The 95,165-nt window shown below is 50.4% G+C and carries 71 protein-coding genes and 1 other annotated feature; of the genes, 20 read left to right on the top strand and 51 right to left on the bottom strand.

Annotated features, from left to right (window positions below):
- Window positions 1–559 precede the first annotated feature (559 nt).
- On the bottom strand, window positions 560–1,819 hold the full coding sequence (tyrS, locus tag EKM83_RS08715; RefSeq protein WP_125576513.1) for a tyrosine--tRNA ligase: 1,260 nt from the start codon (window positions 1,817–1,819) through the stop codon (window positions 560–562).
- A gap of 56 nt (window positions 1,820–1,875) precedes the next feature.
- Window positions 1,876–2,073: a binding site (T-box leader), on the bottom strand.
- Between the two features lie 93 nt (window positions 2,074–2,166).
- A complete protein-coding gene (locus EKM83_RS08710) occupies window positions 2,167–3,534 on the bottom strand; it encodes an Nramp family divalent metal transporter (protein WP_125576512.1) in 1,368 nt (455 codons plus the stop codon).
- A 202-nt stretch (window positions 3,535–3,736) separates the two neighbouring features.
- On the opposite strand from EKM83_RS08710, the gene EKM83_RS08705 reads away from it, so the two are divergent.
- Window positions 3,737–3,970 (top strand): hypothetical protein, encoded by a 234-nt coding sequence (locus EKM83_RS08705; RefSeq protein WP_125576510.1) that lies wholly within the window; start codon window positions 3,737–3,739, stop codon window positions 3,968–3,970.
- Window positions 3,971–4,564: 594 nt separating this feature from the next.
- Here EKM83_RS08705 and EKM83_RS08700 read toward each other — a convergent pair.
- From EKM83_RS08700 to EKM83_RS08685, 4 genes are all read right to left on the bottom strand, one after another.
- Window positions 4,565–4,930: a MarR family winged helix-turn-helix transcriptional regulator gene (locus EKM83_RS08700; RefSeq protein ID WP_125576508.1), complete on the bottom strand. Its 366-nt coding sequence runs from the start codon at window positions 4,928–4,930 to the stop codon at window positions 4,565–4,567.
- Window positions 4,931–5,000: 70 nt separating this feature from the next.
- Complete coding sequence (locus EKM83_RS08695; RefSeq protein WP_125576506.1) at window positions 5,001–6,362, bottom strand: DUF2252 domain-containing protein; 1,362 nt, start codon at window positions 6,360–6,362, stop codon at window positions 5,001–5,003.
- A 757-nt stretch (window positions 6,363–7,119) separates the two neighbouring features.
- Window positions 7,120–8,604, bottom strand: a complete 1,485-nt coding sequence (locus EKM83_RS08690; RefSeq protein WP_125576504.1) for a helix-turn-helix domain-containing protein — start codon at window positions 8,602–8,604, stop codon at window positions 7,120–7,122.
- Window positions 8,605–8,694: 90 nt separating this feature from the next.
- A complete protein-coding gene (locus EKM83_RS08685; protein WP_125576502.1) occupies window positions 8,695–8,937 on the bottom strand; it encodes a hypothetical protein in 243 nt (80 codons plus the stop codon).
- A 224-nt stretch (window positions 8,938–9,161) separates the two neighbouring features.
- On the opposite strand from EKM83_RS08685, the gene EKM83_RS08680 reads away from it, so the two are divergent.
- From EKM83_RS08680 to EKM83_RS08670, 3 genes are read left to right on the top strand one after another with little or no spacing between them, the layout of a single operon-like run.
- Complete coding sequence (locus EKM83_RS08680; RefSeq protein ID WP_125576500.1) at window positions 9,162–10,379, top strand: glycosyltransferase; 1,218 nt, start codon at window positions 9,162–9,164, stop codon at window positions 10,377–10,379.
- A gap of 2 nt (window positions 10,380–10,381) precedes the next feature.
- Window positions 10,382–10,675 (top strand): hypothetical protein, encoded by a 294-nt coding sequence (locus EKM83_RS08675; RefSeq protein WP_125576498.1) that lies wholly within the window; start codon window positions 10,382–10,384, stop codon window positions 10,673–10,675.
- Window positions 10,672–11,556, top strand: coding sequence for a polysaccharide deacetylase family protein (locus EKM83_RS08670; protein WP_164505633.1), 885 nt, complete (start codon window positions 10,672–10,674; stop codon window positions 11,554–11,556). The genes EKM83_RS08675 and EKM83_RS08670 overlap by 4 nt, the downstream gene beginning before the upstream one ends.
- 898 nt (window positions 11,557–12,454) lie before the next feature.
- Here the strand turns inward: EKM83_RS08670 and EKM83_RS08665 are convergent.
- A complete protein-coding gene (locus EKM83_RS08665; protein WP_125576494.1) occupies window positions 12,455–13,867 on the bottom strand; it encodes a cytosine permease in 1,413 nt (470 codons plus the stop codon).
- A 159-nt stretch (window positions 13,868–14,026) separates the two neighbouring features.
- Window positions 14,027–14,467 carry a nucleoside 2-deoxyribosyltransferase gene (locus EKM83_RS08660; protein WP_125576492.1) on the bottom strand — a complete coding sequence of 147 codons (441 nt, stop codon included), beginning with the start codon at window positions 14,465–14,467 and terminating at the stop codon, window positions 14,027–14,029.
- A 391-nt stretch (window positions 14,468–14,858) separates the two neighbouring features.
- Here EKM83_RS08660 and EKM83_RS08655 point away from each other — a divergent pair, with 391 nt between their 5' ends.
- A complete protein-coding gene (locus EKM83_RS08655; RefSeq protein ID WP_125576490.1) occupies window positions 14,859–15,335 on the top strand; it encodes a PH domain-containing protein in 477 nt (158 codons plus the stop codon).
- Entirely contained in the window at window positions 15,322–16,782 is a 1,461-nt protein-coding gene (locus EKM83_RS08650; RefSeq protein ID WP_125576488.1) for a PH domain-containing protein, read from the top strand. Before EKM83_RS08655 ends, EKM83_RS08650 begins: the two co-directional genes overlap by 14 nt.
- 598 nt (window positions 16,783–17,380) lie before the next feature.
- On the opposite strand, the gene EKM83_RS08645 is transcribed toward EKM83_RS08650, so the two are convergent.
- The 4 genes from EKM83_RS08645 to EKM83_RS08630 all read right to left on the bottom strand — a co-directional run bounded on the left by EKM83_RS08645 (window position 17,381) and on the right by EKM83_RS08630 (window position 20,535).
- Entirely contained in the window at window positions 17,381–18,328 is a 948-nt protein-coding gene (locus EKM83_RS08645; protein WP_125576486.1) for an ABC transporter permease, read from the bottom strand.
- Window positions 18,329–18,340: 12 nt separating this feature from the next.
- The gene (locus EKM83_RS08640) at window positions 18,341–19,234 is read right to left on the bottom strand and encodes an ATP-binding cassette domain-containing protein (protein ID WP_125576484.1); all 894 of its coding nucleotides are present in this window, start codon (window positions 19,232–19,234) and stop codon (window positions 18,341–18,343) included.
- Entirely contained in the window at window positions 19,231–19,602 is a 372-nt protein-coding gene (locus tag EKM83_RS08635; RefSeq protein WP_125576482.1) for a GntR family transcriptional regulator, read from the bottom strand. The genes EKM83_RS08640 and EKM83_RS08635 overlap by 4 nt, the downstream gene beginning before the upstream one ends.
- A 195-nt stretch (window positions 19,603–19,797) precedes the next feature.
- The gene (locus tag EKM83_RS08630) at window positions 19,798–20,535 is read right to left on the bottom strand and encodes a DUF975 family protein (protein ID WP_125576480.1); all 738 of its coding nucleotides are present in this window, start codon (window positions 20,533–20,535) and stop codon (window positions 19,798–19,800) included.
- 507 nt (window positions 20,536–21,042) lie between these two features.
- Here EKM83_RS08630 and EKM83_RS08625 point away from each other — a divergent pair.
- Window positions 21,043–22,767: an aryl-sulfate sulfotransferase gene (locus EKM83_RS08625; protein WP_125576478.1), complete on the top strand. Its 1,725-nt coding sequence runs from the start codon at window positions 21,043–21,045 to the stop codon at window positions 22,765–22,767.
- A 60-nt stretch (window positions 22,768–22,827) separates the two neighbouring features.
- Here the strand turns inward: EKM83_RS08625 and EKM83_RS08620 are convergent, their stop codons facing one another.
- The 6 genes from EKM83_RS08620 to EKM83_RS08595 form a co-directional block, all read right to left on the bottom strand.
- Window positions 22,828–25,473 carry a glycoside hydrolase family 78 protein gene (locus tag EKM83_RS08620; protein ID WP_125576476.1) on the bottom strand — a complete coding sequence of 882 codons (2,646 nt, stop codon included), beginning with the start codon at window positions 25,471–25,473 and terminating at the stop codon, window positions 22,828–22,830.
- Window positions 25,474–25,490: 17 nt separating this feature from the next.
- Window positions 25,491–26,747, bottom strand: a complete 1,257-nt coding sequence (locus tag EKM83_RS08615; RefSeq protein WP_125576474.1) for an MFS transporter — start codon at window positions 26,745–26,747, stop codon at window positions 25,491–25,493.
- A 29-nt stretch (window positions 26,748–26,776) separates the two neighbouring features.
- Window positions 26,777–28,018 carry an MFS transporter gene (locus EKM83_RS08610; protein WP_125576473.1) on the bottom strand — a complete coding sequence of 414 codons (1,242 nt, stop codon included), beginning with the start codon at window positions 28,016–28,018 and terminating at the stop codon, window positions 26,777–26,779.
- 135 nt (window positions 28,019–28,153) lie between these two features.
- The gene (locus EKM83_RS08605) at window positions 28,154–29,275 is read right to left on the bottom strand and encodes a helix-turn-helix domain-containing protein (RefSeq protein WP_125576471.1); all 1,122 of its coding nucleotides are present in this window, start codon (window positions 29,273–29,275) and stop codon (window positions 28,154–28,156) included.
- Between the two features lie 94 nt (window positions 29,276–29,369).
- On the bottom strand, window positions 29,370–29,576 hold the full coding sequence (locus tag EKM83_RS08600; protein WP_125576469.1) for a hypothetical protein: 207 nt from the start codon (window positions 29,574–29,576) through the stop codon (window positions 29,370–29,372).
- Between the two features lie 146 nt (window positions 29,577–29,722).
- Window positions 29,723–30,508: an alpha/beta fold hydrolase gene (locus EKM83_RS08595; RefSeq protein WP_125576467.1), complete on the bottom strand. Its 786-nt coding sequence runs from the start codon at window positions 30,506–30,508 to the stop codon at window positions 29,723–29,725.
- 415 nt (window positions 30,509–30,923) lie between these two features.
- Here EKM83_RS08595 and EKM83_RS08590 point away from each other — a divergent pair, with 415 nt between their 5' ends.
- Window positions 30,924–31,865: a nucleoside hydrolase gene (locus tag EKM83_RS08590; protein WP_125576465.1), complete on the top strand. Its 942-nt coding sequence runs from the start codon at window positions 30,924–30,926 to the stop codon at window positions 31,863–31,865.
- A gap of 80 nt (window positions 31,866–31,945) precedes the next feature.
- Window positions 31,946–32,878: a DMT family transporter gene (locus EKM83_RS08585; protein ID WP_125576463.1), complete on the top strand. Its 933-nt coding sequence runs from the start codon at window positions 31,946–31,948 to the stop codon at window positions 32,876–32,878.
- A 71-nt stretch (window positions 32,879–32,949) separates the two neighbouring features.
- Here the strand turns inward: EKM83_RS08585 and EKM83_RS08580 are convergent, their stop codons facing one another.
- The 5 genes from EKM83_RS08580 to EKM83_RS08560 form a co-directional block, all read right to left on the bottom strand.
- The gene (locus tag EKM83_RS08580; protein ID WP_164505632.1) at window positions 32,950–33,231 is read right to left on the bottom strand and encodes a type II toxin-antitoxin system RelB/DinJ family antitoxin; all 282 of its coding nucleotides are present in this window, start codon (window positions 33,229–33,231) and stop codon (window positions 32,950–32,952) included.
- A 588-nt stretch (window positions 33,232–33,819) separates the two neighbouring features.
- Entirely contained in the window at window positions 33,820–35,451 is a 1,632-nt protein-coding gene (locus tag EKM83_RS08575) for an ABC-F family ATP-binding cassette domain-containing protein (RefSeq protein ID WP_125576459.1), read from the bottom strand.
- 132 nt (window positions 35,452–35,583) lie between these two features.
- Window positions 35,584–36,444, bottom strand: coding sequence for an AraC family transcriptional regulator (locus EKM83_RS08570; RefSeq protein WP_125576457.1), 861 nt, complete (start codon window positions 36,442–36,444; stop codon window positions 35,584–35,586).
- An 882-nt stretch (window positions 36,445–37,326) separates the two neighbouring features.
- Window positions 37,327–38,526 (bottom strand): MFS transporter, encoded by a 1,200-nt coding sequence (locus EKM83_RS08565; RefSeq protein WP_125576455.1) that lies wholly within the window; start codon window positions 38,524–38,526, stop codon window positions 37,327–37,329.
- A 214-nt stretch (window positions 38,527–38,740) separates the two neighbouring features.
- Window positions 38,741–39,631: a LysR family transcriptional regulator gene (locus tag EKM83_RS08560; RefSeq protein ID WP_125576453.1), complete on the bottom strand. Its 891-nt coding sequence runs from the start codon at window positions 39,629–39,631 to the stop codon at window positions 38,741–38,743.
- 116 nt (window positions 39,632–39,747) lie between these two features.
- Between EKM83_RS08560 and EKM83_RS08555 the strand changes: the two genes are divergently transcribed.
- Entirely contained in the window at window positions 39,748–40,779 is a 1,032-nt protein-coding gene (locus EKM83_RS08555) for a YeiH family protein (RefSeq protein WP_125576451.1), read from the top strand.
- Window positions 40,780–41,000: 221 nt separating this feature from the next.
- Here EKM83_RS08555 and EKM83_RS08550 read toward each other — a convergent pair whose 3' ends face one another.
- Complete coding sequence (locus EKM83_RS08550) at window positions 41,001–41,603, bottom strand: cadmium resistance transporter (protein ID WP_125576449.1); 603 nt, start codon at window positions 41,601–41,603, stop codon at window positions 41,001–41,003.
- 71 nt (window positions 41,604–41,674) lie between these two features.
- Here EKM83_RS08550 and EKM83_RS08545 point away from each other — a divergent pair, with 71 nt between their 5' ends.
- The gene (locus tag EKM83_RS08545; RefSeq protein WP_125576447.1) at window positions 41,675–42,013 is read left to right on the top strand and encodes an ArsR/SmtB family transcription factor; all 339 of its coding nucleotides are present in this window, start codon (window positions 41,675–41,677) and stop codon (window positions 42,011–42,013) included.
- A 125-nt stretch (window positions 42,014–42,138) separates the two neighbouring features.
- Here EKM83_RS08545 and EKM83_RS08540 read toward each other — a convergent pair whose 3' ends face one another.
- From EKM83_RS08540 to EKM83_RS08500, 9 genes are all read right to left on the bottom strand, one after another.
- Window positions 42,139–42,675 carry a hypothetical protein gene (locus EKM83_RS08540; RefSeq protein ID WP_125576445.1) on the bottom strand — a complete coding sequence of 179 codons (537 nt, stop codon included), beginning with the start codon at window positions 42,673–42,675 and terminating at the stop codon, window positions 42,139–42,141.
- Window positions 42,676–42,875: 200 nt separating this feature from the next.
- Entirely contained in the window at window positions 42,876–44,411 is a 1,536-nt protein-coding gene (locus EKM83_RS08535; protein ID WP_125576443.1) for a multicopper oxidase family protein, read from the bottom strand.
- A 341-nt stretch (window positions 44,412–44,752) separates the two neighbouring features.
- On the bottom strand, window positions 44,753–46,546 hold the full coding sequence (locus EKM83_RS08530; protein WP_125576440.1) for a heavy metal translocating P-type ATPase: 1,794 nt from the start codon (window positions 46,544–46,546) through the stop codon (window positions 44,753–44,755).
- A 1,130-nt stretch (window positions 46,547–47,676) separates the two neighbouring features.
- The gene (locus EKM83_RS08525) at window positions 47,677–47,922 is read right to left on the bottom strand and encodes a type II toxin-antitoxin system RelB/DinJ family antitoxin (protein ID WP_263853782.1); all 246 of its coding nucleotides are present in this window, start codon (window positions 47,920–47,922) and stop codon (window positions 47,677–47,679) included.
- 242 nt (window positions 47,923–48,164) lie between these two features.
- Window positions 48,165–49,526, bottom strand: coding sequence for a collagen binding domain-containing protein (locus EKM83_RS08520; RefSeq protein ID WP_125576436.1), 1,362 nt, complete (start codon window positions 49,524–49,526; stop codon window positions 48,165–48,167).
- A gap of 245 nt (window positions 49,527–49,771) precedes the next feature.
- Window positions 49,772–50,176 carry an iron-sulfur cluster biosynthesis family protein gene (locus tag EKM83_RS08515; protein WP_125576434.1) on the bottom strand — a complete coding sequence of 135 codons (405 nt, stop codon included), beginning with the start codon at window positions 50,174–50,176 and terminating at the stop codon, window positions 49,772–49,774.
- Between the two features lie 184 nt (window positions 50,177–50,360).
- On the bottom strand, window positions 50,361–50,732 hold the full coding sequence (locus tag EKM83_RS08510; RefSeq protein WP_125576432.1) for a GntR family transcriptional regulator: 372 nt from the start codon (window positions 50,730–50,732) through the stop codon (window positions 50,361–50,363).
- Between the two features lie 36 nt (window positions 50,733–50,768).
- On the bottom strand, window positions 50,769–52,580 hold the full coding sequence (locus EKM83_RS08505; protein ID WP_125576430.1) for an FtsX-like permease family protein: 1,812 nt from the start codon (window positions 52,578–52,580) through the stop codon (window positions 50,769–50,771).
- Window positions 52,581–52,591: 11 nt separating this feature from the next.
- The gene (locus tag EKM83_RS08500; RefSeq protein ID WP_125576428.1) at window positions 52,592–53,350 is read right to left on the bottom strand and encodes an ABC transporter ATP-binding protein; all 759 of its coding nucleotides are present in this window, start codon (window positions 53,348–53,350) and stop codon (window positions 52,592–52,594) included.
- Window positions 53,351–53,655: 305 nt separating this feature from the next.
- Between EKM83_RS08500 and EKM83_RS08495 the strand changes: the two genes are divergently transcribed.
- From EKM83_RS08495 to EKM83_RS08485, 3 genes are all read left to right on the top strand, one after another.
- Window positions 53,656–54,606 carry an aldo/keto reductase gene (locus tag EKM83_RS08495; RefSeq protein ID WP_125576426.1) on the top strand — a complete coding sequence of 317 codons (951 nt, stop codon included), beginning with the start codon at window positions 53,656–53,658 and terminating at the stop codon, window positions 54,604–54,606.
- A gap of 593 nt (window positions 54,607–55,199) precedes the next feature.
- Complete coding sequence (locus tag EKM83_RS08490; RefSeq protein ID WP_382337668.1) at window positions 55,200–55,382, top strand: hypothetical protein; 183 nt, start codon at window positions 55,200–55,202, stop codon at window positions 55,380–55,382.
- A gap of 241 nt (window positions 55,383–55,623) precedes the next feature.
- Window positions 55,624–56,274, top strand: coding sequence for a TetR/AcrR family transcriptional regulator (locus EKM83_RS08485; RefSeq protein WP_125576424.1), 651 nt, complete (start codon window positions 55,624–55,626; stop codon window positions 56,272–56,274).
- Here the strand turns inward: EKM83_RS08485 and EKM83_RS08480 are convergent, their stop codons facing one another.
- Complete coding sequence (locus EKM83_RS08480; protein WP_125576423.1) at window positions 56,275–58,422, bottom strand: L-type lectin-domain containing protein; 2,148 nt, start codon at window positions 58,420–58,422, stop codon at window positions 56,275–56,277. It lies immediately after the preceding gene.
- 349 nt (window positions 58,423–58,771) lie between these two features.
- Window positions 58,772–59,977, bottom strand: coding sequence for an MFS transporter (locus EKM83_RS08475; protein WP_125576421.1), 1,206 nt, complete (start codon window positions 59,975–59,977; stop codon window positions 58,772–58,774).
- A 129-nt stretch (window positions 59,978–60,106) separates the two neighbouring features.
- Here EKM83_RS08475 and EKM83_RS08470 point away from each other — a divergent pair, with 129 nt between their 5' ends.
- Window positions 60,107–60,469: a winged helix-turn-helix transcriptional regulator gene (locus tag EKM83_RS08470; protein ID WP_125576419.1), complete on the top strand. Its 363-nt coding sequence runs from the start codon at window positions 60,107–60,109 to the stop codon at window positions 60,467–60,469.
- A 663-nt stretch (window positions 60,470–61,132) separates the two neighbouring features.
- Window positions 61,133–61,426: a hypothetical protein gene (locus tag EKM83_RS08465; protein WP_125576417.1), complete on the top strand. Its 294-nt coding sequence runs from the start codon at window positions 61,133–61,135 to the stop codon at window positions 61,424–61,426.
- Window positions 61,427–61,697: 271 nt separating this feature from the next.
- Here the strand turns inward: EKM83_RS08465 and EKM83_RS08460 are convergent, their stop codons facing one another.
- From EKM83_RS08460 to EKM83_RS08450, 3 genes are all read right to left on the bottom strand, one after another.
- Complete coding sequence (locus EKM83_RS08460; RefSeq protein WP_125576415.1) at window positions 61,698–62,516, bottom strand: CAP domain-containing protein; 819 nt, start codon at window positions 62,514–62,516, stop codon at window positions 61,698–61,700.
- A 134-nt stretch (window positions 62,517–62,650) separates the two neighbouring features.
- Window positions 62,651–63,097 (bottom strand): Rrf2 family transcriptional regulator, encoded by a 447-nt coding sequence (locus EKM83_RS08455; RefSeq protein ID WP_125576413.1) that lies wholly within the window; start codon window positions 63,095–63,097, stop codon window positions 62,651–62,653.
- A 44-nt stretch (window positions 63,098–63,141) separates the two neighbouring features.
- Entirely contained in the window at window positions 63,142–64,005 is an 864-nt protein-coding gene (locus EKM83_RS08450) for an SDR family oxidoreductase (protein WP_125576411.1), read from the bottom strand.
- 172 nt (window positions 64,006–64,177) lie between these two features.
- Here EKM83_RS08450 and EKM83_RS08445 point away from each other — a divergent pair, with 172 nt between their 5' ends.
- Window positions 64,178–64,942: a glucose 1-dehydrogenase gene (locus tag EKM83_RS08445; RefSeq protein WP_125576409.1), complete on the top strand. Its 765-nt coding sequence runs from the start codon at window positions 64,178–64,180 to the stop codon at window positions 64,940–64,942.
- 296 nt (window positions 64,943–65,238) lie between these two features.
- Here the strand turns inward: EKM83_RS08445 and EKM83_RS08440 are convergent, their stop codons facing one another.
- The gene (locus EKM83_RS08440; RefSeq protein WP_125576407.1) at window positions 65,239–65,973 is read right to left on the bottom strand and encodes an SDR family oxidoreductase; all 735 of its coding nucleotides are present in this window, start codon (window positions 65,971–65,973) and stop codon (window positions 65,239–65,241) included.
- Between the two features lie 127 nt (window positions 65,974–66,100).
- Here EKM83_RS08440 and EKM83_RS08435 point away from each other — a divergent pair, with 127 nt between their 5' ends.
- The gene (locus tag EKM83_RS08435; RefSeq protein ID WP_164505634.1) at window positions 66,101–66,841 is read left to right on the top strand and encodes a sulfite exporter TauE/SafE family protein; all 741 of its coding nucleotides are present in this window, start codon (window positions 66,101–66,103) and stop codon (window positions 66,839–66,841) included.
- 810 nt (window positions 66,842–67,651) lie between these two features.
- Here EKM83_RS08435 and EKM83_RS08430 read toward each other — a convergent pair.
- The 9 genes from EKM83_RS08430 to EKM83_RS08390 all read right to left on the bottom strand — a co-directional run bounded on the left by EKM83_RS08430 (window position 67,652) and on the right by EKM83_RS08390 (window position 90,380).
- Window positions 67,652–69,745, bottom strand: a complete 2,094-nt coding sequence (locus EKM83_RS08430) for a collagen-binding domain-containing protein (RefSeq protein WP_125576403.1) — start codon at window positions 69,743–69,745, stop codon at window positions 67,652–67,654.
- A gap of 215 nt (window positions 69,746–69,960) precedes the next feature.
- Window positions 69,961–72,153: a KxYKxGKxW signal peptide domain-containing protein gene (locus EKM83_RS08425; RefSeq protein ID WP_125576401.1), complete on the bottom strand. Its 2,193-nt coding sequence runs from the start codon at window positions 72,151–72,153 to the stop codon at window positions 69,961–69,963.
- A 417-nt stretch (window positions 72,154–72,570) separates the two neighbouring features.
- On the bottom strand, window positions 72,571–74,676 hold the full coding sequence (locus EKM83_RS08420) for a MucBP domain-containing protein (protein ID WP_125576399.1): 2,106 nt from the start codon (window positions 74,674–74,676) through the stop codon (window positions 72,571–72,573).
- Between the two features lie 201 nt (window positions 74,677–74,877).
- Window positions 74,878–76,944: a MucBP domain-containing protein gene (locus tag EKM83_RS08415; protein WP_125576397.1), complete on the bottom strand. Its 2,067-nt coding sequence runs from the start codon at window positions 76,942–76,944 to the stop codon at window positions 74,878–74,880.
- A 202-nt stretch (window positions 76,945–77,146) separates the two neighbouring features.
- A complete protein-coding gene (locus tag EKM83_RS08410) occupies window positions 77,147–79,348 on the bottom strand; it encodes a MucBP domain-containing protein (RefSeq protein WP_125576396.1) in 2,202 nt (733 codons plus the stop codon).
- A gap of 206 nt (window positions 79,349–79,554) precedes the next feature.
- Entirely contained in the window at window positions 79,555–82,023 is a 2,469-nt protein-coding gene (locus tag EKM83_RS08405; protein ID WP_125576394.1) for a MucBP domain-containing protein, read from the bottom strand.
- A gap of 311 nt (window positions 82,024–82,334) precedes the next feature.
- Window positions 82,335–84,899 (bottom strand): MucBP domain-containing protein, encoded by a 2,565-nt coding sequence (locus EKM83_RS08400; protein ID WP_164505631.1) that lies wholly within the window; start codon window positions 84,897–84,899, stop codon window positions 82,335–82,337.
- A 438-nt stretch (window positions 84,900–85,337) separates the two neighbouring features.
- On the bottom strand, window positions 85,338–87,851 hold the full coding sequence (locus EKM83_RS08395) for a MucBP domain-containing protein (RefSeq protein WP_164505630.1): 2,514 nt from the start codon (window positions 87,849–87,851) through the stop codon (window positions 85,338–85,340).
- A 360-nt stretch (window positions 87,852–88,211) separates the two neighbouring features.
- On the bottom strand, window positions 88,212–90,380 hold the full coding sequence (locus tag EKM83_RS08390) for a MucBP domain-containing protein (protein ID WP_125576388.1): 2,169 nt from the start codon (window positions 90,378–90,380) through the stop codon (window positions 88,212–88,214).
- Window positions 90,381–90,767: 387 nt separating this feature from the next.
- On the opposite strand from EKM83_RS08390, the gene EKM83_RS08385 reads away from it, so the two are divergent.
- Entirely contained in the window at window positions 90,768–91,478 is a 711-nt protein-coding gene (locus tag EKM83_RS08385) for a TatD family hydrolase (RefSeq protein WP_125576386.1), read from the top strand.
- A 652-nt stretch (window positions 91,479–92,130) separates the two neighbouring features.
- On the opposite strand, the gene EKM83_RS08380 is transcribed toward EKM83_RS08385, so the two are convergent.
- Window positions 92,131–92,841 carry an MIP/aquaporin family protein gene (locus EKM83_RS08380; protein ID WP_125576384.1) on the bottom strand — a complete coding sequence of 237 codons (711 nt, stop codon included), beginning with the start codon at window positions 92,839–92,841 and terminating at the stop codon, window positions 92,131–92,133.
- 427 nt (window positions 92,842–93,268) lie between these two features.
- On the opposite strand from EKM83_RS08380, the gene EKM83_RS08375 reads away from it, so the two are divergent.
- Window positions 93,269–94,039, top strand: a complete 771-nt coding sequence (locus EKM83_RS08375; protein ID WP_125576382.1) for a C40 family peptidase — start codon at window positions 93,269–93,271, stop codon at window positions 94,037–94,039.
- 85 nt (window positions 94,040–94,124) lie between these two features.
- Here EKM83_RS08375 and EKM83_RS08370 read toward each other — a convergent pair whose 3' ends face one another.
- A complete protein-coding gene (locus EKM83_RS08370) occupies window positions 94,125–94,781 on the bottom strand; it encodes an HAD family hydrolase (RefSeq protein WP_125576380.1) in 657 nt (218 codons plus the stop codon).
- Entirely contained in the window at window positions 94,774–95,046 is a 273-nt protein-coding gene (locus EKM83_RS08365; RefSeq protein ID WP_125576378.1) for a DeoR/GlpR family DNA-binding transcription regulator, read from the bottom strand. The genes EKM83_RS08370 and EKM83_RS08365 overlap by 8 nt, the downstream gene beginning before the upstream one ends.
- Between the last annotated feature and the right edge of the window lie 119 nt (window positions 95,047–95,165).

The raw sequence follows: 95,165 nt of genomic DNA, 5'->3' as shown, positions 1-95,165 counted from the left end.
GCTTGAATAGCTCATCGATTGTTGTTACATTTTTAAAAGCGAATTGACTTCGCAAATATTGTTTGGGTTTGATACCAAGTATCAAACCGCCCTACACATATTTGGTTTGTCGAAACAATGTTCAGTTTTCAAAGGTCTACCATGTCATCTACTCTCGCAGACAACTTAATCATCATATCATTTAACTGATTTGATGTCAACAAGAAGTTTGATTTAACAACGTTTCTCGTTGATTCGTTATCAAGAAGCGACAACTTAATCAATATAACATTTTGTCATCACCTTTGTCAACAACTATTTTCAACTCATTGAATTGGTCTAGTTGGTGAATCGCCGTGACAACATATATAACTATACCAACCACAACCCCTACCGTCAACTAAAATCTGAAAATAATTGTAGCTTTTTTCAAAGGCATATCTTACTCGTGAAAGCACCAGAATAGTTATCCGACGGCCGTGTGTTTCCTGATTTTTCTCTAATAACCGTTCGTCTTTACTTTGGCACTAAAAAAGCACGAACGCACCCATCGTGCGCTCGTGCCGCAATATCAGCTTAATTAATCCGCAACTCGGACTAAGAAATAACGTTTCTTCCCGCGCCGGACGATTACAAACTTACCGTCAAAGGCACTGGTTGGATCGATTTCAATATCTGTTGCCGTCACCTTTTCGCCGTTGATGCGAATGGCCCCGTTGGTCAAATCTTCACGGGCTTGGCGCCGAGAGGATTCAATCTTCGTGTCATCAACCAGCCATTCAACGATGTTTTTCTTATCAGCGTTGACCGTGACCGATGGCATCTTCTTAAAGCCTTGTTCGATTTCACTAGCGGTTAAGTCAGCCACATCCCCGGAGAACAACGCCTTCGTAATGTGTTGGGCTTCAGCGACCGCTTCTTTACCGTGAACAAATTCCGTGACTTCTTCAGCCAGGCGAGTTTGGGCCAGGCGCTTTTCTGGATGGGTCGCCACAGCATCTGCCAGTTCTTGGATTTCGTCTTGGTCCAGGAAGGTGAAGTACTTCAAGAACTTGATAACGTCACGGTCATCCGTGTTGATCCAGAATTGGTAGAATTCGTATGGTGACGTCTTTTCTGGGTCTAACCAGATGTTGCCGCCTTCTGACTTCCCAAACTTCGTACCGTCTGCCTTCAACAATAATGGAATCGTCAGACCGTACGCCTTGGCATCCGCGCCCTCTTGTTTGTGGATCAGGTCGATACCGGCCGTGATGTTCCCCCATTGGTCCGCGCCACCAATTTGTAATTGGACATCTTCTGCTTGGTATAAATGAAGGAAATCGATTGATTGGAGGATTTGGTACGTGAATTCCGTGTAAGAAATCCCGACTTCTAGCCGTGAAGCCACGACTTCCTTGTTCAACATGTTGTTGACGTTAAATAACTTCCCATAGTCTCGCAAGAAGTCCAACAATGAAATCTTGGATAGCCATTGGTAGTTGTTCACAATCTTAAAGGAGCCGTCTTGACCGAAGAGGTGTTCCATCTGCTTGGTCAGGCAAACTTCGTTGTGGTGCACTTGGTCCATCGTTTGTAAGACCCGTTCTGCTTTCTTACCGGAAGGATCACCAATGGAACCCGTGGCCCCACCAATCACGATGTATGGGCGGTGACCCGCTAACTGGAATCGTTTCAAAATCATGAATGGAATCAAATGACCAATGTGCATGGAATCCCCAGTTGGGTCAATCCCGGCATACAAGCCGACTGCCTTTTCGTTGACCAAGTCGCCCAAGCCGGATTCGTCAGTCTGTTGGTTAATGGCGCCACGCCACTTCAGTTCATCAATAATCGACATATCTTTTCCTCCTAAAATTGCCCTCACTACAAAAAAGCCCCCAATGGCGTTATGCCATCAGGGACGAATTAAAATCCGCGTTACCACCCAAGTTGTTGTCGATCGACAACCGCTCGTCATCGTTAACGGAATGACCCGCCGAAATCTCGGCCGCTCCACAGCGTAATTCGTGACCACGGGCGTTTTGACTCCCAGCACCGTCAAATCTCTTAACCGGAGCCGCCATCACTACTGGACTGTTTCTTAGCTTATGTCCTTGATGATACCGACCCCGGCGATAAAAGTCAATAGACGCCGGCCAGGCTACGGATTATTTTTTGCTAAGACTAGTCCGTCAACAGCTAGGCTTAAAACAGGTCCGTTACCGTCGTCCAAACGATCTGAATGTTCAGCAGCGTCAGAACAATCGTGCAGACCCAAGCCGACACGGTGATCCACCGTTTATTGACCCACTGTTCCCCCATGATTTTCTTCGATGACGTAAAAATCGTCAGTGGAATCATGGAAAATGGCAAGGCAATCGACAAGAACACCTGTGAGTTGACCAACAGACTATCCAAAGCCCGTTCGCTCCCACCAAAGAAGATGGTCGCCGCAATCACGGGCAATACGGAAATCAACCGCGTGACTAACCGCCGCACCCACAACGGAATCTTCATATTAATGAAGCCTTCCATGATGACCTGTCCCGTCAGCGTCCCCGTAATCGTGGAGTTTTGTCCAGAAGCGAGCAGCGCCACCGCAAACAGCGTTGATAATAATGGTGAAGCCACCGCACCGGCTAAATGATTATCCTGTAGCGCTGCGTACAAATTACCAAAAGTCCCCAGTTGGTCCGTCCCTTTACCGAAGAACATCGCTGCCCCCAGCAACAGCAAGAGACAGTTGATGACAAACGCACCAAACAGCTGAATGTTGGAGTCCCAAGTCGTAAATTTCACGGCCCGCGCCATTTCAGCCGGGTCTTCGCGGTCAAATTTCCGCGTTTGCGAAATTGACGAGTGCAAATACAAGTTGTGTGGCATCACGGTCGCACCCACGATTCCCAACGCCATGGTCAGTTGTCCAGGATGCATAATTTCTGGTTTCGGAATGAAATTAGCTACGGCAGCGCCCATGTTCGGTTGCGCAATCACCACTTCGTAGGCAAAGACCACTAAGATGACCGCAATCAGGCAGACCACGATAGCTTCGATTTTCCGGAAGCCCAGCTTGGTTAATAACAATAGTAGTAAGACGTCAAATACGGTCAACGAGACCCCTAAAATCAACGGCACGCCGAACAACAGCTGCAGAGCAATCGCGCCCCCAATCACTTCGGCGATATCCGTAGCCATGATGGCCAGCTCCGTGACGACCCACAAAATGGCGCCAATGCGCTTGGTGGTATGGGCTCGCGTAGCTTGAGCCAAATCCATTTGCGTCACGATTCCCAGTTTAGCTGCCATGTACTGTAGCAACATCGCAATCAAACTCGAAATCAAGATCACAGACATCAACAGGTAGCCGTATTGGGCACCCCCACCGATCGACGTTACCCAGTTCCCCGGATCCATGTAACCCACGGCCACTAACGCTCCCGGCCCGGAAAAGGCCAACAGGTTCTTCAAGAAGCCCTTCTCCTTAGGAATCTTGACGGATCCATTAATTTCTTGCAATGACGGTCCGTTTGCGCTGCCGACCAAAGGCGACTTCGTTGAAACGTTGTCTGTCATATTTTCCCACTCCCCTATCTTGATGATATGCAATTATTATACTGACTCACCGGGGATTATCAAGCTTTTTTTAAACGTTCCTAACTTTTATTTTATATTACCCATTAAATAAATAACCCCAAAAATACCAAATTTTCTTGTGTTTTCACGGTTCTTGCTAGATAATGGTTGGACAATCTTTTTTCAGAAAGTGGTCCCGTAAATGTCAAATCTCAAAGTATTTTTGGAAATTTTAGCGCCGTTGTTCATCGCCATCTTGGTTTTGGCCGGACTCGCCGCCGTAATCACCCGCCAACTCACCCCGGCCGTCATTGGCTTGGGGGCGCTGGGCACCGGGGGCTTGTTGACCCTGGTGGTGGCCGGACTTATTGCCGATGGGTGGTCGCGTCACGCCGCCAGTCAGCAACTCCAAGCCTCACACAAACGTAGCCTATAGCCGGCTGGTCAGCTACCAGCCTTAACGCCAGACAAAATGAGCGAGTCTAGGAGAAGTTCTCCCGGACTCGCTTTTCTATTGACTGTAGTCTAAGGGGTGAAAATAGTATTAACCCGGTAGTTCCCGGAACAATAGTGTTCTGTCCACTAAAATTAGTGAGGCCAGATGCCTACGTCAGCCAGAGATTCCGCCTGCTCTGGGGAACACCTCCAGCCTGAGAAGCGGTCTTCCGGTTCGCTTGAAAGCCTGGCAAAACTCGCCAGTCTCTCAAGTCGTCCCACGCTGTAGGCTGAGAAAAAACCTCAGTCTACAGCGTCGACACAGCTGGCTCCACCTCTGGCTGCCTCCGGCGAGTTGACGATTATCAGTAACCTTGTGCTAGAGACCAGTTGCTAGATCAGCTGTTGCCTGGGGCTAAGTCGACTTTTACCGGCCAGTACAAACTACGAAGCTGTAAATATCTGACTTTAATGCATAGTGACAATAGTGCTAGCTGATTTTCATCTTTCAATCTTTAGTCTATTGACTATAACCGCCACTAAAACCCAAAGACCCGGGCACAGCACGCCCAGGTCTTCGGTCTATCTATGTAAATCAACGCTTATCCTGCAACGTCCGCAGCGTATTTTGTAAAATCGTCGGCAACTGCTGCCGAATCAGCGCCATCTTTTCCGTTCCCAACTGGGTCAACCCCAGATAGCGTCGACGCCGGTCGTGGTCCGCGACCTGTTGTTTCAGATACCCGCGCTTGCACAGATCGACGACGAGATTGGACGTACGCGTCGCGGAAAAATTCAGCTTGTGAGCCACCTGAGCAACCGTCATTTGTTCCGCCGCAACATAGCTCATCAGTTGGCACTGCGGTAAATTAATGGCCAACTCCGGCAACGGCTGATTGTAGCACTGCGTCACCAATGTATAAATTTGGGTCAACTTCTGTAACTGTTCCTGCTCTGGCATCCGAACCTCACTCCCATCAATAATGTATCCGCTTACATTGTACCACGAACCACATTCCTGTGGCACACCGCTAAGCTAGGCGGTAATCAACGAAGGCTTGGTAGTCATGTTGGACCTGGTCCGCGTACGCCCAGGCAAAATCAGCCATGGCGTCGTCGAACTGTTTTCCATTTCCCAAGTAGCCGCGAATCATGGCCGCGGTCGGGCTTTGGCAGTGGGCAATCGCCAGCGTCCAGGCGCAGGTGTTGGCGTACGTTTGAAATTGGTCCCAGTCCAGTTGGGTCAAGTCGATGGATTCCTTCATGTCGCGGAACTGGCGGACGTAAAAGCTCTGTTCGGCACCGGCGAAATAGCCCAGAAATGGGTCCGAGGCCGACTGCAGAATTTTCTGACAATCGACGATGCGTTGGCCTTCCGTCTTTTCCAGGGCAACCGTGATGTGGGTCGCTTGCTGGCTCCCTTGGCGCCGCGTTGGCAAGGCCTCTTTGACCTGCAAGACCAAATGCGAACCGTCGATGCTGGTCAACAGCACCAAATAGCACCGCGAGCCAAAGCTACCGACGCCGACGCTGTGCCGCACCACATCCGTGATGTGATACTGCGACAACAAGAGATTCACGTCGGGCCGCAACGTTTGGCGATAGGCCGCGAAATAGGCCGCAATGTGGCTAGTAAAGTCGTCATCCACGTGGGTCGTCCGCGGGGCATTTTCCCGAAAACACAGGTTGCCGCGCACATCGAGCGTGGTAAATTTACGCACGACTTGTTCGGAATCGCGCTTGCTAGCCCGCCCCATGATGGACGTCAACAGTTTGGAACTGTCCTCATCGAGCGCACTGGCTTTGACCAGCTTCTCCACCTCGTTCATCGGGTAGAAGCGGCTGAGCGTGGTCTGTTCAAACATGCGCTTGATGCTCTTACGATACGTCGCCGACACCAGCGGCAACAGTTGCTTGATTTTCTTTTCTTTGAAATCGTTGGCTTGGGCCGCGAGTAACACGCTGACCAGTAGGCGTTTCAAATCCCATTCCCAAGGATTGATCCCCGCTTCGTCAAAATCGTTGAGGTCAAACAACAGCCGCCGTTCTGGCGACGCGTAAAACCCAAAGTTCCCAATGTGCGCGTCCCCACAGATGAACGTGGCAATCGTCGAGTCCGGTTGCGCGCTCAGGTCCGCTTCCATCAGTTCAGCTGTCCCGCGGAAAAAAGCGAAGGCCGACGCCCCCATCCGCTGCGTCCGTTCGGGCAAAAGCTCCGGAATCAACAGTTGCCGAATCCGATCCATCATCTGATTACTGTCGCGGTTCGTTGGGGTGTAACTCCCCAGCGCCGCAAAGGGCACCTGCGTCCGGGCTGCCTTGCCCATGCTCCGCAGTTCTGCGATGGTTTTATTCACTTGTACCCGGCCGGTACTAAATGCTGCTGGCGTCATCACGCCACCTCCCATTGTTCATTCATTCCTATTCTACCGCACTTGCGAGTCATTTTGGCCATGCCACCAGAAAAACACTGGACAGTATGACCTGGCCGCCTACCGTTCGCCAACTATGGGTCGGAACGCGGTGGGCGGACGGGGCGAGCCAAAGAGCGGTCTCACCACCTCGCTTTGAGCCGAAGTTCACGTCTCAAAGACGCCAGTTTTCTAAGCGGCAAAGACCACCGCTAAGAAAACTCCCACGGCTGAACCCATATTTGACGAACTACCGGCTACAACAGATGACTACCCGACACCAAGCGTTTTACTGACAACCTGGACCAATGATTTTTCAAACTCTCCAATACCCTTCTGACCAGCATCCCCCCACACCACTATCAACACGAAAACGAGCCTAAGGGAACCCCCCAGACTCGCCAATTTGTCTTAATTTTATCAGCAATCACAGCTAATCGACTCGCTCGTCGTCGACACCCCAACACAATTACAGTCACTGGTACCACGGGCTTAGCCAACATCACTGACCACCACTATAGTAGCCGAGAGTTCGCTAGCTGTGAGTTCAGCCGTAGGAGTAGCCTGAGCAGCGCCTTTAGCTGGTTAGGCTACTGGCAGTTTGGAGACGCGATTTATCGGCTCCAAACTGAGGGGCGAGACCGCCTCTCAGGCTCGCCCCGTCCGCCTACAGCGTACCGACTCACAGCTAGCGAACGGTAAGGCGGCCAGACCCATCAACCTCGTCAGCCAGATTAACTTAATCCTCATCTTCCGGATGACTGTGGTTGTTGAAGTCTAGGGCGAACAGGGACAGCTCGTGGTGTCGCAATTTGCGAATCAGCCGGTCTAAGTTTTCCCCATATGGCAGCTCCTTGACCCAGTGAAAAATCTCCAGTTTTTCCCGCCGCGCATAGGCCTCGGCGCGCGGGTCGACGCCGTACACCACGATGTAGTTATCGCGATGTTGCGGGTCGATGGTCGTTTGGTCCGTCAGTAAGCTCAAATGCACGATGCCACTCAGCAGCCGGTTGAAGATATCCGTGGTCACCCCGATCATATCGTAGGTCACCAGGATTTCGACTTTGGCTGCGGTCAAGGTCAGACCGTTCGTGTACTTGCTCAAGTATTTCTGCACCATCCGCAGGTCCATTTTGCCGACCTGTTGTGGATACAGCAAGCCCATATTTTCCGCCATCACTAACGCGGCCGCGGACGAAGACGGCGTCGGCTGGTACAGCGCCGTGATTTCTGGTCGCAACAGTGGGTCCACTCTGAACAGTAACATGAACTGACACAGGGAAAACAACCAGTTGGCAAACCAGTCATCCCCCTGCGCAAAGTCGGCCAGTTCAGCCACGCCAGGTGCCAATTGGTAACGACCATTTCGATGACGCAAGCCGCGATACAGTCGGGCCATCGCCTTTGGTTGTAAGGCCCGCACGAAGTAAGGCGAACTCGTCAACAGGTAATCCAGCGTGGCCAATTCCGTCAAGGCCTGCTGCGGCGAGTCGCCCAGCCGCGTTTGAAATTGGCCCGCCAGTTCGCGCAGGTCCGTCAAATGGACTAACGGCAAGCGCAACGCGGGGTAGCGGTGACCCTGGGCCAACCGCAACAAAGCCAGCGTAATCATGAGGTCGCGCCGCTGCTGGAGACTGACCGCATCTTGATATAAGCCAGACTGCGTGTAGGTCTTGACCAACTGCTGGTGCAAGACCTGCAGTTGCGTGGGTACTACCGGTAATTCCGTGACCGGTGTCAGCGTCGTGGTAAATAACATAAAATAAAGTAGCTGAATCAGCGTTTCGTTGCCCACCAGACGCAAGGGACTGGCTGACAGCTGAAGATTATATTGAGCCAGTTCGTGTTTCATTGGTCGCATCCGGCGGTTAAAGGTTGACAAACTAATCTCGTGGGCCGCACAAAAGTCGCTGGTTTGCTGATATTCCCCGGTCAGCGTCGCCCGCATGGCTAAGTACGGCACGCTTTGCCGGTACAGCCAGTGCCGGTAATCGTCCATTGTCACCCGTGTGGTTAGTAAGTCTTTCGTCAAAACTGTCTGCTGGTCGAGCACCAACAGATCACTCCGTAAATTCAATAACACGTGATAGGCCCGCGAATAGCTCACGTCCGCCATCGTCGCGAAATCCGTGAGGCTAAACTCCCCGGCCTGGTCACGAATATACGTTAACAGCTGGATCTTCAAGAGGTCCTTGGCCGTTAACATCGCAAAATCAATTTTCACTGCTCTCTCCCCCTGTAATTCCCCCTGAGTATGCCGAAAGCCCCCGAGCCGCGACGGTTGTCGCCGGTTCAGGGGCAATCAGGGGTTCAGCTAATCAATGCTGTCAATGGTCACACCCTGCTCATCAAACTTGGCTAATGTTTCCTTCAAAATAATCCGGGGATCGTCGTAGCGAACGCCCGGTAGATTGGTGCTGACAAAATTGCCCGTCAGTTGGCCGTCAACGACCTCTGGCGATACCCGAACGTCTTCACCCTTATCCGTCGACAACGTCACACTTTCGCCTTCCGTCAGCCGTTGGACCAAGGGTAGGATTGGCATCTGTTGCATCATTTCGATCACCCTTTCAGTTTTTCTTTTCTTCTATATTTTACCACGGCCGCTGTTCACCGGCGCTATGGGCCGCTCAAGTAAATGACGTTTTCATTAAGAATATTATGAAAGGTTACGATTTCGTCATTTTTCATTTTAGGCTTTCCATTCTTCACCCGGCTGTGGTATGCTGATAGCCGCTAATTAATAATGTGAAGTGAAATTCTGGGGGAGAATACAAAGTTATGTGGTTTAACAATCTCAATACCGCCTTTGTGGTCGGGTATCCAATTTTCGTGTCCATCATTTGGATCACGGGCTGTCTGTTTTCGAGTCTTTATCGACGCCGACAACCGCGGACCCTCCTTGATGCGCAGACACAACCGTTTGTGTCGATCTTGGTTCCTGCCCACAATGAAGCGGACACACTAGACGCTGCCGTCCGGTCTTTAGCCAGTTTAAACTATGCACGATACGAACTGGTACTGATTGACGACTGTAGCACCGATGACACGTTGGCTATCATGAACCGGCTTAAAGCCACGTGGACCAACGTGCCGATGACCATCGTGGCTTTGCCAACGAACCAGGGGAAGGCCAACGCCTTGAACCAGGGACTCAAGGCTGCTAAAGGGGACTACCTCGTCGGCATCGACGCCGATAGTTTACTGGCACCCGACGCGGTCACGCAACTGGTCACCACCTTGACGTCACAACCCGACTTTGGTGCCGTCACCGGCAAGCCCGTCGTACGGAACCGTTCCAATCTGTTGGGCCGGCTACAATTACTGGAGTATATCGGGGTAATTGATTTAATCAAGAAGGCCCAGGCCTATTTGACCGGGTCCATCACCACCGTTTCTGGCGTCATCGTGGCCTTTCGTCGCGAAGCCTTAGAACAGGTCGGCGGCTGGAATCCGGCTGTCATGACCGAGGATATCGACATTACCTGGCGGATGTACCGCCACCATTGGCGCGTGGCTTATGAACCGCGGGCCATTTGCTGGATTTTGGTTCCCGAACGCCTACGGGGACTAATCAAGCAACGACAACGCTGGTCACGTGGTGGACTAGAAGTCCTGGTCACCAACTGGCGCGGCTTTTATCGCAATCCCTGGGGGCAACGGTTCTTACTGTTAGAAACCGTCGTCAGCAATCTCTGGGCCATTTCCACGGCGCTCAGCATCCTGGCCTACACCATCAAGCTGTGGTACCTCCACGGGCTGTCGCTAGACGGCAACTTGCTGGTCATCCTGTTGTGCCTCAGTGGCATTCAATTTACCGTGGGCTTCGTGTCCTCACAAATGACGGCCAAATTAGCTGGACCGGAACTGCTCTTAGTGCCCATCTACGTGCTGTACTACTGGATGGTCAACTTAGTCAGTTGCCTATCTGCTATCGCTTCTTACTTCGTCAGTCCCCAACGTAAAGGGACTTGGCGGAGTCCAGATCGGGGGTTATAACCGTGAAGAATCCAAATTTTGATCCAATCGTGCGTCACCAAACTAGCCGAGGTAGCCGCGTCTTACGGGCCGTGATTTTAATCGCCCTGTGGCTGTTCATCGCGCTAGTCGTCTTTGCCAATATCAGCTTCAGTCTGGGTTGGTACAGCGACGGCTTAGTCAGTTTGTACCTGCTACTCAACCTACAACCCCACGCCAATAACGCTATTTTGATTCTGATTGGCGTGTTACTGCTCATCGTCCCGGCCTATGGCTGTTTCCGATGGGTCCACCTGACAAAGGAGGACCGGGCATGAAACGTCATACGCGCCAAGGACTGTTGATTGCGTTGGTCTTGACACTGGTCTTCAGCCTCGGCTGGACTTACCAACATCAAGCCACCAAGCAACATCAAACTGAAGAAAGCTACGCGCTCCCTGCCCGTTTTCGAAAAATGAAGAACGGTATCATGGTCTTCTGTTACCATCGGGTGCTCAAACACTCTGTGTCGACGCAAATTGCGGAGACGCTTTCCAACAACTCACAGCTTCACGAATTCAATGTGCCGGCTGATGAGTTCGCTGAACAAATGGCCTTTCTCAAGAAGAATCACGTCAACGTCATCTCGGCCACGACCATGGCCCGCATGGTTCAGTCGCACCGGCCCATCAAGGGCAAGTACGTCGTCTTAACCTTTGACGACATCGACCGTAGTGTCATTGACAACGCCATCCCCGTGATGCGTCACTACAACTTCCCGTTCACGACCTTCATCATTACCGGGAACACCGGCATGTACCGGGAAGGTAGTCAAATGGCCACGTGGCGGCAGATCAAGGCTGCCCAAGACGAAGCCGGCCAACTGATGACCCTGGGGTTACACACCCACAACCTGCACCATTTAACCCCAAAAATGCAACCGGTTTTCCTGCAACCCCACTACTATGGCAAATTCCAACGTGACTTTGCCAAATCTGTTCAGGAGTTGAAGGACCACACCGGCGTCAATGCCACGTCGTTCGCCTACCCTTATGGTGGCGGAACCGCTCAAATCAACAACTTCCTGGCCCAACAAGACTTGGACTGGGTCGCGACGTTAGATTCGGGTATCGTGACGTCTGACACGAACCTCAACGAGACGCCCCGGCTCATCGTCAATCACGAAAGCTGGCCGTCCCTGCGTAACTGGCTCAAGTAACACCAAAGGCTTCCCGCCATCTCTTCGTGAGACGGTGGGAAGCCTTTTTTAGACTGCGTATCTGAAGAAAGACAAAAATCAGCTAGAACTATTGTCACCACGCGACTGATGGCGTAAGAATTAGTCGTTCACAGCTTCGTAGTTTGAGCTAGCCGCCTGCCGTCCGCCAACTATGGGTTGGAACGCAGTGGGCGGACCGGACCGATCCTGAGAAGCGGTCTCGGCCTCGCTTTGAGCCGGAAACCCGCGTCTCTGGCCTCATAGCCGAAACGTGCGCCAACAGGCAACTGGTTCCGCTTAACACCGCTAGTTAATCGCCTGTTGTCCCACTCTTTTTCAGCGGCTGAACCCATAGTTGGTGGACTCTCGGCTACAGGAGTGCTTGCCAGTAAGGGTCGACTTAGCCCCAGGTAACAACTGTTTTGGCAACTAGTCTTTGACTAACACAGTCTTGCTGGTAATCGCCAATCCCGCCGGAGGCAGCCAGGGTGGAGCCAGCTGTGACAACGGTGTTGGCTGAGGTTTTGTCTCAGCCTACAGCGTGGGACGACTTTGAAGCCTGGCCGGTTTTGCCAGGCTTCAAAGCGAACCGGAAGACCGCTCCTCAGGCTGGAGGTGTTCCCCAGAGCAGGCGGAACCCTGGCTGACGCAGGCCTTGCTTTCACCAGTTTTAGTGGACAAAACGCCATCGCTCCAAGAGTCAAGGTATTAACTCAGCCTTCAACTAACATAGGGTTGCTGATTGTCACCAATCATAGAAATGGCTTCCAGCTTTGGCAACACCAACCATCGTCCGCCAAAAACTCCCTCGCCAGCAAAGGACTGACGGGGGAGTTTTTAATTTTGGCTTCATTTGACAATTGGCCTTTCACCATCACCGACCAACTGTGAAGTTAAGCTACTTCGTAAGGGCCGCGGTGGCGTGACTGCGCGTAACGTGCATGCCCACCCAGTAAATGCCGGCGGTCACCGCCATGGCAATGAAGGTGGCGCCAACCGTGGTGGCAATCACCGTGACCTGTTTCAGGCCCCAATAAGCCACGACGCCCAGAACCCAGCTGGCCACGGCGACCCAATTGATGCCGTGACTGTACCAGTAAGCACCGCGCACCTTGGTCAATTCTGGCAGCCGGTATTGCTGGCCTTTTAAGCAGAAGTAATCGACTAAGAAAATCGCAATTTCTGGTCCCAGGAACATGCCGATACCGTCCAGGAACGTTTCAAACACGTCCAAGAAGCTGGCCAGATAGACCGGAATGAACGTCACCAATGTGGCCGCAATCGTGACGATCCACAGGCTGACGTTTAATGACAACCGGTGCGTCATATTCGTCAGCGCCGACCCAGCCGACATCAAGTTGACCGCGTTGGCCGTGGTGCTGGTCAAAACGATGACCAGTAAGGCAATCACACCTAGCCCTAATTTTGCGGCGACCGTGCTTGGGTCCGAGTTGTTGGGGTCAAAATGGTTCAGTGAGACCGCCGTACCAATCGTGGCGAACAGGCCAATGAAGGCAAACCAGAATAGCCCGAAATTGGCACCGAGAAATGATGCCATGGTCGCAGCCGATTTTTTCGCCGTGAAGCGACTGAAATCAGAAGCCGCGGTGACCCAGGCCAAATTGAAGGCCGCTAGCGTGTCGGCCGCCACGCCTGAAGACATCCGCAAGTTAGCGGGGGCGTGCCACGTGACAATTTCGTGAAATGAGACCGTTTGGAAGACCACGACGGATTCCCAAAGTACGAAGACGACCACCAAAATGATGCCGACCCGTTCAATCATGCGGACAGATTTCTCGCCCAATGAGATGCTTAACAAATGCAAGACACTCATAATCAAAATCCCGACAATCAGGCCAAACGTCCCGCCTGGCTTGCCGTACAGCGGCCAACCAAAGAGTTCACCGAAAATATAACTGATCGATGTGGCGGCGATAAACGTGTTGACGGCCGCCCAACCGATAAATTGAATCACGTTGATTGCCGAGGGAATGAAGCTCCCCCGTAAGCCAAATGAAGCGCGAGTGAGCGCCATGGCTGGTACGCCGGTGCAATACCCCATGTAACTGGCCACCGCCAGCAATGCATAGGAAATCAGGCCGACAATCACCAAGGTCGTCGACGCTGTGACAAAGCCACAGGCCGCAATGACCCCACCGATGTACCACGTTCCGTTATTGGCGTTAGCGCCAATCCAAGTCGCAAATAAATCCCAGTTGGACATCCGCCGATGTGCCATGGGGATTGATTCAACGCGTCCAAATGTTTTGGCCGTCTGCGTCGTTGCGGCTGTTTTAACCTCTTGTGCCACGGTTCCTCACCTTTCTTTTATTCACTTTTTTGAAATTATAGAGTGTTACTACCAGTTGCCTGCGGTTGGACTGAATGTCCGCCCACCGCGTTCCAGCCCATATTTGCCGGACGGTAAGGCGACCAATCTAGTCGCCGGGGGCATACTGGGTAGTCAACTTTACAAGATTTCGCCGACGAATTCGCCCTTAGCCAGGGTGTTGAAGTCGTACGTCTTGAAATCATCGACCTGCTTGGTGTACCAGTGCATGCTTTCGGTGATCATCAAGTTGACCGCCTCGTCCTTTTCTTGTAGCGCCAAGATTGGCTTGTTGCTCATCGTGGCGACCCCTAATTCATAGGCTGTTCCTGAATCCAGATTCTTCGCCTCAAAGTCAATGACCGTGACGATGACGTCCGCGGCCGCGATTTGGTCCATGTCGCGATGGAAGATTTCCGTGGCCCAAGGCTTGGTGAACTGTTCGTTAGCGGCGTCTTGATGCAGCCGGGGTGAATAGAAGTCCTTGACCGTGGGGTTCGCTGCCAACGCGGCTTCCAGGCGTTTGACCCGGTCGACCTGTTCGGGACTGAAAAAGGGACTTGCGACGTAAATTTGTGCCATGAAAAAACTCCTCCAATACTTTCTTTGCAACCGCCGGCCATGAAAAAAGCGGCCGGATCCCGCAAGGAGTCAGGCCGCTAGCTCACATTAAACTTAAGTGACTACCGGACCTTTGTTAGCCTCACGGGACTAAATTAAAAGGACAATTTGGTTGTTTCTAGCTATTATACGGGGTCCATTAGTGCTCGTCAATCCTCATTTTCACCGCAGCCGACCACGTTAAACGTTTGACGCCCACGGCTCTCGGGTGAAGGCCATTTTCAGTTTTTTGCATTAATGCCTTAACCGTCTATGCCAGCTTTAATTACATGATTGATTATTTATCACCCCCCATTGTCAAGCTGACTGGGACTTGCTACACTTAGACCTACAAGGGAGGAGTTCACTTTTTATGCCATCAACTAATCATCAACTACCACCACGCATCAAGCGTATCTGGGGGCTGAGCGCCCTAGGCAGCCTGGTCGCCCTGCTGGTCATCAGCGGGTTGCTCTGGCTGGCCCACCGCTACTGGGACTGGTCCATCTGGGTTCCCATATTTGCCCTGATTTTGACCGTTATCGAGCCGCTCATCGAAGCCGGCCTGATTCCATATCGCTACCGCTTCACCCGCTACCACATCACTGATTTGGCAGTGGAAATGCAAGCCGGCTTCATTTTCCAAAAACGGGTGGCCATCCCGATTGCCCGGGTACAAAACGTCACCCTAAACGCTGGCCCCCTGTTGCAGTGGCAGAAATTGACTAAGGTCTCGATTGCGACGGCCTCCACCAGCCACGACATCGAGGGTCTAGAGTTAGCCGAAGCTGAGCGCCTCCGTGAACAAATCATGCGGTTGGCGCAGGAGGCGCGCCATGACCAAGCCTAAACGCACGCACCCATTGGGTCTGCTCCAGCACATCGCTAAATCCATCAAGGACTACTGGTTTTTACTGATTCTGGTGCTCACCAGCCACGACTACACCTCGATTTGGTTCTGGGGCATCATGACGATTCTACTCGTCGCCTTCTTCATCTGGCCGCTTGCCAAATGGTTGACGCTGACCTACGTCATCGCGCCCGACGCGATAGTCGTCCACTCCGGCGTCTTCGTGCGACACCACGAGCACATCCCCTACGCTCGGATTCAAACGGTCCAAAACAAGCAGTGGTTTTACCTGCGTCCGTTCAAACTTGAAGAGGTCCTGATCGAAACGGCGAGCCACAGCGACAGTGCGCCGGAAGCCCGGTTGACCGCGGTGCCCATCACCGTCGCCCAGCTGATCAATCATTACCGGCAAGTCGCGACGACCGCCCCAACGGCAACGGATCCGCAGACAGACGATTCGCCGGCTACCGCAACTGAACCGGCCCCCGTCACCGCTACCCCCCAGCCAGCTGCCTATTATCAAATCAATTATCGTGACCTGGTCAAATTTGGCCTGACGTCCCTGATTTTCATTCCGTTTCTATTAGTCCTGCTGGGACTGTACAATAAGATTCCGCACAAGGTGGCCGATGCTTTAATCGACGACGCCAGTCATTTAGGGCTGACCCTGCTAATTGGCGGGGCTATCGTCATCGTCCTGATTGCCTGGCTGGGCGCCTTTTTGTGGACCCTGACGCGCTATTATCATTTCGAACTGTCCCGGTCCAACCACCAATTAGTCGCAGCCAAGGGTCTATTTCAACGTAACACCGTCACGGCTCCGCTCGACCGCTTGCAGGGGGTCCGCATCAAGCAAAATATCTTGCGGCAGTGGCTGCACCTCCAGACGATTCAGGTCCTGGTTGCTTCGAAGGCTGCCAGCGACGATGACGACAATGACCTGGTCGTGATGCCGGTGATTGACAATGCCATCGTCTACCGCACCATGCAGCCGTTCATTCAGTGGCTCCCCAGCCAGCAGCCGGACTTGTCCGCCCTACGTGTCGCCCGCAGCTGGTATCAAATCCGCAATACCATGCTGGTCGTCGCGGTGCCCATCGCCTTGCTGTGGTGGCTGTGGCCCAGTTGGGGCTGGCTCAGTCTGATTCTCTTGCCAATTGCCGCACTGCAAGGTCGCTTCGCCGCCAAGAATACAGCTGGCGCCCTGTTGTCCCCCAAGTTATTGGCGCTGCAAACCGGCCATTTCTGGGAACGGGAGCTGTACTACATCCCAACTGAAAAAATTCAGTCGATGAAGGTGACCCGGTCCATCTGGATGAAACGCACCCACTTGGCCCATCTGGTCGTCAACATCCGCCACGGCAACCACAACCAGGCCATCGAGCTGCGCTACCTCCACGCCGACGCGGCGCACGCTATCTATGATTGGTACTTGCACCGGACTTAGTATTTTATATGGCTGACGGGATTGTGGATACTGACCGCCTACCGTCCGCCAACTATGGGTTGGAACGCGGTGGGCGGACCGGACCGAGCCTGAGAAGCGGTCTCGGCCTCGCTTTGAGCCGAAGTTCACGTCTCAAAGACGCCAGTTGTCTAAGCGGCATGAACCGCGCCGCTAAGACAACTCCCACGGCTGAACCCATATTTGGCGAACTCTCGGCTACAGAAGTGCTTGCCACTAGCAATTGTCTTAGCCCCTGGTGACAACTAACTTGTCAGCAAGGTTCCTGCCTACACGTTGTTACTGATAGACGTCAACTTGCCGGAGGCGTTCCCCAGAGCAGGCGGAACCCTGGCTGACGCAGGCTCCTGGTTTCAGTAATTTTAACGGACAGAATACCCGTCCCAGCAACATTGCTAAAATCTATTTCAAACCAAAAATGGTGTTCCCACTGCGTAAACAGTCAGGAACACCATTTTTCATTTACCAGCGACTATCGCCGGCTTGTCGATCAGCAGCGTTCCCCAACGCCGCTGGTCACTCCCCTTGGTAATCCGTGGACTACCAGTTGTTTCGTTTAAATCCTACGCCGACTTACTCTCTAGCCTTCACGTTGCGAGCGCCACCGATGCCATTTGGCCATGATGCTGGGCCGCCAGAGCCAGAAATAGCCGAAGGCGGCGGCGACCAAAAAGCTGATGACGGTGCTGTATCCGTCCGTCCCGTTGAACCCATTGACGCCGGTCACGTAGACGACGAACACGATGTAAACCGGTACGCGCAATTCTGGGAAGAGCAGATATTCGCCATTGTGTTCCAGCGATAGGTGCTGATACAGGTACGCGCCCCAGATGAATAGGATCAGGGCCGCCACGACCCACGACCCGGCAGATAGCCAGGCCAATTGGGCGCCGTTTAAGTCCCATCCCAAGCCACCTTTGCTATTCAGTCGTTCAAAAATAGCGGCCACGCCGGACAGTGACAGAGTGAACCCAATGAGGGTCACGACTAACGCGCCGGTCTGCCCCACGATCAGGGCCGCAAACCAGCACATCGCAAACATCCCCAGTGAGCCGGCCAAGCCATAGCCCCACGAGGTAATCAGTCCCGGCCAGGCAAGATGGAACCCCACCCGTGCCGGAAGACTGACCCAAAAAATACCATACTGCACGGCTAGCGTCAAGACGACGATTACGAACGTTGCGGCCAGGCCCTGCCACAACTTGGTCCAATAGACCCGCTGACGGGAAAAGCCGCTACTGAATAAGAATTGATTAAAGTTATCCTTCAGGTCCTGATTCATTAACACCAGACCGAGCGCCCAGGCCACGATGAACAGCCAAAACGAATACGCCGGAAAGCTACCGCCCTCATACACTTGCCAGTGATTGATGCTGGCCTTCACTAATTCAGTGTGCCCCGGCATTTGATTCAACGTGTGCAAGGTGATCAAGTCATTGGCCACCCCTACCAGCAAGGAGAGCAGCCCCGCCAACACAAATGTCCGCCGATGCCGGCGCCAGATTAATTTTGTCACTTGATTTTGCAAAGTCTCTGCCCCCTACTTGAGTAATTGATAGCCTGTGTCGTGGGCCAAGTTCGCCCGGAACAGGTCTTCGAGTGTCAACGGTAATTCTTCCAACAAGACGGGATGTAAGGCCCGTAACTGCTGGTCGATGTCGGCGGTGTAATTCGTGATGACGACCACCAACACCCGGCCGGACACGCGAATCAGATGACTGTGTTCCTTGAGCACGGCCGGAATCGTCTTGTCTGGCAAGACCAACTGAATCTTCTTGGCCGTCGCCCGGATGTCTTCCAGATTGTAATCGTGGGCCAACTGGCTGTCCTTGAGCAAGAGTACCCGGTCACTCAAGCCGTCCAGCTCATTCAAGTCATGCGAGGAAATCAAGAAGCCCTTGCGCTGGTCGGCCACCTCATCGATCACCATGGTCGCGATATTTTCGCGCACGATCACATCCAGCCCATCAAAGGGTTCGTCTAAAATTAAATACGTTGCGTTAGACGTCAGCGCCAAAATGATGTTGACCATCGCCCGCATCCCTTTGGATAGCCGCCGATATTGGTCGCCGGCGTTCAATTCAAAATGCCGTAGCAACTCGTTGTAGCGTTGCCGATCGAAGTTGGGATACACCACGCTGTAGAAATCTGGTAGTTCCTTCAAACTATAATTGCTTAAAAAATTGTATTGCGTATCTAAAAAGAAAATATCCCGTTGTCGCGTGGGCGTCCGCTGAATCGGCTGATCATCCACCAGCACTTGACCGGCGTCGGCCACGTAATGATTGACCATGGTCCGAAACAGCGTGGTCTTACCGACACCGTTCCGACCGACCAAGCCGATAATTTCGCCCGGCGCCCAGTTAAAGGTAATGTCGGAAATAATTTGGCGTTTATCGATTTGCTTACTTAAGTTGTTTACCTGTAAGGTCACTGTTCTACCCCCTCATATGCCTGTTTGATCCAACTCACGACCTCATCTAACGGCACGCCCAGATAGCGAATCTCGGTGAGTAACGTGAGAAGTTGCTTCTTGCTGGCGACCACCTGAGCTGAATCGCCCGGCGCCGTTGCGGTTTCGCGGACGTACGTGCCCTTGCCGTGAACGGTGGTGATGACCTGTTGCGTTTCCAATTGTTTATATGCCTTACTGACCGTATTGGGGTTCAGCTGTTCTTGTCGCGCCATATCGCGGACCGACGGCAACCGGTCGCCCGGCTTTAAAATGCCCTGGACAATCTGTTGCTTGACCCGCCAAACCAGCTGCTCGTAGTATGGCAGACTGGAGTCATTCATTTGCATGTTTGGTTCACCCCTTGGTGGTTGGCTACGTGTCCTGTGTGTACTATTATACCTAGTACACTCGATTTGGCAAGCTTTTTTTAGTCTACCTCCTAGTTAGCAGACGGGATGTCCCAGCCACGAAGCGACCACCCGTCAAACTTAGCGCTCAGCAAAAAAAGACCTGCCCCGCGGCAAGTCTTTTAGTGATGACGATTAATTTTCAGAATCATGGTCGGTCGCCGTAAACTGCGAGCCACCCGGAACGTCTTGTTGCCGCACGACCAATTGGTTGTAGAACTTGGCCCGGGTGAGGTCGTAGTACGGATCCACGAACAGCCCGGCAATGTTGAACGTCATGGCCACCAGCATGAACCAGAGGATGAAGCTCAGGTCCATGATGAACAAAAACGATTTGTTGCCGTCCATTAATTTTCGCGACGCCGTGATGGCTTGGAGCGCCGTCATTTTTTCGCCACGGTCGTACGCATCGCGGTAGATGAAGAAGGCTTGCGAATAAGCGTAGGCCTTGATGATGCCAGGGAAAACGAACAGCAATGACCACAGTGCCACGAAGATTCCCGTGAGAATACTGATGAAGATCCAGCCTAAGAAATATTGGCCCTTGTCGAACAGCGCAAATGACCGTTGAATCGGGTTGTTGGCCTCAATCTTACCCCGGTCCAGGTCGATCATGGTCAAGCGAACCCCCATCCGCAGCATGCTGGCCACTAAGAAGAACAGTCCCGCAAATGAGAAAAACCCGTTCCAGCCAATCGTGGCACTGCCGTCGCTCAGGACCCGTTCGGCCCAATTCATGTCACGGGCGTACATGCTACCGCCGATCCACTGCATGGCCATCCATAGAATTGATAAGAGTAAATAGAATTTAAAATTGCCAGAGACTTGTTGTTTTGCCCCTAATTTAAAATTTAGTCGATCTTGTTTGTCCAATGAGATTCTCCTCCCGACAGGCCGCAGTGCCCATCTCATCTTGATAATAATAGTATACAAGATTTCAGACCATGACGATAGGGACGTGCACAACTTACTTCATGTAAACGATTGCCTCCCCTAAAGTACAGCGCTTCACCCAGTTGACTGTACCAGAAGCCTGCACCGTGGGACGACTTGAGAGTCTGGCGAACTTTGTCAGGCTCTCAAGCGAACCGGAAGCCCGCTCCTCAGGCTGGAGGTGTTCCCCATAGTAGGTGGAACCCTGGCTGACGCAGACTCCTGGTTTCACCAATTTTAGTGGATAGCAGACTGTCGTTGCGAGAAGTAACGCGTTGATTTTACTTTCAATCTTCAGTAACTAATTTCAACTGCGAACGGGAAGCGGCCAACCAAAAATGCCGCCACATCGGGGGTCCGGTTGAATTTTTATAAAATAATTGCTAAAATGGCAAGAGCATTCATTCGTGATTAACACGGAAAATATTTGAGGAGTTATTACATATCATGAAAAAATTTTGGAAGATTACGCTGGGCGCGCTCGTGGTGCTGGTGATTGGTGGCGGCGCAACTGCCTACCATGAACGGCACAACGTCCGGCGGCTTTTGTTGGTCCATCAACATTATTCAAAGAAAAATATTTTGTCGACCAACCAAATCAAGCTCAATTTGCGGCCGGCCGTGTCAACCAAGAACACGACGGCCACCAATAAGCTTAACGCGACTTACCGCGAGGACTTGCGCCACGTCAAGCCTGGTATCACCCACGCCAAGGTCATCGTCAATCCCTACAAGACCTCCCCGCTGTCCGGGTTGATTCTGGTCAAGACGTCCGCGGCCACCAAGGTCAAGCTGACCGTTCACGGCGATACGCCCAAGACTACGTTGACCAAACACGTTGCCGGCTACCGCACGGCCCATTCCGTCGGTGTCCTGGGCCTGTACGCCAACCGGACCAATCGGGTGACGCTGACGTTTACCCAGAAAAATGGTCACCAGAGCTACGCTACCTACACCTTGAAGACGGGCAAGGCGCCCCACGGCATCGGTAAGAACACGCTCAAGACTAGCCATCCAAAGAAAATGGCTCTGGGTAAGGGCAATAACTGGCTGACGTTTGCCGTCTCCAGTCAAGGGACCACGTACGGTCTGGACGCCCGCGGCAAGGTTCGTTGGTACAGCACCAACCCGATTTCTCACGTATTCAAACGCCTGGCGAACAACCACCTGTTGATTTTGACCAAGATTTCGGCCAGCGAGCATAAATACAACGCGCTGCGGGAGACCGACTTTTACGGCCGCGTTTACCGCCAGTACAATTTCGAAGGCCAATTTCCCACCCGCCAAGACCACAGCAAGTTAGAAACCAATACGGTCATTCACCACGATGCCATCCAACTACCTAACCGCAATCTGCTGTTGACGGTCGATGACGGCAGTAGCAAGTACGTCGAAGACACCATGATTGAGATTGACTACAAGACAGCCAAAATCGTCAAGGTCATTGACCTCAAGCGGATTTTGCCGAAATCGGCTTATACCAAGTACGATGGCACCCACCGCGCGGACGGCAAGATCGATTGGTTCCATCAAAACTCGATGGTCTACGACCCGCAACGCGACGAACTGATTGTGTCGGGCCGAAACCAAGATATGATTTTTGCCATCAACTATAAGACGACCAAGTTGCAGTGGATCTTAGCCGCGCCCGAGAAATTGCCGCAACGCTATCAAGCTTACCTGTTACAACCCACGACCAAGCATTACCGCTACAATGGCGGCCAGCACGCCGTCAACATCATTCACAAGCGCAAGAACAAGGGCGAGTCGATTGCCCTGGAATTCTACGACAACAACGTTCCCGTGACGCGGGGGAAGACCAAGCAATCCAAGAAGTGGTCGGCCGGAGAAATCGTCTCCATCGACCAGCTGAAGTACACGGTCACCAAGACGTGGAGCTTCGGGAAATCCTTAGGTCAACGCAACTTCACCAATATCGTCGGTAGCAGTTATGCCGTCGGTCGCCACAATACGTTGATTGGCTTCGGTTACGCCAGCAACGGGAAACGAAGTGAGTTCGTCGAGGTCAACCGCAAGACCAATCAAATCGTCTTTGACGTCGACCGCACCCACTTCAAGCACGGCGATTGGAGCTACCGTGCCCAACGCATGGCGCTGTATCCCGGGAGTGGCACGGTTAAGCTAAACGAAATCAAGCCCGCTATGAAATAATCGCCGGCTTTAAAAAATGGACAACCTCAATTAACGGGGTCGTCCATTTTTATTTACATTTTAATGGGTGGGCTTCAAGGAGAAGTTCATATCATATTTCCCACCAAAAAACGAATGCATATCATATCCAGGTATAACTAATTCCGCCTCACTTCCGTATGGAACTGTAAATTTAACAGTTAACTTATCATTCTCTTTAGTCCAACTAACTTTCGCAGTACCAAAGGGAGTCTCGTGTACTGCACTAGCAGAGCTTATACCACCACCAGGTTGTGGTTCGATTCTAAACTTTCTCCATCCCGCATCAATTTGTCTTAGGCCACCAATAATCTCATGCATCCAGTTTGCTACTGCCCCCAGCGAATAATGATTAAAAGAAGTCATATCACCAGGATTAACACTTCCATCAGGTAACATGGAATCCCAGCGTTCCCATGTTGTAGTTCCTCCCATTTTTACTTGATAAAGCCAACTTGGACATTTATCTGACATGAACAAATCGTAAGCAACCTGCAAATGATTTGTCTCCGTTAAAGCCGAAAGAATATACGGTGTTCCTGCAAAACCTGTACTGATTTTTCCATTCGACTCTTTAACTAAATTTGCCAATCGAATTCCAGCCTCTTCTTTCATCGCTGGCTCTTTATCTAACAATCCTAAGGAAATGGCTAATGTATATGCACATTGCGTATCTGAAGTCATCTCACCGGTTTTCTTAAGAAATCGGTTAATGAATCCGCGAACAACATGTTTGTACAATTTCCGATACCTATCAGTATCATTATCTCTCTCCAAAATAACTGCTGATCTCATTGCAATTTGACAACTTCTTGCATAGAACGCTGTCGCTACGAGTTCTTTCTCTGTCATAGCCTGAACTGGATTGTTAGCTGGTGCTGAGGGGTCTAACCAATCACCTAATTGTCCTAACGAGTACCGAGGACGTCTGTCCCACACTCCATCCGGGGATAAGTATCCCCTAACTTCTTCAATCCACCTCTTAATCATTTCATAATTCTTACACAACACTTGCTTATCCCCACTAGCCATGTACAAAGTCCATGGTACCCGCACAACTGCATCTCCCCAAATTGCTATTGCTTGTGGTGTTGACCATTCTGCCAGTGGAACATAAGGTGTATAAAATGGTACAGTTCCTAATTCACTCTGTTCATACGAAACATCCTTTAGCCAATTCATTAAAAAATTAGTAGTATCATACAGATACGAAGCAGTTTTACTAAATAGGGAAATATCCCCCGTCCAGCCCAAACGTTCGTCCCTTTGTGGACAATCAGTAGGAATCGAAACGAAATTTGATCTCATCGACCAAAGTATATTATCGTGCAATTTATTAACTGTACTATCTGAACTACCAAAATAGCCAGTCCGTTTCATCGCAGAATAATAAACTGTCGTATCCAAATCTTGACTCGTTAGATCCCCTCGCCATCCTCGTAATTCCACGTAGCGAAATCCATGGATAGAAAACTTTGCTTCAAATAGTTCATCATTTCCGTTTGAAATAAATTTATCTAATTGATATCCTCTTCGTAATGGACGTGTACTAATGCTTCCATCTTTTTCTAAAACTTCCGCATGTTGTAATGAAATGACATCATTTTTCTCCGCATGTTTAACATGTAATTTCACACGTTGTGTACAGTTCTGACCAAAATCAATCAACCAATTACTTTTTCCATGCTTCTCACCTAGTTTCGTTATTGAAATTGGATGATGAACTTCTCTTGCTTTAATTGGTTCTAAGCTTGCTATTTCCATCTTCTTCTTATTATATGGAATTTCGGCTACCGGTTGCCAATTAGAATCATCTAAATCAGCACTAGACCAACCAAATATTTCTTCTCGAGAATCGTACGTTTCACCCTCATATAAGTTAGATTCCAGAATAGGTCCATCGATAACTTTCCATTGGCCATCATAAGAATTTGAGTAAAAAGCCTTTCTTTCCCCAGATGCAAAACCCAATTCAAGTTGGGCAAATACACCAATCTTATTGCCATAAAAGTTGGACTTTCCTCCTTTAAACCCTAAACGGCCACGATACCAGCCATCTCCAATCCAAAATCCCAAAACATTTTTTCCAGCTCTCAATTCACTTTGAACATCAAAGCTCCAGTATGTAACTCGATGATTATAATCAGTCCATCCGGGAGTTAAGATATTATCCGTAAACTTTTTACCATTGATTTCTCCTTCAACTAGCCCTAAAGCAGACAAATATAACCGCGCATAGACCGGTTGTTGCTCTATTTCAAACTTGGACCTAACCAAAGGCAGACGTCTATGGTCAGTTTCCCCAGTTAATTTACTTGATCCAATAAATTGTGCTTGCAACTCAAAATAGTCTAAAATTCCAACCTCGAATTCTAAGTTAGATGCCCATTTCCCCTTCTCTTCATCATCAATTACTCTCACTGAGCAAATTACGTGCTCTCTTGAAGCCAAAGGCGTATCTGGCCAAGCAAGTAAAAGATGGTTCTTGGGATTAACAATAAACGTCTTCTCTTCAGTTACTTTACCAAACATGCTCCGGATAACTTTTATTTCTACTTTGTTTGTTGACTTTAACGCATCAGTGTATTTCCAAGACAACCTTGGGGTACTTGTTGCAATACCAATAACATCACCAGAATAATGTTCCACATGTAAGTCATAAATCTCTGCTGTAATTCTATTTTTCAATTTTATCATCCCCACGATCAGTCAATTGTGCCATATTTATGCTGCAATCGAATCATAATCACACCCGCAATAAAACTAATCAGTACAATTCCTGCAAAACACCACATTGTTTTTTGAATAACGCCAGGTAAAACCAACGCTGGTGTTACAAAAGCAAATAATGCACAGCAAATTCTCGAAAAACCATTGATAATCCCTTGAATTGAGGACCGCACCTCGATTGGAAATGATTCTTGAGTCCAAACTTTATACAATGCCTCGCCAGCCATTGGACTACCCAAGTTATAGAATGCGATTGCGGCAATAATTGCCCATAGATTTGCACCAGCAATAGTCATGCCAACCATCGCAACAAACATTATTAATGATCCAATTACAAATCCCGTATTTCTATACTTACTACCAGCAACTGAAGAAAACAAAATACTAACAACAAAAGCAACGATATTCAATACAACCCCAGCACCAGTTGCTAAACTCTGCGAAGCATCTGCTTTAACCATCATGAAAGTTTGAAACTGCCCCCACGTATTCGCCAACAGGTTCCAACCAACATAAAAAACTACAATAGCAATAAAGAAGCTTAAAAATTTTTTCTTGTCCTTACCACTGAATAATGTTTTTACAACTGATTCTGTTGTATTAGGACTCTCTTCTTCGGTTCGATAGTTTCTGTCTCCTTCCACATGCAACTGGTGAAACTTTTTTGATAACGTCCGCCATAACCATGCTACAATTGCAAACGCCGTAAGAATTCCAAAAACAATTCGTGCTCCCATGGCACCTGTCATTCTCGAGACAATGAATGAACAAATATATGAAATAAAAATCCCTGCTTGCCAAAAAATTTGCGTAGATGACACTAACTTAGCTGAAGTTTTTTTATCTGGGGAATCATGCGAAACGACGGTTAAGGAAATTGGTAAGTCAGCCCCAGAAGCAACTCCTGTAATAATAATCCCAATTAAAAACATGCTATAACTATTTGAAAATACACAAACTGCGGCTCCAATTGCATAAACTAAGTTAATCCAATTGAATAGCTTTACGAGGCCAATTTTGTCTGCAACTTTACCACAAAATAACGATCCAAAAGCAATTGCAAATGTTAATGCACCAGAAATAATCCCAACTTGACTGTTCGTCAATCCCAATCCACTTTGCCAAACTGAAATCGTAGCTGCTAAACCAACAATAATTCCAGATCCAAGCATGGATCCAATACCAGCAGCAGTAGCTAACGGTCGATAGTAACTAACACTCTTAGTTTCCATAATTTTCAACTCCTATTTATTCAGAAAATTTAATTATTATCAAGTTCATAATGTTTAATCGACATAAGAACGCACTCTGCAGATATCCAGCAGAGAACTAGCGATCCTACTAAAATCCAAATCAACAGCTGAGGAGAATATCCCATAATTACTGGTGTTATAAAAGAGAAAACGGCTGTAATAGCTCGCACTATCGCATATGTAATTCCAGTTACCGTCGCTCGTACATCAGTTGGATAAAGTGATTGACTCCATATCTTATATAATGGCTCTCCATGTAGCATGTTTGCCATACAATAGACGATATATGATATTGTGAAGATCATCCACGTTCCACCAAACGCTGCCGCAACGATGAAAGATACCACACATAACAATAATCCCACTCGCATCATGGCGTATCTATACTTTGTATCAGCTAATTTCATATAAACTCCATAAAGTATTATTGCTCCAAGAATATTTGCAACAAATGCAATCAACGTTGAAAATTCTTGCGATTGATGATCTATTGTGACTAAAAAGTAATTGACAAATGACCCCCATGTATTTGCTGGTAAATTCCAGAATAAGTAAAAGAAAGTTAGTCCCAAGATTGAAAACAGGTACTTCGGTTGCTTTAAAATTTCTTTCAGTGATGTTTCAGTTTTCTCTTCTTTTGATTGTTCCGCCGTTTGAACTATCATATTCTTCTCCATTTCACGGAATCTCGGCGAAAAAACTCTTATCCCCCAAGTAATCAACGCAACTAGGGCAAGCCAACCAAACATTATTCTAGAACTACCGTACCCCAAACTTGATGTCAGGAAACCTATCCCTTGAGATAAAACAATACCGGCTAACCAGAACAGTTCAGTCGAAGCAATTACTTTCCCATACCTTTCTGAACTTGTTCTCTCAGAAATAACAGCCAGTGAAGTAGGTAAGTCAGCTCCTGAAGCCATCCCTGCAATAAAAAGTCCTATCAATAAAAAAGTTACGTCGGTTGCCATAGATACGATAGCCGTTCCAAAAGCAACAAAGAGTATATCTAAATTAAATACTTTAATTCTCCCAAATCTATCAGATAAATATCCACCAACTAAAGAACCCATTGCAACGGATATTGTCACCATAGTGCTAATTAATCCAATCCACCACGCATTCAATCCAAAGTATATTTTCCATGGTGCTAAGACAATACCTGTACTCACCAATAAACTAGCATCTAAATACGAAGCAATACTGGCATTTATAGTCAAGAGCCATTCTGACTTGGTCTGAGATGCCATACATTTCTACCTCCTCGCAAACAACGTAAGCGCTTACGTTGTTAGTATGTACTGATTATTCAATAACAACAATGTTTCAAGTTATTGGTTTTATATGACTATAATTAAAAAGACTGTCCGTAAATGGACAGCCTTTTACCGGGTAGCTTTTTTTCGGTAACCCGAAGGAGTTTCGTGATACATTTTTTTAAAATTTCGATAGAAATTACTGATATCTATATAGCCTACACGAGTGACGATTTCTTCAATACTGAGATTTGATTTAGTTAGCAATTCCACAGCTGCGTTCATCTTTAATTCTCTTAATAAGTCTGAAAAAGACATTCCTGTTTCACTTTTTATGAATCGACTCAAATAACCTAAACTAAGATGAAAATGATCTGAAACCATTTGTAACGTGACTGTCGTTTGATTATTTTTAATAAACAATATAATATTTGAAACAGTCTGCTTTTTTTGATTTCCTATCAAAATAGAGACTCGATGAGCATAATAGCGTATTAGTCTTCCAAATAAAAGTAGAACGTAACTATTCATAATGATACGAGAACCATCTAAGGATCTTTGAGACTCTTCATAAAGTTTCAAAATAATTTCTTTTATTTCGTCATCATTTCCGGTATTAAACCGGATTATCTGTGAAAATCTTTTCTGATACAGCATTTGAAGGAAAAATTCCGATAAATCATTTTGCTCCATTAAGAGCGGAGAAAATGCTTCTTGGAAAGTGGAACGCCTCATGATTATGTTCAAAACAATATCATTATCATCACAACAGAAAAAGGCTTGTTCAATATCAGGAGCAACGATAATTAAATCTCCTTGATGTAAGGCAATTTTTTGACCCTTTAAAAATAAGCAGCAGCTACCCTTAAAAACATATGAGACTTTTACGAATTCTAAAGTATGCATCATTATTGGTAAAAAGCGGAGATGTTTAAAGACTACCAATTCAGTATTTAAATGTGGTGGATAAATTAACTGTTTATGGTTAACAAATTGTTTACCCTGACTTTGAATAGCATCATCAGAAAAAAACTGGCTTTCGAAAAATCTTGGCTGAATATCAGAGGGGGGCGTATTCGGAATTCTTACACTAGCATCTTCCCCAATCCGCTTCTTATATTCACCAACAAACTGTCTCCAACTCGACACTGGCGGGAAATCATCATAAGGGCAAGCCCAAAATAACTTTCTATACGAAAGTTCTACTTTTTCAAAACTGAATAATTTCTTTTCGATACATTTTCTGTTCATAAACGTATCCCCCTTATGAACAAAGTATAACCGTTGAATGTCAAAAAACAATTGGCATTATTTTTATCAAATGCCAATTGTTCATCATAAATTTTTAATTGCTACTGCTCTGACTCGGCATGCCACTCGGGGCACCGGCTGGGCGTTTTCCCTTAGGTGCGTTTTTCAGTTGCGTGGTTTGCGCGGACTTGGCCTGTTGCTGACCAAGCATGTAGCCAGTCCCCCCGCCACCGACGAACAGCAGGATGCCGGCGGTTAGGAGAGCGAGCCAACGCTTCGGCCCCTGGCGAACTGGTTTCATCCTCACACTCATCCTTTCTGTTAACTGATTGGTTGTTAACTTGTTTTTCAGTATACGTGGGATTTCTTAATTCTGGCTAAAGTGGCTGAGCGTAACTGAAAAGACCGCGCCAGCCGAAAGCCAGTGCGGTCTTTAGTCAATTTAAATTAGTCCAGCGTCCCCAAAAACTCCAGCAACACCTGGTTAAATTGCGCCGGCTGTTCCGCCATCACAATGTGCCCGGCGTTTGGGATGATTTTGGCCGTGCCGTGGTGTGCTAACTGGGCAGCGGTCGCCGCAAATTGGGGATTGAAGAAAGGCGACTGCTCGCCCGCCACGATTAACAGCGGCGCCCGCAAGTGCATCAGGACATCGCGCCAATCTTGGGCGGCATGGTCGACCATCAACGGGTAGTTGAGCGCCGCATCATAAGGGTGTAGCTGCTTTTCTGCATGGACTTGGGCATAGACGCCATCATCAATGCGCCCGGCAGTGGACTTGCCCATCGGTTCTCCCAACAGGTCCGGGAAGTTCTCCCAGGTCAGCTGCTTAAAGCCGTAGGGCCAGCCAGCATCCGCCACCATTTTCGGACTCTGATCCACGTCAATGACGGCTTTCACGCGCGCCTCACCGCACAAGGACAGGTAAGCAAACATCGTCGCCGCCCCCAGGGAATTCCCCAGTAAAATGACCTGTTTCAAATCAAGTGCCGCCAACAATTCTGCGACATCCATCGCGTGCCGCGAAATGCGTCGCCCCTGAACGGTCTGGTCAGACGCCCCTTGATTGCGGGCATCAATGTTAACGACGCGGTACCCTTTTGCCAGTAGCACAGGCACTTGGGCCGACCAGATTTTGCGACTTCCGCCAATGCCCGTCAGAATCACGATGGGAGTTCCACTCCCCTGATCATCATAGACGATATTTACGCCATCATTGGTTTTAAAATTCATAGTTGCCGCCCCTCTCGCTAAGTTAATCTAAGCTTACGACGGCTGGGGCCAAGGCGTCAATAGCTGGTTGCTGTCAGTGTGGCGTAACTAGCTGTGCATTGGCAAATCAGGTAAAACGGTTTAAAGTTCGTGTTTTACAGGTTCGACGATTTTTAGCTACTTGTCTGAATTATATTATTTATGTATTTTATTCGTTTTTTAATAAGCGACACCAACTAATTGTCATACGGCCAATTCGTTGGTTTAACAACAATTTCAATCACAACCATTTTCACCTCACACCTAACAACCCCCTTAGTCATCTCAGCCAAAATAATCTCTCATGCCACTTGCATTTTCCTAATCAGTTCGGTAAGATATGAACTATTGAAGAATGAGTTTTAATTAATGTTCGGCAAGAAGAGGAGAGATATTCATGCGTAATGTGTATTTTAACCACGACGGTAGTGTCGATGACTTAGTTTCCTTACTATTACTGCTCCAAATGCCCGATGTCCAATTGACTGGTGTCGGGGTGGTCGGGGCGGATTCCTATTTGGAACCAGCCCTGGCTGCTAGTCGCAAAATCATCGACCGCTTTGGTCACGGCGCTCAACTCGATGTTGCCGCCTCTGATTCGCGCGGCGTGCATCCCTTCCCCAAAGAATGGCGGTTGGATGCCTTTAGCTTAGACGCCTTGCCGATTCTCAACGAGGCCGGCACCATCACGACACCCGTTGCTGACAAACCAGCGCACCTGGACCTCATCGACAAGGTGAACCAGACGGCCGGGACAACGACTTTGGTCATGACTGGCCCCTTGACCGATTTGGCCCGCGCATTGACCATCGACCCCAGCATCGCTACTAAGATCGACAAGCTTTACTGGATGGGCGGCACCTTTGACGGTCGCGGCAACGTTGCCGAACCCGAACAGGATGGGACGACCGAATGGAACGCCTTTTGGGACCCGGAAGCCGTCAAAACTGTTTGGGACAGCGACTTGGATATCCAAATGGTTGGCCTGGAAAGCACACGGCAGGTCCCACTGACCCCTGCCGTTCGTCAACACTGGGCAACACAACGCCAACATCCCGCCATTGATTTCATCGGTCAGGGGTACGCGTTAGTTCCCGCACTCCAACATTTTGAAACCAACTCGACGTACTTTCTCTGGGACGTGCTGACCACGGTCGCCAGTGAAACGCCCGCCATCGTCACGACCAAGCAGGTCACTAGCGACGTCTTGACCACGGGTCCCGGTCGCGGCCGGACCTTTGAAACGCCGACTGGCCGGCCCATCACATTGGTCACCACGGTCGATCACGATGGGTTCTTCCGCCGCATCGACGAACTAGCGATTTTAGCCGACAAATAAGCTATACTTAGAAGGAACCTTCGTGGGCGCCCTCTTTTTTGGCGCTCACGATAACCAATCCATTTTGAGGAGGAACCCCCATGCTGCCCATCACCATTGGTATCGTTATCGGTATCATTCTATCCCTACAAACCGCCGTCAATTCACGACTTCGCGGCTTTATCGGCTCGCCTTATCAAGCCTCATTTGTCTCATTCACCATCGGTACGATTTTCTTGGCCGTAGTCATGCTGGCGCAACGCGAGTCCTTTGGCATCACCCACAGCATCTTGACGCAACAGCCGTGGTGGATCTGGCTCGGTGGCCTCCTCGGGGTGATTTTTCTGACGACCAACATTCTGCTATTCCCCCATATTGGCGGGGTGCAGACGGCCATCATGCCGATCCTGGGGCAGGTGACGATGGGCGCCATCATTGATAATTTTGGCTGGTTCCACGCGACCCCTCAACCTCTAACGGCCGTTCGGATTTTCGGCCTACTCCTGGCACTGACCGGTATCATCATCACCGTGGCACTACCAGACCTACTTAATCATCAATCAACAGCCGTGACAAACGCGGGCAATCCCTGGCCCTGGCGACTGCTGGGCATCGTGACCGGCGCATTAGGAGCCACGCAAACCACTATCAACGGCCGCTTGGGCCGCGTCCTCGATTCGCCGCTACATGCCGCGTTCATTTCCTTTTTGATTGGGACCATTTGCCTGTTTTTCATCGTCCTCGTCGTCCAGCGCAGTTTCCGAGAAATCAAGCGCGCAGTTGGCCGCGGTAAGCCCTGGTGGATTTGGCTTGGCGGGGCCATGGGTGGCCTCTTCGTGCTGGGTAACGCCTACCTGGCCCCCATCATTGGTACCGGCCAGACCGTTGTCTTCGCTCTGCTGGGACAGATTACCGGTGGCTTATTGGTCGATCAATTCGGTCTGCTGGGAGCGAAACGTAAGCCGGTGGTCGCCGTCCAATTACTTGGGTTGCTGGTCCTGATTGGCGGGGTCGTCTTGATTCGGCTATTTTAACTTTCATTTTTCACTTAAAAACGGGTCCGTGCACTGGCGAATTGGCCAATGCGGCGGACCCGTTTTGACGCTCAGCGGTCAGGGCAATCCGGCCATAAGGCTTCAACAGCCGCCAATGATTGGGAATCTCCCGCGGCCTTTTCGCGGGCAATTTCGGCGCGGAATTGTTCGGGGCTCAATTCGACATCGAACGGCAAATCCTGATCACTCACCGATTGTTGTAAAAACAAGTGAATCGCGGTGGTGACACTCATCCCGTATTTTTGGTACACCTGCGTCACTTCTTGCATCAGTTGTGGGTCTAAATCGAGTTCTAAATGCCCTGATTGTGGGCCATTATCTACCTTGGTCATCATTCATCCTCCTCATCATTCATCCTAGACTATCTGCTACAACCCCAACTTAACATGCACTTATAGGGTCAGACAACCATTATCGTTTTAGGGGTGCGCGCCATTAATTCGCTCAACGTTTCGCCCTGAAAATGGCTTGGGCGTTAACGTTGTCTCTGGTGTTCGCCTTACCGCGGCGCGTCAGATGCGTCGGTTCGCTGTGGGCGGACGCACCGAGCCTGAGAAGCGGTCTCGGCACTCGCTTTGAGCCGAAGAACACGTCTCAAAGACGCCATTCTCCTAACCGACTCCGCCGCTAAGGAGAATCCCACGGCTGAACGCATCTGACGCGCCGCTCTCGGCTACGGTAATGTCTGGCTAGCCAATTTGCTTACTCATTTAGTCATACATAGACAGTTGCAGGAACCACTTTAGATGAAAAAAATCGTCCATAGCAGGCATCCCCCTGGCAGCCGCAGACATTGACTTGCGCGTGCCGCTGTAGGCGGACAATCTCCACCATCCAGCCCCAGGCGAACCAAAAAAAGCGGTGCCCCACCACAACGACCCAACTGGTCATTGCGGTGAGACACCGCCCAAAACATTTCATTATTCAGCGTCATACAACTTAGCCACTTGTGCTTGTACCTGTTCGTGGCCCAAGAACTCGTCGTAAGTGGTATCGGCGCGATCGACAATCCCCTTAGGACTGACTTCGATGATCCGGTTGGCAATCGTTTGGATGAACTCGTGGTCATGGGATGTGAACAGAATACTGCCACTGAACCCAACCAGACTGTCGTTCAACGCGGTGATGGATTCCAAGTCCAAATGGTTCGTTGGATCGTCAAGTAACAGCACGTTGGCCTTGCTCAACATCATTTTGGACAGCATGGCCCGGACCTTTTCGCCCCCGGACATCACGTCAACTTCACGGTTCACGTCGTCGCCGGAGAAGAGCATCTTCCCTAAGAAGCCTCGCAAGAACGTGTTGTCACTTTCTTCTTTGGAGGCAAATTGCCGCAACCAGTCGATCACGGTCATTTGGTTCTCGGCAAAATAATCGTTGACGTTCTTCGGCAGGTAGGTCGTGCTGGTCGTTTGCCCCCAGACCACGTTACCACTATCGGGTGCCAGTTCGCCAGCAACGATTTGCATCAAGGTGGTGGTCGTCAAGTCGTTACGGCTGATGAACGCCACCTTTTCGCCGGGACGCAACGTCAAGCTGACGTCGTCTAAAATCGTTACGCCATCAATGGCCTTCGTGACGTGTTCGAGCCGGACCAGGTCATTACCCAGTTCCCGTTCCGGATTGAACTTGATGAATGGGTACTTCCGGGAAGACGGCTTGATGTCGTCCAACGTGATCTTTTCCAACTGCTTCTTCCGGGAAGTGGCTTGCTTGGACTTCGACGCGTTGGCACTGAATCGCGCCACGAACTCCTGCAGCTGCTTGATTTGGTCGGCCTTCTTCGCATTGGCGTTGGCCTTCAATTGGGCCGCCAATTCACTGGATTCCATCCAGAAGTCGTAGTTCCCAACGAACAGCGTGATTTTCCCAAAGTCCACGTCACACATGTGCGTGCAGACCTGGTTCAAGAAATGCCGGTCATGGGAAACCACGATGACGGTGTTTTCGTAATCCGCCAGAAAGTTTTCCAGCCAACTGATGGATTGCACGTCCAACCCGTTGGTCGGTTCGTCCAACAGTAAAACGTCGGGATGACCGAACAAGGCTTGGCCCAAGAGGACCTTCACCTTTTGCGGTTCTGTCAGCTCACTCATTGGCACTTGGTGAAGTGACTCGTCGATGCCTAGCGCCTGCAACATTTGTGACGCTTCTGCTTCGGCTTCCCAGCCGCCCATTTCACCAAATTCGCCTTCCAGTTCAGCGGCCCGAATCCCATCTGCGTCGCTGAAGTCTGGCTTCATGTAAATGGCGTTCTTTTCAGTCATGATATCGTAAAGCTTCTTGTGGCCCCGGATGACCGTGTCCATCACCAAATTGTCTTCAAAGGCAAAGTGGTCCTGGTTCAAACTTGACATCCGCTCGTTGGGCCCCAAAGAAACGGTCCCACTGGTCGGCTTGAGTTTGCCCTCAATGATTTTTAAGAACGTGGACTTCCCAGCGCCGTTAGCGCCAATGACCCCGTAGCAGTTTCCTGGGGTGAACTTGAGATTAACTTCGTCGTAGAGCTTCCGGTCGGAGAACTGCATACTGACATTATTGACGGTTAACATGAACGATACCTCCTGTGATTTTCGCGTAAAAAACCAACGTGTCAGGGTAACGGCGACGTTGGTTTCAACTTATATTCGTTATGACATGTTAGGGTAGTTTACCATAAAACACCTGGACAAGCAACGGTTACGCTACGACCAAGACTGTTCGGCAGCATATTTCTCCCGATAAGTCTTGGGGGTCATCTGGTAATGGCGCTTGAAGGTGACAAAAAAATTCTTCTCAGTCCGAAAGCCCGTCTTCATCGCGATGCCTTGAATCGACTCCTTGGACGTCATCAGTAGCTGTGTCGCCCGTTCCAAGCGAATCTGCCCCAGGTAAGCCTTGGGTGAAATGCCCATGTATTCCTTGAAATACCGGGAAAAATAAACGCTGGAATAGTTCAGTCGTTCGGCCATTTCAGAAATGGACACGGCCTGCCCGTAATTTTCTTGAATCTCCGTGACGGCCTGCCGCAGCGGCTGCGGCAACGGCAATTGGTCGCTGTTGACCCGGCCATTGACAGTCAAATGTTTCAGTAATTCGCCGACCAACTGGTATTCGGCGCCCAGACTCGCCAGGTAATCCGCCCGCTCTTCCGGTTCGGTCAAGGCGTTAGTCGCCAAGGTGTGGACCGAGCGCGCCAATTCGCGATACGGGTCTGTCCGCAAATCCAGATCCAACGGTCCCCAAAACGGCAACTGCTTCGCCGCCACGACCTGGAATAACCAGGCCTGTGGCAACAGAAGCGTAATGATTTGATTGGTTTCATCCAAAAAAGTTTCATAGCTATGCACGACTTCAGAGTTCACCACGTAAAGGTGTTCTTCTTGCATCTCATAAGTCGATGCGCCAATGTGGACGGTCCCTGGTCGCCCTTTATAGGCATAGGCCAATTCGATAGCTTGGTGCCAATGTGGCAAGACCATCTTCGGTCCACAGGTTCCATGAGAAATCACGCGCAATGGTAATTTCATGGTAAAATTCAAACGTTCATGATACGGCCGCGGCATATTGAATACCCCCATTCTGCCCGCTTCAACATAGATAGACCAATTCTGACTCACTCTTCAATCATTAGCATACCACGTCCGCCGCAAATAAGGTTAAATTTAGTAATCCAATCATCAGATTATGGGATTATCGATTCAGGTTGTCCCCGATATAATGTACTTGTAACATCGGTTAGGCAATAAAAGTCGTTGGTCCTGATTTGCGTCATCCCAACGTCTCGGGTGGGTCGCTTAGGGGAGTGCCTCACCGTTGCCCGACCACGAATGATTTGGGCCGTAACCAAATCATTCCCTATTGAAAACCAGACCGCAAAGTTCCGGCGTTGTGGGGGCAACGCACGGACCCTTGACACTTCCAACGTGTTAGCTGAACAGCGTATCCTTCGGGGGGAGTGCTGCGCCAGTTCAGCTGCAGGATAGGTAAATGGCCATCGGAGTCTTTGGGGGAAACAAAAGAACCACGTCTGGGGGGACGCGGTTCTTTTTTCTGTTCTCGATTTGTGGGAGTCGGCCGCCTTACCGTTCGCCAATAGCCCATGCCAATACACCCAAGCGTAAAGTCTGAAAAAGGCCATGACCGTCTCAAGCAATCATGACCTTACCTTAAGTTAAATTACGAACGACTGGCATCAAATGCCGACCGCGGCTACGACAATCGTTGCTGGCACCCCTTATCGTAGCCGAGAGTTCGCTAGAGATGAGTTCAGCCGTGGGAGTTTTCTTAGCAGCTTGCTGGTTAGAAAACTGGCGTCTTTGAGACACGCCCTTCGGCTCAAAGCGAGGCGGTGAGACCGTACTTTGGCTCACCCCGTCCGCCCACCGCGTTCCAACTCATCTCTAGCGAACGGTAGGCGGCCAGCCCCGACCATGTCAGCAAACGATTTAGTCCGTCGACTGATTGGACCGTAAGCTTTCTGGACGTTTGAGCATGAAGGCCATCAGGTAAGAAACAATCAGAAACCCGGACACAACCAAGTATGGTGAGTGAGTGTTCCAGTCCAGCAACATCCCCGACATGATTGGCCCCACGATGTTACCGACACTAGTCAGCGACATGTTCAGCCCGTTGATCAACCCTTGGTCGGACTCACTGGCCTTGGTCAGCAACGTGGTAATCGCTGGCCGCAGTAAGTCGAACGCCGAGAAGATGACCAGCGTGGCCACCATGACTTCAATCTTGGTGTGGGCTTGCGTGATCCAAATCGTGCAGGCCGCAGCTAGGAAGAAACACAAGCGGATGACGCGGCGTTCACCAAATTTGCTAACTAAGGTATCAAACATAGCGACCTGTAAGAACAGTGAAATCAGCCCGTTCAGCGTCAAGACAACCGCGATGTTGCTTAAACTAAAGTTAAAGACTTCGTTGACGTAGATACTGTAGATACTCTCAAATCCTTGCAGACCAAAGGAAGAGACCAGAATCATGGTAAATAAAATGATGATGGGTACCGTCCAAAAGGCCCGCGTCATGGGATGCGCAGACGGTTGGGCATCGGCGGCTGGCGTTTCGACCACGCGATTGGTTTCCACGTCGTTAGGCAATAGACTAATCAAGACGATGGCACTGACTAACCCCAGCGTGGCTGCTACCCAAAATGGTGTCTTGTAACTGATACCGGCCAGAATACCACCGATACCTGGGCCCAAGATGAGCCCCCCACTGAAGGCCGCGGACAGCCAGCCGATGACCTTCGCCCGTTGCCGTTTGGTCGTGATATCTGAAGCCAAAGCCATGGCAGTTGGCACGACCATGGCGGCAGACAAGCCCCCAATCAACCGGGAGATGTCGAAGACCCACAGATAGTTGGTCAACGCAAATAAGGCTTCGGACACCATGAACAAGAGTAATCCGGCGGTCAATACCGGTTTCCGCCCAATCTTATCGGACAGCCGCCCGATCAGGGGCGAGGCCACGAACTGGGCAAACGCAAACAGCGCGTTCATCACACCCATATCGGTTGCGGATAAATGCAGTTGCGTCTTTAAGAATGGCATGACCGGGATGATCAAACTAATTCCTAAACACACTAAGAATTCACTAAAGATTAAAATAAAAATGGCCCGTTTCGTTTTTGTCGTCACGATGGCTCACCCCTTCTCTGAGATTTTTTCAACAATATTATAATAGTACCAATATTTTATATTAGTTGTCTAATCTTACGCTCAGATGTTGAGCCCCGCAACCATTATTTTTATATTTCTGTCGGGCGCCCCTTGGGAAAACGATGCCACTTGCCCGGACATCAGCTTTACCAAGGCGAAAAAATTTTTTCGTCCGCCCAGTTGACCTGTCGACCTAGACCGTTTCGTTCGCCTGCAATTCCCGCGCCCACCGCTGATAGTCGGCCGCAAAGAAGCTGTCGTGTGCATAAACCAAGTCCAAATCATGGTGCAAATGACCCGCCGGTAGCGGCAGCACTTTTAACTGACCGTTCGCCAGTTCCGTGGCCACCACGGAGCGGTAGAGAAAACTGATGCCTGCCCCCTGCAACAACAATTGCCGAATAGCGGCGGGATTATTGACGGTGACGATTTGCCGGAACTCACGCAAGGTGACGTTGGCGGCCTGCGCCAGGCTGACTAAAATCTCGCGACTCCCCGACCCGGCTTCCCGCACCAACAGCGGCGTATCGGTCAGGTCTGCCCAACTCACTTGTGCTTTTTGTGCCAGCGGATTATCGGCAGCGACCACGCCCACGAAGGGTTCCTCCCGCACGATTTGGTAGTCATACTGAGTCTTGTCAAAGTTGCCTTCAATCAGTGCAAAGTCACTGGTCCCCTCATCAATGGCCGCCAGTGCCGCTTGCGTATTGGTCACCTGGCAGGTCAACGTGCGGTAGTCCCCCTGCGTTTGCAAGGTCCGAATCAACTGGGGCGCCAAAAATTCACTCAGCGATAAGGTCGTGCTAAAGGTCAACTGACGCTGCGCCTGCGGGTGTTGTAGGCCCATGACCACCCGGTTGGCCTGGACTTGGACGCGCTGCACGAAGGCCGCCAATTCCTGCCCGGCCGGCGTAATGGTCAAATGGGGTCGTTGATAGTGGACCAATTCAATTTGCAAGTCGGCTTCTAGACTCTTGATCTGTTGCGTGACGGCCGGTTGGGTGATAAATAATTGCCGAGCCGTTTGGGTATACGACTTGGTCTGCGTCAGGACCAACAGCGTTTGATAGCGATTATCCAGCATAGTGGGCACTCCTTATAAGCTGATTTTATAGTGTTATTAAATATCCCAATTTTAACTTATAATCGTTTTCCAGTAAACTAGAGCTTGCTTGAGAAAGATTGAGGAGGAGATTCACAATGGATATTCGAACCACGATGGCGACCCGTAGCTTCTGGGGGGCCGCTGGCCTGACACTGGTCTGCGCGGTGGCTGGTAGTGAACTGGCCCAACTGCCTTATTTGAACTTAGTAGGGGCCTTGGTCATCGCCTTATTATTAGGAATGGCCTTACAATTGGCCCCCCGCGCGGTCAACGCCAACCGCGCCGGCATCGGCTTCATCAGCAATAAATTCTTACGATTAGGCATTATTTTATTAGGCTTCAAGCTTAACTTGATTCAACTGGCCCAAGCCGGGGTCAAGACGATTACGCTGGCCGCCGTGGTGGTCACGGGGATGGTCCTGTTGACCTACAACCTCAGCCGCAAGCTGGGCGTCGACCGCGAACTGGCCATCTTGACCGCTACTGGGACCAGCATCTGTGGGGCCGCCGCCGTCATGGGCGTGTCACCGCAAATCAAGGTCAGTGCTGACAAGGCCGAACGGCAACGGGAAAACGAAGTCCTGGCCGTCGCCATCGTCGCCATTCTCGGGACGGTCTTCACCCTGATTGAAATCGGCCTGAAACCCCTGTTACATTTGACGGCCGTCCAATTTGGCGTCATGACTGGGGGCTCACTGCACGAAATCGCCCATGCCGTGGCTGCCGGGAGCGCCGGCGGTCCAGTCAGTCTAGACACCGCCATCATCACCAAGTTGTCCCGGGTCCTGTTGCTGGCACCGGCCGCCTTGATTATTGGCTGGTGGTACCAAAAGCAAACGGCTAGCACGACCACGACGACTGGTCCTGCTAAGTTGCCGATTCCTTGGTTCATGGCTGGGTTCTTACTGACCAGCATCATCGGTACCTGGTTGCCCCTAGGTGACGCTACGTTAGCCGGGCTGGTCAAGTTGGCCTACATCTTCTTGGGGATGGCCATGGCTGCCCTGGGGATGAGTGTGAACTTCCGCGTTATCTTCCAACGCGGCGGCAACGCCTTTCTGGCCGCTACGCTGTCCTCCGTCGTATTACTGACGGGTGTGACGTTGGCTAGCAAGTTCTTCTTCTAAAATTTAAATGCACCAAAATAGGCTGCCGACTGGGTCAATCCTGGGTCGGTAGCCTATTTTATTGGCCTGTACTAACGGTTGAGAGATAAAAATCAGCTAAAACCATTGTCACCACGCGATTGATTTCTCACGTTAAAATTAGTCATTTACAACATCCTAGTGTGAGCCTATCATTGGAACGCTATGGGCACCGAGTCTGAGAGGCAGTCTCGGCCTAACACCTACAGCTGCAACAAATGTTGGAACGTCCCGCTATCATACATGATGTACAGCCCAATCAAGATGTACACCGCCACTGTGATGTAGCGCCCCTCGCGCTCTAAAATGTCGGCCACCTTGGGCAGGCAGGCCAGGCGATAGCCAATTTCCCAGAAAATGACCACCATCACGGCAAACGTTAGGAGAATCAGTGGAATCGTGTTGGGCGCTACCGTGGTAAAGATGGGCACGTAAATCCCCACGTTATCGGCCCCACAGGTTGCCATGGTAATCAGTGCCACCTGCCCGATCAGGCGCTTAGGATTAGCAACCTTGGCCGCAATGGCGTCCGTATCATCGTCATCCCCCTGGACCCACAATTTGATCCCCAAATAAATCGGAATCAGCCCCAAAAAGCCCAACAGCCACGGTGCCGGCACGAAGCCCAAGAAAAAGGCAATCAGTAACGAGCTCCCGACCAGCACAATGGTCCCCAGAAAGTCACCAATCAAGACCAACCAGCGATCCTGGTGCTTTACGCGGGCGAAGATTACCATTAAAATAATTAAGTAGTCTAATCCAGTGGAAATGTACGCTGTAACCCCGGTTAGAATCGTTTTTATCATGATGTCATCCCCTCATACATGTTATCTATAACATATGTTATCATGTTCATATGAAAGGAGCAAGCTTTTTCATGTCGGATACCCCCGAAGCAGTCACCTTAATCCAAGAACCTGCGTTAGTCGCGTCGCAGGATATTTTTAAATTATTGAGCAATACGACGCGACTCCAAATTTTATATTTACTGGAACAGCGCGAACTCAACGTAAGTGAACTGAGCACCCTGCTTGATGTCGAACAGTCCGTGGTCTCCCACCAACTGGCCCTGCTCAAGAAAGAGCAGCTGGTAACCTCCCGGCGCGCGGGCAAGCAAAATTTCTATCAACTGGACGATCCCCACATCTTGGACATCGTCAACGAGACCTTGGCCCACGTGGATCACGTCTTACGCGGGAAGAAGCACGGCGAATAATCTTCAGCAATAAAAAACGGCACCACACCCGATTTATTCAGGACTGTGATGCCATTTTTTCTTTGATTATCTAGTAACCCAAGTCGTACATTGTTTTGGCTTTCGCTATTACAATTAGGTAATTTCTATGGTTGACGTCGCTCACCCTTAAAGTAATGGTTCGCATACTTCTTGGCTAAATGTTTACTGTGATAGCCATGGGCGTAGGTCCAAAAGCCGGCACCGCCAGCCATTGTCAGTACCGCTCGCTTATGGCCACCCAGTTTGTGGGTCTTTTTCCAATAGGAACTGCCATCGCCAGCAGTTTGATACCAGCCCATGACGTTGACCCACCGCTCATTGTTAGACAGCTTAAAAATGCTGGCAACTACCCAGTTGGGATGCTTCATTTTGACATTATTTTTGATAACGTAATTAACTTTCCGGGAGTGCAACTGATTTTTGAAGTCAGTCCCCACCATCTTCTTGACAGTAATTTTGTAACGATACATCTTGTGATACTGATAGCTGTACCACGTTCCTCGAATCCGCTTAGGGTAAACTTTCAACGTCCGTTTAGCTTTGGCATGTGCTACAGACTGATTGGCATTCGTAGCTACCCCGACGCCTACCAAAAGAGACAAAACCATAAGTACGATCCCACCATGGCGCTTCAACCGCATAAGAATCTCCTCCATAAAAATTGTTTTATGTACCAACTATGTTATACATCAAACATTACCTCATCGCAATATCGGTGCAACCCAAAAAAGGCTCATCAGTATCGGCAAAACCGTACTGACGAGCCTTCTGTTCGTTATTTAGCTGTTCAGCATGTAGTCAAACGTGAATCGCCCGCCGATGAACCGTCAAGCCACGTGACCTACATCTTCATCCCCATCTTTTCGTAGGAGCTCATCCCAGGGAGCTTCAAGTCCTTCACGTCAATGCCCCGCTCTTCAGCGACGGCGTTCATCAACGTGTCCATGTCCATCAACTTGTACGTTTGTGGGTGGTCTGGGTCGTAGGCCTCAATCTGCGCCATCATCCCACCATCTTCATGTTCAATGATGTGGCAATGGTACATGTAGACCCCGGTGTGCTCGAACCAAACCTTGATGCGGACCGTTTCGCCAGGGTTGACGCCGACCGTATCCTTCAAACCGTGTTCGTTGGCGTAAGGTTCGTGGCCGTTCCGCGACAGCACTAAGAATTGCGTCCCGTGCATGTGGAATGGGTGGACCATGCCGCCGTCCATGTCATTGGTGTTGGTAATGTCCCAGAGTTCAACGTTACCAACCTTTTGGCGGGCGTCGATCCGTTGCATTTCAAATTTCTTCCCGTCGATCATCACTTGTTCATCCATCCCGGACATGACGACCTTGCGCACCGGCGTGTTCGGTGTCACATCAGGATTCGGGATGTCAACCAGGTGGTCAGGCAACGTTACGTCGTCCGCCTCAAAATCGTGGACCCGGAAACGGACCAGCGGCACATCGTCGCTGTACAGGGTGACCGTGTGGCCTGGCGTGACCTTGCCAAAGTCCACGATGACCTCGGCCCGTTCCGCACAGGTCAACATCAAGTGGGTAAATTCGACCGGTTCCGGCATCACACCGCCGTCGGAAGCCACTTGGGTAAATGGCAGGTCATCACTAAAGTGTAGCCGCCATTCACGCCGATTGGCACCGTCCAAGATCCGTAGCCGGACCCGTTGCGTGGTGACGTCAAAGTACGGATTGATGGTCCCGTTGATCATTGGCGTGGGTCCTTGGACCCCGTCCGGATCGTAATCGGCTTCGTAATCCCACTGGTTATCTTCGTGGAAACGCCGGTCTTGCAAGACCAACGGAATGTCGTCGACCCCATAATTGCGTGGAAATGGCAATTTGGCTTCGACATCATCGGTGACCAGCGCTAAGCCAGCCAGGCCGTGCCAAACTTGTTCCGCCGTTGATGGGCACGGATGCGCGTGCAACCACAACGTTGCGGCCGGTTGGTCGACCTTGAAATCAATGTGCCGCGTCTTCCCGGGATAAACGGGGGCGTGGCAACCACCGTCCGTGTAAGGCCCGGGAACGTTTAACCCGTGCCAGTGGAACGTGGTCAGTTCGGGTAAACTATTTTTCAAATCAATATGCATGGTCTTACCGCGCTTGAAAACGACCGTCTGGCCTAACAATGAGCCATTGTAGCCCCAAGTCTTGGTCTTCTTGCCTGGTAACAGTTGTGTCTCGCCGGCTTGGGCTTCAACCGTGTAGTAGGTGTCCGTCGCCGTTTCCTTGTCCGGCTTCAGTAGTGGTGGAATCCGCAAGGGCTGTTGTGGCGTCTTGGGTTCCTCCAGTGGTACATAGCCCCCATCGTGAGTGTTATATGCCGCTTCATCAAAGAAATAATCAGTGTGAATTGATTTTGTCATTTTTCAGGCTCCTCTTCGATCGATTAAAGCAAATGTCTCCGCCTCCATGATACCGCATTCACGAGGGGAGAAAAAGGGTTAGTCTAGACCATCTGCCTACCGTTGCGTGAACTCTCAGCTACGGTAGGCTTTTTTGACAGCAGTCACTTCACCCATTTCTGCCCGCGACATCGGCGGCTTGCCTGCATCATCTGGCGGAATTTTTACGAAAAACTAGAAAAAATTTTCGCCGCACCTTTCCTGTCATATCAAGGTTAATCGGACATCCCCACCACAACACGCCAAATTAAGGGGTTACAAATCGCCCGCGAATTTCGTTAGTAAGAGTAGGGACAACCCTTCTACCGGTCGGTCCGGGCACGCAGGGCGTAGAGGATGGTGACGGTGTCGACGACTTCTTGGAACACCGCGCCGATGATGGCCGGAATCACGCCGAAGCTGGCGATCAGCATCAACACCGTACAGATGACGATACCGATCATCACGGCTTGACGAGCGACCCGCATGGTATCGTGCGCGATGCTTCTGGCGGCGCTGACGCGGGTCAGGTCGTCTTTCAAGACCACCGCATCCGCCGATTCACTGGCCGCCGTGGCCCCGTGCGCCCCCATGGCAATGCCGACATCGGCCGTAGCTAGCGATGGCGCGTCATTGATGCCATCCCCGACCATGGCGACTGGCCGTTGCGTGGTCGGCAGTTGGGCCAGCACCTGAATCTTGTCGGCCGGCAAACACTCGGCATGAATTTGGTCGATACCGACCTCCCCGGCAATCTGTTGGGCAATCGGCTGCCGGTCACCGGAAATCATCAACAGGTTGTCCACACCCAAGCGGTGCAGCGCCGTCATGGTGGCTGCGGCTTCGGGACGAACTTGGTCACTGAAGCTGACGTAGCCTTGGTAAATGCCCGCGGCGGAAACGTAGACCGCCGTTTGGTCCGGCTTGGTCACCGCTTGATCCGTCACGAACTCGGCCTTCCCCGCCCGGATGACCTGGCCTTTGATAGTAGCTTGGACCCCTTGCGCCGTGGTCTCTTTGACGTCGGTCGCCGGCAGTAATGGTGCCGTCGTCGCTGCGACCAACGATTGCGCCAACACGTGGCCCGAGTGCTGTTCCGCACTGGCCGCCAGCTGTAGGAGCGTCTCCGGCGTGACTGCGGTGGTCGGCACGACCTGGTCGACCACTAATTTACCCTGGGTGATGGTCCCGGTTTTGTCAAAGGCAAACGTCTTGACCTGCGCGAGCTTTTCCAGCGTGGTCCCGGTCTTGACGATAATCCCGTTCCGACTGGCCCGGCTCATCCCCGAAATCAGCGCGATGGGCGCCGCTAAAATCAATGGGCACGGTGAGGCCACGACCAGAACTTCCGCAAACCGCACGGGGTCGCCCGATACGTACCAAGCGATGCCGGCAATCACGTAGGCCAACAGCGTGAACGGAACGGCATACCGGTCGGCCATTCGTACGAACTTGGCCGGTTGCTCCTCGGCTTGTTTGACCAGCCGCACGATGTTTTGGTACTGACTGTTGTCGGCCGTCTGATCAGCCATCAGGTAAACGGACGCCTCGCCGTTCACACTCCCGGACATCACGGTATCACCGGCTTGCTTATCGATTGGCCGCGCTTCCCCCGTCAGTGAGGATTCGTTGACCGTGGTCGGCCCCGTCGCCAACGTCCCATCGACGGGCATGACTTCACCGGGCTTGACCAATAGCCGGTCGCCCACTTCGACCGTATGAATGGCGACGTCGGCAATCGTGTCTCCGGTCACCTTGTGCGCCGACTGTGGTGAATTATTGAGCAGTTCCTGTAACTCACTGTTGGCACGGCGGGCGGCAAAGTCTTCCAACGCATCTCCCCCGGTCAGCATGAGTAAGACAATCAAGGCGGCCCAATATTCACTGACCGCTAACGTGGCAATCACCGCGGTAATCGCTAACAAATCGACCCCAAATTTACCAGACCGCAACGTCTTGACCATATCGATGAACATCAACAACGCCAACAAAATCCCCAGTCCGGTAATCAGTAGCTGCGCAATTCCCGCTCGGTGCGCACCAAACTGGAGCACCAACGCCATGGCCCCTAAAACAATGACGAACCAGAATCGTTTATACTCACGCAGTTGTTGCATAAAATCCCCTCCCCGGGTAAGTTTTTCTTCTAAGTCGAGTATAGCAGAGCTTGTGATTTTTGCCACATTTTGCGGCTTAGTCGTACCTGTGGCGGGATGAAAAAAGGAACCGCGCCCAGCTACAGCTCCGTTCCTTAGACCTAATCATATAATGTCTGAAGGTTGAAAGATGAAAATCAGCTAGAAGCATTGTCACCACGCGACTCATGGCGTAAGAATTATTCGTTTACAGCTTCGTAGTTTGAGCTGGCCGCCTACCATCCGCCAACTATGGGTTGGAACGCGGTGGGCGGACCGGACCGAGCCTGAGGGACGGTCTCGGCCTCGCTTTGAGCCGATGGCCCACGTCTCAAAGACGCCAGTTTGCTAAGCGGTGAGAATCATACCGCTAAGTAAACTCCCACGGCTGAACCCATATTTGGCGGACTCCCGGCTACAAGTGTGCGGACTAGTAATGGTTGACTTAGCCCCAGTTAGCGGTTGATTTAACAACTAGTCTTTAACTAACACCATCTTACTGATAAGCGCCAACTTGCCGGAGGCAGCCAGGGTGGAGCCAGCTGTGTCGACGGTGTTGGCTGAGGTATTTTCTCAGCCTACAGCGTGGGACGACTTTGGAGACTTGCGGTTTTGGCAAGGCTCCAAAGCAAACCGAAAGACCGCTCCTCAGGCTGGAGGTGTTCCCCAGAGCAGGCGGAACCCTGGCTGACGCAGGCTCGGGTTTCACTAGTTCTGGTGGACAAAACGCTGTCGCTTCGGGAGCCAAGACATTAATTCAACTTTCAACCTTCAGATAATGTTCTTTAACAACTGTACCCTCAAGCTTGCAAACCCATTTGGCTAAAACGATTGGCCATCAGTAAGTAAAAGCTCACCATCTTCAACTCATACACGCTTAAAGACTGAATCATGTGATCCCGTATCTAACAAAAGAATCGTAATTTCATTAATTCCCGCCTTATCACCTTTGAGCTTGTGCCACTTGTACTTACGGATTAAGGTATCTTGGTCGCCATGCGCAATATGAAAAAACGGCTTGCGCGATTCGCAACATCTCATAGTGCTTTTTTCGGAGTTTCTTTAAGCTACGGTCAAACTCTTTAGTCGTTCGAACATTTTTAATCATTAAATCATTCACCTAGATTTTTAACATGTTCAATAAACTCATCGAGCGTATATTTAGTCGTATCCCCATTTTTAACGTCCTCTAAAGCCCGCTGAAGTCCACTTTCTAATGGCTCATTAGTCGGCTTAAACGGTAAGCCGTTTTCTTTAATCATTTGTGAGATAAATAAATTCACAGCAGCAGTCAAATCAATGCCTAAATTATTAGCGACTTTTTCAGCTGCATACTTTCGATTGAGATCCATACGAATAGTAATATGCGTTTTTCAGAATTTTTCATTATGATATTTCATCTCCATTTTGCACCTTTTGGTGACTATTTTTATCACCTTTAGTCACACAAAGAAAGCAATTAACCCGGCAATAGCATTTAGGTCACTTGCTCTCACTAATGCTTAATCACACTCACTCGACTAAGCACCAAAAAAGTCAGTGACCAAGCGGTTTCCCGCCCAGTTCACTGACTAGCCTACTTCATTTACTTGTAAATCCTTTAAAACCGGCGCCGAATCCAAGCACCGCCGAGCGTGACCAATAAGGCCGTGACGCCCATCAGACTAGCTACCGTGTTGTCGGCTTCGCGTGTCTGTGGGAGCTTGGTGTTCCGTGTGGTCGTGGTGCCAGCCGTTTGTGTCGCTGTGGCTGGTGCGACGTGTTGGGCCTTGGCGGCTGCCTTAGCTGCAGCGGCTTTCTTTGCCGCAGCCTTTTTAGCGGCAGCTTTTTCCTTGGCTGCCTGGTTCTGACTGGCGTTCTTGTCAGCTTCCTTAGCGGCCTCGTCCTTAGCTTCTTCCTCTTCACGGGCGGCTTCTTCCTCGTCCGTTTCGGTACCGCCATCGACATCGATGGTCCCGGTGTCTTCGTCTTCTTCCTCTTCGTTGGTCTCGTTCACGTCGCCACCACCGGAACCACTATTCCCGGTAGAGGAGGAAACGCTCCCGTTGGCCTGTTCAGAGTACTTGCCATCACCGGTGCCACCGCCCCAGCTCATGACGGCTTTATTTCTAAATTTATAACCGGAGTGCGTCAACGTTTCGTCCGTAATCTTGGTGTAGTAATCAATGGCAACCAGATTGGAGACGGTGTCGTTGAACTTCACATCAAACCCGGTCGTGCCGTTGTATGTAACCTTGTAGTCAGTATCTTCTTTCAGCGCTGGCTTTTCGCGTTGGTACTGGGTCTTGCTGGTCCAATGCGCATTGCTAACGGTGATGCCTTCGATCAGCTCTTGGTGGTCGCCAATGGTATCGCTGACGGTTAAGTTCTCCAAATCAACTTCCTGGCGGTTCACCAGAATCGTCCACTTGATGGTCCCGTTGTCCTGGATAACGCCCTTCTTGGACAGGTTGGCTTCATCCTTGACCAGGTTGATGGTCGAGGTACTACTGCCGCCATTTTCCAAGGGGAACACGACATTTTGCTCGCCGTAATCGTCGCCGCGATATTTCGTGGCCAGATTCAATGTCAATTTGTCATTGGTCTTACCCTCCAGCGCGTTATTCATCGTGATGACCACGCCCGTATCGGAAACGACCGCCTTGCCAATGACCGTGCCATCTTGGTCGATCACGTCAAACGTATCCCCTGGCGTCTTCCCCCGCAAGTTGGCTGGAAAATCCAAAGTGATGGTGTCGCCATCGTGAATTGGCGTACTGCCGAAGTCCAAGTTGTACTGAATATCAATCGTGTCAACGTGCTTGAAGTCCGGCCCGTTGGTGACGCTGGCAGAAGTGGTAAAATCAGCCCCATTGTGATTGGTGGCCGCTTTAGCCGGTGTCGCCGCCTGACTCACAACCAAAACAAACACTAAACTAAACAGTCCAATCAGTAGTCGCCAAACTTTACTATTTTTGCTCAAAAAAATCCCCTCCCGTAACATTTACGTAATTTGAGTATACGCGCCCGAGCACCCCCTTGACAACCGGTGTCGCCTAAGTTTTTAAATAAGTTAGGCAGTTAACGATTTTATCCGTTTCAGTGTGAAATTGGGGTACGTGCCGACCATTTCCACGTCCGCCATACCTAGGTAGCCGGCTCAACAACAAGCTGTAGCCAACAAAAAAGGACGCCCCCAGGTCATCCCCAGAAGCGCCCATCAACACACTAGCAGATCCGTGTGCCTAACGTTTGCATTTCTTTCTTCAAATCTAGCTTGGACTTTTCTTCGGCGGTGTATTCAATCATCCCGACCGCACTGTCCAAGATTCCCGTGTCATCGCGCAAGGATAACTGGTTGAAGACCCGGTCCAAGATCAAACCGTTGTTCAAGTACAGCTCCGTATCCGCGTTGGTCCACAGGTTCAAGCCGGCGTTGTTGGTCACCGGAATATTGTACTTCGGGTCTTGTTGCGTCAGGGCCACAAACTGGAATTTGTCGCCGATGGCACAGCTCCCACCCAATGTGGAGTACTGATTTGAGCCATCATCCAGCGTCAGCAAAAGCACCGTATCCGGTTGGACGTTTTGGTCTAAATAAGCCTTTGCTGCATCTTTAATTGTGATTTCCATAATCAAGTCCCTCTTTCTTTGCCGTTCATTGCTACTCAATTGTACACAACTATTTATAACGCATTCCCGCTGAAAAGTAAACTGATTAGCTTACAAAAAGAAAGTACCGGCGACCAAATCGTTCCTCCCCTAACCTGACAAAAAGGGCTTGAGGGAATCCCCTCAGCCCTTGTGCACCAACTGTTTACTTCGCTTCGTAACTCTGCTTGACCAAGGCGATCAGCTCATCTTCTGACAAGTTGAGCTTCTTGGCCTCACTGGTAAAGCCCGCCACGTAGCGTTGTGAAAATTCTGATCGGCGTTTGTCCCGAATCATCTTTTCCGCATCCGCCGTGACGAACATCCCCAGCCCCCGGCGTTTCTCCAGCATGCCGGCCGTGACCAACCGGTTCATCCCTTTGAGCACCGTGGCTGGATTAATATGAAATTCTTTGGACATCTCTGTCGTCGACGGTACCTGTTCGCCTGCCCGGTAAATCCCGGTGAAGATGGCTTCTTCCACTTGTTCGGCCACCTGCAGGTAAATCGGTTCCGGACTATCAAAATTAAAATTCATATTTTTCCCACATTCTTTGTAAACTTGTCTTGTCGATTACGCGTCCGTGGTCTTAGGCAACACGATCCGCCAATACAGAGCCAGCGTGATGAGATAGTAAATGGCATACAACCCGACAAAGATCAGGAAAGTCAGCCCAATTCCTTGATACGGACTCATCGGTGCCGGCATCAGCGGCTTAAACATTTGTAGACCGAACAAAACATCGATTATCCCCATGATACCAGGAATTAGGAATAAAATCCCGATTTCTTTTGCAATTCCGTGGCGCATCAGGTGGTAGCGGACCCCCACCTTGTACAGCATGCGGTACCGGCGTTGGTCGCCAGGCGCACCCGATAGAATTTTAAACATCAGACAGGACGCCAACATGGCCAGAAAGGCGATACCCAGGAAGTAGCCGATGAACTCAAGGCCGCCAAACATTCCCAGCATCAGCGTGTAACTCTGGTAATTGCCGACCGTCATTTCAGCAGGATGGCTAAAGCGCGCCATTTCCAATTGATTCAGGCGCTTCAATGTTCCCAGATCTTGGGCCAAGTTCTTGACCCGCACCGTCGTGACCGTGATTGTTTGGCCCGCTTGTTGCTTGAATTGCGCGGCGGACAGAATCTTCGGTGCGTACGGACTGCCAGCCTTCGTCAGAGCCAGGCTTAAGAAATCGAGGTCCTTGATGCCTGATTTTTGAAAGGCCTTAAAGGATTGTCGCGACACGTGTTTAGCCGTCCCGGTCTTGGTATAGGCGCGCTGCTCGACTGGTTGACGTTTCAGCTCAGCGGCATTGTAGTAGACCGTTTTGCCCTGGCGCTTTTGCGTGTAGGTCGCCGTGTAGGCACTGTCTAGTCGGTCAAGCAGCTTTTGTTCGTGGGCATTCGGGTCGTGGACCGCCACTGAATAGGTCCCGGTGCGTTGCGCCATGAGCGGCAACTGCCGGTGGTAGCCAGACCCCACCGTGATGGCCCCTAGTGCCATGGCAAACAGCAAGGACACAATCGTCAACATCCGCGTATAGTTATGGACCCGGAAATTCAACTGGCCTAACAAAAAGCCATTCAACCGTTTTTTTGCCCAACTGGTGTGACGTAACGCCCGAATGATGGTCAAAATCGTTGCCCGGAATAACAAATACGTCCCGATGGTAATCGTGACCAAGGCCAGCGGAATCGCCGCCATTTGCAGGTCGTTAATGGCCGCCATGGCCCAGTAACCCAGCGCTAGTAAGCCAATCCCCAAGACACCTTGAATCAGTTGCCAGACCGGATTGACTTTAGGCTGGTTAGCCAGTTCGTCGCTGTGGAGTAATTTCAAAACGGTGGTCCGCGTCAACCGAACCAGATTGAACAGCGAGGCCAGGATGAACAGCCCCACGTACAGCACCACCGTCGCCACGATGGCCGGTAAATAAAACGCGGTCAGGTGCTTGAGGTGCAGCCCCAGTGCATTTAACAAGAAGCCGACGAGAAATTTGCTCAACAACAGTCCGAGTACTACCCCGATGGCCGTGGCAATGGTCCCTAAGATCAGTGTTTCCAAGAAGACCAATTCCCCAACCCGTTTGCGCGTGGCCCCTAGCATCATGAACAGCCCGTAATCGTGCTGCCGCATGCTGAGCAGAAAACTATTGGCGTACATGATGTAGACCACCGTGATCAAAATCAACAGCACGGCCCCAAAGCCAAAGATGACACTGGCCGAGGAGACCACGGCGTTGGCGTTCAGGAAGGCCCGATTGGTCGCCAGATTGGCAAACATGTAAAAGATAGCGGCCGACATGGTCAGACCCGCCAGCAAGACCAAATAGTCTCGCCGCCGGTTCTTGATCCCGGCCAAAGCTAATTTTCCTAACATCTCAGTTCCCCCTACTCGTTAAACGTGCCCAGTTCGTTCAGGACTTGTTGGTAAAATTCTCGCCGATCCAAGTCGCCGCGCCGCAGTTCGGAGCCAATCTGGCCATCCTTGATGAACAGGATGCGTTGGCAGAAGCTGGCCGAGAACGGATCATGCGTCACCAGCAAGACGGACATCTGCTGTTGGGCGTTGATGGTCGTCAACAGGTCCAGCAATTCCCGCGCACTGGTCGAATCCAGCGCTCCGGTGGGTTCATCCCCCATCAAAATGGCCGGGTGATGGACGATGGCCCGCGCCGCCGCGACCCGTTGTTTTTGGCCCCCGGATAGTTCCGCCGGGTATTTCTGCAGTAAGTCAGCAATCGACAAGGTGTCGGCCACTTCATGAATCGCTTGGTCCATGACCTTGGACGGCGTGCCCTTCAAGGCCAAAGGTAAGCCGATGTTTTCTTCGGCCGTCAGACTTTCCAGCAAATTGAAGTCTTGGAAAATGAACCCGACTTCTTGGGCCCGGAAGTCCGCTAACTGGTTGCCACGCATCTGCGTGACGTCATGGCCGTTGACCACCACGTTCCCCTTGGTTGGCGTGTCCAGCGTCGATAACATATTCAACAGCGTCGTCTTCCCGGAGCCGGACGCCCCCATGATGCCGACGAATTCGCCCGCCGCCACTGAAAAGTTCAAGCCCTTTAAGGCCGTGTACTGCCGCTCGTTGGGTTTGCCATACGTTTTTTCCAGGTCACTGACACTGACCACCGTGTTCGTTGTCATGATAAAATTCCCCCGCTCATTAGTTTGTTGGTTAGTTACTTGTGTAATTAACTATAACGGTTATTGGCAAATTGTCAATCCTTTTTTTAAATTGGGCCTGGTTGGTTAGGTCAATCACACAGCCAACCACCCTGGTCTAGGGAAAACTTTTCCGCCCCACCCGCAGTCCATTTTTCCCTGTCAAGCCGGAACACCCCCGCGACGGTTTTGGCCTGGTGAAGGCTGAGGCGTGAATTCTCCTAGCGTTTTGTGTACACTTAGAGGGTAAAGTTGTTTAACATTTTGTAAGTAAAGGAGTTTTTCTGATGAAACAGTTACACTTAGGTGGCACTGACTGGGAAGCCTCTGCCGTCGCATTGGGTATCATGCGGATGGCCACGTTGTCGGTCGATGACGCCGCCAAAGCCTTACAAGCCGCCCACGAAGCCGGGATTACCTACATCGACTCCGCCGACATTTACGGCGATGGGCAATCCGAAAAGGTCTTCAAGGAAGCACTGGCCAAATCCGGCTTGTCGCGTAACGACTTCTACATCCAATCCAAGGGTGGCATCATCTTGGACCAAAGCCGTAGCCACGATGGCTTAGTCTTTGGGAAACGCTACGACTTCTCCAAGCAACACCTGTTAGACGCCGTCGATGGCATTTTGACACGGACTGGGTTAGACTACCTGGACGCCTTCTTATTGCACCGGCCAGATCCCTTGATGGAACCCGCAGAAGTTGCGGACGCCTTCAACACGCTGCAACGGTCCGGTAAAGTCCGCCACTTTGGGGTTTCTAACTTCAACGTCCAACAATACGAAATGGTGCAAGAAGCCGTTGACCAGAAGTTGATGTTCAACCAATTACAATTCAGCGCGGCTCACGCTCAAATGATTACCGAAGGCCTGCGCGTCAACATGGATGATTCACCAGCTGTGACTGACGGGGGCATGCTCGAATTTGCCCGCCGCAAGCACGTGACCATCCAAGCTTGGTCACCATTCCAATACGGCCTGTTTGCGGGGATGTTCATCAATGATCCGAAGTTCCCTGAGTTAAACGACAAGCTGCAAGCACTCGCTGATAAGTACGGCGTTTCCAAGAACGGGATTGCGACTGCTTGGATTCTGCGCCACCCAGCCAACATTCAAGTCCTGCTGGGAACCATGAACCCTGAACACATCAAGGATAGCGCGGCCGGGGCCGACGTTAACTTGACCAAGCAGGAATGGTACGACATCTACTTTGCTGCCGGGAACTACCTGCCTTAAACCTAGCCCTTAGTTTTAAAATCTTAATTTCAACGCAAAGACGACGCTGCCCAACTGCTTCTCCAGTTGGCGGCGCCGTTTTTTAGGTTGGGCTAACCTGCGCCTGCGGCTGTCAGGGGTTCCGCCTGCTCTGGGGAACGCCTCCAACCTGAGAAGCGGTCTTCCGGCTCGCTTGGCTCCACCCCTGACCTCCTCCGGCAAGATTGGCCTTTCAAATTAAAAACGGCCGGTCGTCACCAGAGCATCGCTTCTCTTCAATAATCCGGCCAACCGCAAAAACGGGACCCGACAAATGTCAGTCTCCTCGCTACTACGATCTCTTTCCATGAGCCACACCGAAAAAGATTGGCGTTAAAACTGTCATGACGCATGACAACCAGGCTACAACACTCGGTCATAATTTTTTTGATAAAAAGGGTTGTCTTTTTTTATTTTGGTGGTAAACTGAAGTTGTTCTTGAGGGCGAGTAAGTACTCGCTCGAAGATATGGAAAGGGGATTTTAATCATGTTTACCACTATTTTTTAGATTCTTGCCATCTGGTTAGTTGTCAACGGCGTTTGGACTTGCTTTGCCACCGGCAACCAAGAGTTGATGAAATGGTTTGGTTGGATCAACGTGGTTGCAATCATCTTGGGCTTCTGGGTCTTCTATGGTGCTGCTAGTGTCGCCGTTTTGGCGGGCTGGTTCACCGCAGTCAACTGGGTCAATGTCGTCCTAGCCATCATCCAGTTCTACCTGGCTTACCGCAAAGTCGGGGCTGCCCACCATGCCTAAACCTTTTGCTTCACCCCCTAATCAACTCAAAAAGCCGGACTGTCCTGGACACAGACAGACCGGCTTTTTGGTCTAAACATCGTGGCTTCTGCTCTAGCAATCCCTTGCCACACTGGTAAGATAGTAGGTGTTAGCCGACATTGCTGATGCTAACCGCCTGTTGGCACACGTTTTTCCAACGGTTGAACGTACAATCTCAGCAACTTTCAAATTCGTCATACTCAGAAAAGGTGGAACTTTCATGCCCAACAAAAAAATTTTAGATGAGTTTCCCGAGGTCATTCAGGCCCATCCTGACCTCACGCAAAAACAAAAAGATGTTCTGATCACTAGCATTCGCCTCTTCGCGGAACAAGGCTATGCCAACACCAGTACCCGGCAAATTGCCGCGGCCGCACACCAATCCGAAGGGACGATGTTCAAGCATTTCAAGTCCAAAGCCAACATTTTGCGCGCCGCCTTGGAACCGATCATTCATGAGATTATTCCCGACGTTGAGCAAGAGTTCAAACGTGAAACGCTTGATCATCCCGCCGCTAACCTGCATGATTTTCTCGATTTCTTCGTCCGCAACCGCATGGCCTTTGCCGCCAACAACCAGGACGCCATCAAGGTCTTCTTCAGTGAATTGCTGTACAACGAAACGTTGCGGACGCAATTTATCGAAACTGCGCGCAACGAATTGATTGCGGCCTTCAAGGACACCATTCTGACGTTGCAGAAAAATCACATCATTATCGACTGGCCCTTCAACGAAATCTTTCGGTACATGATTGCCGTCATTGTAGGTTACGTGCTCGACCGTTACGTTTTGTTCCCGAATCGCGAATGGGATGATGAGGTCGAAGCCGGTTATTTAGTCGCCGAACTGGAAAAAGTTTTACAGCCCTAGTCAAGGTGTATCCTGTAATCGCCACTCCAGCGTGCCGTGATACTGGCCGGCCAACGTATCACTGTGGATGGCCAGCAACGGACCTTTGTCGGCTTGCCAATGACCGCTCACGCTGACCACATCCGCGTCACTCTGCGTGGTGTGCTTGGCAATCTGCGTATCTATCTCATTGATGGGCTGGTCGCCCCAGAGAAGTTGGCCGCTCAATGGCTGACCGGTCGCCGTTTGAAAATCTTGGCCTTGGCGAACCACCAACTTCCAGCCGTGGCCGGTCCCCCGTTCATCCGCAACGCTGAGCTGCCAGCCCGGTTGCCGGTGAATGCGTTGGGCACTCCCGGTCAATTGGGTCGTCACGAAGTCCGCCTGGTCCGAGACCTCGGCAAAGTGCAACGTCCCCGGATCACGCTTCAGGGTAATGGTTACTGGATTGGATTTAACCGCCGCATTGGTTTTATCTTGTGCTTGTAGCATCAGTTGGTTGTCGCCTGTTTTCAACCGAGTGGCGGGCAACATGAGATCAGCCGTACCCACGAGTTGGCCCGCCGTCCAGGTCGTGGATAGCTCAGCGGCTGGTAGCGCCTGGCCGTTGAGATACCCACGAATTTGATAGTTGGCCAGCTCATCAACGGCGAACGGCTGATCTTGGTTGGTCAACCGTACCCGCAGCCGCGCGTCTTCGTGATGCCCTAGCTGTTGCGTCGTGACGCCAAGATTTGTCAATTTGGGCGCCACGTCGGCCTGAATCTGAACGCTCGGCAGTGGCAGTTGCGTTTGGTAGTTTGGCCCGTAAAAACGGGCGTTGACGGCCAAAATTGGCACGTTGTGACTGACGGGCGGCACAGTCCCCGTGATCGTCACCACGGCTTGGTGATGAGTCGCGTCTAGCCCCTGTTTCCAGTCCTTATGAATCGTCCCCGCCTGTAGTTCCGTAGCGCTAAATGGTTCAGTGATGGGGCCGCCGTTGTAGCTGACGCCCCCGCCGGTCACTTTCAATGGTTGCGGCAACGGCAGGTCCATGGTCAGCGGTTGAATGTCTTGATGACTGGTCGCGGCATCGTAATCAAACGTGTAGCGATACGTCAATTGGTCGCCCATTGCCACGCGACTGCCAGCCGTCAACGCGTGATGGGTCGTCGTGTTTTCCAGCGTTGCGTGGGCCGTGATCTGCCCCAAGGTATCGGAGCTGTCGATCATTACTAGGCCGTTTTCACTTCGCCTCGCACTAGTTGACCCTGTGACTCCCCAGTAAACATTAGGTCGATCTGCCGTGGCTCCCAGCTTCTTGGGGTCAATATTGATGGTATCTTGAACGATATCCATACCAGAACGAACCGTATTCGTTTGTGCATCGCGGTCGTTGTAGCGGTAGGTCATTTGTTTTTTGGTAGCATTCCAAGACAGAGAAAGATGGTGCCATTGAGCGTCAGCGAAGTTAGTCACTGGCTTGGGCTGGGTGTGGTTTAAGCTTGAATAATGCGAGCCTTCACCCCCCATTTCAGTGTAGGTTTCTTGTAATCCAGGATAGCCACTCCCAATGTGCATACCACCTTGCACATTCGCATCCATATCGAACGCGTCAGCTTGACCAACAGCACCACTATTATTTACATGCGTATCAAATTCCAAGGCCCAACTGTGGTCAATCGCCGTTTGGGCAACAACGTTCCTACCGTGTCCTCCCCGATCGTTTCCCCAAACACCTAATGCTTGACCGCCACCGGCTATTGCCCAGATACCATCAGTTGAATTCTGCAAAACAAACGCCATGCCCTCGGCTGCATTTCTCCCCTTATTGCCAAAATACAGCCACATAGAAATTTGCGTATCTTGACTCAGGTCAAACTGATTATTCATCCGGGCCAATCCCGTCTTTGACCAAATTGCCCCGGCTTGCACATATTGCGAAGTCGGATTATTTCGCGTAATTTGGGCAATTGACTGGTCAACCAGTGGTGAACCTATCAGCTTGGTAAAGTTGTCTTCGCCACTCATCGCAAATAGTTTATCCAGGGGAATTCCCTGAGGTGCCGTTGCGATGGCATGTTCTAGGTCAGCATTGCTACTGGAACTGGTCGCCGCATGACCGGTCACTGCGCCCATCACCAGGCTCACGCCGACTAGCATCCCCATTAACCACCGCTTATCCATCGCGGTCCCTCCCAACTTTGGTTTTGATTTCATAGCTTGGAGTATACGCAAACCTATTGACCATCACAATTTAAATTTATCGTTATAATTATTTAAATATTATGTTATTTATAAACGGCCGTATTCCGGCTATCCCCCAGATAATCGTTGCACACTAACTATTGTTGACCTTCACCATCGCTCAGCCTTATCTCACCGCAATTTTGCCTGGTTGCACCCATTAATTTTTCGAGTAGCAATTATCAAATTATTGATTAAAAATACCCGTTACACCCAAAACCACCGACAATCACTTTTCGAAGGATTGTCGGTGGTTTTTGACCAGTCATTACACTGGTAAGTTTTTTGCTTAGAATTGATTGAATTTGTGAATCAACCGTTTGACCGGTCGCGCCAACCGAATCAGCCACAGTGTCAGACCAATGCTCAAGGCCACCATTCCGGCACCGAACAAGGGGGTCCAGCCCAAGCCAAATTGGCTAGTGACTTGCCCACCGATACCCGAACCCAGCGCAATCCCGACGTTGAAGGCAGCAATGTTTAACGCCGACGCCATGGTAATGTCTTGCGGCGTGTATTTTTCCGCGAGTTGAACGATGTACAGCTGCAGGCCGGGCACGTTCATGAAGGCAAAGAAGCCCATCACTAACACCGTCAGGAGGCCTAACCACTGACTGTTGGCGGTAAACGTCAAGACCACCAGCGTGACGAAGAGGCCGGTGAACATTTTTAACAGAGCGGCGAGGGGCTTGGCATTGGCCCAGCGGCCGCCCATCGTGTTGCCCAAGGCGACCATCAAGCCGTAGATGACCAAAATAACCACGACGGCGCTAGCGGACCAGCCCATCTTTTGTTCCAGGAGCGGTGACAGATAGGTGTAGGCCACGAAGGTCCCACCGTAGCCCAATGCCGTGACCAATAAAGCGACCAGCAGTTGAGGATTGCCCAAGACCCGCAAGATGCCCCGGGCCGTGGCTTTACTAGGTAGCGGCAAGTTGCGCGGTACTAACACGTAGTCCGCCAACAGGCCCAAGACGCCAATCAAACTGATAAAGATAAACGACCAGCGCCAGCCACCGAGTTGGCCGATCATGGTCCCCAGCGGCACCCCCGTCACCGTGGCGACGGTCAAACCGGTAAACATCACGGCAATGGCCGAGGCCCGTTTAGACGGCGCCACCACGTCCGCAGCAATCACGGAGGCCACCGTCATGAAGATGCCGTGAGCCAGCGCAGCAATCACCCGCCCGGCCAATAGAACGGTAAAGGCTGGCGCGAAGGCCGCTACCAAATTTCCAGCGATGAATAACAACATGATGATGACCATCAAGGTGTGGCGGTTGATCTGTCCGGTCAGCAGCGTCATTACCGGCGCCCCCACCATGATTCCCAGCGCGTAGACCGAGACCGTCAAGCCCGCCTGCGCCAAACTAACGTGAAAACTTTGAACTAATAATGGCATGAGCCCAACGCTGATGAACTCCGTGGAGCCGATGGCAAAGGCACTAATGGCCAACGCAAGTAGCGTCATGGTCGGTGAAATTTTTTTAGTCATAATGACCTCCCTGTTTTTCGTTTGCTAACGTGATAAATAATGATTATACTGGTTAGCAACCCAGGTACAAGAACCGACTTTAAAGTGCCCTACCCACCAAAAGGTAATAAATGAACAGGAGGCCGTTTCATGCCCACAAAAACTTATCACATTGGCGTCGAAGCCACGATGGAAATCATCGGTGGCAAGTGGAAATCCATTATTTTATGCCATCTCCGTCACCACACCATGCGTACCAGTGAATTGGCCCGCGCCATCCCCCAGATTTCGCAAAAAATGTTGACGCAACAGCTCCGCGAACTGGAGGCTGCCAATATCGTTGCCCGCCGCGTGTACAAGCAGGTCCCGCCCAAGGTTGAGTATTCCCTGACGGATTACGGTCAGTCGTTGTCAGGCATTCTGCACGAGCTGTGCGTCTGGGGCGAAGACAACATCGACCGTCGAGAAGCCGCTGGTGAAGCCATCACCCTCCTCAGCCGCGACGATGTTTAGCCATCCCGCCCAGCAGCCAGTTGCCTGCGGCTGCCAGGGGTTCCGCCTGCTATGGGGGACGCCTCCAGCCTGAAAAGCGGGCTTCCGGTTCGCTTGAAAGCCTGGCAAAGACCACCAGTCTCTCAAGTCGCCCCACGCTGTAACCTGGCAAATAACGCCAGCTAACACCGTCGACACAGCTGGCTCCACCCCTGGCCGCCTCCGGCGTGATTGTGCATGACCATAGCGCTAGCCCAAACACCGCTAGCTGTTACTAACTGTGGTCAAATGATACAGTGGCTAAACGCCTGGTCGAGACGGCAGGTCAAAGTTGCTGACCACCGCTACCAGAGTAGCTAGTTCGCTAGATATTATCGTGGAAATTCCCTTAGTGGCACGATTCACGCCGGTTAGGTCACTGACATCTTTGAGACGCGTTCTTCGGCTCAAAGTGAGGTGACGAGACCGTCCTCTCGCCCCATCTACTGCTAGTGAACCACAAGACTGCCAGCACCGACTATATTTCCCAACAATCCCTGTCACGTCAGCATTCTCAACATTTCCTAAGTCCAACCTAAGAAATTCACAGGTAACCTTTAGTGTGCCCTCAAGCGCCGGGCGTCGGCAGATGGTATAACTAATATATCGAAAGCGAAACGCCAAACAATTTGAGGAGTGGTTACCATGACAAACTTAAAAACGATGATGACAAAAGTAATGCTGAGCGCAATGACGGTGACGACCTTACTGGCCACGTCTGCGGGAGCTTCGGCCGCCACAACGACCACGACGCCAGCACCGGCCGTGGTCCAGCCGACTGTGACCTTGAAGAAACAGGCCCAACCAGAGATTCGGCCCACGACCATCAAACTGCACAAGCGCGTCACGACTACTCAAATCTCTAGTCAGGTCCAGACGGCGGTCGATGCCAGTGCGCTGAATCTCGACCAGCAACATCACGATGGCCAACTCAAATAACATTTTCCTAGTCCGCTGAGCCGCAGCCTCCCCCAAACACTGCGCTGCATGACTACCTCACAATTTGATGTCTCCTGTGCAACGCCAGTCCCTCCCCCTCAGTATGACTGGTAACGCTAAAACTCTCTTTAACCTAAAGACAACAAAACCCCTGACTGGTAGATTGCGCCGGTCAGGGGTTTTGCTTGGTATTTGGCAAAAACTTCTTCTCCAATTTCTAAAATATGCTGTCCTTAAAAGATGACACCTTGATACTTTAAGGCGCCTTTACTTAGTTAGTTTGATCAATCGCATTGTAGACAATTTTGGTAGAAGACTTAACGTACCAACCAATACCAATCTGGGTAGCATCTGAATCAATTAAATTCTTTCGGTGTCCCCAGTCAGAAGCAGCATCATGATACAAATATTGATCCGCAGCATCTTTGCCAAAATTGAAATCTAGACTTGTATAACCGCTTGCGTATAAGCATTCTGACCACCTCGATTCTCCCGTCACGCCAAAGTCAGCTGCTTCTTTATCAAACATTAACTGCCCTTGTGCATCCGTGTGCGATAACCCATTGATTGCGCCGTCATCTTTGGCACGTTGGTTTGCTAAGTTGGTTAGCTTATCATTAAGCGTTAAAGGTGCCACCCCTAATTTAGCCCGCTCTTGATTAACTACAGCTAAGAAGTTTTGCGATTGTTTATCTGCTACAAACTTAGCTGTCTGTTTAACTGTTTTGGGCGTTACCTTCTTAGACGCCTTACCAACAGTTAAATAACCACGCCAGATCCATCCTTTGGCCTTCCCCTTACCAATGTAGTAATAAATTGCCTTTTTATGGTTAGCCTTGCGAATGGTTGCATGCTTCGTAACCATGAACGTCGTATGCTGATAATTCTTAGCGTTATGTACAACCTTAGTTAATTTGGCAGTCCGATAAATTTTCCCCTTCGTTGCATGGTAAGCCTTAGCACTAACCTTTGTCGTCTTCACCACTCGTGCTGGCTTGACTTTCGCCGATGCTGACGCAGTACCACTAGCCAGCCCACCAAGCGCTAAGGTCACAACCAACAACCCCATAAAACTTCTTTTCAATCCCATGAAATAAATTCCTCCTTTGTTTACTAGCTTAATTATACAGTTCACAGACAAAAAAGCCACTCGCAACGAGTGACTTCCACTAAACAGTATAAAAGGTTGGTTACCCTAGCATCTAACTTACTGTCAATCGTCGCCTACTCACCAGCCGACCCTTGTTTCGCACGTTCTCGGGTCAAGATATCCCCAATCAACCGCGCTAACGTGATGGTCTTCATTTGGACTTCCGCCGCGGATTGAACCTCCGCGTAGGCCACCCGCAAGGTATCTTGAATATTGCCACCCACGATACAGTGCGGATTGGTTTTGTCATCAACGTGCAGGAGGTTGCCGTCGTCTTCGACCGCTCGGTAAATATCCAGGAGCGTGATAGCAGCCGGTCGCCGCGCCAATTTGGGCGTCGCCGACCCTTGCTGCGTCGCTAGTAAACCACCGCGGCGCAATGCGCCCATCAGTCGCCGGACCAGTGCCGGATTGGACTCGACACTGGCCGCGATGGCCGTACTCGATAGATCATCGTCATGACAAATGTCAATATAAGCTAAAATGTGCACAGCATCACTTAATTTATGCGAGTAGCGCACAGCCAGACCCCCTTCACTAGTATTCATCGAACCATTATACCCGCTTAACTTTGGGCTGCAAGTGCCGCGGTCAAGAAATCAGGCAGACTTTGCGCCGGATGCCCCATGATTTTGCGGTAGTCATCCGTCACCGTGGCTAGCAGCCCCTGGGCCCCACCGGCATACATCGACGCCAACATGTGGCCCTCGTGACCTTCATCGTACATCGTGGCAAATTGGTCCAACGTGACTGGCGCATAGCCAATCGCCGCCCCCGAAACCTGACTGAGCACTTGGGCCAGCGCCGGCATAGTGTAGGAGCGTTCCTGCGTCAACGTGTAAATGGGCTGCGTCCACAGTTGCGGCGTGACGGCGACCTGGGCAAAGGCAGCCGCACTGTCGGCCAGACTGATGAAACTCAGCGACGCGTCGCCTAAGGGATAGATGACATTGTGCCGTTCAATCAGCTCCGGCAAATACGGTACCAGTGGGTCGGCGTATAGCGCATTACGCAAAATGGTATACGACAAGCCCGACGCCGCCAATCGCCGCGGCACGTAGCCGTAGAAGGCGGACAAGTCAAACGGATTATTGACCTGGTCAGCGATAAAGCCCATCACGATTAGGTGCTTAACGCTAGCCTGTTCGGCGGCCGCAATCACGTTTTCAAATTCCGTGACCCGGCTAAAACTGTCGTGGCTCTTGCTGGGCACGTAAATGGCTACGTCGGCGTCTTGCAGGCTGGCGGTTACGCTAGCAGCGTCGCGATAATCCAGTGGCAGGACCGTCATCCCCCGCTGCGCAAACGCCTGCGCCTTGGCCGGGGTGTGGACCCCGAGCGTCATTTCGGTAGCCGGCACGCGTTGGGCCAGTTGTTCAACGATTTGGCGACCTAAGTGACCAGTCGCACCGGTAATCACGTATTTCATGTGGCAAAACTCCCTTGCTTTTTTGATGTTACTTTAATTGTTACATGAATGGTGAACAGCGTCAAACATTTTGACTCATCCCTCAGCATATTAAGCGCTTTCTGTTAAGTAAAAGAATATAATAGAGCTAAGGTAATTAAGCCTAAAACATTTTTATTAAGGAGTGAGTAACGTGGGTCAACAATTAGCAGGAAAAGTGGCCATCATCACGGGTGCCGGCTCCGGCATGGGCAAGTCCATGGCGGAATTATTTGCCAAGGAAGGCGCCAAAATCGTGGCCGCCGATATCAATGAAGATCGTTTAAATGAAGTGGTTAAAGACATCAAAGACGCCGGCAATCAAGCCGTCGCCGCAGTCACGAACGTTACCAAAGAGGCCGATGTGGTCGCCATGGTCCAAGCGGCCGTTGACAACTTTGGTCAGTTGGATATCTTAGTCAACAACGCCGGCATCATGGATAACATGGCGCCCGTGGGTACGCTGACCAACGAGTTGTGGGACCGCGTTATGACGGTCAACACGACCAGCGTCATGCTGGCAACGCGGGAGGCTTTGAAGCTCTTCACCAAGCAAAAATCCGGGGTCATCTTAAATATCGCCTCCGTTGGCGGTATCGGTGGCGGCCGCGCCGGTGCGGCTTACACGGCTTCTAAGCACGCGGTGGTCGGTTTGACCAAGAATACGGCTTACATGTACGAGAACATGGGCATCCGAACCAACGCCATCGCCCCCGGTGGTATCAAGACCAACATCGCCGAATCCATGAAGGGCGTCGACAAGGAAGGCATGGAACGCCAAAGCGTGGGCATGCCACTGTCACCAGAACCAGGAACTGGCGACGAAATCGCCCAAACGGCCCTGTTCCTCTGCTCAGACGCAGCCAGTTACGTGAACGGAACGGTCGTGCCAGTTGATGGCGGGTGGACTAGTTATTAAGATAAGAGTGCGGAGCGAACCGCTTAGACTCTGAGCATTAGAGGAATAAGGTGTTCCCATTCGGCAAAGCCGAATGGGGGCACCTTATTTTTCTAAGCGCAGGAGTCTGGTTCGCGGAACACGTTTCGGAGGCCGCCAGAATCGGGATAAAGTGGCGAAGATGGCTTGAACGAACCGAACCAATCCAGCCACTTCGAAAGGGTCTGGGAAAAAATATCCCAGGCCCCCATGCATCAACTTTAAATGACCGAAACGTGCACCCAAAGGCAGCCGACTCCGCCTCTCTTTCACTCTCACTACCGTACGCCCAGGTCGACCCCACCATCCACGTGGAGCACCTGACCCGTGACGAAATCATTTTGCATCAAATACAGATACGCCGAGGCCACTTCTGCCTTGGTCGCGACACGCTTTAGCGGTACGCCTTGCGCGAAGTCGTGCGCCTGCTGGTCGACCTGCTGGATGGTCAGCTTGCGCCAAAGTCCCGTCGGCGTCCAGGTTGGTGCGACCGCGTTGACTCGAAAATCTGGTGCCATTTCGACCGCCAGTCCGGCTACCATGGTATTGATGGCCTGGTTGCCGATGATGGCGCCCGAGGCATCGTCGGGGTGCCCACCAGCGCCAGAGGTAAAGATCAACGACCCGTGCGCATTTAAATGGCCGACCGCCGCTTTGGCCAGTTGTAAGTTGGCAAAGAATTTATCTTCGATTGCCTGCCGAATCGTGGCGACATCGTTATCCAAAAAGCCGCCGCCCATGGCTCCACCTAGAAATGACAAAACGTGGTCGAATTTAGGCTGGCAGGAAAAGAAGACGCCCAACTGATCCGGGTCCTGGGCATCCAAGGCCGTCCCAATCATGACCGGGGCTTTGGCCTGTAGCCGCTCGAGGGCCGCATCCACGTGCGCTTGACTGTGACCAATCACGTGGACCGTCGCCCCAGCCGCCAGCGCTTGTTCAGCCACCGTTTCGCCGAAGCCAGACGTCCCACCGACGATGAGTAGCCGTTGTTGTGCTAATTTCATATTCATCGAACCTCCGCTCTTTACTTGTCATGATACAACAAGATGACCAAATCCCCCAGCAAATTGACGATATGCGGCGTAACCGGTAAACTAATTAACAGAATTAGTCGATAAGGAGACGAGTGGGTAAATGATGTGGTTAGTCTTTCTAATAATTGGGTTTTTAGTTGGCCTGTTGGTCATTTCGACCGGTGGTGGTGGCGCGGCCATTTACCTAGGCCTACTGACCAGCGTCTTCGGGTTGGCCCCCGCCGTAGCGGCTTCCACGTCCCTGTTTACGGCATTTCCGTCCTTGGTGGTCGGCGCTTACGGCCACTACCGCACCGGTCAGATTCATTTTAAGGTCGGCAATCAAATGTTGATGACTGCCATCCCCGCCACCGTGGTGGGCGCACTCCTGGCCCCGTACATTCCTAACGACGTCTACACGTGGATCGTCGCCATCATCCTCACTGGTTTGGGCATTCAGGTGCTGGTCAAACGTTTCCTCATCCGTCAAACCAAAGCTCCGCGGCACCAAAGCACCCAAGCCGCAGTCTATGGCCTGCTGAGCGGTATCATGGTCGGCGTGGCCGGTCTAAGTGGCGGCGGGCCCATCATTGCGGGTTTGTTGGTGCTGGGACTGGACATGCTCCCGGCCGCGGCGACCTCCTCTTATGTGCTGGTCGGCACCTCACTAGTGGGGTTGCTCTTTCATTTGTCAGCGAACAACATCGACTGGCAAGTCGGCATTGGGTTGATGATTGGCGCCGTATTGGGCGCAGTATGTGCGCCACGCCTGTTGATGCACGTGGACCCCGCTAAGCTGAACTACTACGTTAAGCCGTTCATGGGCATCCTGCTGGTATTCATGGGTCTGCGCATGATCTTTTAACGACAAAGGTTGAAAGTAACATTAGCGCGGTAAGTTTCAGAACGACAGTGTTCTGTTCACTAAAATTAGTCAAACCAGGAGCCTGCGTCAGCCAGAAATTCCGCCTGCTATGGCGGACACCTCCAGCCTGTGAAACGGGCTTCTGGTTCGCTTTGAAGCCTGGCAAAACCCGCCAGTCTCCAAAGTCGCCGCACGCTGTAGGCTGAGAAAAAGCCTCAGCCAACACCGTCGTCACAGCTGGCTCCATCTCTGACTGCCTCCGGCGGGTTGGCGATTGTCAGCAGCATTGTGCTAGGAACCAGTTGCTAGATCAGCTGTTGCCTGGAGCTAAGTCGCCTTTTACTGGCAAGCACTTTTGTAGCCGAGAGTCCGCCAAATATGGGTTCAGCCGTGGGAGTTGCCTTAGCGGCGCGATTTATGCCGCTTAGACAACTGGCGTCTTTGAGACGTGACCTTCGGCTCAAAGCGAGGTCGAGACCGCCCTTTGGCTCGACCGGTCCGCCCACCGCGTTCCAACCCATAGTTGGCGGACGGTAGGCGGCCAGATTGAACTACAAAGTTGTAAACAACTAATTTTTACGTCATGAGCTGCGTGGTGACAATGTTTCTAGCTGATTTTCAAGTTTCAACCTTCAGTTAACGACAAAATGACCTTGATGAACCACATTTCTGTGGTCCACCAAGGTCATTTTTAAAAACTTTTTTTCACTTAAATTACTGCTAGACCAACGTTTCTCGCTAATCGTTTCATCTTTTTCCCAATTAGGGGGTTACAAATTACGATTGGATTTCGTTAGTACTAGTAGCGGGTTAATAGCGACGCTTCCGGTCAACGGCAACACCGGTAGCCAGTAAGGTGCCGGCCAATACGAAGCCGACTGCGCTCAACCAGCTGTCATTGGCTTCACCAGTTTGTGGCAAGCCATCGCTTAATCCCAAGGCACGCAAGATGTTACTCCGCACGGATTCGAGTTGGGCAACTAATTGGGTGTCACCCTTGGCCCGAGCGGCCGCGATAGCAGCGTCCACCTTGTTCAACAAGGCTTCTTCGCCAGCAACGTTGCCTTCTTCTTCAAAGTCGATCAGGTCGTCTTCAAAGTCTTCGGCTTCAGCTTCCGAGTATTCTGGGTGTTCGTGTTCGTAGCTCAGATCCTCGTCGCCACCATTTTCGTCTTCAGGTTCTTCGGTGTCGGGGTCAACGACATTTGGTTCCTCGGTCCCCGGCGTTTCTGTGTCAGGATTTTCAGTATCGGGTTCTTCCGTGTTGGGAATGCCAGGTACTTCGATGCCCGGGTGAACCGGGATTTCAAAGTCATTTTCGTCCCCTTCATCGACGTCTTCTTCATCGCCCTTGTTATCTTGCAGGTCCCAACGGTGGGTTTCCGCGTTGACGATGACCTTGTCAGCAATGATGTTACCGTCGATGTTGGAGTCGGCAATCACCTCAGCGGATGGTGCTAAGATACTGCCCTGGAAGGCCTTCTTAAAGTCCAGTGTCCCAGTGTATTGCTTGTCGCTGGCACCACTGTTATAGAAGTTCCACAGCAAATGGTTGTCCCCAAAGTCTTCGGTTTCATGGTTGTTCCGTTCGGTCCCATCACTGTAGAAGACCTTGATCTGGGAGTTCACGTCGTAATTATCATTGCCACCGGTGTCCACGTTGATGATGACCGTGGTCCCGTCAGCGTCTGGTGACAGGCCGTAGATGGTCAGTGGCGTATCGCTATTCAAGACATCTGGCGTCAAATTGATGACGATTTGGTTGTCCTTGTTTGGCGTCATGTTCGTGATGTCGATGACCCGGTTGTTTTGATCGTCGAAATCACTGTTACTGTACGTGGCATTGCTGGACTGGTTGGCCAATGCTTCATTCAAGGCCTTCAGTTTGGCAAATTCAGCGTCGAAGTCGATGTAAGTTTGGCCATTTTGGTCTTGGTAAACTTCACTGGCCAACAAGTGGTCGATGTATTCACCGTTGATCATCGGTCGGTTAGGATTGCTGATGTCAATGGTGATGTTCTCACCAAAGATAACCTTGTTCGACCGCGTATCCCCACCGGAAACGAAGGAACTGTTGGCAATGTTGGTGATATTTTGAATATAAGAAATATCCTTGTCCAGCAGTTCTTCAATGATGTTGGTCCCAAAGTTGACGTTCCCAATCAAATTTTGCACGGCAACGTTCCCGTTGGTGTGGGCGTTCAATTCTGCTTCCCGCGCAAAAATGTGGAAGACGGACGAAACGCCTAAGATGTTGTCCAAATCAGGGAAATCATCGTAGACACTACCGCCGGCTTGAATCCCCGTGTCGGCATATGGCGTAACGGCCGCGGCCGTGGCGTTGGTGCCGGCGAGCTTATGTAGTAAGTTGCTGATGGATTGAACTTTCTTTGAACTGGCAGCGGCCTTAGCGACGGCGCTCAAGCTTGTGTGCACATAACGCTTTGGTGCAGTTGCTTCACTCACCGTGGACTTGATGGACCGTTTCAGACTAGCGTTGACCTTAACGTGCTTAGCGGCTGACTTTTTCGTGACTGGTACCGCGGCTTTGAGGCTAGTCGTCTTCTTCGCCTGACTCGACTGAACAGTAGATTCACTTGTGCTCGTTGCATCTGATTGCGCGTTTTCGCTAGATTCACTGGATTGGCTTGATGATTCACTACTTTCACCAGTGCTCTCAGATGAAGACGAGGCAGATTCGGTCGAAGACGAGCTGCTCGTAGCGCTTTCACTCGATGGATTTGTCTCACTGACTTGCGAACTACTCTCAGACTCAGTCCCTGCAGCATCGGCGTTAGCGGTCACTGTGGTCCCGGCGCCCAACGTGACTAACAACACAGCGCAAGCGAAGACCCAGCGGCGGCCACTCTTGTACATTTTAAAGTGCGTCCGTTTCGTTTCCATATTGATTAAATCCCTACCTTTCCAATAAGACTCCACCCTTATTTTCGTCCTCCCGACGGCAACAATCAACATAATTCGAAAATTATTTTTAACAAAAATTGCTTAGTCGTCTTGTAGTTTACCACATTCATGAAATTGGGTAGAAATTGGCCAAAAAAAGAGTGACTCTGACGATCAATTTCGTCAGGTCACCCTTTTAAAAATTAGTTGTTCGCTTAATTATGACGAACCTTAACGCCCATGCCCAACGTCGCTAAAGCAACCGCTACGCCGGCAGCAATCAGTTCTGCACTATTCTGCTCGTTAGTTTGTGGTAACGTCGTTTGCGTCGCGGTCTGCTTGGTAGCAAGTGGTTGGCTGGCAGTAGCCCGTTGGTGAGCCACCGGCGCCTTGGTGCCCCGAACGATCCGCGAACTGTTCTTTGCCACTAAGGTAACTGGCTGACTATTCCGCTTGGTCGTGCCCTTCACTACCTGGTCGGCTTGACCAGCTGACTTGGTCGCAACTTTGGTGGCTGGTGTCGTGGTATCAATGGTGGCACTATCCCCGCCAGTTAACGGAGTGGCCGTCGTCGAGTCATCCGTGGTCGGCGCAACGATTTCGTCCGCGTCGCCACCAGTGACCGGTGTATCTGGTGTGGTAGTTGTGGTGTCCGGCGTGGTCGTGCCGCCAGGGGTGTTGGTATTGGCGTCAGGATCTTTAGTGTCTGGGTCTGGCTTCACTGGATCCTTACCGTTCTTGACAGTAAACGTCAAATCAACATTGTACTGATGCGTCTTTTGGTTCCACACCTCAATGGTATAAGTACCATCAGGTGTATCTGCATCTGCTACTAAGAGAAATCCTAATGCATTATCTGGATCCGGTGCCACCGTAAAATACGAGACACCAGGGGTTCCTAAATTATATGCCACCATTGGATCGGTCAAATCTATTTGTCCATCGCTTCCTTGCACACCTTGAAGGACATCGGTGATTGGATCAAAAGACCGAACTGTGGGTGTGAGAACGTATTCTTTTCCAGTAACCTTTTGCGAAATGAGGTTGTTCATTCCGGGATTCTGTAATCCATTAGTTAATGCGTTATTGAGGATTTCCATGTATCCGGTGTAATTACTCATATCTGGTAATGCCGACAATCTGTTGTTAGACGCAACAAAGTAACTAAGTGACGGCAGTGTCGCTAAACTAGGTACTGCACCAGTAAGTTCATTATCATTTACCATCAAATCCGTTAATCGAGGCAAAGTTCCAAGATTAGATAAATCCCCCGTTAACATATTACCGGATAAGTCTAAGGACTGTAAGCTAGTAAATTTTGCCAAATTAGGCAGTTGGCCAGTCAAGCCACAATTTTTAAGGGTAATATTTTGTAAAGCAGTATTAGTTGTGAGTCCTTGGAACAGCGTAGCAACATCCATCCCTGTAGATGTTCCCGAACCCGAAATGTATAAGCTAGTTAAACCAGGTGCAAATGAAAAATCGACTACCTTGTCTGCCGGAATACCCTTGTAGTAGCTGAACCTAGCAAGTTTGGTAAAGTATTGTAACCCTTCAAAGCTCTGAATACTACCTGCATAACTGGGTGTTGGATTACCAATTGTTGCTCCATAGCCATCTGCTAAAGCTGTAACCTTTCCCACGTACTGTGACAAATTTGCATCATTTATCGTAATGTGCCAGTTACTGCTCAAGTATCCTTCAATCCAAGCCCGCAGATTGGCATCGGGCATCCAAACGGAAGCATCCACACCAGCAATGCTACTAGTAGCGGATTTCAACAGACTACTGCGGGAGAATTTGGCTGCACCGAGAGTCGATGGCATCTCCTGCAAGTCGTGAACATTCACCTGATTGGTCGTCGTTGAAACTGGCTTAGTTGCATCATCTTTTACGACATCGTCACTCGCTTCGACATTGTTTTCTTCAGGTGCCTTGATGTCATCGCTAGTCTTCTCTTCTGATTGTTGAGATTCTTCGCCAGCTGGCTTTGACGAATCGGCTGTGTTCCCCTTATCAGTATTGACCTTATCATCGTTAACATTCGCATTAGGATCCGTTGCTGGTGCCGGCGTGTCATCCTTCACTTCGTCACTATCAGTTGGCCCACCATCAACATCGGTTGGTTCATCATTAATTTCAGAATCTGCCTTGGTGTCAGGCACATCAGAATTTGAGGATTGTGATCCGGACTGCAACACGTGTTCCTGACTTGACGTACTGCTACTTGCCGGTTGAATCGCACTGGGCGTCCCATCATTGTTTGACGTTGTATCAGCTTGGACCGTAGTTTCCGCACCAACCATGCCTAACCCTAAACTCATCACCGTGATGCATGCGAAAAGCCAGCGTTTGCCTGCCTTGTAGCTTTTGTAGTGTTCTTTCATTGTTCCCAATTCATTCCGCATGATAACTTCCCCCTAATGAAGTTCTGTGATGCAATCGCCCTAGTCATTTATTTTTGCGTTACACATTTATCAATGTGAGTAATCTTTTTTACATCTATATTGTATCCCCTTTCGCAAGAAAAGCAAGCTTAATTGTCAGGTGATAAAACTAATTGGTGTAAACACTTGCTTTCTTAAAAAATATTTCTTTTGGAGACTGCTTGTTAGTGTTTCATCAAAGGTTTTACTTGCTAGCCACTAGCTGTATTTCAATGCTATTGGTCGCCAATTTTAGCGCATCTTAGCGGTAGTGTCCGATTCTGATTTTTAAGAATACTTGCTGCTATTTCATAAATCCTATGTTCGTTATTTCAATTTACTTAAACAGTTTTTGTCGAAAAAAGAGCACCCCAGCAATCCTGGCGTGCTCAATATCCGTTATTCTCGTTTGCGACGATGCCAAATGACACCGACGATGCCGACAAGGAGTCCCCAGCCACCCAGCCACGCTAACTGACCTTGGCGCTGATTAGTCTGCGGTAGTATCGGCTGTTCGGGCGCTGACCCGTTGGAATCTGTCTGCTGCTGAGACACTGGTAAGGCAACGGCCACGGCGTCACTGACGCCACCGTGATCCACTGGCGTTACAGGAGCCACGGCACTAGCCGCCCCCGCCTGATGCACGACTGGCTCAGGGGTAACGGCCGGCTTGGGTGTCTCCGGTCGCACCATCTCGGTGGGAGCCGTCACGGGTGGCACAGGTGCTGGGGCTGGCTTCTCTGATGACGCCGGTGGGGTAACCACTGGCGTTGATGGTACTGGCGTCGGTACCGGTGGCGTCACTCCAGAAACGGGTGGTTGCGTGCCTCCCGGCTTAACTTGATCCTGCTGATAAATGTACGTAATCTCAATTGGTCCTTCGGTGTACTTGCCTTTGGCGTTGTCAGGTAATGGCTCCTGTAACGTGTAGCCCTCAATATTCACTGCCAAATCTTTGGCATCGTAATCATCGTCCACAAACCCCTGAGCAAGTTTTTTGTCAGGTGCTATGGTCTTTCCGGATTGGTCTTGATAATGAACAGTGACGGTGCCGGCTGCCTGACCGATGGTGTAGGGTTGGATGACGTACCAATAAGCCGAACAGTCAAATTTTTCCGGTTCTAATTCACAGGCAGAATCTACCGGTTCCACGTCCTTTTTTAAAACATTAGCTTGAGATACTAAATAGTAATATTTATTATCTAGTGATTCTATCTGATGATTATCGAATGGATCAAGCTTTCCTGGTTGTTGATCTGGAATGTCCTTGAACCACATCCCTTTCTCCCCCTTAACCCAAGCAAAATTCTTCCTAAGTAAGGTATGGTAAACCAAATGATAATTAGTGTCTTCATCATTTATATCATATATGAAGTCTTGCCATAAGTCTCCCAAAAATCCCGATAACCCCGGTGTATTTCCATTTGGCAATCTAAACGGTGACAGCAGGTGATGACTCCGAGTCTTAACATCCACTTTCACTGAAGGCAAAACTACATATTGCTCCTCTAAATATAACTTCATGTTACTGTTAAGCCCACTTATCACTCGAAAGTCCGCTATATGGTTATACGCTAAATGGAGTGTACCCAAATTTTTCAAATTCCGTAATGGTGAAATGTCCTCAATACGATTGAAACTCAAGAGTGCCGAATTCAAATTAGGCATATAAGCTAGCTGTGAGATGTCGACCACATCACCCTGTAAATGATAAGGAAATTCTCTTCCTCCTCCACCTAATGCAATGTTAGTCATGTTTGCGGCATATTCTAGCCCCTTAAGTGAAAATTCAGTTTTCCCACTAGTTTTCTCACTAATATAAGTGCTTATTCCATCCGAATTGGAATCCCCGATTATACTCACATTAAGCAGTAAGCTCATGTCCTGTTGCGTAATATCATCAACTGTTTTCCAATTTCTATTATCTGGATGAAACTTTACTTGATTAGGATCACCCCTTTTGAGCGTCCATAAAATTACTTTTTGCAAGATTGGATTCGGCATCCACTCATCAATCGTTCGATCATCGTAAGCCATAACTGGAGCTGACTGGTCAGGAGCAGGCTCAGTTGATACCGGAATATCCGTCGGCACAACAGCCGCAGTCGACTCATCCGTCGAAAGTTTCCCGGACTGCGTTGGCTCATCACCTACTTCTGGTGCTGACGTGACCTGGTCCGCCGCTCGCGCAATAGCTGGCTGGTCGACTGGGGTATTCGGCGTGAGTGCCGTCGTCACCAATTCTTGCGTAGTCTCAACCACATCACCATCGTCATCGGTTGTCGGCGTAGATTGGTCAGTAATTGGACCAATTTCAACCTGATCAGTCTCATCGTTCATTGATTGTGACTGACTGATTAGTGGTTCATCTCGCTGGTCAGCTGAAGCCGGCATCGCCGTTCCCAACTGCCAACCCACTCCCATCAGCATCATCGTTGAAACAATCACGCCCTTATCAGCGTTGTCCGTTAATAATCGTCTTCTTTCTCGTTGAAATTTACCCAATTACAGTTCCCTCACTTTCTCCTCATCACCAATTGATCATCACCCGCAGTCATCTAGACCACTGATGAGTTAATCACTAGTATACGACAGAATAAGTCAGAAAGCTACTATAACATTAATTATTTACCGTGGTAACAATATATTTATAATCCAACACAAAAAGGGACAGTGGCCACTTCGCCCCGTCCTCTCTCATGCCTATCAATTCAACCACTGGGACTTCTTAAACCAGCCGCCAATCGCCGTTATGACTAGCAAAATCACACCCCACCAAACCACATTTTGTCGCTCATTGGTTTGCGGCAAGACCGGTTGTGACGACGGTCGCTGTCGTGCAGTTACCGGCTGCTGCGGCAATGGCGAATCACGATTCAGCAAATCACCGATCCCCGCAGTATCAACTGCCGTTGTCGGCGTCACTGCACTGGCACTGGTGCCGGCAGGGTGTGCTGTAGCAGGAGCTGGTAACGCAACGGCTGGTGGCGTTTCCGGCGGTACAACTTCACTCGGTTCGGTCACAGTTGGCGGTGCCACAGTGCTCGGCGGCGTTACCTCTGGCAGTGTGGTCTCCGGTGGCGTGACTTCGGCTGGTGGGGTTACCCCAGGAACCGGCGGCCGTGTCGTATCCGGTTTCACTGGATTTTTCCGGTAAACATAGGTCACCGAGATGGGCTCGGCAGTATATTTCCCTGCCGCATTATCCGGTGGCGTCGTCAACGTGTATCCCTTAATGGCCACGACCAACTGACTGGTATCATAAGCGTCCCCGACATTTCCCTGCGGCAACGTTCGGTCTGGCGCCAGCGTTTGGCCCGTCTGATCCTGATAATGGACCGTGATGGCCCCAGCTTTCTGGACAATGGTGTAGGGCTGAACCACGTACCATTCGATATCCCCGTCGGTCGTCTTAAACTCATCCGTATCCGGATAAGCCTCCCCCATCAGGTAATAATAATCCGGTAAGGCAATCTGGTGTCTGGTCTTATTATCCTCTAAGCCGCCATGATCACCTGGCAACTGATCAGGAATATTTTTAAAATACAGGGTACCCCAATCATCATCAGTCTCACCCATATCGATATCAGTACCTGGCATGGTGTGGTACTCAACGAAATTCCAGAGATGCCCCGTCTTAGTCAGTTGAAATGAAATATTTTGTCGCAGATAATTTACAGGCATCGTTCCCAATCCCGCCACTGCCCAGGGACCATTCGGCTGTATGTAAGGTGACGCCATTTGCGCCCTTCGCGTCTGGGCATCGACCTCAATCGCAGGCAACGTCACCATTTGTCTAGTCACTGTCAGTTGGCTAAATTCATGGTCCATCAATGGACTAAAGTCAGCGATACGATTAAACGTTAAATACAACCGGTCCAACTGCTGCAAATACCGCAAGGGCGAAATATCTGCGATTCGGTTGTTATCTAAGGCCGCAGATTCTAGCTTAGGCAGATAGGCCAGCGGCGAAATGTCGACCACGTCACCGTACACGTTGAATGGTTTACTTTGAATGTGTCCACCACCCAATGATAACGTCGTAAGGTTTACGGCATAAGCTAATCCCTTAAGCGAAAATTCAGTCTTTCCGTCAATATAACTACTGATGCCATGCGATTCAGCATTTCCCGTGACATACAAACTCTGTAACCGCCGCATATCCTGCTGGGTAATTTCCTGCTGAGTGGCCCAGGTCTTCCCATCCGCTTGGGGCGTGTCTTGTAGCGCCAATAAAACGGCGCGTTGTAAAATCTTATTAGGCATCCACTGGTCAATCGTTTCACTCGTGTACGCCTGTACCGGCGTTTCTGGCAATTCATCAGTGGCAATCGCTGGGACGGGGGCCACCGCAGTGGAGCTATTTACCCTATCTGCTGACTGCGTCGTCTCCTTATCAACTGTCACCGAGGTGCCCTGCTGAGGTTCAGTTTCTCTGTCCACTTGTGCCACCCGAGTCGGTTGCGTCGCCTGGGCCACCGTTCGGGTAATCGCCGCCTGATCAACAATCTCATCCGGTGTCAACGCCACGCTAGCTGGCTTTACTGGCGCCGCATTTGCACTAGCCGTTTTCAGTTGCGACGAACTCTCGCCCTTTCCGCTTGATGTTACCGGTTGCTGTGCGCTCATGCCAATCGACGGCTGATCTGCGGCGGCTGGCACCGTTGCCTGTAGCTGCCACCCCACCCCCATTAGCGTCACCGCTACTACAATCCCGTATTTATCAGTCTTATCCTTACTTTGACACCGCATCTTTCGTGGCTGAACCCGCATGATAAACTCCCCTCCAATTTCAAATCACTATGACTTCAGCGTTATTTATAACTAATCAGGTGATTAGTTAACTCTAAGTATACGACAAGATAAGACACAAAACTACTATAATATTAATTATTTATTAAGGTAATAATATATTTATAATTAAAAAAGGACAGAGCCCGCGCCCTGCCCTGTCACAGTATTCAGTTACTGTCTCTTACTTTATCCGCCGCCGTTTGCTTAACCAACCGCCAACCGCGGTCACTGCCAGCAGGGCCACGCCCCACCAAGCCGACGTCTGACGCTCATCGGTCTGTGGCAAGGTGGTCGTTGGGGCGTTGGTCGTCAACGGTGTCGTAGCGGGACTGGATGTTGTGCTCTGTCCCGTATTGATGGGCCGGCCACTCACGGTATCACCGGCGCCACCATCTGCTGTCGTTACTGAGCCGGTGGGACCATCCGTTGTCACGTCATCCCCGTCGTCAGTGATTTCATCCCCATCGCCGCCGTCAATGACCTGATCGCCGTCACCGCCATCTGTTTCATCGCCCGTCTTTTCATAGACGTAAACAATACTGCCATCGGTGCTCCCAAAGACGCCCGTAGCATTGGCCGGCGTGGTGACCAGTGTGTAACCGGCAATCGTCAACGGACTCGTCATGTACGCCGTGCCGGGTTGCCCGCTAATCGTTTGACTCGCCGCCAGGTTGGTACCGTCCGCCAACTGATAGTAAATCGTCAGGGTCACGTCTTCATCCGGCGTCACCACGGGTGGCGGCGTGACAGTCCCGCCATCATCCTTTTCATACACGTAAATCACCGTGATGGGATCCGTGCCATATTTCCCGGTGGCGTTGGCCGGCGTGGTTTTTAGCTTGTACCCCTTGATGGTTGCCGGCGTCGTTTGATAGTCCTCGCCAATCATGCCCGCCGGCAGGACCACATCGTCGGCTAGCGTCTGGCCATTTTCATCCTGGTGTTTGACCGTGACTGCCGCAGCCTCTTCCGTGATGTCATACCCCTGCATGGCCACGAACAAATAGCTGCCATACGAGTCGTTGCCCTCGGCCTTTCCGGTCATAAAATAATTATTTTCCTGCACATCGACCGTCACCCCAGGATATTCGGTAATTCCCGGAATCTGGTCCTTAAGTTCCGTATAGTTCAGTCCACCTTGCCCATCACTCACCCCGGTACCGCCAGTGAAGTAGAAACGGTAAGTGAAGCCACTACTGTTGTAAAAGACGGGATTGGCAACCCGTACTGCCGCCGGTTCCAGCTGAATCACGTTACCGTCGATCGTGATAAATTGAACCTTCAGTTGGGCGGCACGTTTGCTAGCACTCACCTTGACTGGATCTAAGACGACTGCCTGGGACCCCGCATGAAATTTTTGATAACTATTTCCTTTCAGCACGGAGAAATCTTGAATCCGGTTATATGACAAATATAGCGTCTGGAGATTCTTCAAGCCAGCTAGCGGCGCCACATTCGTAATACGGTTGTGTTGCAAATCCAAGGTCGTCAGCTTTTCCAAACCGGCCAGCGGTGTTACGTCGGCAATATCCCCGTAGTAAGCCCCCGGTTCACCGTCCAAGTTGCCGCCAGCATAAAAGCTGGTCAGGTTCGTGGCAAATTCCAGCCCGTCCAGCTTAAAGTCCGTCTTGCCATCAATGTAGGTCCCCGCGCCGGTTTGTATCGAGAGCGACTTCAGCAGGGCCATGTCAGCTTGCGTGATGTCGGCGGCGCTCGCCCAGCTTTGACTAGGGTTCTGAGTCCGCAAGGCCTTCAACACTGCCTGTTGGAGCACGGTGTTTGGCATCCACTCATCAATCGTGGCCGCCTTCTGCTGATGAGCCAACTTCACGGTCGCTGGTTTAGCCACTTCGGCCTTCACCAGTTTCACGGCCTTGAGCTGCGGGGCGGCCCCCGTCACGGTCTTGGTAGCGGTCGCTGGTTGCGCTGCTGGCGCGCTAATCGCCACCGGCTTCGTGTCGGCGGGCGTCGTCGTTGTTGGCTCAGCGTCGGTTACCGCTGATGTGTCTGTAGTCGTCTTGTCCGTTGCCACCGGGTCTATCGCCTCGTCTGCCGCTGGTGCTGGAGTAGCCACATCCGATATTACATTATTTGTGTCAGCGCTTTCATTTTCATCAACCATCGTGGTCGCATCCGCATTCGCCACTGCCGGGTCCTCATCTGCCGACTGAGTCGCTGCCGGCGTTAACGTTACTGTCGAATCTTGCTGGCTAGCCGCCCCCGTCGCCGCTGTCGGCGCAACCGGTGTCGGCGATTCATCGGCTTGGGCCGTCACTTGGCCCACTCCGACGGCCAGCGTGGCCGTTACCAAACTGGCAAACACCCACGTCCGTCCTCGCTTCATCATTTCCATCTGTCGTTTTGACGCAACTGTCCTTAGCACAATAATCCTCCTCAATCTACTGACTGTTGTCAGTGCACCGTAGTGTTACGAAATTGGTTATTAGTGTGTTATTGGCAATCCCTAACTAAGTCCTATTATAACCGGTTATCACCCGAAAAGCCAGCATAGTTTAAAAGATTAACTGCATGTAATTAATTGCACAAAAATAGACTAGTCCATTTAGTGACTAGTCTATTTAAAGGTGATTAGTGTTGCTTTTTGCGGAACCCGACTAGGCCTAGGAGTGCGCCTAATACGACGAGTCCCCATAACGGTGAAGCCGACTCCTCATTGTTAGTCTGTGGTAAATCAGATTTAACTTTGGTTACACCCTTGGCAGATGCCTGTGGGCGGGTCAACTTAACCTGGTCAGCTTGCCCCTTCTGAGTGGCCGTCCGTACGGATTTACCAGTCGCTAATTTAGCTGCTTGACCGCCCTTCTGTGTTGTCGTGACAGCGGTTGGTGTCGTCTGACTTGGCTTACCAGTCTGTGGCTTATCCACCTGTGTCGTTGGTCGATCAGGCTCTGGTGCAATTTGGTCGCCATCCCCACCAGTCGTTGGTACAGCGTAAATATAAGTGACGTCAGCATTAGTGGTCCCCATCACTCCTGTCGCGTTAACGGGGGTCGTCACGAGTTGATAGCCAGCTGGAACCGTTGCGGCCGGTTGTGTTTGATAGCCGTCGCCCGCATGCCCAGTAATCACGACATCCGGAGAAACTGGCGTACCATCAGCCGTTTGATAATGCACAGTCACGGTTACTTCCGTGGTTGGTGTGACTGGTGGCGTAATCGGCGGTGTCACAGCATTCTTACTGTAAATAAATGTGATTTCAGTTGGTGAATCGGCATACACACCAGTGGCTTGACCATCCGTCCGTGAATACGTATACCCGGTAATCTCAGGATAGGTCACCACATAGTCTGAGCCCACTTGTCCAGTAATCATTTTATCTGCTAATAAAGATTGGCCCGCAGTATCTTGATAATGAATCGTCACGCTCGAAGTCGTTTCATCATAAACGTAAACGATATCAATTGCCTGATCACTATAAGTTCCCGTTGCGTTGGCCGGTGTCGTCTTTAACTGGTACCCCGTAATCGTCAGCGGCGAGGTCGTGTAATCATCACCAACCATCCCTTCTGGCAGAACCAAGTCATCAGCAATTTGTTGACCGGCCGCATCCTGATAATGTACCGTAATGGCCGCAGCCTTAGCCGCAATCGTGTAAGGCGTGTAGACTTCAAAAACATTAATTTGTCCCTTCACAGTGTAACCACGACTCATGTAGCGTTGATATGGTTGCTGATGATTCACCAACCCATCGTCATCATGGGTTCGTCCAGGCATTACCTGATCCGGTAAGTCCGTGTAGACTACATTGCCCTGACCATCCTCTGTCGCAGTCCCAGCAGGTAAAAATTCGTAAAATTCATTTCTAGTATAGCGTTCCCAGCCATAACCTTCTCCAGCCGTCAATGTATCTCCGTAATTCTGTGGTAATTTAACTGTGATTGGCGTAGTGTACGTCCGCGTCTGACCATCAACCACAACCGGGTCGTTAATAATCAGTTGGTTGTTAAACGTCAAAACTTGTGTATATTGAGCCGCATTGAGCGAAGAAAAATCTGAAATACAGTTGTAAGGCACCTGTAGACCAACCAAGTTCTTCAAGCCAGCAATTGGTGAAATATCCGTGACCCGATTACTAGACAACTGAAGATAAGTTAATTTGGTCAGCGCTCGTAATGGGCTGATGTCCGTGATATCGCCGTAATACCAGCCTTCCCCAATATTTAAATTATTAATAAGGTCCAAGGAAGTCAAGTTAGTAGCGTACTGCAAGCCCTCCAATGAAAATGACGTCTTACCATCAATGTGCGTAGAAATCCAGGTCTCGGCCGAGAAACGTCCATTGGTCGTCGACAGTGTGGTCAGCAACAACATATCATCTTTGGTAATCTCACTGGCACTGGCCCAAGTCCGGCCAAGATCACTGTTGTTCAGTGTCCACAACACCATGCTCTGTAACCGTTTATTCGGCATCCACTCATCAATCGACTGGTCCGCCGTGACTGCCACGGATTCATCCTCTGGTACCGCAACGACTGGTTGGGGCGTACTTGGCGCCTTAGCTAGCCGCAATTTAGGCGACCGCTGATTGGATACTGGCTGTTCTGACTGTGTACCAGGCTGAGCGCCAGCGTCTTCGGCACCATCATTCACAATGGCCTGATCCTTGTCATCTTGGACATCTGAACTATCTGCCGGTGCATTTTCAAGTTGCCCGTCAGACTGTGGTTCCTGACTGTCTGGCTCCTGTCCTTCGGGCGCCGGTGCTAGTGTTTCTGGCGTTTGCTCGTCAGTCGCTGGCCGCTCTGATTCTGGTTGTTCTGATTCTGGCCGTTCTGTAATTGGCGTCTCCGCATCCTTAACTTCCGGTGTGGGACTCGTTGGCTTGCTACTCTTCAAGGTCACTTGATTAGCCGGCTTTTGATCCTTGATTGTCTGTTGGCTAGAATCTGCCGCGGGATCAGCGACCGTATCCGCATGAACGACCTCAGTACCGCCAACCGTGACCAAACAGAAAGTTGTGAGAATCCCCGCAAAAACCCACGATTTTCCCTTCTTGTACATCTTATAATGTTCTGACGCATCGCACTGCTTAAACATCATCTTCACTCCCTAAGTATTGAACCCGCATGATTCTCTTATGATGGCTGCCGTAGATGTCTGTGATGTTGATTACTTGAGTTCATTATATTATCAAACCAGCATTAAATCTATACCCCGTGATTGTTTAGGACATACATCATTTTTAAAATTATCATGCAAAACACATGTAAGCAGTGACATGATACGCTTAGAAAACAAATTTGTGCCGTGAAACAGTTCAAGAAACAATTTGTTTTTCATAGTTACTAATTGTAAAAGTTGTAACTAAAAAGAGCCGACAATTCGTCAGCTCCTCTTTTCAATAAAAATTAGTGTTCACTTTTTCTCTTCTTGAGACCAACCAGTCCCAGTAAGGAACCCAATAATGCCAGGCCCCACAACGGTGAAGTTGATTGTTCATCGGTCTGTGGCAACGTGGTCTTGGCATTATCATCGACCTGGTTGGCCACCTTCGCACCTGGTTTAGCCGCTAAGTCAACCGTTGCGGCCGCACCGCCCTTGGCTGGTGTCTGTTGACCAGTTACCCGGTCAGACTGATTGCCTGGATCCGGTGTGGTTGACGTCACCTTACCTGGCTTAGCCGTTGGTTTCGTCGGCTTGCTTGGCGTCGTGGGCTTGTCCGGTTCGGGAGCAACCTGATTGCTACCCCCATCAGTTTCAGTCTTAGCGTAAAGGTAAGTCACGGTGATATCGCTATCGCCCATGGTCCCTGTGGCATTGGCTGGCGTGGCGACTAGCTCGTAGCTTTCCGGAACGGTGGCCGCTGGACTGGTCGTATAGGCATCCCCAGTCTTCCCAGTGATAACCACGTCGGGCGCGACCTGCGTACCATCAGTCGTTTGGTAATGAACCGTGACGGTGATACTCTGAGTGGGCGTTACCGGCGGGGCGATGGTGTTGTCTTTGGTGTAAGTAACCGTAAAGGTATTGGCTTCATCTCCACCGCTAAAATTGGATGGTGCTAATTTGCTGGCTAGGTATCCGCTGATGACCGGTGATTTGGGAAATACAATCGTACTTCCATATTTGCCGGTTACTTTCCTGCTAGGAGCCGCTTCGCTACCATCCGCATACACATAACGAATCGTTGCTGTCTCATCACTCACTGCATAAACCAGATTGATTACAGAATCTGTTGCGAAGGTTCCGGACAGTTTCCTGTCAATCACAGGTAAATTTTCACCGTCATTTTCAGCCCTGGTAAATGTATAACCAGTTAAATCAGGAACCGTGAACTGCCAGCCTTGTCCACTCTTACCCTTTACTGTTTTAGACTTCGCAATCTTATTGCCAGTCTCATCAAAAAAGTTAAACGTCGTATTAACATCTTTCATATCAATTACATCAAAAAGTAACGTAACATTAGTAGGATTCTTAGTATAAGACCCTGTGATTAATGCATTATTTTCAGTTCCAATATATGAATAACCATTCTGCTCAATTCGTTGAGCAGACATTACGACATCAGTAGACTTGCTCAAATCAAATGAATCCCCGAGAGGCCCAGCTAATGTTACTTGCGGTGCTAAAGTTAACCCTGCCTTATTTTTAAAAGTAACATTTACATTGCCAACCGTATTATCTATTTTGTATGGAACAACGATTCTACCATCAAATGGATATCCCCCCTTACCCAAATAGGCGTCGTTCCAATTCATAAACAAATTACCCTGACTAGCATTCAACTGCCACACAACTGTCTGCGAGTCAAGCTTAGTACCCTCATTGCCTGCTGTATTTTGGGGGGTAATCGGGACGTTTTGTCCCCGGGCATTAATCACAAACGATGGCAAAGTATAAGTATTCGAATTCAATACGACCGCTGGCATATTAATTTGCTGAGACGCCATGGTTGTAGATGTGTCTAGCGTATCAATTGAATTTTGTAATGCCGAAATATCATAGAGGTGATTGCGAGATAACGAAACTGTTTTTAGTTTTAAATTCTTTAGTGCAGAAATATCACTAACATTACTCGTCTCAACTCTCACGCTAATCAATTTTTTCAGATTTGCCAAGGCACTAATATCATGCATTTTTCCGTAAACAACAGGACTACCATTCCAATCAAGCGAAGCCCCCACATCTGGATAAACGGCAAATTTTTCCAAGTTTGTCGCATATTCTAGGCCCTTCAGTGATTGAATACCTATAATCGCATTGTGATAGGCCTCATTTTTCTGCTCATACTTTGGTTCACTAAAAAAGACAACCAGTGTGGATAGCATTTTCTTGGTAATCTGATTAACAGAAGAGATATTGTAATCACTTTTAAGGCGATACAACACAACCTGCTGTAAATTTTTGTCTGGCATCCACTGATCAATTGACTCAGTCTCCTCAGTTACAGGCGTCGCAACGGGCACAGCTGGAGTCGATACTGGCTGCTGCGGCGTCGATGAGGTCGACGTCGTCATCCGCGCGGTTCGTCTTGTGCTAGCCTGTTCAGGCGATCTGATCGACATGTCAGGCGTCACAGCTGTGGTAACCTTAGTGGCTCTATTGCTTGTCATCTTGGGCAACGGCTCATTTGCGACAGCTACCGGCGAATCTTCCAGATTGATCGATGTACCGGTAGCGGCATTCTTTTCTCTGTGGCTACCTTCATCTTCCTTTTCATCCTCACTAGCGCGCGTAGAAACGACGTCACCTGCCGATTGCTCTCCGTCTTCAGAAACTGGTGTAGGCGATAACGTAGCCGCCTTGGCAATTTGTCCTGAGACATTCTCTTGATTAGGGCCTGCATCAGTAGTGGCCGCGCAAGCCGTCGATTCCCAGGCAACTCCCCAGGCCAATGTTGCTGTCGCCACACCTGCAAAAGCCCAGATTTTCCCCTTCTCGTAGCGTTTCTTCGTGTTCACCCTGTTAAACATGAGTAACCCCCTACTAAATGTCGTTGTTCTTACTATTCGCACAATTACGCTTTTACCTAGTTGGTGATTCATCCAAACGGTGTATGCCCTATACAAAATCATTATAGTGCCACTCACATCAAAAATCCAGTTAAAGTATAAACTAGATACGATATTTTTTATTTAATAAGATAGACTTGTTTTCATTGATTCAATCTGAAATCCGCTGATTATAGCTGTTCTATCCAATAACACATTATCGATATTTATAGATTAAAGTTCTATTAATGTATGATTTCGTAATGTTACACTCTTGGATATTTGTACCGTAAGAGCCGTTTATTTCTTGATTCAGTTGTCTAAATTAATAACCAACCCTACCACCAGCAAAGGCAACAACCACCAAAAATAAATAATGCCCCAGCTATTTCTAGCTGAGACATTATTCAATCACCATAATTAGTTTTTCTTCCACCGCTTAAATCCAACAAGTCCTAGCAAGCTCCCCAGTAACGCCAAACCCCACAGTGGTGAACTCGATTGTTCATCGGTCTGTGGCAGCGTGGTCTTGGCGCTGGTAGCTGGCTGATTGGCCGTCTTCGCATCTGGTTTAGCCGCTAAGTCAACCGTTGCGGCCGCGCCGCCCTTGGCCGGCGTCTGTTGGCCGGTCGTCACTTGGTCAGCTTGGCCGCCTTGAGCTGGTCGCTGGTTAGCCGGTGTAGTTGGCTTCGTTGGCGTGACCATATCTGGATCAGTCGCTGGCTTGGTTGGTTTGGTTGGTTTAGTTGGCTTCTCTGGTTCGGGGTCAACCTGATCACCGTCACCCGTGTTGGTATACAGATAGGTCACCGTGATGTCGCTGTCACCCATGGTCCCAGTGGCATTAGCCGGTGTGGAAACCAGTTCATAGCCGTCCAAAACATTTGTCGCTGGACTAGTCGTGTAGGCATCCCCGGTCTTTCCAGTGATGACCACGTCCGGTGCGACCTGCGTGCCATCGGCCGTTTGATAGTGGACCGTGACCGTAATCGTTTGTTCTGGATTGGTTGGTGGTGTGACGGTGCTGTCCTTGGTGTAAATGAAGGTCACTTCAGTTGGCGTTTCGGCATAGTCACCCGCGGCCTCCCCAACCGTTTCCTTGTAGGTGTAACCGGAAATGGCTGGGTGGTCAATCGTGTAGGCGTCACCAACCTTACCCGTTTGAACATCATCAGGCTTAATCGTTGCACCTTGCTCGTCTTGATAGTGGACCGTCACCGTAGACGTAGCTTCCTTGTAGACGAAGGTGACCGTTTGAGCTTTGTCAGAGAAGGTCCCAGTGGCGTTGGCTGGGGTGGCGGTTAGTGTGTAGCCCTTAAATTCCTTAGGGGCAGCGGTGTAGCTTTCACCAACTAAACCAGTTAACGTGTCTGAATCAGCTAATGTATTTCCTGCCTCATCTACGTAATTAACAGTGACATTTTGAGCTTCATCTGCCTGAATATATGGTGTTACCAACAAGATAACAATACCATCATTGCTATCATTGAACGATGCGTTCAAGAAGTACGTGTAGTCCTCCTGGATCAAGTTCGGAAATTGTTCTGCTATTGGATTATAGGTCTGACCTGGTAAGATCTGATTGCGAATACCACTGTAGGTAATATGGTCGCCGTTTACGCTTGCTGAAGTTGCACCATTCCAAAGGATACGTACCGTAGGCGTAGGATCACTGTAAGTAACTGAGGTAATTGGAAGTGCAAAAGCAGTGCCCGGTACCGATGAAGTAAACTCACTTCCTTGAGGTGCTTTGACTGGATTAATCATGGTATAGGTTCCCGTCTTAGGAATATAAACCACTTTGTTCTCAACAAACTGTTCTCCAATCGAATAACCGTCTGTATATTGATTGGGATTCATGGATGAAAAATCTGCAACGTTGTTTAAATTCATAGTCAAAGAAGTAATATTCTTTAATCCCGTAATCGGTGTAATATCTGAAACTCGATTTCCAGTAAACTGTAGCCAAGTTAATTTAGTTAACCCCTTAAGTGGACTTAAATCGGTGATGTCTCCTCGCATCGAATGCGGCGCCCAGTCTTGGCTATTTGCAAGATCCAAATAAGTCAAATTAGTCGCGTACTGTAAGCCTTCCAACGAGAATGACGTCTTACCATCAATATAAGTGGTTCCTCTAGCCTGAATATCCAACTTGTTCAGTAACAACATATCTTCCTTAGTAATATCATTAACGCTATTCCAAGTCTTTCCAGATGCCGCAATCTCTGGATTCGAGGATGTGTTTGCTAATTTAAACGTATCCAAAACCATCTTCTGCAAAATCTTATTCGGCATCCACTGGTCAATCGACTCATCCGCTTCCGTCACTGGTGTTGCAGCGTTCACAGCTGGTGTGACTGTTGGGGCCTGGGTAGTCGGCGTAGCTGGTGCCATCGCTCGTGCAGTGTGCATCATCTTCGTACGGGTTGGCGCCTTGATCCGCATGTCAGGCGTCACAGCCGTGGTGACTTTCACTACTGATTTCTTTGTGGTATCGGTTACATCTTTGACTGTCTTGTCCGTCTTGGTCACCGGTGTCGTGACGGCTGGTGTTTCTGGAGTAGTCGGCGTCTTTGACGTTACTGGCGTCGTTGGCGTCGTGGCCGGTGTTACTGGATCACTCGGCTTAGCAGCATCCGGCGTATCCTTCTCCGTGTTAGCCTCTTCGCTAGTCTTCATGGCGTCAGATGCTGTCGTAGTTTCAGTAGTCTTCTCCGCAGTCTTTTGTGTCAACGTAACTTCCTTAGCTGGTGTAGCACTCTGGCTTGAAGTACTCTCCTGGCCAGAATCCGCAGTATCAGTGGTATCCGCCTGGGCTGTCTGTCCCCCGGCGACTCCCAGTGCCAACGTGGCCGTGACAATGCTGGCAAAGACCCAAGCCTTACCTTTCTTGTACATCTTATAATGTTCCTTCGTATTCATCCCGTTAAACATAAATAACACCCCTCTAAAACATGTTATTAAAGTTTTTCTCCGCATAATTACGAGTTTATTCGTCCTATTACCATTGCAAACGGTGTAGGCCCTTTACAAATGCATTATAACGTCTTTTTGGTTAAAAATCCAGACGATATATAAAACAGTTTGGCTATTTTTGTGTTAATTCGATTAACATATATCCATATCTATATAGTGATTCAAGTGCCGCTAAATCAGTACTGATAGCAGGTAATACGTTTTAACCATTTCACAAGATTAGCCGAAAATCGCGGGAAAATAGTTATGTTACAGATATAAAAATGTGTAGAAAAGAACTCGCTTAGTTTTTCAACTAAACGAGCTCCGTTTGAAAGCTTAGTGTGGTTTCCGCAAGAGTCCTAATCCCAGACCGCCCAATAACGTTCCCAGGATGATCCAGCCCATTTTAGCGGTAGACTGGTTTTCATTCGTCTGTGGCAGAACTGCTTGGGTCGGTGTGGGACGAGCTTCCTGGCGAGTTGCCGTTTTGGCCCGGACCTGGGTTGGCTGGGCAATCGCGTCTGCTTGTTTCCGTTGCTGTGAGCGTTCGGCCGTAATCTGTGCTCCCAGCCCAGCCTTTTTAAGCTCATCGTTATCAGTGGCATCCGGCACATCCGGAGTCACCTTATCCGGCATCGTGCCGGTATCCACTTCGTCAGTATCCGTATCCGCATTTGCGTAGACATAAACGACGGTCACGTCAGCGTTTCCCAACGTACCATTCGCGTTAGCCGGCGTGCCAACCAGCTTCAAGCCTTGACCGCTCAAATCCAGTGGCGTCGTTGAATAGGCCTCGCCTGTTTTCCCGGTAAACGTCGTGTCGTCCGCTACCGCTGTTCCGTCCGCCAGTTGATAATGAACCGTCACCTTGATTTCAGCGGCCGGCGTCACCACTGGCGGCTCGACCGTTGCCGTCTTTTGATAAACGTAATAGACTTCAATCGGCTCTGTACCATAAAGTCCCTCAGCGTTTTCTGGCAGCGCCGTTAGCGTATAGCCAGCAATTTCCTTAGCCTGCGTCTGATAACTATCGCCCACTAGACCCATCGGCAACACCTCATCTTCACGCAAAGTCTTCCCCGCCTCATCTTGATAGTGGGCGGTCACGGTTGCGGCTTCGTCGGCGATTTCATAGGGTTGGAAAATCGCGGCCAAAACAATCCTTCCATTATTTTCACTGAGTTGGCCAATCAGGAAATACTTATCATCTTGGGGGTCCACAGTATAATTCGAACTGGTGGTTGTTGGCCCCGGTTCCTGGTCGTAGATACCAGTAAACGTCAAACTACCATCCGTATTTTTCTTCGGCGCTCCGTTCATTCCGCGGTAGAAAAGTTTCTGAACACTGTGCCCATTATCGACAACCTGATATGGCATCGTAAAGCTATTCCCCGAGCTCCAAGTAACTACCTGCCCGTCACTATTCACGTACAGTTGCGAAATGTCTGCCGTCCGCGTCCGACTGTTGACCCGAATCTTAGGCAAGATGATGTACTGCCACTTGGTGCTCAGTTGATCAAATTTCCGCCCCGCCAACACGGAGAAGTCCGTAATCTGGTTATAGGTCAGGTCGAGGTCCTTAATGTTTGTCAGACCGGCCAGCGGCGTGAGATCACTGATACGGTTCCCTGACAGATCCACGTCTTCCAGTTTCTTCAATCCCGCCAACGGACTAATATCCGTGATGTCACCGAAGACCATCGTCGACGTGTTTTGCGATGCTGAGAAATGAATTTTGGTCAAGTTAACGGCGTACTCTAGCCCTTTCAGCGAGAATGACTTTTTCCCATCAATGTAGGTGTCGGGGAAACTCCCTCCACCAGAAACCGATAGATTGGTGAGCAACGCCATGTCGTCTTGCGTAATGTCAGCCACGCTGTCCCAGTGACGGTCGTTGGCGGCTTGCGTGCTCAGTCCTTGTAACTGCCGCAACACTTCATTCTGTAACGTTTGGTTCGGCAACCATTCATCAATAAAATTGTCGACGACTGGCGTTACCGGTGTATCGGCCGTTACCGCGGCTGGGGCTGCCGGTTTCTGAGGTGCTGGTGCCTGATATTTTGCCAGTCGCTTGGGACTAGCAGCTGCTGGCTTAGCCGGCGTAGCTGATTCCGGCTCGATTTCAAGCTCCGGCGCTGGTGTTGTCGGTTCCTTTGCATCAGCCACCTTATCTTCTGAAGCCGCTTCTTCTGGGGCCGCTTCTTCTGATGGTGTGCCCTCTGCCGTATTGTCAACCGGCTCTTCGTCAGCCACCGCGGGAGCTTCCGCTGGTTGTTCCGGTTTGGTCAACTGCACTTCAGGGTCGTTGACCACGTCGGGCTGATTCGTCGGTGCTTCCTGGGCGTTCTCGGCTGCTGGTGCCGCCTGATCTGAATCAGTGGTATCCGCAGTCGCAACGACCCCGCCCCCACTAGCCAGCGCTACCGTCAGAATCCCGGCAAACAGCCAGTGCTTCCCTTTTTTATACATCTTATAATGCCGCTTACTCTCAACTGAATTGAACACGATATTTCCTCCTTTATCGGGATTGCGCTTAGGGTGTCACAACTGTCATCATTGAACAAGTTGATTAATCGTTAAATTAAGTATACACCATAACTAGTTTAGGCACCAATTATGATTGTGTGCAACTAATAATATAACTAACTTATTCATTCGTTACGTCAATTAAGTCGCCACTAACCAGGCGAAAATCGTGTTTTAGTTTGGGAAGTAATTTCAGCACTTTTTATATTTTGGATGAATATTTTTCTAAATTAGGTATCTCCCAGATTTTCTAAGTCGTTACCATTTTTTCTTGGTAAGTTCGCCGCGTTAACCCAGCGGTTCGCTAGGTCTCTTTGTCAGAACATGCTACACTAGCCCTGAATCAGACCAAAGGAGGCGGTCGTCATGTTAGCCGATGCTCATTGTCACTTGGATGGCAGCGCTGAATTAGCGGCGTTGCAGCGTGACGAACACATTTTAGCCATTATCAATTGTCAGTCGCCTGCCGAGTGGGAAACCAATCGGACACTCGTGGGCACATACCAGCCCTTGAGCTTTGGCATCCATCCGTGGGAGGCGTCTGATCTGCGCTGGGCGGCAGTCACGCCTTACCTCGAGGCCACGTCAATCGTCGGGGAAATCGGCATGGACAGTGTGTGGACCGACGTCAATTTACTCGACCAATCCCGGTTATTTGAGGCACAGCTGCATTTTGCCCACGACCATCGCAAGCCGGTCATCTTGCACACCAAGGGTTGTGAGCGCGCGGTGCTGACCGCCATTCGCAAATACCCCAACCGCTACCTGGTCCACTGGTACGCCTCACCTGAGTACCAAGCCGACTACATCCGACTGGATTGCTACTTCACGATTGGTCCGGACGTGTTGACCGATCCCGCGGTCACCCAACTAGCCAAGACTATTCCGTTGAACCGCCTGCTGATCGAAACGGACGGACTGTCCGCCGTCGCGTGGGCGCAACACCGGCCCGTGCAAATCAGCGAGTACCCAGACATCCTGCGGCAAAGCCTACGCATCGTCGCCAATCTCCGCGGCATCGCACCGGTCGAGCTGGAAGCGCAAGTCTATCAGAATTTACAGCGTTTTTTGAGCTAATCTAAACTGGCTAGAACCATTATCACCAGGTAACCCGTAGTGCTAAGAATAGTCGTGTCTAGCTTCGTAGGTCGTACTGGCCGCCTACCGTCCGCCAAATATGGGTTGGAACGCTGGGGCGGACGGGTCCAGCCAAAGTGCGGTCTCGACGCCTCGCTTTGAGCCGCAAGTCACGTCTCAAAGACGCCAGTTGTCTAAGCGGCATGAACCGTGCCGCTAAGAAAACTCCCACGGCTGAACCCATATTTGGCGGACTCTCGGCTATAATCATACGTGCCAGTAACAGCCGGTTTAGCCCTGGATAACACTGATTTGGCAACAGACGCTTAGCTGACGCAATGCTGCAGACAATCACCAACCCGCCGGAGGCAGCCAGAGATGACACCAGCTGTGTTGGCGCTGTAGACTGACTGGCTTTGTCAGACTTCCAAGCAAGCCGGAAGCCCGCTTCTCAGGCTGGCGGTGTCCCCCATAGCGGGCGGAATCTCTGGCTGACGCAGGCCCCTGGTCTCGCTAATTTTAGCCGACAGAACAGTGTTATTTCGGGAATCAACGGGTTAATGCCACCCCCTAGAAGTTAACAAAAACCGCGCGTGCTCAGTCTCAGCACACGCGGTTTTTAGCTCTCAATCCATCCATTAAGATTTTAAAATTAGTAGGTAATCCAGAATTGCAGGCCGGCAGCTAAGATGCCCCCAACCAGCGGCCCCACCATTGGGACCCAAGCGTAGTTCCATTCAGCGCCGCCCTTGTGGGGGATTGGCAAAATGGTGTACGCCAAGCGTGGCCCCCAGTCACGGGCGGGGTTCAGGGCGAAACCAGTGGTCGACCCTAAGCCCATCCCGACGACCATGATGACCATGCCGACGATGAAGGGTTTCAACCCGGCAGTAAAATTGCCCAGGTTCAGGAGAATGAAGACGAAAGCCCAAGTGGCAATCGTTTCAGAGAGGAAATTAAAGACCGGGTTCTTAACGGCTGGTTTCGTGGCGAAAATGCCCACATGATTGCCGTTCGCTTCGTCAGGTGATGCTTGAAAATGAGGATAATAATGGATAACAACCAGAGCTGCCCCGACGAAGGCGCCTAAGAATTGTCCCAGCAAATAGGGAACGACGTCGGCCCACGGGAAGTAGCCAAACACCGCAAACCCAATCGTCACAGCTGGGTTCAAATGCCCCTGTGACCCGAGCAGACCAGCCACGTAAACACCCATCGTGACTGCCATTCCCCAGGCCACGCAGACGTAGGTCCAGTTGGCCCCTTTGGCATACGCTTTGTTCAAGTTAACACTCGCCATGGTCCCGACCCCTAGCAGAATCAGAATCAGAGTTCCAAAAAATTCACCGATAAAACCACTCATGTAAAACACCGTCCTCTTAAATATGTAATGGATTAAATAAGAGCTAGTCATAGTCTATCACATTCTGTAATGATTGTAGATACTGAAATGATAACGGTTACAGATTATGATTTTAATATGAGAAATTAGGCGTAATTCTGTCAAAGTTTGTTATCGCAACTAACGTCTAACTGGGGTCAACTCGGGTCAATCATCTGCTTGATGGTTCACCTGAACTTTTTTAACGATTGGACCACTAGGAGAACTAGTCGCCGTATGGGATCGCCACTACGCGCAATCCATCCAACCCTTGTAATATTACGACCGACCACAGAACGGTAATCGCAATGATTTTCTAGCGTAATCGTTCTGTAACGCCCAACGGTTATCTTAGTAACTGTAGCAAGCAAGCGCATTTAACGATTACATACGAGGGATGGATAACCACATGAAGACACTACAAAAAATTAGTTTCGCCGTGGCCTTTGCTGCCGCGCTAGTACCTGTACTGAGCCAAGGCACCACCGCTCAGGCCAATGCGACCAACACCATTGTCAGCACCAGCAACATGACTGACACCGCCTACACGCGTAAGAGCGCGACTGGCTGGACTTATAACTTAGGTGGGACTGCCAGCAACATGACCTTCGGCAAGAAGACCCACTACCTAAAGAACTACCCCAACACCACCTGGCACGCCACTAAGAAGCGCTACATCATCAAGAAGAACGGCGTGAAGTATTTATACTACTACGTGACTAACGGCCGGAAAACGGCTTCTGGGTGGATCTGGCACGGTTATTTACAAAAGAAAAACTACGCGCACACCAGCGCGGCAACGACCGGCACTGGGTCTTACAGTGACCTCTACAAGGTGGCCAAGGCGCAATTAGGTAAGCCATACGTTTACGGTGCCAACGGTCCCAGCTCATTTGACTGCTCCGGCTTCACCAAGTACGTCTACAGCAAGGCGCTTGGTCAAACGCTCCCCCGGACCGCACAGTCGCAGTATGACACCTACACCCACGTTAGTGCGGCTAACGCCAAGGCTGGCGACCTGATCTTCTTTGGGACCAGCAAGAACAACATCAGCCACGTGGGAATCTACAAGGGCAACAACAAGATGATCGACGCGCAACTCCGCGGGGTCATCAATGAAGCCACCAACGTTTCCTGGTGGCACACGGTCGGCTATTCACGGCCCGCTACATTAAGCTAAACGTAAACGCTAAGGTTAGGGCCGCGGTCCTAACCTTTTTTGCCATTTTTATGAATCCTTGTTGTGATTTTTTCTAAACGATCTCTTACAGCTCCCGATAATTCTGAATCACTTGCGTCACGGTAATTGTCGAGTCCACAGCTGGTGTATTTTCTGCTGGGTCAACCACTTGAATTGTGGCGGCCACACCAGCACGATTGGCAGCCAATAATCCTGATGGTGAATCTTCAAAGACTACTGCAGTTGCAGCTTGACCACCAACTTGTTTAATTGCTGCCAGGAACATGTCTGGCGCTGGTTTCCCTGGCAGCTGACCATCATTCACCACCACACAATCTCGGTCAAACCACCTTGCCAACCCCAACTGCTCAAAGAAGAAGTCAACGTTACCGGCTTCAGACGCGGTCGCGATATTAACTTGATGATTAACAGCAATACAATTAGTCAAAAAGTTGCTAAGTCCAGGAACCAGTCGAAATTTATCCGGCCGTGTCAAACAAATCTGTCGGTATAAGGCCTCCTTTTCCATTGACAACTGTGTAATCTCGGCTGCATTCAACGGAGTGGACGCAAAGTAACTAAAGGTATGCTGATTATTTCGTCCAGCAACGTGCGCTTGAAATTCGGCCTCCGTCAGCTGATGGTGAAAGGCCCGTTTCAAGACCTGTTGCCAAGCTTGCTTCTGGAGTTCAGCGTCAAAAATCATGGTGCCGTTGAAATCAAAAATATACGTCTTAATCATGATCAATCTCCTCCGTTGTCATTTTAATCGTTACCTGTGATGCTTGGAGTGCTGTCATAATTTCCGTTGGCACCGGCCCATCTGTAATCAGGTAATCAATTTGGTCCAAGCGTAGCGCCCGATAATTATGTGCCACACCCAACCGCGTGTGATCAACTACCAGAGCCATTTTTTGTGATTGAGCCCGTAACTGCTGTTTAAAGGCGACATCCTCTTGATAAGCATAGAAAATACCGAGAGCGTAAAATATCTTGTGTAAACGCACAAAAGATTTCTAAATTGTATAGAAATAGGGAATGCCTTCCCTTATGATATTTAGTAACCACAGAAAACATCACAGGAGGCATTCCCCATGAATGAACTTACCACAGAAATTATCGCTGC

The organism is Levilactobacillus angrenensis (assembly GCF_003946085.1).
Taxonomy (GTDB): domain Bacteria; phylum Bacillota; class Bacilli; order Lactobacillales; family Lactobacillaceae; genus Levilactobacillus; species Levilactobacillus angrenensis.
Note: the sequence above shows the minus strand (reverse complement) of the source record. Positions and strands in the feature narration are given on the sequence as shown.

What these genes read in the sequence shown, in the direction of transcription:
- EKM83_RS08500 (WP_125576428.1), bottom strand. Translation starts at nt 53,350, where the DNA reads ATGACAACGAACACGGTGGTCAGTGTCAGTGACCTGGAAAAAACGTAT.
- EKM83_RS08705 (WP_125576510.1), top strand. Translation starts at nt 3,737, where the DNA reads ATGTCAAATCTCAAAGTATTTTTGGAAATTTTAGCGCCGTTGTTCATC.
- EKM83_RS08465 (WP_125576417.1), top strand. Translation starts at nt 61,133, where the DNA reads ATGACAAACTTAAAAACGATGATGACAAAAGTAATGCTGAGCGCAATG.
- EKM83_RS08470 (WP_125576419.1), top strand. Translation starts at nt 60,107, where the DNA reads ATGCCCACAAAAACTTATCACATTGGCGTCGAAGCCACGATGGAAATC.
- EKM83_RS08550 (WP_125576449.1), bottom strand. Translation starts at nt 41,603, where the DNA reads ATGATAAAAACGATTCTAACCGGGGTTACAGCGTACATTTCCACTGGA.
- EKM83_RS08440 (WP_125576407.1), bottom strand. Translation starts at nt 65,973, where the DNA reads ATGAATATGAAATTAGCACAACAACGGCTACTCATCGTCGGTGGGACG.
- EKM83_RS08505 (WP_125576430.1), bottom strand. Translation starts at nt 52,580, where the DNA reads ATGTTAGGAAAATTAGCTTTGGCCGGGATCAAGAACCGGCGGCGAGAC.
- EKM83_RS08450 (WP_125576411.1), bottom strand. Translation starts at nt 64,005, where the DNA reads ATGAAATACGTGATTACCGGTGCGACTGGTCACTTAGGTCGCCAAATC.
- EKM83_RS08680 (WP_125576500.1), top strand. Translation starts at nt 9,162, where the DNA reads ATGTGGTTTAACAATCTCAATACCGCCTTTGTGGTCGGGTATCCAATT.
- EKM83_RS08585 (WP_125576463.1), top strand. Translation starts at nt 31,946, where the DNA reads ATGCTGCCCATCACCATTGGTATCGTTATCGGTATCATTCTATCCCTA.
- EKM83_RS08700 (WP_125576508.1), bottom strand. Translation starts at nt 4,930, where the DNA reads ATGCCAGAGCAGGAACAGTTACAGAAGTTGACCCAAATTTATACATTG.
- EKM83_RS08385 (WP_125576386.1), top strand. Translation starts at nt 90,768, where the DNA reads ATGTTAGCCGATGCTCATTGTCACTTGGATGGCAGCGCTGAATTAGCG.
- EKM83_RS08375 (WP_125576382.1), top strand. Translation starts at nt 93,269, where the DNA reads ATGAAGACACTACAAAAAATTAGTTTCGCCGTGGCCTTTGCTGCCGCG.
- tyrS (WP_125576513.1), bottom strand. Translation starts at nt 1,819, where the DNA reads ATGTCGATTATTGATGAACTGAAGTGGCGTGGCGCCATTAACCAACAG.
- EKM83_RS08660 (WP_125576492.1), bottom strand. Translation starts at nt 14,467, where the DNA reads ATGGCACAAATTTACGTCGCAAGTCCCTTTTTCAGTCCCGAACAGGTC.
- EKM83_RS08590 (WP_125576465.1), top strand. Translation starts at nt 30,924, where the DNA reads ATGCGTAATGTGTATTTTAACCACGACGGTAGTGTCGATGACTTAGTT.
- EKM83_RS08480 (WP_125576423.1), bottom strand. Translation starts at nt 58,422, where the DNA reads ATGGATAAGCGGTGGTTAATGGGGATGCTAGTCGGCGTGAGCCTGGTG.
- EKM83_RS08400 (WP_164505631.1), bottom strand. Translation starts at nt 84,899, where the DNA reads ATGTTTAACAGGGTGAACACGAAGAAACGCTACGAGAAGGGGAAAATC.
- EKM83_RS08510 (WP_125576432.1), bottom strand. Translation starts at nt 50,732, where the DNA reads ATGAATTTTAATTTTGATAGTCCGGAACCGATTTACCTGCAGGTGGCC.
- EKM83_RS08610 (WP_125576473.1), bottom strand. Translation starts at nt 28,018, where the DNA reads ATGGCATCTCAGACCAAGTCAGAATGGCTCTTGACTATAAATGCCAGT.
- EKM83_RS08580 (WP_164505632.1), bottom strand. Translation starts at nt 33,231, where the DNA reads ATGACCAAGGTAGATAATGGCCCACAATCAGGGCATTTAGAACTCGAT.
- EKM83_RS08595 (WP_125576467.1), bottom strand. Translation starts at nt 30,508, where the DNA reads ATGAATTTTAAAACCAATGATGGCGTAAATATCGTCTATGATGATCAG.
- EKM83_RS08600 (WP_125576469.1), bottom strand. Translation starts at nt 29,576, where the DNA reads ATGAAACCAGTTCGCCAGGGGCCGAAGCGTTGGCTCGCTCTCCTAACC.
- EKM83_RS08685 (WP_125576502.1), bottom strand. Translation starts at nt 8,937, where the DNA reads ATGATGCAACAGATGCCAATCCTACCCTTGGTCCAACGGCTGACGGAA.
- EKM83_RS08655 (WP_125576490.1), top strand. Translation starts at nt 14,859, where the DNA reads ATGCCATCAACTAATCATCAACTACCACCACGCATCAAGCGTATCTGG.
- EKM83_RS08560 (WP_125576453.1), bottom strand. Translation starts at nt 39,631, where the DNA reads ATGCTGGATAATCGCTATCAAACGCTGTTGGTCCTGACGCAGACCAAG.
- EKM83_RS08405 (WP_125576394.1), bottom strand. Translation starts at nt 82,023, where the DNA reads ATGTTTAAGCAGTGCGATGCGTCAGAACATTATAAGATGTACAAGAAG.
- EKM83_RS08710 (WP_125576512.1), bottom strand. Translation starts at nt 3,534, where the DNA reads ATGACAGACAACGTTTCAACGAAGTCGCCTTTGGTCGGCAGCGCAAAC.
- EKM83_RS08605 (WP_125576471.1), bottom strand. Translation starts at nt 29,275, where the DNA reads ATGAACAGAAAATGTATCGAAAAGAAATTATTCAGTTTTGAAAAAGTA.
- EKM83_RS08530 (WP_125576440.1), bottom strand. Translation starts at nt 46,546, where the DNA reads ATGCAACAACTGCGTGAGTATAAACGATTCTGGTTCGTCATTGTTTTA.
- EKM83_RS08370 (WP_125576380.1), bottom strand. Translation starts at nt 94,781, where the DNA reads ATGATTAAGACGTATATTTTTGATTTCAACGGCACCATGATTTTTGAC.
- EKM83_RS08570 (WP_125576457.1), bottom strand. Translation starts at nt 36,444, where the DNA reads ATGCCGCGGCCGTATCATGAACGTTTGAATTTTACCATGAAATTACCA.
- EKM83_RS08395 (WP_164505630.1), bottom strand. Translation starts at nt 87,851, where the DNA reads ATGTTTAACGGGATGAATACGAAGGAACATTATAAGATGTACAAGAAA.
- EKM83_RS08650 (WP_125576488.1), top strand. Translation starts at nt 15,322, where the DNA reads ATGACCAAGCCTAAACGCACGCACCCATTGGGTCTGCTCCAGCACATC.
- EKM83_RS08540 (WP_125576445.1), bottom strand. Translation starts at nt 42,675, where the DNA reads ATGCGGTTGAAGCGCCATGGTGGGATCGTACTTATGGTTTTGTCTCTT.
- EKM83_RS08695 (WP_125576506.1), bottom strand. Translation starts at nt 6,362, where the DNA reads ATGACGCCAGCAGCATTTAGTACCGGCCGGGTACAAGTGAATAAAACC.
- EKM83_RS08475 (WP_125576421.1), bottom strand. Translation starts at nt 59,977, where the DNA reads ATGACTAAAAAAATTTCACCGACCATGACGCTACTTGCGTTGGCCATT.
- EKM83_RS08615 (WP_125576474.1), bottom strand. Translation starts at nt 26,747, where the DNA reads ATGGAAACTAAGAGTGTTAGTTACTATCGACCGTTAGCTACTGCTGCT.
- EKM83_RS08535 (WP_125576443.1), bottom strand. Translation starts at nt 44,411, where the DNA reads ATGACAAAATCAATTCACACTGATTATTTCTTTGATGAAGCGGCATAT.
- EKM83_RS08435 (WP_164505634.1), top strand. Translation starts at nt 66,101, where the DNA reads ATGTGGTTAGTCTTTCTAATAATTGGGTTTTTAGTTGGCCTGTTGGTC.
- EKM83_RS08575 (WP_125576459.1), bottom strand. Translation starts at nt 35,451, where the DNA reads ATGTTAACCGTCAATAATGTCAGTATGCAGTTCTCCGACCGGAAGCTC.
- EKM83_RS08555 (WP_125576451.1), top strand. Translation starts at nt 39,748, where the DNA reads ATGGATATTCGAACCACGATGGCGACCCGTAGCTTCTGGGGGGCCGCT.
- EKM83_RS08380 (WP_125576384.1), bottom strand. Translation starts at nt 92,841, where the DNA reads ATGAGTGGTTTTATCGGTGAATTTTTTGGAACTCTGATTCTGATTCTG.
- EKM83_RS08425 (WP_125576401.1), bottom strand. Translation starts at nt 72,153, where the DNA reads ATGCGGAATGAATTGGGAACAATGAAAGAACACTACAAAAGCTACAAG.
- EKM83_RS08515 (WP_125576434.1), bottom strand. Translation starts at nt 50,176, where the DNA reads ATGGAAATCACAATTAAAGATGCAGCAAAGGCTTATTTAGACCAAAAC.
- EKM83_RS08495 (WP_125576426.1), top strand. Translation starts at nt 53,656, where the DNA reads ATGAAACAGTTACACTTAGGTGGCACTGACTGGGAAGCCTCTGCCGTC.
- EKM83_RS08625 (WP_125576478.1), top strand. Translation starts at nt 21,043, where the DNA reads ATGAAAAAATTTTGGAAGATTACGCTGGGCGCGCTCGTGGTGCTGGTG.
- EKM83_RS08545 (WP_125576447.1), top strand. Translation starts at nt 41,675, where the DNA reads ATGTCGGATACCCCCGAAGCAGTCACCTTAATCCAAGAACCTGCGTTA.
- EKM83_RS08415 (WP_125576397.1), bottom strand. Translation starts at nt 76,944, where the DNA reads ATGCGGGTTCAGCCACGAAAGATGCGGTGTCAAAGTAAGGATAAGACT.
- EKM83_RS08490 (WP_382337668.1), top strand. Translation starts at nt 55,200, where the DNA reads ATGAAATGGTTTGGTTGGATCAACGTGGTTGCAATCATCTTGGGCTTC.
- EKM83_RS08635 (WP_125576482.1), bottom strand. Translation starts at nt 19,602, where the DNA reads ATGCAAATGAATGACTCCAGTCTGCCATACTACGAGCAGCTGGTTTGG.
- EKM83_RS08670 (WP_164505633.1), top strand. Translation starts at nt 10,672, where the DNA reads ATGAAACGTCATACGCGCCAAGGACTGTTGATTGCGTTGGTCTTGACA.
- EKM83_RS08430 (WP_125576403.1), bottom strand. Translation starts at nt 69,745, where the DNA reads ATGGAAACGAAACGGACGCACTTTAAAATGTACAAGAGTGGCCGCCGC.
- EKM83_RS08460 (WP_125576415.1), bottom strand. Translation starts at nt 62,516, where the DNA reads ATGGGATTGAAAAGAAGTTTTATGGGGTTGTTGGTTGTGACCTTAGCG.
- EKM83_RS08485 (WP_125576424.1), top strand. Translation starts at nt 55,624, where the DNA reads ATGCCCAACAAAAAAATTTTAGATGAGTTTCCCGAGGTCATTCAGGCC.